Origin of the sequence: Stenotrophomonas sp. Marseille-Q4652, assembly GCF_916618915.1 — a bacterium.
GTDB lineage: Bacteria > Pseudomonadota > Gammaproteobacteria > Xanthomonadales > Xanthomonadaceae > Stenotrophomonas.
On the sequence record NZ_CAKAKE010000001.1, the window covers coordinates 682,931 to 795,050 of the forward strand.

At 66.8% G+C, this 112,120-nt stretch carries 101 protein-coding genes, 1 other RNA gene and 5 pseudogenes (2 of these 107 cut by a window edge); 56 read left to right on the plus strand and 51 right to left on the minus strand.

Annotated features, from left to right (window positions below; all coding sequences use genetic code 11):
* The 4 genes in view from LG380_RS03145 to LG380_RS03160 are tightly spaced (at most 57 nt apart) and all read left to right on the plus strand, a layout consistent with a single transcriptional unit that may run on beyond the window.
* On the plus strand, window positions 1-1,518 hold the 3' portion of the coding sequence (locus tag LG380_RS03145) for a YdiU family protein (RefSeq protein WP_225763571.1). 42 nt of this gene lie to the left of the window's left edge; only the last 1,518 of its 1,560 coding nucleotides appear in the window; the start codon falls outside the window, past its left edge; it ends in the stop codon at window positions 1,516-1,518.
* A gap of 48 nt (window positions 1,519-1,566) precedes the next feature.
* Window positions 1,567-2,124 carry an adenine phosphoribosyltransferase gene (locus LG380_RS03150; RefSeq protein WP_225763572.1) on the plus strand — a complete coding sequence of 186 codons (558 nt, stop codon included), beginning with the start codon at window positions 1,567-1,569 and terminating at the stop codon, window positions 2,122-2,124.
* 57 nt (window positions 2,125-2,181) lie between these two features.
* On the plus strand, window positions 2,182-2,964 hold the full coding sequence (locus tag LG380_RS03155; RefSeq protein ID WP_225763573.1) for a thioesterase family protein: 783 nt from the start codon (window positions 2,182-2,184) through the stop codon (window positions 2,962-2,964).
* Entirely contained in the window at window positions 2,961-3,308 is a 348-nt protein-coding gene (locus tag LG380_RS03160) for a hypothetical protein (protein ID WP_225763574.1), read from the plus strand. The genes LG380_RS03155 and LG380_RS03160 overlap by 4 nt, the downstream gene beginning before the upstream one ends.
* A gap of 6 nt (window positions 3,309-3,314) precedes the next feature.
* Here the strand turns inward: LG380_RS03160 and dbpA are convergent, their stop codons facing one another.
* On the minus strand, window positions 3,315-4,691 hold the full coding sequence (gene dbpA / locus LG380_RS03165; protein WP_225763575.1) for an ATP-dependent RNA helicase DbpA: 1,377 nt from the start codon (window positions 4,689-4,691) through the stop codon (window positions 3,315-3,317).
* Between the two features lie 80 nt (window positions 4,692-4,771).
* On the opposite strand from dbpA, the gene LG380_RS03170 reads away from it, so the two are divergent.
* Together LG380_RS03170 and LG380_RS03175 are read left to right on the plus strand one after the other, a co-directional pair.
* On the plus strand, window positions 4,772-6,667 hold the full coding sequence (locus LG380_RS03170; protein ID WP_225763576.1) for an ATP-binding cassette domain-containing protein: 1,896 nt from the start codon (window positions 4,772-4,774) through the stop codon (window positions 6,665-6,667).
* Between the two features lie 65 nt (window positions 6,668-6,732).
* Window positions 6,733-7,254, plus strand: coding sequence for an SRPBCC domain-containing protein (locus tag LG380_RS03175; protein WP_225763577.1), 522 nt, complete (start codon window positions 6,733-6,735; stop codon window positions 7,252-7,254).
* Here the strand turns inward: LG380_RS03175 and LG380_RS03180 are convergent.
* Together LG380_RS03180 and LG380_RS03185 are read right to left on the minus strand one after the other, a co-directional pair.
* A complete protein-coding gene (locus tag LG380_RS03180) occupies window positions 7,245-7,685 on the minus strand; it encodes a barstar family protein (RefSeq protein WP_225763578.1) in 441 nt (146 codons plus the stop codon). The two genes, LG380_RS03175 and LG380_RS03180, sit on opposite strands and share 10 nt — an antisense overlap.
* A complete protein-coding gene (locus LG380_RS03185) occupies window positions 7,682-8,140 on the minus strand; it encodes a ribonuclease domain-containing protein (RefSeq protein WP_225763579.1) in 459 nt (152 codons plus the stop codon). The genes LG380_RS03180 and LG380_RS03185 overlap by 4 nt, the downstream gene beginning before the upstream one ends.
* 215 nt (window positions 8,141-8,355) lie before the next feature.
* On the opposite strand from LG380_RS03185, the gene LG380_RS03190 reads away from it, so the two are divergent.
* Window positions 8,356-8,967 (plus strand): superoxide dismutase, encoded by a 612-nt coding sequence (locus tag LG380_RS03190; protein WP_225763580.1) that lies wholly within the window; start codon window positions 8,356-8,358, stop codon window positions 8,965-8,967.
* 59 nt (window positions 8,968-9,026) lie between these two features.
* Here LG380_RS03190 and LG380_RS03195 read toward each other — a convergent pair whose 3' ends face one another.
* Window positions 9,027-9,854: an endonuclease/exonuclease/phosphatase family protein gene (locus tag LG380_RS03195; RefSeq protein WP_225763581.1), complete on the minus strand. Its 828-nt coding sequence runs from the start codon at window positions 9,852-9,854 to the stop codon at window positions 9,027-9,029.
* 152 nt (window positions 9,855-10,006) lie between these two features.
* Here LG380_RS03195 and LG380_RS03200 point away from each other — a divergent pair, with 152 nt between their 5' ends.
* Entirely contained in the window at window positions 10,007-11,578 is a 1,572-nt protein-coding gene (locus tag LG380_RS03200; RefSeq protein ID WP_225763582.1) for an oligopeptide:H+ symporter, read from the plus strand.
* 2 nt (window positions 11,579-11,580) lie between these two features.
* A complete protein-coding gene (locus tag LG380_RS03205) occupies window positions 11,581-12,201 on the plus strand; it encodes a rhomboid family intramembrane serine protease (protein WP_225763583.1) in 621 nt (206 codons plus the stop codon).
* Window positions 12,202-12,287: 86 nt separating this feature from the next.
* On the opposite strand, the gene LG380_RS03210 is transcribed toward LG380_RS03205, so the two are convergent.
* Entirely contained in the window at window positions 12,288-12,482 is a 195-nt protein-coding gene (locus LG380_RS03210) for a hypothetical protein (protein ID WP_225763584.1), read from the minus strand.
* Between the two features lie 206 nt (window positions 12,483-12,688).
* Here LG380_RS03210 and LG380_RS03215 point away from each other — a divergent pair, with 206 nt between their 5' ends.
* The 3 genes and pseudogenes from LG380_RS03215 (at window position 12,689) to cfa (ending at window position 15,004) form a co-directional block, all read left to right on the plus strand.
* Window positions 12,689-12,979, plus strand: a complete 291-nt coding sequence (locus LG380_RS03215; protein WP_225763585.1) for a GNAT family N-acetyltransferase — start codon at window positions 12,689-12,691, stop codon at window positions 12,977-12,979.
* Window positions 12,980-13,037: 58 nt separating this feature from the next.
* Window positions 13,038-13,862, plus strand: coding sequence for a DUF3298 and DUF4163 domain-containing protein (locus tag LG380_RS03220; RefSeq protein ID WP_225763586.1), 825 nt, complete (start codon window positions 13,038-13,040; stop codon window positions 13,860-13,862).
* A 24-nt stretch (window positions 13,863-13,886) separates the two neighbouring features.
* A pseudogene (gene cfa, locus LG380_RS03225) lies at window positions 13,887-15,004 on the plus strand (cyclopropane fatty acyl phospholipid synthase).
* A gap of 66 nt (window positions 15,005-15,070) precedes the next feature.
* Here cfa and LG380_RS03230 read toward each other — a convergent pair.
* A complete protein-coding gene (locus tag LG380_RS03230; protein WP_225763587.1) occupies window positions 15,071-17,242 on the minus strand; it encodes a M3 family metallopeptidase in 2,172 nt (723 codons plus the stop codon).
* Between the two features lie 178 nt (window positions 17,243-17,420).
* Between LG380_RS03230 and LG380_RS03235 the strand changes: the two are divergent.
* Window positions 17,421-17,903 (plus strand): annotated as a pseudogene (locus LG380_RS03235) (glutathione peroxidase).
* Window positions 17,904-17,959: 56 nt separating this feature from the next.
* Here the strand turns inward: LG380_RS03235 and LG380_RS03240 are convergent.
* The 3 genes from LG380_RS03240 to LG380_RS03250 all read right to left on the minus strand — a co-directional run bounded on the left by LG380_RS03240 (window position 17,960) and on the right by LG380_RS03250 (window position 21,394).
* Entirely contained in the window at window positions 17,960-18,739 is a 780-nt protein-coding gene (locus LG380_RS03240; protein WP_225763588.1) for a ferredoxin--NADP reductase, read from the minus strand.
* Between the two features lie 83 nt (window positions 18,740-18,822).
* Window positions 18,823-20,691, minus strand: a complete 1,869-nt coding sequence (locus tag LG380_RS03245; protein WP_225763589.1) for an ABC transporter ATP-binding protein — start codon at window positions 20,689-20,691, stop codon at window positions 18,823-18,825.
* A gap of 58 nt (window positions 20,692-20,749) precedes the next feature.
* The gene (locus tag LG380_RS03250) at window positions 20,750-21,394 is read right to left on the minus strand and encodes a trimeric intracellular cation channel family protein (protein WP_225763590.1); all 645 of its coding nucleotides are present in this window, start codon (window positions 21,392-21,394) and stop codon (window positions 20,750-20,752) included.
* A gap of 181 nt (window positions 21,395-21,575) precedes the next feature.
* On the opposite strand from LG380_RS03250, the gene LG380_RS03255 reads away from it, so the two are divergent.
* The 3 genes from LG380_RS03255 to LG380_RS03265 all read left to right on the plus strand — a co-directional run bounded on the left by LG380_RS03255 (window position 21,576) and on the right by LG380_RS03265 (window position 24,171).
* On the plus strand, window positions 21,576-23,096 hold the full coding sequence (locus LG380_RS03255; RefSeq protein ID WP_225766427.1) for a fumarate hydratase: 1,521 nt from the start codon (window positions 21,576-21,578) through the stop codon (window positions 23,094-23,096).
* A gap of 69 nt (window positions 23,097-23,165) precedes the next feature.
* Window positions 23,166-23,471 carry a hypothetical protein gene (locus LG380_RS03260; protein WP_225763591.1) on the plus strand — a complete coding sequence of 102 codons (306 nt, stop codon included), beginning with the start codon at window positions 23,166-23,168 and terminating at the stop codon, window positions 23,469-23,471.
* Between the two features lie 64 nt (window positions 23,472-23,535).
* Window positions 23,536-24,171: a glutathione S-transferase family protein gene (locus LG380_RS03265; RefSeq protein ID WP_225763592.1), complete on the plus strand. Its 636-nt coding sequence runs from the start codon at window positions 23,536-23,538 to the stop codon at window positions 24,169-24,171.
* Window positions 24,172-24,186: 15 nt separating this feature from the next.
* Here the strand turns inward: LG380_RS03265 and LG380_RS03270 are convergent, their stop codons facing one another.
* On the minus strand, window positions 24,187-25,323 hold the full coding sequence (locus LG380_RS03270; RefSeq protein WP_225763593.1) for a phospholipase A: 1,137 nt from the start codon (window positions 25,321-25,323) through the stop codon (window positions 24,187-24,189).
* Window positions 25,324-25,408: 85 nt separating this feature from the next.
* Window positions 25,409-25,894: a DUF456 domain-containing protein gene (locus LG380_RS03275; RefSeq protein ID WP_225763594.1), complete on the minus strand. Its 486-nt coding sequence runs from the start codon at window positions 25,892-25,894 to the stop codon at window positions 25,409-25,411.
* 230 nt (window positions 25,895-26,124) lie between these two features.
* Here LG380_RS03275 and LG380_RS03280 point away from each other — a divergent pair, with 230 nt between their 5' ends.
* Window positions 26,125-26,334, plus strand: coding sequence for a cold-shock protein (locus LG380_RS03280; protein ID WP_225763595.1), 210 nt, complete (start codon window positions 26,125-26,127; stop codon window positions 26,332-26,334).
* 74 nt (window positions 26,335-26,408) lie between these two features.
* On the opposite strand, the gene LG380_RS03285 is transcribed toward LG380_RS03280, so the two are convergent.
* Complete coding sequence (locus tag LG380_RS03285; RefSeq protein WP_225763596.1) at window positions 26,409-26,891, minus strand: glycine zipper 2TM domain-containing protein; 483 nt, start codon at window positions 26,889-26,891, stop codon at window positions 26,409-26,411.
* An 89-nt stretch (window positions 26,892-26,980) separates the two neighbouring features.
* On the minus strand, window positions 26,981-27,412 hold the full coding sequence (locus LG380_RS03290) for a hypothetical protein (RefSeq protein ID WP_225763597.1): 432 nt from the start codon (window positions 27,410-27,412) through the stop codon (window positions 26,981-26,983).
* Between the two features lie 89 nt (window positions 27,413-27,501).
* Here LG380_RS03290 and LG380_RS03295 point away from each other — a divergent pair, with 89 nt between their 5' ends.
* Window positions 27,502-28,332, plus strand: coding sequence for a tRNA threonylcarbamoyladenosine dehydratase (locus tag LG380_RS03295; protein WP_225763598.1), 831 nt, complete (start codon window positions 27,502-27,504; stop codon window positions 28,330-28,332).
* Window positions 28,333-28,344: 12 nt separating this feature from the next.
* Here LG380_RS03295 and LG380_RS03300 read toward each other — a convergent pair whose 3' ends face one another.
* Window positions 28,345-29,112 carry a TatD family hydrolase gene (locus LG380_RS03300; RefSeq protein WP_225763599.1) on the minus strand — a complete coding sequence of 256 codons (768 nt, stop codon included), beginning with the start codon at window positions 29,110-29,112 and terminating at the stop codon, window positions 28,345-28,347.
* The gene (locus tag LG380_RS03305; RefSeq protein ID WP_225766428.1) at window positions 29,112-29,330 is read right to left on the minus strand and encodes a DUF6116 family protein; all 219 of its coding nucleotides are present in this window, start codon (window positions 29,328-29,330) and stop codon (window positions 29,112-29,114) included. Before LG380_RS03305 ends, LG380_RS03300 begins: the two co-directional genes overlap by 1 nt.
* 156 nt (window positions 29,331-29,486) lie before the next feature.
* Here LG380_RS03305 and LG380_RS03310 point away from each other — a divergent pair, with 156 nt between their 5' ends.
* The 10 genes and pseudogenes from LG380_RS03310 to LG380_RS15880 form a co-directional block, all read left to right on the plus strand.
* Window positions 29,487-30,308: a glycine zipper 2TM domain-containing protein gene (locus LG380_RS03310; protein ID WP_318780074.1), complete on the plus strand. Its 822-nt coding sequence runs from the start codon at window positions 29,487-29,489 to the stop codon at window positions 30,306-30,308.
* A gap of 179 nt (window positions 30,309-30,487) precedes the next feature.
* Window positions 30,488-31,147 (plus strand): glutathione S-transferase family protein, encoded by a 660-nt coding sequence (locus LG380_RS03315; protein ID WP_225763600.1) that lies wholly within the window; start codon window positions 30,488-30,490, stop codon window positions 31,145-31,147.
* Window positions 31,148-31,188: 41 nt separating this feature from the next.
* The gene (locus LG380_RS03320) at window positions 31,189-33,456 is read left to right on the plus strand and encodes a thiamine pyrophosphate-dependent enzyme (RefSeq protein ID WP_225763601.1); all 2,268 of its coding nucleotides are present in this window, start codon (window positions 31,189-31,191) and stop codon (window positions 33,454-33,456) included.
* 66 nt (window positions 33,457-33,522) lie between these two features.
* Entirely contained in the window at window positions 33,523-34,074 is a 552-nt protein-coding gene (locus LG380_RS03325; protein WP_225763602.1) for an NAD(P)H-dependent oxidoreductase, read from the plus strand.
* A 212-nt stretch (window positions 34,075-34,286) separates the two neighbouring features.
* On the plus strand, window positions 34,287-35,702 hold the full coding sequence (locus tag LG380_RS03330; RefSeq protein ID WP_225763603.1) for a replicative DNA helicase: 1,416 nt from the start codon (window positions 34,287-34,289) through the stop codon (window positions 35,700-35,702).
* Between the two features lie 166 nt (window positions 35,703-35,868).
* On the plus strand, window positions 35,869-37,281 hold the full coding sequence (locus LG380_RS03335; RefSeq protein WP_225763604.1) for a deoxyribodipyrimidine photo-lyase: 1,413 nt from the start codon (window positions 35,869-35,871) through the stop codon (window positions 37,279-37,281).
* Between the two features lie 124 nt (window positions 37,282-37,405).
* Complete coding sequence (locus LG380_RS03340) at window positions 37,406-38,101, plus strand: OmpA family protein (RefSeq protein WP_225763605.1); 696 nt, start codon at window positions 37,406-37,408, stop codon at window positions 38,099-38,101.
* A gap of 102 nt (window positions 38,102-38,203) precedes the next feature.
* Window positions 38,204-38,662 (plus strand): annotated as a pseudogene (locus LG380_RS03345) (efflux RND transporter periplasmic adaptor subunit); the annotation flags it as partial.
* 103 nt (window positions 38,663-38,765) lie between these two features.
* Window positions 38,766-39,377: pseudogene (locus tag LG380_RS03350) on the plus strand (efflux RND transporter permease subunit); the annotation flags it as partial.
* Window positions 39,365-40,555, plus strand: a pseudogene (locus LG380_RS15880) (TolC family protein); the annotation flags it as partial. The pseudogenes LG380_RS03350 and LG380_RS15880, both read left to right, overlap by 13 nt.
* A 12-nt stretch (window positions 40,556-40,567) precedes the next feature.
* On the opposite strand, the gene LG380_RS03365 reads toward LG380_RS15880, so the two are convergent.
* Window positions 40,568-41,434, minus strand: a complete 867-nt coding sequence (locus LG380_RS03365; protein WP_225763606.1) for a GGDEF domain-containing protein — start codon at window positions 41,432-41,434, stop codon at window positions 40,568-40,570.
* 262 nt (window positions 41,435-41,696) lie between these two features.
* Between LG380_RS03365 and lexA the strand changes: the two genes are divergently transcribed.
* The 5 genes from lexA to LG380_RS03390 all read left to right on the plus strand — a co-directional run bounded on the left by lexA (window position 41,697) and on the right by LG380_RS03390 (window position 47,928).
* Entirely contained in the window at window positions 41,697-42,302 is a 606-nt protein-coding gene (gene lexA, locus LG380_RS03370; RefSeq protein WP_225763607.1) for a transcriptional repressor LexA, read from the plus strand.
* The gene (gene imuA / locus LG380_RS03375) at window positions 42,302-42,922 is read left to right on the plus strand and encodes a translesion DNA synthesis-associated protein ImuA (RefSeq protein WP_225763608.1); all 621 of its coding nucleotides are present in this window, start codon (window positions 42,302-42,304) and stop codon (window positions 42,920-42,922) included. The genes lexA and imuA overlap by 1 nt, the downstream gene beginning before the upstream one ends.
* 7 nt (window positions 42,923-42,929) lie before the next feature.
* Window positions 42,930-44,345, plus strand: a complete 1,416-nt coding sequence (locus LG380_RS03380; RefSeq protein WP_225763609.1) for a DNA polymerase Y family protein — start codon at window positions 42,930-42,932, stop codon at window positions 44,343-44,345.
* Window positions 44,342-47,428, plus strand: a complete 3,087-nt coding sequence (locus tag LG380_RS03385) for an error-prone DNA polymerase (RefSeq protein WP_225763610.1) — start codon at window positions 44,342-44,344, stop codon at window positions 47,426-47,428. Before LG380_RS03380 ends, LG380_RS03385 begins: the two co-directional genes overlap by 4 nt.
* Before the next feature lie 71 nt (window positions 47,429-47,499).
* A complete protein-coding gene (locus tag LG380_RS03390) occupies window positions 47,500-47,928 on the plus strand; it encodes a VOC family protein (protein ID WP_225763611.1) in 429 nt (142 codons plus the stop codon).
* A 106-nt stretch (window positions 47,929-48,034) separates the two neighbouring features.
* On the opposite strand, the gene tmk is transcribed toward LG380_RS03390, so the two are convergent.
* A complete protein-coding gene (gene tmk / locus LG380_RS03395; protein WP_225763612.1) occupies window positions 48,035-48,718 on the minus strand; it encodes a dTMP kinase in 684 nt (227 codons plus the stop codon).
* 184 nt (window positions 48,719-48,902) lie between these two features.
* Between tmk and LG380_RS03400 the strand changes: the two genes are divergently transcribed.
* From LG380_RS03400 to LG380_RS03410, 3 genes are all read left to right on the plus strand, one after another.
* Window positions 48,903-50,030, plus strand: a complete 1,128-nt coding sequence (locus LG380_RS03400) for an efflux RND transporter periplasmic adaptor subunit (protein ID WP_225763613.1) — start codon at window positions 48,903-48,905, stop codon at window positions 50,028-50,030.
* Window positions 50,030-53,092 carry an efflux RND transporter permease subunit gene (locus LG380_RS03405; RefSeq protein ID WP_225763614.1) on the plus strand — a complete coding sequence of 1,021 codons (3,063 nt, stop codon included), beginning with the start codon at window positions 50,030-50,032 and terminating at the stop codon, window positions 53,090-53,092. Before LG380_RS03400 ends, LG380_RS03405 begins: the two co-directional genes overlap by 1 nt.
* A gap of 245 nt (window positions 53,093-53,337) precedes the next feature.
* Window positions 53,338-54,240, plus strand: coding sequence for a hypothetical protein (locus LG380_RS03410; RefSeq protein WP_225763615.1), 903 nt, complete (start codon window positions 53,338-53,340; stop codon window positions 54,238-54,240).
* A gap of 711 nt (window positions 54,241-54,951) precedes the next feature.
* Here LG380_RS03410 and LG380_RS03420 read toward each other — a convergent pair.
* Window positions 54,952-55,230: a hypothetical protein gene (locus tag LG380_RS03420; RefSeq protein ID WP_225766680.1), complete on the minus strand. Its 279-nt coding sequence runs from the start codon at window positions 55,228-55,230 to the stop codon at window positions 54,952-54,954.
* A gap of 227 nt (window positions 55,231-55,457) precedes the next feature.
* Between LG380_RS03420 and LG380_RS03425 the strand changes: the two genes are divergently transcribed.
* The 3 genes from LG380_RS03425 (at window position 55,458) to LG380_RS03435 (ending at window position 57,770) form a co-directional block, all read left to right on the plus strand.
* The gene (locus LG380_RS03425) at window positions 55,458-56,066 is read left to right on the plus strand and encodes a M15 family metallopeptidase (RefSeq protein WP_225763616.1); all 609 of its coding nucleotides are present in this window, start codon (window positions 55,458-55,460) and stop codon (window positions 56,064-56,066) included.
* A 115-nt stretch (window positions 56,067-56,181) separates the two neighbouring features.
* Window positions 56,182-56,535: a transfer-messenger RNA gene (gene ssrA, locus LG380_RS03430) on the plus strand.
* 102 nt (window positions 56,536-56,637) lie between these two features.
* Window positions 56,638-57,770, plus strand: a protein-coding gene (locus LG380_RS03435; RefSeq protein ID WP_225763617.1) for an IS3 family transposase whose coding sequence is annotated in 2 segments (ribosomal slippage) — window positions 56,638-56,893 and window positions 56,893-57,770 — 1,134 coding nt in all. Because the reading frame shifts where the segments join, the coding sequence is not laid out codon by codon here.
* On the opposite strand, the gene LG380_RS03440 is transcribed toward LG380_RS03435, so the two are convergent.
* From LG380_RS03440 to LG380_RS03470, 7 genes are read right to left on the minus strand one after another with little or no spacing between them, the layout of a single operon-like run.
* On the minus strand, window positions 57,771-59,654 hold the full coding sequence (locus LG380_RS03440) for a DUF262 domain-containing protein (protein ID WP_225763618.1): 1,884 nt from the start codon (window positions 59,652-59,654) through the stop codon (window positions 57,771-57,773).
* A gap of 16 nt (window positions 59,655-59,670) precedes the next feature.
* Window positions 59,671-62,724 (minus strand): DEAD/DEAH box helicase family protein, encoded by a 3,054-nt coding sequence (locus LG380_RS03445; RefSeq protein WP_225763619.1) that lies wholly within the window; start codon window positions 62,722-62,724, stop codon window positions 59,671-59,673.
* 22 nt (window positions 62,725-62,746) lie between these two features.
* Window positions 62,747-63,796, minus strand: a complete 1,050-nt coding sequence (locus tag LG380_RS03450) for a phospholipase D family protein (RefSeq protein WP_225763620.1) — start codon at window positions 63,794-63,796, stop codon at window positions 62,747-62,749.
* Complete coding sequence (locus tag LG380_RS03455) at window positions 63,793-65,721, minus strand: site-specific DNA-methyltransferase (RefSeq protein ID WP_225763621.1); 1,929 nt, start codon at window positions 65,719-65,721, stop codon at window positions 63,793-63,795. Before LG380_RS03455 ends, LG380_RS03450 begins: the two co-directional genes overlap by 4 nt.
* A gap of 39 nt (window positions 65,722-65,760) precedes the next feature.
* A complete protein-coding gene (locus tag LG380_RS03460) occupies window positions 65,761-66,429 on the minus strand; it encodes a DUF4391 domain-containing protein (RefSeq protein WP_225763622.1) in 669 nt (222 codons plus the stop codon).
* 26 nt (window positions 66,430-66,455) lie between these two features.
* Window positions 66,456-69,746, minus strand: a complete 3,291-nt coding sequence (locus LG380_RS03465; RefSeq protein ID WP_225763623.1) for an SNF2-related protein — start codon at window positions 69,744-69,746, stop codon at window positions 66,456-66,458.
* Entirely contained in the window at window positions 69,746-69,949 is a 204-nt protein-coding gene (locus LG380_RS03470; protein WP_105761352.1) for a helix-turn-helix domain-containing protein, read from the minus strand. The genes LG380_RS03465 and LG380_RS03470 overlap by 1 nt, the downstream gene beginning before the upstream one ends.
* Window positions 69,950-70,391: 442 nt before the next feature.
* Between LG380_RS03470 and LG380_RS03475 the strand changes: the two genes are divergently transcribed.
* Window positions 70,392-70,679, plus strand: coding sequence for a hypothetical protein (locus LG380_RS03475; RefSeq protein WP_225763624.1), 288 nt, complete (start codon window positions 70,392-70,394; stop codon window positions 70,677-70,679).
* Window positions 70,680-70,797: 118 nt separating this feature from the next.
* On the opposite strand, the gene smpB is transcribed toward LG380_RS03475, so the two are convergent.
* Entirely contained in the window at window positions 70,798-71,301 is a 504-nt protein-coding gene (gene smpB, locus LG380_RS03480; protein ID WP_225763625.1) for an SsrA-binding protein SmpB, read from the minus strand.
* 59 nt (window positions 71,302-71,360) lie between these two features.
* Between smpB and LG380_RS03485 the strand changes: the two genes are divergently transcribed.
* Both LG380_RS03485 and LG380_RS03490 read left to right on the plus strand, forming a co-directional pair.
* The gene (locus tag LG380_RS03485) at window positions 71,361-71,789 is read left to right on the plus strand and encodes a type II toxin-antitoxin system RatA family toxin (protein WP_225763626.1); all 429 of its coding nucleotides are present in this window, start codon (window positions 71,361-71,363) and stop codon (window positions 71,787-71,789) included.
* Window positions 71,790-71,794: 5 nt separating this feature from the next.
* Window positions 71,795-72,052 (plus strand): RnfH family protein, encoded by a 258-nt coding sequence (locus LG380_RS03490; protein WP_225763627.1) that lies wholly within the window; start codon window positions 71,795-71,797, stop codon window positions 72,050-72,052.
* Between the two features lie 12 nt (window positions 72,053-72,064).
* On the opposite strand, the gene bamE is transcribed toward LG380_RS03490, so the two are convergent.
* The gene (bamE, locus tag LG380_RS03495; RefSeq protein ID WP_225763628.1) at window positions 72,065-72,460 is read right to left on the minus strand and encodes an outer membrane protein assembly factor BamE; all 396 of its coding nucleotides are present in this window, start codon (window positions 72,458-72,460) and stop codon (window positions 72,065-72,067) included.
* A 104-nt stretch (window positions 72,461-72,564) separates the two neighbouring features.
* On the opposite strand from bamE, the gene fur reads away from it, so the two are divergent.
* A complete protein-coding gene (gene fur, locus LG380_RS03500) occupies window positions 72,565-72,972 on the plus strand; it encodes a ferric iron uptake transcriptional regulator (RefSeq protein ID WP_225763629.1) in 408 nt (135 codons plus the stop codon).
* A 69-nt stretch (window positions 72,973-73,041) separates the two neighbouring features.
* Here fur and recN read toward each other — a convergent pair whose 3' ends face one another.
* The gene (gene recN / locus LG380_RS03505) at window positions 73,042-74,706 is read right to left on the minus strand and encodes a DNA repair protein RecN (RefSeq protein WP_225766432.1); all 1,665 of its coding nucleotides are present in this window, start codon (window positions 74,704-74,706) and stop codon (window positions 73,042-73,044) included.
* A gap of 113 nt (window positions 74,707-74,819) precedes the next feature.
* On the opposite strand from recN, the gene hrcA reads away from it, so the two are divergent.
* From hrcA to dnaJ, 4 genes are all read left to right on the plus strand, one after another.
* The gene (gene hrcA / locus LG380_RS03510; protein ID WP_225763630.1) at window positions 74,820-75,893 is read left to right on the plus strand and encodes a heat-inducible transcriptional repressor HrcA; all 1,074 of its coding nucleotides are present in this window, start codon (window positions 74,820-74,822) and stop codon (window positions 75,891-75,893) included.
* Between the two features lie 64 nt (window positions 75,894-75,957).
* Window positions 75,958-76,473 carry a nucleotide exchange factor GrpE gene (gene grpE, locus LG380_RS03515; protein WP_225763631.1) on the plus strand — a complete coding sequence of 172 codons (516 nt, stop codon included), beginning with the start codon at window positions 75,958-75,960 and terminating at the stop codon, window positions 76,471-76,473.
* Window positions 76,474-76,618: 145 nt separating this feature from the next.
* The gene (dnaK, locus tag LG380_RS03520; protein WP_225763632.1) at window positions 76,619-78,544 is read left to right on the plus strand and encodes a molecular chaperone DnaK; all 1,926 of its coding nucleotides are present in this window, start codon (window positions 76,619-76,621) and stop codon (window positions 78,542-78,544) included.
* A gap of 151 nt (window positions 78,545-78,695) precedes the next feature.
* Window positions 78,696-79,820, plus strand: a complete 1,125-nt coding sequence (dnaJ, locus tag LG380_RS03525) for a molecular chaperone DnaJ (protein WP_225763633.1) — start codon at window positions 78,696-78,698, stop codon at window positions 79,818-79,820.
* Window positions 79,821-79,873: 53 nt separating this feature from the next.
* Here the strand turns inward: dnaJ and LG380_RS03530 are convergent, their stop codons facing one another.
* Window positions 79,874-80,146: a hypothetical protein gene (locus LG380_RS03530; RefSeq protein ID WP_225763634.1), complete on the minus strand. Its 273-nt coding sequence runs from the start codon at window positions 80,144-80,146 to the stop codon at window positions 79,874-79,876.
* A 109-nt stretch (window positions 80,147-80,255) separates the two neighbouring features.
* Here LG380_RS03530 and pdxY point away from each other — a divergent pair, with 109 nt between their 5' ends.
* Both pdxY and LG380_RS03540 read left to right on the plus strand, forming a co-directional pair.
* A complete protein-coding gene (pdxY, locus tag LG380_RS03535; RefSeq protein WP_225763635.1) occupies window positions 80,256-81,164 on the plus strand; it encodes a pyridoxal kinase in 909 nt (302 codons plus the stop codon).
* Window positions 81,161-82,276: a prephenate dehydrogenase gene (locus tag LG380_RS03540; RefSeq protein ID WP_225763636.1), complete on the plus strand. Its 1,116-nt coding sequence runs from the start codon at window positions 81,161-81,163 to the stop codon at window positions 82,274-82,276. Before pdxY ends, LG380_RS03540 begins: the two co-directional genes overlap by 4 nt.
* A 119-nt stretch (window positions 82,277-82,395) precedes the next feature.
* Here LG380_RS03540 and LG380_RS03545 read toward each other — a convergent pair whose 3' ends face one another.
* The 3 genes from LG380_RS03545 to LG380_RS03555 form a co-directional block, all read right to left on the minus strand.
* Window positions 82,396-82,590 (minus strand): hypothetical protein, encoded by a 195-nt coding sequence (locus LG380_RS03545; RefSeq protein WP_225763637.1) that lies wholly within the window; start codon window positions 82,588-82,590, stop codon window positions 82,396-82,398.
* 75 nt (window positions 82,591-82,665) lie between these two features.
* Entirely contained in the window at window positions 82,666-84,432 is a 1,767-nt protein-coding gene (locus LG380_RS03550) for an ABC transporter transmembrane domain-containing protein (RefSeq protein WP_225763638.1), read from the minus strand.
* Window positions 84,425-85,021, minus strand: coding sequence for a YigZ family protein (locus tag LG380_RS03555; RefSeq protein WP_225763639.1), 597 nt, complete (start codon window positions 85,019-85,021; stop codon window positions 84,425-84,427). Before LG380_RS03555 ends, LG380_RS03550 begins: the two co-directional genes overlap by 8 nt.
* A 157-nt stretch (window positions 85,022-85,178) precedes the next feature.
* On the opposite strand from LG380_RS03555, the gene LG380_RS03560 reads away from it, so the two are divergent.
* Entirely contained in the window at window positions 85,179-88,058 is a 2,880-nt protein-coding gene (locus LG380_RS03560) for an EAL domain-containing protein (RefSeq protein ID WP_225763640.1), read from the plus strand.
* Window positions 88,059-88,158: 100 nt separating this feature from the next.
* On the opposite strand, the gene LG380_RS03565 is transcribed toward LG380_RS03560, so the two are convergent.
* The 8 genes from LG380_RS03565 to purB all read right to left on the minus strand — a co-directional run bounded on the left by LG380_RS03565 (window position 88,159) and on the right by purB (window position 98,996).
* Window positions 88,159-88,752 carry a TIGR00730 family Rossman fold protein gene (locus tag LG380_RS03565; protein WP_225763641.1) on the minus strand — a complete coding sequence of 198 codons (594 nt, stop codon included), beginning with the start codon at window positions 88,750-88,752 and terminating at the stop codon, window positions 88,159-88,161.
* 106 nt (window positions 88,753-88,858) lie between these two features.
* A complete protein-coding gene (gene lpdA, locus LG380_RS03570; protein ID WP_225763642.1) occupies window positions 88,859-90,295 on the minus strand; it encodes a dihydrolipoyl dehydrogenase in 1,437 nt (478 codons plus the stop codon).
* A 133-nt stretch (window positions 90,296-90,428) separates the two neighbouring features.
* A complete protein-coding gene (gene sucB, locus LG380_RS03575; RefSeq protein ID WP_225763643.1) occupies window positions 90,429-91,628 on the minus strand; it encodes a dihydrolipoyllysine-residue succinyltransferase in 1,200 nt (399 codons plus the stop codon).
* A 41-nt stretch (window positions 91,629-91,669) separates the two neighbouring features.
* On the minus strand, window positions 91,670-94,498 hold the full coding sequence (locus tag LG380_RS03580; RefSeq protein ID WP_225763644.1) for a 2-oxoglutarate dehydrogenase E1 component: 2,829 nt from the start codon (window positions 94,496-94,498) through the stop codon (window positions 91,670-91,672).
* Window positions 94,499-94,681: 183 nt separating this feature from the next.
* A complete protein-coding gene (locus LG380_RS03585) occupies window positions 94,682-95,587 on the minus strand; it encodes a GNAT family N-acetyltransferase (protein ID WP_225763645.1) in 906 nt (301 codons plus the stop codon).
* A 3-nt stretch (window positions 95,588-95,590) separates the two neighbouring features.
* On the minus strand, window positions 95,591-97,021 hold the full coding sequence (locus tag LG380_RS03590; protein WP_225763646.1) for a cupin domain-containing protein: 1,431 nt from the start codon (window positions 97,019-97,021) through the stop codon (window positions 95,591-95,593).
* Between the two features lie 210 nt (window positions 97,022-97,231).
* Window positions 97,232-97,525: a hypothetical protein gene (locus LG380_RS03595; RefSeq protein WP_318780075.1), complete on the minus strand. Its 294-nt coding sequence runs from the start codon at window positions 97,523-97,525 to the stop codon at window positions 97,232-97,234.
* Between the two features lie 103 nt (window positions 97,526-97,628).
* Complete coding sequence (purB, locus tag LG380_RS03600; protein ID WP_225763647.1) at window positions 97,629-98,996, minus strand: adenylosuccinate lyase; 1,368 nt, start codon at window positions 98,994-98,996, stop codon at window positions 97,629-97,631.
* Between the two features lie 131 nt (window positions 98,997-99,127).
* Here purB and LG380_RS03605 point away from each other — a divergent pair, with 131 nt between their 5' ends.
* Window positions 99,128-100,522, plus strand: a complete 1,395-nt coding sequence (locus LG380_RS03605; RefSeq protein ID WP_225763648.1) for a class II fumarate hydratase — start codon at window positions 99,128-99,130, stop codon at window positions 100,520-100,522.
* A 69-nt stretch (window positions 100,523-100,591) separates the two neighbouring features.
* On the opposite strand, the gene LG380_RS03610 is transcribed toward LG380_RS03605, so the two are convergent.
* The 8 genes from LG380_RS03610 to LG380_RS03645 are packed head-to-tail and all read right to left on the minus strand — an operon-like array spanning window position 100,592 to window position 105,741.
* On the minus strand, window positions 100,592-101,020 hold the full coding sequence (locus LG380_RS03610; RefSeq protein ID WP_225763649.1) for a hypothetical protein: 429 nt from the start codon (window positions 101,018-101,020) through the stop codon (window positions 100,592-100,594).
* A gap of 51 nt (window positions 101,021-101,071) precedes the next feature.
* On the minus strand, window positions 101,072-101,683 hold the full coding sequence (locus tag LG380_RS03615) for a DUF2884 family protein (protein ID WP_225763650.1): 612 nt from the start codon (window positions 101,681-101,683) through the stop codon (window positions 101,072-101,074).
* Window positions 101,684-101,708: 25 nt separating this feature from the next.
* On the minus strand, window positions 101,709-102,362 hold the full coding sequence (locus LG380_RS03620; protein WP_225763651.1) for a hypothetical protein: 654 nt from the start codon (window positions 102,360-102,362) through the stop codon (window positions 101,709-101,711).
* A 41-nt stretch (window positions 102,363-102,403) separates the two neighbouring features.
* Window positions 102,404-103,225: a DUF4097 family beta strand repeat-containing protein gene (locus LG380_RS03625; RefSeq protein ID WP_225763652.1), complete on the minus strand. Its 822-nt coding sequence runs from the start codon at window positions 103,223-103,225 to the stop codon at window positions 102,404-102,406.
* Between the two features lie 35 nt (window positions 103,226-103,260).
* On the minus strand, window positions 103,261-104,268 hold the full coding sequence (locus tag LG380_RS03630; RefSeq protein WP_225763653.1) for a hypothetical protein: 1,008 nt from the start codon (window positions 104,266-104,268) through the stop codon (window positions 103,261-103,263).
* Window positions 104,265-105,134: an ABC transporter ATP-binding protein gene (locus tag LG380_RS03635; RefSeq protein ID WP_225763654.1), complete on the minus strand. Its 870-nt coding sequence runs from the start codon at window positions 105,132-105,134 to the stop codon at window positions 104,265-104,267. The genes LG380_RS03630 and LG380_RS03635 overlap by 4 nt, the downstream gene beginning before the upstream one ends.
* Window positions 105,131-105,493 carry a GntR family transcriptional regulator gene (locus tag LG380_RS03640; protein ID WP_225763655.1) on the minus strand — a complete coding sequence of 121 codons (363 nt, stop codon included), beginning with the start codon at window positions 105,491-105,493 and terminating at the stop codon, window positions 105,131-105,133. Before LG380_RS03640 ends, LG380_RS03635 begins: the two co-directional genes overlap by 4 nt.
* 2 nt (window positions 105,494-105,495) lie before the next feature.
* Window positions 105,496-105,741, minus strand: a complete 246-nt coding sequence (locus tag LG380_RS03645) for a hypothetical protein (protein ID WP_225763656.1) — start codon at window positions 105,739-105,741, stop codon at window positions 105,496-105,498.
* A 176-nt stretch (window positions 105,742-105,917) separates the two neighbouring features.
* On the opposite strand from LG380_RS03645, the gene LG380_RS03650 reads away from it, so the two are divergent.
* The 5 genes from LG380_RS03650 (at window position 105,918) to LG380_RS03670 (ending at window position 109,743) form a co-directional block, all read left to right on the plus strand.
* Window positions 105,918-106,427, plus strand: a complete 510-nt coding sequence (locus LG380_RS03650; protein WP_225766433.1) for a glutathione peroxidase — start codon at window positions 105,918-105,920, stop codon at window positions 106,425-106,427.
* An 86-nt stretch (window positions 106,428-106,513) separates the two neighbouring features.
* Complete coding sequence (locus LG380_RS03655) at window positions 106,514-107,494, plus strand: FKBP-type peptidyl-prolyl cis-trans isomerase (RefSeq protein WP_225763657.1); 981 nt, start codon at window positions 106,514-106,516, stop codon at window positions 107,492-107,494.
* 22 nt (window positions 107,495-107,516) lie between these two features.
* Window positions 107,517-108,866, plus strand: a complete 1,350-nt coding sequence (locus tag LG380_RS03660) for a UDP-glucose/GDP-mannose dehydrogenase family protein (RefSeq protein ID WP_225763658.1) — start codon at window positions 107,517-107,519, stop codon at window positions 108,864-108,866.
* Window positions 108,859-109,098: a SlyX family protein gene (locus tag LG380_RS03665; protein ID WP_225763659.1), complete on the plus strand. Its 240-nt coding sequence runs from the start codon at window positions 108,859-108,861 to the stop codon at window positions 109,096-109,098. The genes LG380_RS03660 and LG380_RS03665 overlap by 8 nt, the downstream gene beginning before the upstream one ends.
* 9 nt (window positions 109,099-109,107) lie before the next feature.
* The gene (locus LG380_RS03670; protein WP_225763660.1) at window positions 109,108-109,743 is read left to right on the plus strand and encodes a DUF2058 family protein; all 636 of its coding nucleotides are present in this window, start codon (window positions 109,108-109,110) and stop codon (window positions 109,741-109,743) included.
* Window positions 109,744-109,801: 58 nt separating this feature from the next.
* On the opposite strand, the gene LG380_RS03675 is transcribed toward LG380_RS03670, so the two are convergent.
* The 3 genes in view from LG380_RS03675 to metH are tightly spaced (at most 58 nt apart) and all read right to left on the minus strand, a layout consistent with a single transcriptional unit that may run on beyond the window.
* Window positions 109,802-110,989 carry an MFS transporter gene (locus LG380_RS03675; RefSeq protein WP_225763661.1) on the minus strand — a complete coding sequence of 396 codons (1,188 nt, stop codon included), beginning with the start codon at window positions 110,987-110,989 and terminating at the stop codon, window positions 109,802-109,804.
* 41 nt (window positions 110,990-111,030) lie between these two features.
* Entirely contained in the window at window positions 111,031-111,411 is a 381-nt protein-coding gene (locus tag LG380_RS03680) for a DUF6508 domain-containing protein (RefSeq protein ID WP_225763662.1), read from the minus strand.
* A gap of 58 nt (window positions 111,412-111,469) precedes the next feature.
* Window positions 111,470-112,120: the 3' portion of a methionine synthase gene (gene metH, locus LG380_RS03685; RefSeq protein ID WP_225763663.1), read on the minus strand. The gene runs 2,034 nt beyond the window's last position; the window shows 651 of its 2,685 coding nt (coding positions 2,035-2,685); its start codon lies off the right edge, out of view; it ends in the stop codon at window positions 111,470-111,472.

Sequence of the window (112,120 nt, forward strand, 5' to 3'; positions counted from 1 at the left end):
CCGGGCGACCCGGAATCGGGCCCGCGCCGGCGGGAAGTACGCGATGCACTGTGGTCGGCCGTCGAGCCGACGCCGGTGACCGCACCGACCCTGCTGGCACATTCGCCCGAGGTCGCGGCCCTGCTGGGCCTGGATGCGGCTACGGTGGCGTCGGAAGGATTTGCCCGGGTGTTCGGCGGCAATGCCCTGTATCCGGGCATGCAGCCATGGGCCGCCAATTACGGCGGCCACCAGTTCGGCAACTGGGCCGGGCAGCTGGGTGATGGCCGCGCGATCTCGCTGGGCGAGCTGCTGGCTCCCGATGGCCGGCGCTGGGAACTGCAGCTCAAGGGCGCCGGGCCCACGCCGTACTCGCGCGGCGCCGATGGTCGCGCCGTGCTGCGCTCGTCGATCCGCGAGTTCCTGTGCAGCGAGGCCATGCATCACCTGGGCGTGCCGACCACGCGCGCCCTGAGCCTGGTCGGCACTGGCGAGGCGGTGGTGCGCGACATGTTCTATGACGGCCATCCACGACCCGAGCCGGGGGCGGTCGTGTGCCGGGTAGCCCCGTCCTTCATCCGTTTCGGCAGCTTCGAGCTTCCGGCATCGCGCGGTGAGCTGGACCTGCTGCGGCAGCTGGCCGACTTCTGCATCCGCCGTGACTTCCCGGAACTGGCGGGGCAGGGCGAGGCGCTGTACGCCGACTGGTTTGCCGAGGTATGCGAGCGCACCGCGGTGATGGTGGCGCACTGGATGCGGGTCGGCTTCGTGCACGGGGTGATGAACACCGACAACATGTCCATCCTCGGCCTGACCATCGACTACGGCCCCTACGGATGGATCGATGACTACGACCCGGACTGGACGCCCAACACCACCGACGCGCAGGGCCGGCGCTATCGCTTTGGCACCCAGCCGCAGGTCGCGTACTGGAACCTGGTGCGGCTTGCGCAGGCGCTCTCAACGCTGTTTGCCGACGTCGCGCCGCTGCAGGCCGGGCTGGAGCGGTTCCAGGACACTTACGCTCGGCAGGAGCGCGGGCACGCGGCGGCCAAGCTGGGCCTGTCCCATTGCGATGACGCCGGCATGGCCCACTTCCGCCGCCTGCAGCAGCTCATGCATCGCGGCGAAATGGACATGACCCTGACCTTCCGCGGGCTGATGGACTTGAACCCGCTGCAGCCGTCGCTGGCCTGCGTGGAGGCGGCGTTCTACACGCCGGCACGCCGCAACGCGGTGGAGCAGGACCTGCTGCAATGGCTCGGTGAACACGCCCGCCTTCTGCAGGCCGAGCCGCTGCCGGCGGCCGGGCGTCGTGAGCGAATGCGCCTGGCGAACCCGCGCTTTGTGCTGCGCAACTGGCTGGCACAGGAAGCGATCGACCGCGCCGAGCAGGGTGACACCGGCGGGATTGATGAGCTGCTCGAGGTGATGCGCCGCCCCTACGACGAGCAGCCCGGCCGCGGGCATTTCGCCGGCCGGCGCCCGGATTGGGCGCGCGACAGGGCCGGCTGCTCGATGTTGTCCTGCAGTTCCTGAGCCGGCTTGGCTGCCCCTGTCTTCTTCTTGCGGATCCCAACAGCATTCATGACTACACCTTCTGCTCCCGCCCACATCCTTTCCGCGTCGCCTGCCTGGGCGTCCCGCATCCGCGACGTGCCCGACTTCCCCAGGCCCGGCATCCTGTTCAAGGACATCATGCCGCTGCTGGCCAACGCGGCCGACTTCGCCGCTGCGGTCCAGGCCATGGCCCAGCCGTGGCGCGATGCGCGGTTGGACGCGGTGATGGGCGTGGAGCCCCGTGGCTTCATTCTCGGTGCGCCGCTGGCACTGCACCTGGGCGTGGGCTTCGTGCCGGTGCGCAAGCCCGGCAAGCTGCCCGGCGCGACGCTGCGCCAACCGTATTCGCTGGAATACGGCGCCGACTGCGTGGAAGTGCATGCCGATGCGCTGCCGCCCGGCGCGCGGGTGCTGATCGTCGATGACGTGCTGGCCACCGGCGGCACCCTGCTGGCCGCGCTGGCGCTGGCGCAGCAGCTGCAGGTCGCGGTGGTCGGTGCGGCGGTTCTGGTGGAGCTGACCGGTATTCCTGGCCGTGAGCGCTGGCCGGCCAACGTGCCGCTGCATTCGACCCTGCGCTATTGACCACGCCGGGCCTCGGCATGGGAGGATCGCGCAGCCCGTTGCCGAGAACCTGATCCGATGCCGAGCCTGAGCCAGCTGCTTTCCTCGTTTGATCCTGCCACCGGGCTGGAGATGCCTGCCTCCTGGCAGCAGGGCCGTACCGCCTATGGCGGCATCAGCACCGCGCTGGCGGTGGCGGCTGCAGGCGCAGCCAGCGAGGCCCCGTTGCCGCCGCTGCGCTCGGCCCAGGTCAGCTTCATTGGTCCGGCCACCGGCCGGCTGGCGTTCCGTCCGCAGTTGCTGCGCGCCGGCTCGTCGGTGGTGACGATGGGGGTGGATGTGCATGCCGGGACCGGGCTCGCGGTGCGGCTGGCGCTGGTGTTCGCGCAGGCCCGCGACAGCAGCGTCACGCACAGCTGCGTCGAGCGTCCGGTCGTTGCCGCGTGGTCGGCGTGCCCGGAATTCGACATGACGCGCGCTCCGTTCGCGCCGGCCTTCACCGGGCACTTCCAGATCCGCCCGGCCGGGGGCGCGATGCCGCTGTCCGGCGCCGAGCATCCGGAGCTGATGATCTGGGTCCGCCACCGCGACGCCGCCGGGGTCGACCCGCTGCTGGCGCTGGTGGCGATGGGGGACGCGTTGCCGCCGGCAGTGTTCACCGCGCTGCGCACGCCGGCGCCGGCCAGTTCGATCAACTGGAGTTTCGATGTGCTCGATCCCGCGCCGCGCGGTGACTGGTTCCTGCTGCGCTCGACCAGCGAGCATGCGCGCGATGGCTATTCGGCGCAGGCGATGCAGGTGTGGGACGAGAACGGCGGGCTGGTGATGCTGGGTCGCCAGAGCGTGGCGGTGTTTGCATGATGCGCGGGCTGGCCCTGGTCGCGCTGGCTTTCACGCTGCTGGGCTGGAGTGCCTGGGCGGTGATCTGCAACGTCTACGAGTTCGCGCCGCGACTGCCGGTGCTGCCCTTGGCGGTGGCGTGGCTGCTGGGACTGGCCGTGGCGTGGCGCGCCCTGCGCACGGGCGCGCCGTGGGTGCGGTCGGCGCGGCTGCTGGCCGCGCTCAATGCCGGTTGGGTCGCTGCCACCCACCAGGGGCTGGAAGCGGCGGCGACGCCGTTGTTCATCGGCATCGCGCTGGTCGTGGTCGGTTCCAGCACGGCAGCCTCGCGCCGGCGCGCGGGCGAGGCTTCGATCGCGCGCTGAGCGCGCTTACATCTTGCGGACGCGGAAGCGGCGGCCCTTGATCTTGCCCGCTTCCAGCCGCGCGATCGCCTTGCCGGCCTGTTCGCGGCTGATCGCCACGTAGGAGCGGGTCGGGAAGATGTCGATCTTGCCGATCGCCTTGCCCGGCAGCCCGGCCTCGCCGGTCAGCGCGCCGAGGATGTCGCCGGCGCGCAGCTTGTCGGTCTTGCCGCCGTCGATGCGCAGGGTCGACATCGCCGCCTGCGGCAGCACCGCCGGACGTGCGGTGGCCAAGGGGGTCTTCTGCCAGTTCAGCGGCTCGCCCAGCAGCGTTTCGACGGCCTCGGCGCGGTTCTTCTCGCGCCCGGCGACCAGGCTGAAGGCCAGGCCCTGGCGTCCGGCACGGCCGGTACGGCCGACGCGGTGCTTGTAGGTGTCCACGTCGGTCGGCAGCTCGTAGTTGAACACCGCGGCCAGGTCTTCCACGTCCAGCCCGCGCGCGGCCACGTCGCTGGCCACCAGCACGTTGCAGCTGCGGTTGGCGAAGCGGATCAGCACTTCCTCGCGGTCGCGCTGCTCCATGTCGCCGTGCAGGGCCAGCGCGGAGAAACCGAACTGCTGCAGCGAGTTGGTGACCTCGTCCACGTCCTTGCGGGTGTTGCAGAACACCACCGCCGACTCGGGCGTGTACTTGAGCAGCAGCCCGGCCAGTGCCTTCTGGCGGTGGGCCGGTTCGACCTCGCCGAACAGATGGCTGATCGCCGGGGCACTGTGCTGGCCCTCGACGGTGACTTCGGCTGGGTCCTTGAGCAGCGCCCGGGCCAGTTCCCGGATCGCATCGGGGAAGGTCGCCGAGAACAGAAGGGTCTGTCGCTCGGCGTGGGTACGCCCGGCGATCTCGCGGATGGGCTCCTCGAAGCCCATGTCCAGCATGCGGTCGGCCTCGTCCAGCACGAAGCTGCGGACCTGGCCGAGATTCAGCGCGCGCTTGCGCGCCAGCTCCTGCACGCGGCCGGGGGTGCCGACCACGACCACCGGGTCATGCGCTTCCAGCGAGGCCAGCTGCGGGCCCAGCGGGGTGCCACCGGTGAGGATCATCAGCTTCAGGTTGGGGATGCCGGTGGCCAGCTTGCGCAGCTGCTTGCCGACCTGGTCGGCCAGTTCGCGGGTCGGGCACAGCACCAGCGCCTGGGTGCGCAGGTTGGCCGGATCCACGCGGTTGAGCAGGCCCAGGCCGAAAGCGGCGGTCTTGCCGCTGCCGGTGGGGGCCTGTGCGATCAGGTCGCGACCTTCAAGGATGGCCGGCAGGCTCTGGGCCTGGACCGGGGTCATCGTGGTATATCCCAGGGCATCGATGCCGGGGGCGAGGGCTGGGGACAGCGCCAGCGAGCTGAAATCGTTCATGGCGCGATTTTCGCAGGAAACGGGGCTGCCCGTTCACCCGCGGCCGGCGGGGCGGTACCCGCAGCCCGTACAATGGCCGGATGCCCCTGATTACCCTGCAGAACGTCGACTACAGCGTCGGCGGCCCGTTGTTGCTGGAAAAGACCGAACTGACGATCGATCCGGGCGAGCGCATTGCCCTGATCGGCCGCAACGGCGCCGGCAAATCCACCCTGATGAAACTGATCGCCGGCGAGCTCAAGCCCGACGACGGTGAGGTGCGCGTCCAGCAGGGCGTGCGCGTGACCCGGCTCGAGCAGGAAGTGCCGCACGGCGCGGCCGGCAGCGTGTTCGACGTGGTTGCCGATGGCCTGGGCGACCTCGGCCACTGGCTGGCCGAGTTCCATCGCCTCAGCCACGCCGAGGACTACGACGCCCACGCGGTGGGCGAGGTGCAGACCAAGATCGACGCCGCCGATGGCTGGGCGCTGGACCAGCGTGTTTCCGAAACCCTGACCAAGCTCGACCTCGACGGCGACGCCGAGTTCGGCCGGCTGTCCGGTGGCATGAAGCGCCGCGTGCTGCTGGCGCGTGCGCTGGTGTCCTCGCCGGACGTGTTGCTGCTGGACGAGCCGACCAACCACCTGGACATCGAGGCCATTGACTGGCTCGAAGCCTTCCTCAAGGGCTGGAACGGCAGCGTGGTGTTCGTCACCCACGATCGCCGCTTCCTGCGCGCGCTGGCCACCCGCATCGTCGAGATCGACCGTGGCCAGGTCACCAGCTGGCCGGGCGACTGGGCCAACTACGAGCGCCGCCGCGAGGAACGTCTCAACGCGCAGGCGCAGGAAAACGCCCGTTTCGACAAGCTGCTGGCGCAGGAAGAGGTGTGGATCCGCCAGGGCATCAAGGCCCGCCGTACCCGCGACGAAGGCCGCGTGCGTCGGCTCAAGGCGATGCGCAACGAGCGCAGCCAGCGCCGCGAGCTGGGCGGCAACGTGCGCATGGAGGCCGCCACCGCCGAGAATTCCGGCAAGAAGGTGATCGAGGCCAGGGACGTGTCCTTCGCCTTCGGCGAGCGGGTGATGGTGCGTGACTTTTCCACGCTGGTCATGCGTGGCGACCGCATCGGGCTGATCGGTCCCAACGGCAGCGGCAAGACCACGTTGCTCAAGCTGCTGCTGGGTGACCTGAAGCCCGACAAGGGCGAGATCATCACCGGCACCAAGCTGCAGATCGCCTATTTCGACCAGTACCGCGCCACCCTGCGCGAGGACTGGAGCGCGATCGAGAACGTGGCCGAGGGCCAGGATTTCCTCGAGATCAACGGCAAACGCAAGCACGTGCATGCCTACCTGCAGGATTTCATGTTCACCCCCGAGCGCGCCCGCGCGCCGATCACCCGCCTGTCCGGCGGCGAGCGCAACCGCCTGCTGCTGGCCAAGCTGTTCGCCCAGCCGTCCAACCTGCTGGTGATGGACGAACCGACCAACGACCTGGACGTGGAGACGCTGGAGCTGCTCGAAGAGCTGCTGGCCGATTACCCCGGCACGCTGCTGCTGGTCAGCCATGACCGTGACTTCATCGACAACGTCGTGACCTCGACCATGGTGATGGAAGGCAACGGCCGCATCGGCGAGTACATCGGCGGCTACAGCGACTGGGTGCGCCAGCGTCCGACCATGCCGCCCAGCGCCGCCGCAGTGGCCAAGGCCTCGGCGACCGCGGTTCCGGCCGCTGCACCAGCGGCTGCGGCCCCGGCCACCCCGGCGCCAGCCAAGCGCAAGCTCAGCTTCAAGGACGCCCGCGAGCTGGAGCAACTGCCGGGCCGGATCGAAGCGCTGGAGCAGGAGATCGAGGCCATGACCGCGGCCATGAACGATCCGGCATTCTTCAGCCGGCCCAGCACCGAGGTGACCGCCCACACCCAGCAGCTGGCCAAGGTCCAGGCCGAACTGGATGCAGCCTACGCGCGCTGGCAGGAACTGGACAGCTGACGGGCTTGCCCGTGCCGGATGATGCCGTCCATGCTCGGCGGCATCACTGGCAGCAGGAGTCCGCGATGCGTATTTGCCGACTGGGCATGCTTGCCGCGCTGGTCGTGGCAGTGCCCGCGCAGGCCGAGGTCAAGGATTCCTCGGCCTCGGGTTTCAGCATCGAGAACAGCGTCTTGGTGGCCACGCCGCGGGACCGCGTGTGGCAGGCGATGACCGGCCAGGTCGACCGCTGGTGGCCGAAGGACCACAGCTGGTGGGGGCCGGCGTCGACACTGGGCATCGACGCCCGTGCCGGTGGCTGCTTCTGCGAGATCGCCGGCGCACGGCAGGCCCAGCACCTGCAGGTCAGCTTCGTCGACCCCGGCACCACCCTGCGCATGCTCGGCGGGCTGGGGCCGCTGCAGGGCATGGGCTTGCACGGCGTGGCCGAATGGACGCTGCGTGCCGAAGGCGAGGGCACGCGCATCACCTGGACCTATCGCGTCGGCGGCTACACCCCGCAGGACCTGTCCACGTTCGCACCGGTCGTGGACCGGGTGCAGGCGCAGCAGCTCGATGGGCTGCTGCGCTTCCTCGCTCAGCCCTGAGTGGCGTCGGCCACGCCCAGGTCGGGCAGGGCCAGGAATGCCCAGAACGGCACGTCGTCCTCGGCCCAGCTGGCCGAGGCTTCCTGCAGCACGTCCAGCAATGTGTCGAAGTCGGTGCCGGCATGCTCGCGCAGCGGGCCGGCATCCTCGAACAGCAGCGCGTAGCCTCGGCCGGGCAGCCAGGACAGGTCGCGCAGGTTCTCGCTCAACGCATCCCAGTTGCGGCCGGTGCCGGCCGGGAAATCCAGCTGGGTGGCCAGGCGTGCCAACAGCGTGCGCTTGTCCTGGCAGCCGCCCAGGTCGATGCGGACCACGCGCAGCCCGGCATCGCGCGCCATCGCCGCCAGTCCGCCGGCATCACCATCGCCAATGGCGTAGACGCCGGCGCGCTGCGGATCATCCAGGCCCATGTCGAAGCCGCTATCGGTCATTGCACGCTCCCCGGGACCTTGAAGCTGCGGAAGGTGTCGTAATGGTCATCGGTGTAGTACCAGACATCCGGCGGCTGGCCACCGGTGACGATGCGGCGTGCGCCGCGGTGCGACAGCCCCGGCGTTTCCACCGTGTATTCGCGGTAATAGCCGCGCGGGCGCTGCGGCAGGCGCTGCTCGCGGTTGCCGAAAACGCTGCCGTCCTGGCGGTGCGGGAACGGCCCGCCGCGCTTGATCAGGGTGATGGTCTGGCGCGCCTCGGCCGGCAGGAAGGCAGGCAGCGTGTCGCGGGCGGTGGCCGTCGGCGCTGCAGCCGGTGCAGCCTCCACGGCGGCAGTTCCCTGCGAAAGGGCAGGGGCAAACTGCGGTGCGGGTGGGCGCTGCAGCTCGTTGATGCCCCACAGGCCAGCGGCCAGCAGGACGGCGGCAAACAACAGCAACAAGGGTCTGCGCATGGACAACGGTTCCAACGGGTCAAGCCCCTGATTATCACCGCGCAGGCCAGGGCTGCTTGAACGGGAGTGGTGTCCCGGTCCCGGTTGGTGCCTCGGCGATGCCGACGGGACGAACTTTCCTTTACATCGCCCTTGGTAACTTCAGTTGCCGTCCCTACCATTGATGGTTGCAACGCCCGGATTCCGCCGGGCGATCGGACCACCAGGAGATCCTCATGGCCTACACCCTGCCCAAGCTGTCCTACGCCTACGACGCACTTGAGCCGCACATCGACGCGGCCACGATGGAAATCCATCACACCAAGCACCACCAGACCTACATCAACAACGTCAACGCCGCGCTGGAAGGCACCGAGTACGCCGACCTGCCGGTCGACGAACTGGTGTCCAGGCTGAAGTCGCTGCCGGAGAACCTGCAGGGCCCGGTGCGCAACAACGGCGGCGGCCATGCCAACCACAGCCTGTTCTGGACCGTGATGTCGCCCAATGGCGGCGGCGAGCCCACCGGCGGCGTGGCCAAGGCCATCGAGACCGACCTGGGTGGCTTCGAGAAGTTCAAGGACGCCTTCACCAAGGCGGCGCTGACCCGTTTCGGCAGCGGCTGGGCGTGGTTGAGCGTGACCCCGGACAAGAAGGTGGTGGTCGAGTCGACCGCCAACCAGGACAGCCCGCTGATGGAAGGCAACACCCCGATCCTGGGCCTGGACGTGTGGGAACATGCCTACTACCTGAAGTACCAGAACCGTCGCCCGGAATACATCGGCGCCTTCTTCAACGTCGTCGACTGGAACGAGGTCGAGCGCCGGTACCAGGCTGCCATTGCCTGATCGGTTCGATCACAGTGCAGTACGAGGAAGCCGGGCATTGCCCGGCTTCTTTTTGTCCGTCAGGGCGAGGCCGCGACCTTCTGCGCCAGCTGTAGGGTCATCAGTACCCCCAGTGGCAGTGCCGGGCCGGTTGCGCTGGCAGGCAGTTCGATCATCTCCAGCGCAACTGCGGGAAAGCGATCGGGCTGGTAGAGCACGCCCTGGGCCAGTGGCAGGCGCGCGCTGTCCGCCGCAGCGTGGCGACTGGAGCGGAAGCCCGGCAGGCGGCTTTCCAGTTCCCTCGCCCGGGTACTGAAGTCGCCGGCGATCACCGAGGGAAAGCCGCCGTCGGTGGCGCGGATCCATGCCATCAGGTCCTTGGTCTGGTGGGCGCGGCGCTCTCCTGCTTCAGCGCCCGGAGGCAGGCGGGCGACATAGACGTTGACCGTCTCGGCACCTGCCTGCACGCGCAGCATCCCGGCGGCACTGAACTCGTCTGGCGGGTGCAGCAGGGTCACCCCGTCCTCGATCACCGGGATGCGGCTGAGGATGGCGTTGCCGCGCCGCCGCGGATGGCTGGGCGGGTCGGCGGTGACGAAGTCGCAACTGTAGCGCAGGCGCTTGGCCAGCCAGCAGGCGGGATTGAGCCGGTCGGGGGTCTGCAGCAGCTCCTGGGCAGCGATCACGTCGGGCTGGAGCTGGTCCAGCAGTTCGCGGACCTCCTCGCGCCGGTCCAGCCACTGCTGCGGGTCGGCGGGCAGGCGCAGGCTGGCGACCCGCAGGCTGGCCGTGGGGGCGGGTGGAGCAGGGGGCGTAGGCAGGTTCCCGGAATGCACGACCGGAAGCATCGGCAACAGCAGCACCACCCATCCCCAGCGCAACAGCGGGTGTCTTCTGGCCACGGACATGACCGCAGTCTAGGTAGCCCCCTGTCGAGGAGGCGTGGATGGGGCCGAGCGGGTGGAGCCGGCGGCGCAACCGGCCCGACGGCCGGCAGGGAGGGCTGCGGTGCCCGGATGCGGTAGTCTTTCCCCCTTTGTACGACAGGATCGCCATCAAGATGACGAACACCGCCGGGGCCGCGAGCGCACCCAACCAGGCAAGGATGCCCCGCCAGATTCCCTACATCATCGGCAACGAAGCCTGCGAACGCTTCAGCTTCTACGGGATGCGCAACATCCTGGTGCAGTTCCTGATCACCTCGCTGATCCTGCAGGAGGTGACCGACTCCGCCCGCGCCGGCGAAGCCAAGGACATCATGCACAGCTTCATGATCGGCGTGTATTTCTTCCCGCTGCTCGGTGGCTGGCTGGCCGACAAGTTCTTCGGCAAGTACCACACCATCCTCTGGTTCTCGCTGGTCTACTGCGCCGGCCACGCCTGTCTGGCGATCTTCGAGGACAGCCGCCAGGGCTTCTTCCTTGGCCTGGGCCTGATCGCGCTGGGCGCCGGCGGCATCAAGCCGCTGGTGGCCTCGTTCATGGGCGACCAGTTCGACCAGTCGAACAAGCACCTGGCCAGGATCGTCTTCGACGCTTTCTACTGGATCATCAACTTCGGCTCGCTGTTTGCCTCGCTGCTGATCCCGCTGGCGCTGAAGAACCTAGGCCCGGCCTGGGCGTTTGGCATCCCCGGCATCCTGATGTTCATTGCCACCTTCGTGTTCTGGCTGGGGCGCAGGAAGTACGTGCTGGTGCCGCTGCCGCCGAAGGATCCCGACTCGTTCGGCAACGTAGTGCGCACCGCGCTGCTGGCGCAGCGCCCGGGGCAGGGCCGTCCCGGCCTGTGGATGGCGGTCGCCGGCATCGTCGCGGCGGTGGCCTCGATGGCCCTGGTGCCGCAGCTGGGCATCGTGATCTGCCTGTGCATCGCGCTGGTGCTGGTGCTGGCCGGCCTCGGCGGCGGCACCATGATGCAGCTCGACCGCGCCCGCGGCGTGCATCCGGAGGAGGCGGTGGAAGGCGTGCGCTCGGTGCTCAAGGTGCTGGTGATCTTCGCCCTGACCACCCCGTTCTTCTCGCTGTTCGACCAGAAGGCCTCGACCTGGGTGCTGCAGGGCCAGCAGATGTCCATGCCCTCGTGGTTCACCGCCTCGCAGATGCAGGCGCTGAACCCGGCGCTGGTGATGATCCTGATCCCGTTCAACAACCTGGTGCTGTACCCGTGGCTGTGCCGACGGGGCTGGGAGCCGACCGCGCTGCGGCGCATGACCGCCGGCATCGCCTTCTCCGGCCTGGCGTGGATCGTCGTCGGTGGCATCCAGGTGGTGATGGATGGGGGCAATGCCATGTCCATCTTCTGGCAGATCCTGCCGTATGCGTTGCTGACCTTCGGCGAGGTGCTGGTCTCCGCCACCGGCCTTGAGTTTGCCTACAGCCAGGCGCCGCAGGCGATGAAGGGCGTGGTGATGAGTTTCTGGAACCTGACCACCACCATCGGCAACCTGTGGGTGCTGCTGTCCAACGCGGCCGTGCGCAACGGCACGGTCACCGAGAAGATCGCCAGTACCGGTTTGAGCGAGGCGGCGTTCCTGATGTTCTTCTTTGCCGGCTTTGCGTTCGTGGCGGCCCTGGCCTTTGGCCTGTACGCCAAGCGCTATCGCATGGTCGACAACTACCGCGCGGTGGCCTGAGCATGGAATCGCCCGTGACCTGGATCCTGATCGCCATCACCGGCCTGGTGTCGTGGATGGCGTTCAACAACCGCAAGCTGGCCGACCGCCTGATCCTGTGGCCGCCGGCCATCGACCGGCACCGCCAGTACGACCGGCTGGTGACCTACGGCTTCATCCATGCCGACTTCGCGCACCTGCTGTTCAACATGATCACGCTGTACTTCTTCGGTCGGCTGATCGAGCGGATCATGGTGCAGGTCACCGGCAGCCTGCTGACCTATCCGGCGTTCTACCTGGCCGCCCTGGTGGTCTCGATCCTGCCCAGCTACCTGCGCAACCAGAAGAACCCGAACTACCTCAGCCTGGGCGCGTCCGGCGCAGTGTCGGCGGTGCTGTTCGCCTTCATCCTGGTTTCGCCGTGGTCGCTGATCTTCGTGTTCTTCATCCCGGCGCCGGCCATCCTGTACGCCGTGTTCTACGTCGGCTACAGCATCTGGATGGACCGCCGTGGCGGTGACCGCATCAACCACAGCGCGCACCTGGCCGGTGCCGCGTTCGGCGTGCTCTTCATGGTGATGATGGAACCGAGGGTGCTGCAGATCTTCATGCAGGAGCTGATGAACCCGCGCTTCGGGCTCTGAGCCTGCCGGCGGACGGTGTCCGCCCGGGGCCGGCCTTGCGCCGTCCCCTTCCATCAGGTTCCGGCGCAAGGCCGGAACCGCGCAGTTCAGGCCGCGAAGGCGTTGCTGAAGCGGCTGGCCTGGCCAGTGGTGTAGGTGTCGAGCAGGCGCGAGTAGACCTCGCTGTCGATCTGCTTGAACTCGTAGCCGTCGGTGTCGCCGGAGATCGCCAGCTGGAACAGGCCTTCCAGCAGGGAGGCGTCGTGGTCGGTGGCGGGATGGGCGTGGTCGATGTGGGTCATGGCGTCGCTCCGGGAATGCGGGACTCCTGAACGGTCACGCAAACCTCATGCCAACTTTTCCTGCCTGCGTGCGCAGATGTATTGCCCATTGAACCCGGGCCCCGGCGGCACCAAGTGACGCTGCGCGTCGCCTTGCGTCAGCGCCCGGCTTCACGCGGCCAATGCCGGGCGCTCCGCACACTGCGCCCGACTCCAGCGACTACGCCATGACCATTCCAGCCGTTTCCCACATCGAACACGAGCCCCGCCAGTCCCGGTTCATTGCCCGGGTCGAGGGCGAGCAGGCCGTGCTCGAGTACGGAAAGCAGGCAGGGCGCCTGACGATCACCCACACCCGGGTGCCGGCGGCGATCGAAGGTCGGGGCGTGGCCGGGGCGCTGACCCGGGCGGCGTTGGAATACGCCCGGGCGCAGCACCTCAAGGTGGTGCCGGAGTGCGCTTATGCGGCGGCTTTCGTCCAGCGTCACGGCGAATACGCGGATCTGGTGGAACGGTAATCGGACAACTCCGGCGAGGCTGCGGCCGCGCACGGCACAGGGGAACAGGGAGCAGGAAATGGCAAGGCAGGGATTGTGGGTAGGGATGCTGGCGGTACTGGTGCTGGCCGGCTGCAAGCGCGATGCAGAGCCGGTGGCGGCCGGAAGCCCGGACACGGCCCCGGCTCCGGAGGCAGCGACCGGTGCTGATCGGCCGCCGCGGCTCGACGACGTGATCGAGACCAACTCGCGCTACATCATCGGCATCAGTTACCCGCCGGCGGCGGCCAAGTATCCGGGCCTGGCCCGCGAACTGGTGGCCTACGCCGAGGCGGCCAGGGCCGAACTGCTGCAGTCGCTGGAATCGCTGGGCAACGACAGCCCGACCGCGCCCTACGAATTGTCGCTGAGCTTCGAGCTGCCGGTGGACAGCGCGCGGATCGTGGCCGCCACCGCCGATGGCAGCCGCTACACCGGGGGCGCCCATGGCGAGCCGCTGGTGGCCCGGTTCGTGTGGCTGCCGCAGAGCGAGGAGATGCTGCGGGCCGAACGCCTGATCCCCGATGCGGAAGGCTGGCAGGGGGTGGGTGAGTACATCGCCGAGCATCTGCGCCAGGACGTGGCCCAGCGGGCCCGCGCCGAGGGACTGGACGAGACCGGCCAGCGCGAGATGGTGCGCGAGGCCAGCCGCATGATCGAGGAAGGCACCGCCGCCGAGGCCGCCAACTTCTCCCAGTTCCAGCCGCTGCTGGGTGCCGACGGGCGCATCAGCGCGATCCGCTTTGTTTTCCCTCCCTACCAGGTCGGGCCATACTCCGACGGCACGCAGACCGTGGACGTGCCGGCGGCTGTGTTGTTGCCCTACGTGGCACCCGAATACCGGGAGCTCTTTGCGGCGCGCTGACGCGATGAAAACGCAGGAGGGGACGTGGACCTGGGGCTGCAGCGACGCGTGGTTGCCTTGCTGGGGGAGGCCGATGTCACCGTAGGTGGCAGCCGGCCGCAGGATATCGTCGTACACGATCCACATTTTTACGGACGGGTACTGGCCCAGGGCTCTCTGGGCCTGGGCGAAAGCTACATGGATGGCTGTGGGATGCGGTCGAACTGGACGCCTTCCTCCACCAGCTGATGCACGCACGCATCGACCAGCGTGTGCATGGACTTGGGGACGTGGTCGATGCCGTCAAGGCGCGGTTGTTCAACCTGCAGACCGGCAGCGGCAGCTTCGAGGTGGGACGGCGCCACTATGACCTCGGCAACGACCTCTACCAGGCCATGCTCGGCCAGCGCATGGTCTACAGCTGCGGATACTGGCCGCAGGCCAGCGACCTGGACGCGGCGCAGGAAGCCAAGCTCGACCTGATCTGCCGAAAGCTGCAGTTGCGTCCGGGCCAGCGCATCCTCGACATCGGTTGTGGCTGGGGCGAGGCGCTGAAGTTCGCCGCCGAGCGCTATGGCGTGGAAGGCGTGGGCGTCACCATTTCCGCCGAGCAGGCCGGATACGCGCGACAGCTGTGCGCCGGGCTGCCGGTGGAGATCCGGCTGCAGGATTACCGCGAGGTGGACGAGCGCTTCGACGCCATCCTGTCGGTGGGTATGTTCGAGCACGTCGGCGACAAGAACTACCGCGCGTACTTCGAGATGGCGCGCCGCTGCATGGCCGATGACGGCCTGTTCCTGCTGCACACCATCGGGACCAATGTCTCGCGCCACCGCACCGACCCGTGGATCGCGCGCTACATCTTCCCCAACTCGATGCTGCCGTCGGTTGCGCAGATCGCCACCGCCAGCGAGGGCCTGTTCGTGCTGGAGGACTGGCACAACTTCGGCACCGACTACGACCTGACCCTGCAGGCATGGCGCGACAACATCGAGGCGGCCTGGGGCCGGCTGGATGGCGAGCGCTATGACGAGCGCTTCCGCCGCATGTGGCGCTTCTACCTGGCCGGCTCGATGGCGACCTTCCGCAGCCGCCGCGCCCAGCTCTGGCAGCTGGTGCTGTCGCCGCGCGGCGTGCCCGGCGGCTACATCGCCCCGCGCTGAGCCTGGACGGCAAAAAAAAGACCGCCCGGCATGCCGGGCGGTCTTCGTTTCGTGGAGGGCTGGCGCTTAGTTGCCGGCGCCGGTCAGCCCACGCTTCTCCAGCAGCGGTTCGATCTGCGGCTCGTGGCCGGCGAAATCACGGAACAGCTGCATGGCGTCGACGCTGCCGCCGCGCGACAGCAGGGTCTGGCGGAAGCGGTCGCCGTTGGCACGGCTCAACCCGCCGTTGTCGCGGAACCACTTCTGGGTGTTGGCGTCCAGCACCTCGGACCAGATGTAGGCGTAGTAACCGGCCGAGTAGCCGCCCATGATGTGGCTGAAGTAGGTGGTGCGGTAACGCGGCGGCACCGGGGCGTAGTAGATGCCCGAGTCTTCCAGCGCCTTGCGCTCGAACGCCAGTACGTCCTTGGCTTCGGGCACCTGGTCGGCACTGATCTGGTGCCAGCGCTGGTCGAGCAGGGCCGCGCCCAGGTACTCGGTGGTCATGAAGCCCTGGTTGAACTTGGCCGCGGCGATGACCTTGTCCAGCAGCGCCTGCGGCATCGCCGCACCGGTCTGGTAGTGCTTGGCGTAGTTGGCCAGGATGGTCGGCTCGTCGGCCCACATCTCGTTGACCTGCGACGGGAATTCCACGAAGTCACGCGGCACCGAGGTGCCCGAGAACGTCGGGTACTTCACGTTGGAGAACATGCCATGCAGGGCGTGGCCAAACTCGTGGAAGGTGGTGGTCACCTCGTCCCAGGTCAGCAGGGTCGGCTGGCCGGCCGGCGGCTTGGGGATGTTGAGGTGGTTGGCCACCACCGGCAGGTCGCCGGTCAGCTCGGACTGGCTGACGTAGGAGTTCATCCACGCACCACCACGCTTGGAAGCGCGGGCATACGGGTCGAAGATGAAGATCGCCAGCTGGCTGCCGTCCTCGTTGAACACGTCGTAGACGGTCACGTCCGGGTGGTAGACCGGCAGGTCGATGCGCTGCTTGAAGCTCAGGCCGAATTCCTTGCCGGCGGCGAAGAACACGCCGTCTTCCAGCACCGACTTCATCTCGAAGTACGGCTTGAGCTGCGACTCGTCGAAGTTGTACTTGGCCTGGCGCACCTTCTCGCTGTAGAAGGCCCAGTCCCACGGCTCGAGCTTGAAGGTCGGCTTGCCGGCGGCCTTCTGCTCGGCATCGATCATCGCCTGCAGGTCGGCGGCTTCGCGCTTGGCGTTGGCCACGGCGGCCGGGGCCAGCTGGCCCAGCATCCCGTTGACCGCTTCGGGGGTCTTGGCGGTCTGGTTGCCCAGGCCGTAGGACGCGAAGTTCGGGTGGCCCATCAGCGCGGCCTTCTCGGCACGCAGCTTCATGATGCGCGACACCAGCGCGGTGTTGTCGTACTCGCCACCCTTGGAGCCGCGGCTGATCGAGGCTTCGTAGATCTTCCTGCGCAGGTCGCGGTTGGTCAGGTTGGTCAGCGCCGGCTGGCCGGTGGTGTTGAGCAGGGCGATGACGTACTTGCCGTCCAAGTTGCGCGCCTTGGCGGCTTCAGCGGCGGCAGCGATCTGCTCGGCCGACAGGCCGTCCAGGTCCTTGGCGTCGTCGACCACGATGTAGGACGCATTGACCTCGGCCAGCACGTTCTGGCTGAACTTGGTGCCCAGCTCGGCCAGCTCGGCGTTCATCGCCTTCATCTTCGCCTTGTCCGCGTCGGAGAGCTTGGCGCCTGCGCGGACCAGGTTGTCGTAATAACGCTCGACCAGACGCACGCCTTCGGCGTCCAGGCCCAGCTTGTCACGGCTGTTGTAGAGGGTCTCCACGCGCTTGAACAGCTCCCCGTTGAGGTTGATGGCATCGCTGTGGGCGGCGAACTTGGCCGAGTACTCGGCCTGCAGCTTCTTGCGGGCGTCGTTGGTGTCGGCGCCGCTGAGCGAGAAGAACACGGTGGTGGCGCGGTCGAGGATGGCGCCGCTCTTCTCCATCGCGATGATGGTGTTCTCGAAGGTCGGCTTGGCCTTGTTGTTGGCGATCGCCTCGACTTCCTCCATCTGCTGCTTCATGCCGGCGTCGAAGGCCGGGGCGAAGTCGCTGTCCTGGATCTTGTCGAACTGGGGGTAGTGCAGCGGCAGCGGGCTCTCGCTGAAGAACGGGTTGGCCGAGGCCGGTGTGGCGGCAGGGGCGGCCGCGGCGGCAACCGGGTTGGCGAAGGCGGGCGCGGTCGCGCCGAGGGCGACGGCCAGGGCAAGGGCAAGGCGGGTGGTCAAGGCAGACTCCTTGGTGGACAGAACCTCCGAAGGCTACCTGAAGCGGCCGTAGGACCGCGTGTGACGAAAGGCACGCGACAGCGCGCCGCTTCCGCAGGCCGTCGATTCCGGCCGGGCGGCGCGCCGGGAGGGCAGGGAGGGCAGGGTGGCTTATGCTCGGCGGCCATCTGGAGGTGCCATGAGCCGGATCTACGAATTCAGTTACCACAACGGTGCCAGCGTGCAGCATCCGCTGTCAGCCCATCGCGGCCAGGCCATGCTGCTTGTCAACGTGGCCTCGCGTTGTGGCTTCACCCCGTAGTACGCCGGATTGCAGGCGCTGTGGCAGCAGTACCGCGAGCGCGGCCTGGTCGTCATCGGCTTTCCCTGCAACCAGTTCGGCCAGCAGGAGCCGGGTGGGGACGATGCGATCATGGCGTTCTGCGCGCTGGACTACGGGGTGGACTTCCCGCTGTCGCGCAAGATCGAGGTCAATGGCGCCAACGCCGATCCGCTGTGGCAATGGTTGCAGCGCGAGAAGCGCGGCGTGCTCGGCAGCGCGCGGATCAAGTGGAACTTCACCAAGTTCCTGGTCGGTCCCGACGGAACCGTGGTGGCGCGTTATGCGCCCAGTACCGGGCCCGAGGCCCTGCGGGCCGACATCGAGCGCGTTCTGGGCTGAAAACAGGACGGGCCGGCCCGCAAGGGCCGACCCGTCGTATGCGGAATACGGCGCGCTTATTTCTCGACGAAGGCGCGCTCGAACACGTAGTGGCCGGGCTGGCCAATGCGGGAGGACACCTGGAAGCCGCGTGCGTCCAGCACGCTGCGCAGGTCGGCCAGCATCTGCGGGCTGCCGCAGATCATGGCGCGGTCATTCTCCGGGTTGAGTTCGGACAGGCCGAGGGTGCGCTGCATCTCCCCGGTTTCCAGCAGGGTGGTCAGGCGGCCCTGGTTCGGGAACGGTTCGCGGGTGACCGCCGGGTAGTACAGCAGCTTGTCGCGGATCATCTCGCCGAGGAACTCGTGCTGCGGCAGTTCCTTCTCGAAGTACTCGCGGTAGGCAAGGTCCTTCTCGAAGCGCACGCCATGCGTGAGGATCACCTTGTCGAAGCGCTCGTAGGTTTCCGGGTCCTTGATGACCGACAGCCACGGCGCCAGGCCGGTGCCGGTACCCAGCAGATACAGGTGCCTGCCCGGGTGCAGGTCGGAAATCAGCAGGGTACCGGTGGGCTTCTTGCCGACCAGCACCTTGTCGCCGGGCTTGATGTGCTGCAGGCGCGAGGTCAGCGGGCCGTCCTGGACCTTGATGCTGAAGAACTCCAGGTTCTCCTCCCAGTTGGCGCTGGCGATGGAATAGGCGCGCAGCAGCGGGCGGGCCTCCGTCTCCAGGCCGATCATCACGAACTGGCCGTTCTCGAAGCGGAAACCGCTGTCACGGGTGGTGGTGAAGCTGAAGTACGCGTCGGTCCAGTGGCGGACCTCGAGCACCGTTTCGGCGCCAAAAGCAGAAGACATGCCGTGGTTCGTATGGGGGAATGGACCGTCACATTCTAGCTGACCGGCCCTGTTTGAGAGTGAATCGCATTGCGTGTGCCGCCTCAGCGATAGCCCGCCGCCTGCAGTTCAAACAGCTCGGCATAGCGGCCGCCGGCGGCCATCAGTTCCTCGTGGGTACCGCTGGCTTCGATCCGGCCCTGTTCCAGCACCAGGATGCGGTCGGCCATGCGCACCGAGGAGAAACGGTGCGAGATCAGCACTGCGGTCCGGTTGTCCGACAGCTCCTTGAAGCGCTGGAACACCTCGAACTCGCTGCGTGCATCCAGCGCGGCAGTGGGCTCGTCGAGGATCATCACCTGCGCATCGCGCATGTAGGCGCGGGCAATGGCGATCTTCTGCCACTGGCCACCGGAAAGGTCCACGCCGGTCTTGAAGCGGCGCCCGATCAGCTGGTCATAGCCGCCGGGCAGTGATCCGATCACCTCGTCGGCCATCGCCCGGCGCGCAGCCTCGCGGATGCGCGCCTGGTCGTCCATTGCCTCGACCAGGCCGACGCCGATGTTCTCCCCGGCGGTCAGGTGGTAGCGCACGAAGTCCTGGAAGATCACGCCCATGTTGGCGCGCAGGTCGTCCAGGTCGTAGTCGCGCAAGTCGCGGCCATCGAGCAGGATACGGCCCTCGTCCGGGTCGTAGAGCCGGGCCAGCAGCTTGACCAGGGTGGTCTTGCCGGCGCCGTTCTCGCCGACCAGGGCCAGCACCTCGCCGGCATGCAGCTCGAAGCTGAGGTGGCGCACGGCCCAGCGCTCGGCGTCGGGATAGCGGAAGCCCACGTCCTCGAACACGAAGCCCTGGCGGATCGGGCGGGGGACCGGCAGCGGGTTGGCCGGGCTGTGGATCTCCGGCTCGATGGCGAAGAAGGAGAACAGGTCGTCCAGGTACAGCGCCTGGCTGGCGACCTGCGAGAACCCGACCAGCAGACCCTCGAGGAGCTGGCGCAGGCGCTGGAAGCTGCCGGCCAGGAAGGTCAGGTCGCCGATGGAGAAATCACCGCGCACCGTGCGCCAGGCGATGTAGGCGTAGGCGGCGTAGTAGCCCAGCGTGCCGAGCGCGGCCAGCAGGGTGCCCCAGGCTGCGCGCCGGCGGGCCAGCGAGCGGTTGGCCAGGTAGAACTTCGTTGCCAGCGTGCGGTAGCGCTCGATCAGGAACGGATGGAGGTTGAAGATCTTCACCTCCTTGGCGCTCTCGACGCTGGCACCGGTCTGGCGCAGGTATTCGAGCTGGCGGCGCTCGGGCGTCCACTGGAAGTTGAGCGAATAGCCCAGCGCGTTGAAGTGCGACTCGCCGATGAAGGCCGGCACCAGGGCCACGGCCAGCAGCACGATCAGCCACGGGGCGTACACCACCAGACCGACGGCCAGGCTGGCCACGGTGATCGCGTCCTGCACCTGGCCAAACAGCTGGCTCATCAGGTTCATGCGGCCCATGGTCTGGCGCCGCGCGCGGTCCAGCTTGTCCTGGACGTCGGCGTCCTCGAAGTCCTCCAGGTCCAGCTCGGCAGCATGCTCCATCAGCCGGATCGAGCTGGCATTGGTGAACAGCTCCGACAGCAGGCCATCGGCGTAGCTGACCAGCCGGCCGAGCAGGTCGGCGGCCACGGCCAGGCCCAGCTCCAGTGCCAGCAGGCCGAGCAGGGGCGACAGCAGGCCGCTGGAAATCGCCTGTTCCAGCGGCGGGAAGGTGCCCGGCAGGCCGGCCAGCCGCACCGCCTCGTCGATGATCAGCTTGCCGACGTACAGCATCGCCAGCGGCAGCAGCGAGCGGATCAGGCGCAGGCCGAGGCTGAGCAGGGTCAGTCCGGGACTGGTCTTCCAGATCATCCGCAGGAACGGCGGCACGTTGCGCATCGCCCGGAAGCGCTCGCGCAGGCTGGGGCTGGATTGGGCGGGGGCGGGACCTGGGCGGCTGGGCATGGCTGGGTGAGGTGGCGGTCGCCTGAAGGCTAGCGCCGGCCCGGTGAGAGGATGGTGGTCAACGCAGCGGGCCTTCCGGCGGCGGTGGCTCGTTGGACTGCAGCGCCACCGGCAGGTGCCAACCGTACTTCATCGCCATCACCCGCAGGCCGAAGCACAGCAGCGCACCGCCCACCGTGCAGACCACGGCCGGCAGGTGCAGCCACGCGCCCCCGGCCACCACGGCCGCCCCGGCCAGCGCGGCCACGGCGTACAGCTCGGCCTGCAGCACCAGCGGTACCCGTGCCATCAGCACGTCGCGGGCAATGCCGCCGCCGATGCCCGAGAGCATGCCCAGCGCGGCCGCCATCGGCGGGTCGATGCCGTGGGCCAGCGCCTTTTCCGTGCCGGTCACCGCGAACAGCGCCAGGCCCATCGCGTCGAACATCCGCACCGGATACTGCAATCGCTCGATCAGCGGCGCCCAGTAGAAGGTGACGACGCCCGCCACCAGGGTGGTGGCGGGATAGCGCCAGTCGCTGATCGCGGCCACCGGGGTGGCGCCGATCAGCACGTCGCGGGTCATGCCCCCGGCCACCGCGGCGGCGAAGGACAGGACCAGCACGCCGAAGATGTCCAGCTTGCGGCGCACGCCCAGGGTGGCGCCGCTCAGGGCGAAGGCGAAGGTTCCGACCAGGTCGAGGACGAGGATGAAGGTCTGCATGCAGGCATTGTCGCCGCCGCCCGCAACCACGGCCAGCGACTGGTTGATAGTGGCGGTCTATGGCTGCAATCGCTCGATTGGAGGGCGTGATGGGTGCGTGAGGAGTAGAATTGCGCGGTTACCCACCGCTAGCCAGGTTTAGCCCGCTGTGAGCCAGTCCAACCCCACCCGCGACCCCAGCCTGCCGGTTTCGATCAAGCAGGAAGACCTGATCCAGTCCATTGCCGACGCCCTGCAGTACATCTCCTATTACCACCCGGTCGACTACATCAAGAACCTTGCCGCCGCCTACGAGCGCGAGGAATCGCCGGCCGCCAAGGAGGCCATGGCGCAGATCCTGATCAACTCGCGCATGTGCGCCGAGGGCCACCGCCCGATCTGCCAGGACACCGGCATCGTCACCGTGTTCCTCGAGATCGGCATGAACGTGCGCTGGGACGACGCCACCATGGGTGTCGAGGATATGGCCAACGAGGGCATCCGCCGCGCCTACAACCACCCGGACAACAAGCTGCGCGCCTCGGTGCTGGCTGATCCGGCCGGCAAGCGCCAGAACACGAAGGACAACACTCCGGGCGTGGTCAACGTCAAGGTCGTGCCGGGCAAGACTGTGGAAGTGATCGTGGCCGCCAAGGGCGGTGGTTCGGAAGCCAAGAGCAAGTTCGCCATGCTCAACCCGTCGGACTCGATCGTCGACTGGGTGCTCAAGACCGTGCCGACGATGGGCGCCGGCTGGTGCCCGCCGGGCATGCTCGGCATCGGCATCGGCGGCACCGCCGAAAAGGCGATGCTGCTGGCCAAGGAAGCGCTGATGGAGCCGATCGACATCAACGACCTCAAGGCCCGGGGCCCGTCCAACCGTGCCGAGGAGCTGCGCCTGGAGCTGTATGAAAAGGTCAACGCGCTGGGCATCGGTGCCCAGGGCCTGGGCGGCCTGACTACGGTGCTGGACATCAAGGTCAAGGATTACCCGACCCACGCGGCCAACCTGCCGGTGGCGATGATCCCCAACTGCGCCGCCACCCGCCACGCCCACTTCACCCTGGACGGCAGCGGCCCGGTGATGCTGGACCCGCCGTCGCTGGAAGACTGGCCGAAGCTGACCTACGACGCCTCCAAGGGCACCCGAGTCAACCTCGACACCGTGACCCCGGAAGAGGTGGCTTCGTGGAAGCCGGGCCAGACCCTGCTGCTCAACGGCAAGCTGCTCACCGGCCGCGACGCCGCGCACAAGCGCATGGTCGACATGCTCAACCGTGGCGAGGAGCTGCCAGTCAGCCTGAAGGGCCGTTTCATCTACTACGTCGGCCCGGTCGATCCGGTGCGTGACGAGGTCGTCGGCCCGGCCGGCCCGACCACCGCCACCCGCATGGACAAGTTCACCGAGCAGGTGCTCGAGCAGACCGGCCTGCTGGGCATGGTCGGCAAGGCCGAGCGCGGCCCGGCCGCGATCGAGGCAATCAGGAAGCACAGGTCTGCCTACCTGATGGCCGTCGGTGGTTCGGCCTACCTGGTGTCCAAGGCGATCAAGGCGGCCAGGGTCGTCGGCTTCGCTGACCTGGGCATGGAGGCGATCTACGAGTTCGAGGTCCAGGACATGCCGGTGACCGTGGCCGTGGATTCCACTGGCGAGTCGGTACACAAGACCGGCCCGCGCGAGTGGCAGGCCCGCATCGGCAAGATCCCGGTGGTCGTGGAATAAGCCTACGCAGCTGATCCGACGCAACGGCCCGGGCTATGCTCGGGCCGTTGTCGTTCAAGGAGATCGCCCATGCGCCTGCCTGCGATGCTGCTGTCGACCCTGCTGCTGGCCGGTTGCGCCCACGGTGGTCCTGGCATTCCCCGCAATGATCCCGCAGCCTGCGTGGAGTACTGCCAGGCCCGCTACCAGGCGTGCAATGCCAATCCCAAGGGCTTTGGTGATTGCGGCGCCGACAGCCGCCGCAACCAGTGCGACAGCATCAACGATCCGGAACTGCGCGGCGCCTGCCAGACCTCGCAGGCGTTCTGCCAGAACCGCTCGGCGGCAGCGGTGTGCGGGGAAAGGCTCAACAGCTGCATGGCCAGCTGCAACTGAGTCATTGTCCCGGCACCGGCATTCCGGTGGCTAGAATGCGGCCTCATCCTGCTGGGAGAGGCCCATGTCCGTCGTCCTGTATGGATCGCAAAGCACTGCCTCGCTGGTCGTGCACTGGCTGCTGATCGAGCTGGGCATCGAGCACGAACTCCGCCAGCTGGATTTCGACCGGCGCGAGCAGAAGTCGCCGGAGTACCTGGCGCTCAATCCGGTCGGCCGCGTGCCGACGCTGGTGATCGATGGCCAAGTGCTGACCGAGTCGGCGGCCATCGCCATGCACCTGGCCGACCTGCATCCGCAGGCCGGACTGGCGCCAGCGCCGGGCACGCCGGCGCGCGGTGACTACTACCGCTGGATGTGCTTCTGCGTCTATACGCTGATGCCGGCCTACCGCGCATGGTTCTACCCGCACGAGCCGGCCGGCGAGGCGAACATCGCCGTGGTCAAGGAGCGCGCCCGGGCCCAGCTCGAAGCTGCCTGGCAGCAAATGGCCGACCACCTGGCCACCCACGGTCCTTATGTGCTGGGTCACCCGCTGTCGGCGGTGGACTTCGTCCTGACCATGCTGATGCGCTGGAGCCGGAACATGCCGCGGCCGACCGACAGCTGGCCGAGCCTGCTTGCGCATGCGCAACGGATGAAGGCGCGGCCGTCGTTTGCCGAGGTCTACCGGCGCGAGGGCATCAGCGACTGGACGTGAGCCCGGTCGCCGGCCTCAGAACCAATCCAGCAGCGATACGCCCACGCCGACGTAGGTCGCCTTGTGGTTGTAGTCGATCATGCTCTCGCCATAGCCGTCGAACACCTGCACGTGGCCACGCAGCAGCTTGCTGAGCGGGAAGCCGTAATCGAGCTGCAGCGCACCGTGCGAGCGGTCGCCGCCGCGCAGCGAATGACGGGCCATCAGCGCCAGCGCGTGGCCGTCCTTGTTCCAGGTCACGGTGACGTCGCCGCGTCCCATGTAGTCGGCGATGTCCGGGTTGTTGTCGTCCCCACCGCTTTCCGGCACGCGGTACCAGGGACGCAGCATGATCGCCCAGTTGTCGCGGTCCAGCCCGACGTTGAGGATCACGCGGTTCCAGCTGCGCGACAACGGGTCTGAGCGGCCATTGGACTGGTGGTTGAGGTGGATCGCGGTCATGCGCCCGTTCCAGCCGAACAGCGAATAGCCGTTGCGGAAGGCCAGCATCAGCTCTGGCTCGTAGTTGGTCTCGCGGAACGGGCGCGACAGCTCGCTGTTGTAGGCCTGCCAGCGCGAGCTCTGGGTATAGCCAGCCCAGATGTCCCCGTTGGAGCCGAACAGGTTCTCGGCCAGCTTGGTCTTGAAGCTCAGCTGGAACTTGAGTTCGGTGCTGCCGAGGTCTTCGGGCACATCCACCGAGTTGCGCGGATTGGGCGACTGCGGCATCTGGTTGGGCTTGCTGCTCCAGTACGCGGGCAGCAGGTAGACCGGCTTGTAGGCACGCAGCTGGAAGGTCCCCAGCTTTGAGTCCTTGGCCAGTTCCCAGCGGCTGTCCAGCAGCGAGCCCTTGCCGGCGTTGGCGGCTACAGCGCGCAGCTCGTCGTGGGCGAACAGCTCTGGGCGGCGCTGCTCCTCCCGCGTTTCGGACATGGCCTGCTTTTCAGCCTTTATCGCCTGCGAGGCGACCGAGGCCGCCAGGTCAGCGGTCTTCGTATCGTTGGCTACACGTCCTAGCGCGGCGTCATAACAGGCCAGGCGCAGGGCGTCGGAATCCAGCGCGAGGCAGGCTTCGGGAGATGCGGGGGTAGGCAGGGCCTCCTGCGCGGCCACGGCAAGCGGAAGCGAAAGCAGGGAAAACGATATGGCATCGCGCAGAAGGTTGCGGTGCATGGGTAGTCCGTTCGAGGGCAGGGCCGCAGGGCAGCAGGAATCGTTCAATGTCCGGCAACGGAAGTCAAAGCCGCGCCAAGACGGCTCAGAAAAACCACGCGAAGGCAAACACGCCCAGCATCGTCACCACCAGCGCGGCCTTGCATGCCAGTCCCAGCAGGATGCCAAGCCAGGTGCCCAGCCCGACCCGGGTGGCGTGGCCAAGCTGGCGACCGTGCAGGTACTCGCCAACCAGGGCGCCCAGCAGCGGCCCGAGGAACAATCCCCAGGGCATGAAGAACAGGCCGGCCACGGTGCCGACCGCCGTACCCCAGAGGGCCCTGCTGCTGGCACCGACCCGTTTGGCGCCGACGACCGTGGCCAGCAGGTCGACGACGAAGGAGAACAGGGTGAGCAATGCCAGCAGCACCAGCGGCAGCCAGCCCACGTGCTCGAAACCGTCTGCCCAGGCTGCGAGCAGCAGGCCGGCGAACACCAGCGGGATGCCCGGAAGGGCGGGAAGCAGGACCCCGGCGATGCCCGCGAGCACCATCAGGACGGCCAGCAGGTACAAGATGAATGAATGGTCCATGGGGCGCAGTATGGGTGTCTAAGGGGTCTTGACACTGGCACGCGACATGCATTGCATTTTCGTTTGGCGCGGGTTAAGTTGCAGCCGCTGAGCTTGGCAAGGTCACCGTGAATCGTGGCCTGATGGGTAGATCCGAAGATCCGCTACATCGCTGCACCTCGCTTCCTCCTTGCAGTCAGCCGCCGACCAGGGCGTAACCATATAACCAGCGTCACAGGGAGTCAGCAGAGATGGCAGATCGCGAAACCGGTACCGTCAAGTGGTTCAATGATGCCAAGGGCTTCGGATTCATCAGCCGCGAGAACGGCGAAGATGTGTTCGTGCACTTCCGCGCCATCCAGACCCAAGGCTTCAAGAGCCTGAAGGAAGGTCAGAAGGTCAGCTTCACCGTCGTCCAGGGCCAGAAGGGCCTGCAGGCCGACGCAGTGCAGCCGGACTGATCTGCTTCCCCCTTTGCCAGCAAGAACAAGGCCCGCTAAAGCGGGCCTTGTCTGTTTCCGGGGTTCCGTAGCGATCAGCGCAGGACCACGCGGCCGTTCACCACGCGCACGTAGGTGTTCTCGCGGATGCCGTTGAGGTCCTTCTGGTTGACCACGATCACGCGGCCGTCGTCCATGCGCACCTGGATGTCATAGGACTCGCCGGTGACGTTCTGCTGGATCTTGTTGCCGGCCAGTGCGCCCGCGGCGGCACCGGCCACGGCGGCGATGTTCTGGTTGCCCTTGCTGCCACCGGTCTTGTCGGAGATCTCGTGGCCCGCCACGGCGCCGACGATGCCGCCGAGCACGGCGCCGGTCGCTGCCGGGGCGGTACGGCCGGACTGCACGGTATTGATGCGGGTCACGATGCCACAGTCAGCGCAGCGGGCGGAGGTGGAATAGCCGGAATTGCCGTAACCGGTGTTGTAGCCGCCGGTATTGCTGTAACCGGGGGAAGACGCGCAGCCTGCCAGGGCCAGGCTGGCAACTGCGCCGATGGCGATCAACTGGAACCTCATGCTCTTTCTCCTGGGCAGTGGTGCGGACACGCCGCGTGAGGGCTGATCCTGTCTGTTCGTGCGTGAACGGCACGCCAATCATTCCGCGCTCAGCGGAAATCCTGGTGGCAGGCGCGGCAGTCGGACTTCAACTGTTCATTGAGCCGGCCCAGTTCTGCGCAGTCGGCAGGCGGCGTGGCCAGGGCATCGTTGAGCGTGGCGCGGAACTGGCTGGCGTGCTGCTGGAAGCGTGCGTCATCGCGCAGGTCGGGGAACGCCAGGTCCATGTCGTTGCTGAGGGCGCGCAGGGTCTGCAGGCGTGGCAGCACGTCGGCACCGGCACAGCGGTTCTGCTCCTGGCTCTGGCGCAGCAGTTGCGACTGCCGACCCATGACGTGCATCAGGCTTTCCGGGAACGGGTCGCGGCGTTCCTGGATGGCGCGCACGGCCATCACCGTCATCACCGCGCCGGCAATCAGGCCGACGACCAGGACAACGAGGTAACGCAGGGCAGCAGAAGGCGGACGCGGGGTATCGGACATGTCGGGGCTCCGGGGACAGGGCGCAGATGGTACGACGCCGCCCACGCCATGGCCCAGCGCGACGGTGCGGCGCGCACTAAAATGTGCCGATGAAGAAAGAACTGCGTGATCGCTTTGCCGGCATCGACCGGTTGTACGGGGCCGGTACGGTCGAACGCCTGGCCGGTTGCCGCGTCGCCGTGGTCGGCATGGGCGGTGTCGGCTCGTGGGTGGTGGAGGCGCTGGCGCGCTCGGCGGTCGGGCACCTGGCCCTGATCGACGCCGACGACATCTGCGTCTCCAACACCAACCGGCAGTTGCCGGCGCTGGAAGGCCAGTATGGCCGCAACAAGGCCGTGGCCATGGCCGAGCGTTGCCGCGCGATCAACCCGCTGTGCGAGATCAGCGTGGTCGAATCGTTCCTGACCCCGGCCAACCAGGCCGAGCTGCTCGACCAGGGATTTGACCTGGTGATCGACGCCTGTGACAGCTTCCGGGTCAAGGTCGAGGCGATTGCCTGGTGCCGCCGCCGCAAGCTGCCGATCCTCACGGTGGGCGCGGCAGGTGGCCGTACCGATCCGACCCAGGTCCGCATCCGCGATGTCTCGCGTACCGAACACGATGCAATGCTGGCGCTGATCCGCAAGAAGCTGCGCAGCGATTTCAACTTCCCGTCCAATCCGAAGCGCTATTTCGGCGTACCGGCGGTGTACTCGCTGGAGAACGTCAAATATCCGCAGGCCGATGGCAGCGTCTGCGGCATCCGCCCGAATCTCGGCCCGGATGCGGCGCTGAGCCTGGACTGCGGTGCCGGCCTCGGCGCAGCCACGCATATCACCGGCGCGTTTGCCTTTGCTGCCGTCGGCAAGGCGCTGGAGATGCTGCTCAAGCCCGGGATTGCGGAGAAGTCCGGGGAAGCGGCTGCCGCCGCCGCGGACTGAGCGGACAAACCCTTACAGCGGCAGTCCGAACAGCTGCCGCGCGTTGTCGCTGGTGACCCGGGCAATTTCGTCGCGGGACTGCCCGCGCAGTTCGGCCACCGTGTCCAGGATGGTGGTCAGCCGCGCCGGCTCGTTGCGCTGGCCGCGAATGCCGGCATCGGGCTGGTCAGGGGCGTCGGTTTCCAGCAGCAGCTGCTCGAGCGGGATTTCGGTGACCAGCCGTCGCAGGCGGTTCGCCCGCGGGTAGGTCAGCGGCCCGCCCAGTCCGATGTGGAAGCCGAGCTGCCACAGTTGCTTCGCCTGTTCCGGGCTGCCGCCAAAGCTGTGCACCACGCCGCGCAGGTTGCCAACACGCTTGAGCGCAACGATGACTTCCTCCACTGCGCGGCGGGCGTGGATCACCAGCGGCAGGTGGAACTCGGCGGCCAGCCTCAGTTGTGCCTCGAACAGGAACTGCTGCCGCTCGCGGGCCAGCTCCTCGATGAAGAAGTCCAGCCCGCATTCGCCGATCGCGCAGGGGCGTTCGCGCTCGATCCACTCGCGCAGTTCCTCCAGGTGCGCATCCTGGTGCTGGTCCAGGAACACCGGGTGCAGGCCGTAGGCCGGATGCAGGCCGGGATGCTGCTGGCATACCTCGCGCAGCTTCGGCCAGCTGGCCGCGGTGATCGCGGGCACCACCTGGGCGACCACCCCGGCGGCGACCGCGCGCTCCACAACTTCGTCGCGGTCCGGATCGAACTCGCCTGCATCCATGTGGCAGTGGCTGTCGACCAGTTGCATCAACGGCGAGGCGGCAGGACGGCGGGCGCCGGATCGCGGCGGGTCTTCCAGTTGGCGAGCAGCAGCGTACCCAGGCCCAGCAGGATCTCGTCCAGCATCGGGATTGGGTCCGGAATGAACAGCGTCAGTACGAACAACGCGGCGGTCAGCTTGAACAGGGTGGGGTAGCGAAGCCTGCGGGCCCACCCCATCAGTGGCAACAACATCGGGCTTGGCATGGTGGTGTCCTCGGGGATTGCGAACGCTATCACGCAGATTACTGAGATGCCGCGCAGCTTCTGCATACATGGCATTAACGGGGCGTGGATTTATTCAGCTTGGCCGTGCTGGAATGCCGCCTTGATGAATTGCGGCACTGTCCGCTGGAGCAGGCAATGAAGAACAACACGACGACGATTCTGGTTGCCGCTGGTGCGCTGCTGGTGGGGGGCATTGCCACTGCGGCTTTCATGAGCAGCCGCGACAAGCCCGGTGATCTGGCTGGTGGCCCGAACCCGGTGCTGGACAGTTCGATGGTGGTCGACGATGCCGCATTGACCGACGCCCTGGCGGCCGGTGGCAAGCTCGAATATGCCGACGTGATCAAGGTCAACCCGGTGACCCAGAAGGAACCGCAGTACGCCACCGTGATCGGCAGCGAGCCGGTGCGCGAGACCACCACCACCAACGTGCCGCGCGAGGTCTGCGAGGACGTGGTCGTGCAGGAGCGTCTGCCCGAGCGTGACGGCAACGTCGGTGGCACCGTGGCCGGTGCGGTCATCGGTGGCCTGATCGGCAACCAGGTTGGCGGCGGCAACGGCAAGAAGGCGGCGACCGCGGCTGGCGCCGTGGCCGGCGGCGTGATTGGCAACCAGGTCGACAAGCGCCATGTCGGTGGCCGCGTGGTCACCCGCACCGAGCGCCAGTGCCGTACCGAGAACGCGACGTCCGAGTCCTCGCGCGTGACCGGCTACAACGTCACCTACCGCAACGCCGATGGCACCACCGGCACCATGCGCATGGACAGCAAGCCGGGCAACCGCATCGCCATGGGCAAGACCGACAGCGTGATCGGCTATGACGTCACCTACCGCTACGACGGCCAGGAAAAGACCGTGCGCCTGGACGACAAGCCGGCCAGCGACCGCCTGCCGGTGCTTGATGGCCAGCTGGTGACCAGCACCGCTGCCATCGATGCGGACGGCAGCCGGCAGTAACTCCCCGCGTTGCAGTGATTGAAAAAGGCCGGCACATGCCGGCCTTTTTCCTGTGCGGGTGCCGATCGCCAGGCGTGCCGGGGAGCGGCGGCGCGGAGCCGGGCAATGCTGCGACCGCACTTTCAAAAGCCCGGCAACTGCGATGAGATGGCCCGGCCCTGGCTGCCGGAGTCCCGAGGATGTCCTCCACTGTCGCGCCCCTGACCGTGCATGGCATGTCCGCCTCGGGCAACTGCCACAAGGTGCGCCTGCTGCTGGAGCAGCTGGGTACCCGCTATGCCTGGGTCGAGGTGGACGTGCCGGGCGGACAGACCCGCACGCCGCAGTTCCTTGCCCTCAATCCCAATGGCCGGGTGCCGGTGCTGCAGCGCCGGGACGGCCGCGTGCTCACCGAGTCCAACGCGATCCTGTACTGGCTGGCGGAAGGTACGCCGTATCTCCCGACCGATGGCTCGCAGCGCGCGCAGGCACTGGGCTGGATGTTCTTCGAACAGTATTCGCACGAGCCGTGCATCGCGGTGGCCCGCTTCTTCTGCGGCTGGACCGGGCTGGATTCATCGCGTCGCGCCGAGCTGCCACGCTTGCGCGAACGCGGCCACCAGGCGCTGGCGGTGATGGAGCAGCACCTCGCCCGGCACGACTGGTTTACCGGGCCCGCCTACGGCATCGCCGACATCGCGCTGCACGCCTATACCGCCGTCGCCCACCACGGTGGCATTGCGCTGGACGACGACTCCTCGATCCGCGCGTGGCTGCAGCGCGTCGGGCAGACGGCAGGTTTCGTACCCATGCCCCAGCCCGATGCACGCGTACTGGAGCGCATCGGCCGATCCAGTTGACCCCTTAGATCCGGTTCTGAGCCGACAGGAGCCCTGACTGCATGTTTGCCGAAGTGCCCACTCCGATTCCCGCCCGCATGAAGGGCCTGAACCGGGCCGAGATCTGCGATGCCAACTTCATTGAATTCGTCCGTCACTGGCGCGGCCCCTTGGCCGCGCCACCGGCCAGCGGCGCCGTGCAACCCGGCAGCGCGCTGGATGCGGCCAGCCTGCTGGAGCTGTTCGAGTCGCAGCTGATCAGCCGTCACCTGGACCTGATGGCGCGGGTGCTGCGGGTACAGAACAAGGTCTTCTACACGATCGGCAGCAGTGGCCACGAGGGCAACGCGATGGTCGCGCGCCTGACCCGGCACACCGATCCGGCACTGCTGCATTACAGAAGCGGCGGCTTCATGGCCGAACGCTTCCGCAAGCTGCCGGGGATGGACCCGGTAATGGATTCGGCCCTGTCCTTTGCGGCCAGCCGCGAGGACCCGGCCAGCGGCGGGCGGCACAAGGTGTGGGGCAGCAGGCCGTTGTGGGTGCTGCCGCAGACCTCGACCATCGCCTCGCACCTGCCCAAGGCGCTGGGCACCGCGCTCGCGCTGGAGGCCGGGCGCCGGCTGGGGCAGCCGCTGCCGGTCCCCGGGGACAGCATCGTGATCTGTTCCTTCGGCGATGCCTCGGCCAATCACGCCACCGCGCAGACCGCGTTCAACACGGCGGCCTGGAGCAGCTATCAGAAGCTGCCGGCGCCGGTGCTGTTCGTCTGCGAGGACAACGGCATCGGCATCTCGGTCAGGACGCCGCCGGGCTGGATTGCCGACAGCTTCCGCCATCGCCCGGGGCTGGATTACTTCGCTGCCGACGGTCTCGACCTGCCCACGGGCTACGGGCAGGTGCAGCAGGCGGTGGAGCACTGCCGCCGGACCCGGCGGCCGACCTTCCTGCACCTGCGCACCACGCGGCTGATGGGTCACGCCGGTACCGATTTCGAGGTCGAGTGGCGGCCGCTGGAGGAGCTGTGCGCGGCGGAAGCCGCTGACCCGCTGCTGCGCTCGGCTGCGCTGGTAATGGAGGCCGGGTTGCTGGACCGTGAGGGCGTGCTCGAGCTGTACGAGCGCACCCGCCAGCGCTGCTTTGCCGCCGCCGAGGATGCCGATCGCCGTCCGCGCCTGCAGTGGCTGGAAGAAGTGGTCGCACCGCTGGCGCCGTACAATGCCGAGGCGGTGCGGGTTGAAGCCCGGCGGACGGACTTCGAGGAAAAGCGCCAGCAGGTCTGGGGCGAGGCGCTGCCCGAGAACCAGCCGCCGCGGCACCTGGCCATCCAGATCAACCAGGGCCTGCACGAGCTGCTGTGCAAGTACGGCAACACCGTCCTGTTCGGCGAGGACGTGGCGCAGAAGGGTGGGGTGTACACGCTGACCAAGGGGCTGCTGAAGGCCTTCGGTCCGCGCCGGGTGTTCAACACCCTGCTGGACGAGACCATGATCCTTGGCCTGGCCCAGGGCTTTGCCAACATGGGGATGCTGCCCATCCCGGAAATCCAGTACCTGGCCTACCTGCACAACGCCGCCGACCAGCTCCGCGGCGAGGCCTGCTCGCTGCAGTTCTTCTCCAACGACCAGTTCCGCAACCCGATGCTGGTGCGCATCGCCGGGCTCGGCTACCAGAAGGGCTTTGGCGGGCACTTCCACAACGACAACTCCATCGCCGCGCTGCGCGACATTCCCGGCCTGGTGGTCGGCTGCCCGTCGCGTGGCGACGATGCGGTCGGCATGCTGCGCACGCTGGCAGCGCTGGCCCGGGTGGATGGCCGGGTATGCGTGTTCCTGGAGCCGATTGCGCTGTACATGACCAAGGACCTGCATGCGCCAGGCGATGGCGGCTGGCTGTTTCCGTATCCGGCGCCGGGGCAGGCGGTTGAGCTGGGCGAGGGCCGCATCTATGGCGAAGGCCAGGACCTGGTGGTATTCACCTATGGCAATGGCGTGCCCATGAGCCTGCGCGCGGCCCGGCGGATCGGGCAGGCCCACGGCTGGCAGGTGCGCGTGGTCGACCTGCGCTGGCTGGTCCCGCTCAATGCGGACTGGATTGCCGGGCAGGCGGCCGGTGCGCGGCGCATCCTCGTGGTCGACGAGGGCCGGCGCAGTGCCGGGGTGGGCGAGGGCGTGATCACCGCGCTGGTCGAGGCGGGCCTGGGCGGCGTGCCGCTACGGCGGGTGGTCGGTGCCGACACCTACACGCCGCTGGCCGGAGCCGCGCAGCTGGTGCTGCCGGCCGAGGACGACGTGGTCGCCGCGGCGGCGGAACTGGCGCCCGCACGCTGAGCCTTCACCGCTGTCGAATGGCTGCCCGCTTAGGGTGGGTAGGTCTTTCATCCAGGAGCAATGCCAATGGCCGGATACCGGATCGCTGTCTTCGTCGGCAGCCTGCGCAAGGAGTCCATCAACCGCCAGCTCGCCCGGGCGCTGGAGAAGCTGGCCGGCGACCGCGCCAGCTTCGAATACGTGCAGATCGGCGACCTGCCGCTGTACAACCAGGACCATGACGGCAACTACCCGGCCGAGGGCAAGCGCCTGAAGGAGCAGGTCCGCCAGGCCGACGCGGTGCTGTTCGTGACCCCCGAATACAACCGCTCGGTGCCCGGCGTGCTGAAGAACGCCATCGACCTTGGTTCGCGCCCCTATGGCGACAGCGCCTTTGCCGGCAAGCCGGCGGCGGTGGCCGGTGCCTCGATCGGTGCCATCGGCAGTGCGCTGGCCCAGCAGCACCTGCGCAACATCCTGTCCTACCTGGACATCAAGGTGTTGCCGCAGCCGGAGGTCTTCGTCCATTTCAAGGAGGGCCTGGTCGACGCCGAGGGCAATGTCCAGAACGAGGGCACCCGCAAGTTCCTGCAGGACTTCACCGACCGCTTCCTGTCCTGGATTGAAAGCCAGCGCTGAGCGCCCCGTCCGCTGGGACGGCGGCTCTCCTATAATCTCGCGCCCGGTGCTGCAGCGGTGCCGGGCGCGCAGCATGTCCCCGAGCGGGATCCCGGACGGCGTCGGTCTGTACCGGGTTGCCAACCGCTTATCCACAGGTTTGTCCCTAACCCTGGGGGCCGCTGCGTGCCTACCATGGCCGACGTTTTCTTGAACGCAGGAAGTACCCCCGCATGTCCGCCCGAACCGGTTTCCGTTCCGACCGCAGCGACCACTCCGAACGCAACGAGCATCGCGTCGACCAGTTGCGCGTGCCGCCGCATTCGGTGGAAGCCGAGCAGGCGGTGCTGGGCGGTTTGATGCTGGCGCCGCAGGCCTTCGACCAGGTCAACGAGCAGCTCACCGAGAAGGACTTCTACCGCCGCGACCACCAGCTGATCTACCGCGCCATCCGCGAGCTGGCCGAGCGCGACCGTCCGTTCGATGCGGTGACCCTGGGCGAGTGGTTCGAGTCGCAGGGCAAGATGGAGCTCGTCGGCCATGGCGCCTACCTGATTGAACTGGCCAGCACCACGCCTTCGGCGGCCAACATCAGCGCCTACGCCGAAATCGTCCGCGACAAGGCGGTGCTGCGGCAGCTGATCCAGGTCGGCACCGACATCGTCAACGACGGCTTCCAGCCCGAGGGTCGCGACAGCTCGGAACTGCTGGCATCGGCGGAGAAGTCGGTGTTCGCCATCGCCGAGCAGGGCGCGCGCGGCCGCACCGACTTCGTGGCCATGCCCGGCGCGCTGAAGGATGCCTTCGAGGAGCTACGCAACCGCTTCGAAAACGGCGGCAACATCACCGGCCTGCCGACCGGCTACAACGAATTCGATGCGATGACGGCCGGCCTGCAGCCGACCGACCTGATCATCCTGGCCGCGCGTCCGGCCATGGGCAAGACGACGTTCGCGCTGAACATCGCCGAATACGCCGCGATCAAGTCCAAGAAGGGCGTGGCGGTGTTCTCGATGGAAATGTCCGCCTCGCAGCTGGCGATGCGCCTGATCTCCTCCAACGGCCGCATCAATGCCCAGCGCCTGCGTACCGGCCAGCTCGAGGACGAGGACTGGGCGCGCGTGACCGGCGCGATCAAGATGCTCAAGGAAACCAAGATCTTCATCGACGACACGCCCGGCGTGTCGCCGGAAGTACTGCGCTCCAAGTGCCGCCGCCTCAAGCGCGAGCATGACCTGGGCCTGATCGTGATCGACTACCTTCAGCTGATGAGCGTGCCGGGCAACAGCGAGAACCGTGCCACCGAGATCTCGGAGATCAGCCGTTCGCTCAAGGGCCTGGCCAAGGAGCTCAACGTGCCGGTAATCGCGCTGTCCCAGCTCAACCGCTCGCTGGAAACACGTACCGACAAGCGCCCGGTGATGGCCGACCTTCGCGAATCCGGCGCTATCGAGCAGGACGCGGACATGATCGTCTTCATCTACCGCGACGATTACTACAACAAGGAAAATTCGCCGGACAAGGGCCTGGCCGAGATCATCATCGGCAAGCACCGTGGTGGCCCGACCGGCTCGTGCAAGCTGAAGTTCTTCGGCGAGTACACCCGCTTCGACAACCTGGCCCACGACTCGGTCGGCGCGTTCGAATAAGCCGTCACGCGGCAGCGCAAGGCTGCCGCGGCACCGCGCATCGTCCAGTGCGTGCGCATGGACGCACGCCGCACAACGGTTTGATCCATCCGTGGAGTGGGGTTGTTGACCGGCCATGACGGGGACGGGCGCTACCATCGCCGGTCAGACCCAACCCGTGATCGCAATGCCCTCTGTTGCCCTCGTCTGGTTCCGCCGCGACCTGCGCCTTGCCGACAATCCCGCCTGGCAGGCGGCGCTCGAGGGCGGCCACGTGCCGCTGCCGGTGTATGTGCACGCCCCGCACGAGGAAGGCAACTGGCCGCCGGGGGCGGCGTCCAGCGCATGGCTGCACCGCTCGCTGCAGGCACTCGATGCCGACCTGCGGGAGCGTGGCAGTGCGCTGGTGCTGGCCGCCGGCGACAGCCTTGCGGCATTGCAGCGGCTGGTCGAACAGTCCGGCGCCGAGGCGGTGTTCTGGAACCGCCGCTACGAGCCGGCGGCGCAGTCCCGCGATGCGGACATCAAGCGCGCGCTGCGCGAGCAGGGCCTGGACGTACGCAGCTTCAACGGCAGCCTGCTGTCCGAGCCGTGGCAGCTGGCTACCGGGCAGGGCACGCCGTACCGCGTGTTCACTCCGTACTGGCGCACGGCGCAGGCGCGGATGTCGCTGCCGCCGCTGACCGAGCCGCCGCCGCGCGTGGCCGCGCATGGCCAGGAAGGACTGCCGCTGGACGCACTTGGGCTTGCCCCGTCGCCGCAATGGGATGCCAGGTTCTGGGAACACTGGCAGCCCGGTGAGGCCGGTGCGCGCGAGGCGCTGGAGGTCGTTGTCGATGGCGCGCTCGACGACTACCTCAAGCAACGCGACCGCCCGGACCGCGTCGGTACCTCGCTGCTGTCGCCGCACCTGCATTTCGGCGAGATCGCGCCGTGGCGCATCGTGGCCGCATTGCAGGCGGCGCGCACCGCCGCACGGGGCGCGGACATCGATGGCTACATCCGCCAGCTGGGCTGGCGTGATTTCGCCCACCACCTGATGCATCACTTCCCCGAAAGCTGCGAGCACGACCTCAATCCGCGATTTGCCCGCTTCCGCTGGGCAAGGCCCGACGGGGCGGCACTGGACGCCTGGCAGCGCGGACGCACCGGCATCCCGATCATCGATGCCGGCATGCGCGAGCTGTGGCAGACCGGCTACATGCATAACCGCGTGCGGATGATCGCGGCCAGCTACCTGACCAAGCACATGCGCATGCACTGGCTGCGGGGCGCGCGCTGGTTCTGGGACACGCTGGTTGATGCCGACCTGGCCAACAACACGCTGGGCTGGCAGTGGGTGGCCGGCACCGGTGCCGATGCCGCGCCGTACTTCCGCATCTTCAATCCGGTGACACAGGCGCAGAAGTTCGACCCGGCCGCGGCCTACATCAGCCGCTGGCTGCCGGAGCTGGCCGGGCTGCCACTGGCCGCACGCTTTGCGCCGTGGGAATTCCCCGAACTGCATCGGCAGATGGGGGATTACCCACGCAAGCCACTGGTGGAACTGGGCGCAGGGCGCGATGCCGCACTGGCGGCATACCGCGGACGCTGGGGCTGAGCAGCGAGAAACCTGAACAGGGGCGTGCCGGGTCGCCACGTCCTCATCGTCACTTCGCGTGGGGCTGTTTATGCTCTGCCGCCACCAAACCCGGAACCGTCCGGTCCCCTGCGAGGAGAAACCCATGAAGCGATCCGTGACCCGCAATCTTTCCCTGGCGCTGCTGACGGCTGCGGCCCTGTCTGCCTGCGCCACCGGTGGCTCCTACGTGCAGAGCGACCAGTACGGCAACCAGAGCCAGCAGCAGAACCGCACCGGCCGTGGCGCGCTGATCGGTGCGGCCATCGGTACCGCCGCCGGTCTGCTCAGCGGCGACAGCGCCACCGAGCGCCGCCAGCACGCGATGATCGGCGCCGGCATCGGCGCGCTCAGCGGCGCTGCCGTGGGCAACTACCAGGACCGCCAGGAACGCGCACTGCGCGAGCGCACCGCCAACACCGGCATCGACGTGCAGCGCCAGGGCGACAACATCACCCTGAACCTGCCCGATGGCATCACCTTCGACTTCAACAAGTCGACTCTGAAGCCGCAGTTCTACGGCGCCCTCAACGGCGTGGCCTCGACCCTGGCCGAGTACAACCAGACCATGATCGAAGTGGTCGGCCACACCGACAGCATCGGCACCGATGCGGTCAATGACCGCCTGTCCAAGGAGCGCGCCGAGTCGGTAGCCAGCTACCTGGGCGCACAGGGCGTGCAGCGTGCCCGCATCGAGACCCTGGGCGCCGGCAAGCGTTATCCGATCGCCAGCAATGACACCGAATCCGGCCGCGCGCAGAACCGTCGCGTCGAGATCCGGGTGATCCCGCTGACCCAGTAAGCAACTGCGCCGCGCGACCCGTCGCGCAGCAGGAAAAGAAAAGGCCGCCCTCGATGGGTGGCCTTTTTCTTTGCGGGGGAGCGCCGGCTCAGTCGGTGACCGATTGGCCTGTCCGGCGAGGAGGGCTACCCGCACGAGGGCCAGGTTGACTTCCTGGACAACCAGGTCGACCGCAGCACCGGCACGATCCGCGTGCGCGCATTGCTGGACAACGCCGACCGCAGCTTCACCCCGGGCCTGTTCGCCCGCGTGCAGTTGCTGGGCAGCGGCCGCTTCAAGGCCACGTTGATCGACGACAAGGCGGTGCTCACCGACCAGGACCGGAAGTACGTGTACGTGTACGTGGTCGATGGCGAAGGCAAGGCGCAGCGCCGTGATGTCACCCTCGGCCGGACTGCCGAGGGCCTGCGCATCGTCGAGCAGTGGCTGAAGACCGGCGACCGCGTCATTGTCGATGGCGTGCAGAAGGTCTTCATGCCCGGCATGCCGGTGCAGGCCAGCGACGTGGCGATGCAATCGCGTGCCAGTACCGACCCGGCGCGCGCCACCGCCCTGAACTGATCCATCCCGCCGTCGCCCCGCAGGGGGCTTCCACCCCCGCTGCCGTCCCGGGCAGCGGACGGGAGCCTGTTTGCCGGCACCGGCGGAAAACCAGGAATCCACCATGGACTTTTCCCGATTCTTCATCGACCGCCCGATCTTCGCCGCGGTGCTGTCCATCGTGATCTTCGCCGCCGGCCTGATCGCTATCCCGTTGCTGCCGGTAGGCGAGTACCCGGAAGTGGTGCCGCCCTCGGTGGTGGTGCGCACGGTGTACCCGGGCGCCAACCCCAAGGTCATCGCCGAGACCGTTGCCACGCCGCTGGAGGAAGCCATCAACGGCGTGGAGGACATGATGTACGTCAAGTCCGTCGCCGGTTCCGATGGCGTGCTGCAGCTGACCGTGACCTTCCGCCCGGGCACCGACCCGGACGAGGCGGCGGTGCGCGTGCAGAACCGCGTGGCCCAGGCGCAGGCGCGCCTGCCCGAGGACGTGCGCCGGCAGGGCGTGACCACGCAGAAGCAGTCGCCGGTGTTCCTGATGGTGGTGCACCTGACCTCCAAGGACGGCCGCTACGACTCGCTGTACCTGCGCAACTACATGCGCCTGCACATCAAGGACGAACTGGCGCGCATCCCCGGCGTGGGTGATGCCCAGCAGTTCGGCGGTGGCGACTACGCCATGCGCCTGTGGCTGGACCCGGACAAGGTGGCCGCGCGCGGCCGGTCGCCATCTGGTGGGCGCAGTTTGGCGATCCGGTGCTGGAGCAACTGGTGCAGGACGCGTTGGGGGACAACCTGGACCTGCGCATCGCCATGTCGCGGGTTGCGCAGGCGCGCGCGGTGTTCGTCGAACAACGCCTGGACCAGCTGCCGCACGTGGTGGCCGGTGGTGCCTACGACCGGCGCAAGCAGCCGGACCTGCAGGCCGGGGGGCGAACGCATCTTCAGCCAGACCTACCAGCTCGGCTTCGATGCCGGCTGGGAGCTGGACCTGTTCGGTCGCCAGCGCCGCGCCGCAGAGGCCGCACGCGCCGACCTGGGGGCAGAGCGCGAGAACCTGATCGATGCCCAGGTCACCGTGGCGGCCGAGGTCGCACGCAACTACTTCGAACTGCGCGGCAACCAGAAGCGGCTCGAGGTGGCCCGGCAGATGCTGGACAACCTGCGCGACACCCAGCAGCTGACCCAGACGCGCTGGGACCTGGGCGCCGGGACCGAGCTGGACGTGCAGGGCAGTCGCGCCCGGCTCAAGGCAATCGAGGCCGACATCCCGTTGCTCGAGGCGGCCGGGACCCAGTCCCGGCACCGTCTGGCGGTACTGCTGGGGCAGCGCCCCGGCGCGCTGGATGCCCTGCTTGAGCCGCGCGAGGTGGCGCCCTACGCCAAGACGCTGCCACTGCCGACCTGTTTCCGCGGATCAGCCTCATCGGGTTCGTCGGCTTCCTGTCCGGCGATGCCAGCGGCCTGGTCAATGGGGCCAACAAGGCCTGGGCGGTGACGCCGTCGATCAGCTGGGCCGCGTTTGATTTTGGCTCGGTCCGGGCCCGGTTGCGGGCCAGCAAGGCGCAGGCCGAGGGCGTGGCCGCCGAGTACGAGAAGGCCGTATTGCTGGCGCTGGAGGACACCGAGAACGCGTTGACCGCCTATGCCAAGCAGCAGCGGCGGCTGGGCATCGTCATCGAACAGGCGCAGGCCGCAAGGCGGGCCGAGGAGCTGGCACGGATCGGCTATCGCGAAGGAGCGGAGGACTTCCTCGCCCTGCTGGATGCACAGCGCACCCGGCTCGATTCGGAGGACGCACTGGCCCGGGCCGAGGCGGCGGTCAACACCGGCGTGGTCGCGGTCTACAAGGCGATTGGTGGCTGGGGGCAGGGCAACGGCGAGGCGCCGCCGGTGGCAATGGCCGATTGAGCCCGCGCTGGCTCAGGTCAGGTCTTCGGCAATGACGTAGCTGTTGCGGCCGCCGTTCTTGGCCAGGTACAGCGCGGTATCCGCGCGCGAGAACCAGTCCTGCCAGTGCGGCTCGCCGGCGTACATCGCCCCGCCCAGGGAAATGGTGATGCGACCGCCAGGGCCGCGCAGCGACTGGTAGACCGCCTTGCGCAGGCGTTCGGCCAAGGCGGCCAGGGCGTCGCGGTCGGGGACTTCCACCAGTGCCACGAATTCCTCGCCGCCGAAGCGGAAGGCCTGGTCGCCATCGCGCAGCTCGAAGCGCAGGATCGCGGCCAGGTCGGCCAGGGCGATGTCGCCGGCACGGTGGCCATGGAGGTCGTTGACCTCCTTGAAGTGGTCGATGTCCAGCACGATCAGCGCATGGTGGAAGCGCGACTGTCGCGGGTCATTGATCAGCTGGTCGAGGGCGTTTTCCAGCAGGCGGCGGTTGGGCAGGCCGGTCAGCGCATCGCGCAGGGCCAGCTGCTCCATGTGGGTGCGGTCGTTCTGCAGGTACCGCGACAGGTACAGGCCCAGTCCCAGGATCAGGGCGACCACCAGCAGCTCGGAGATGTGCAGCGGGCGCAGCAGCAGGCCGGGGTGGGACAGCAGGCCGGCCGTCAGCAGCAGGTTGACCGGGATGGAAACGGCGCGCTGGACGATGAAGAAGTTGGCCATCAGCACCAGGTAGGACCAGGCCAGGCCGTTCTCGCCCAGTTCCCAGGCCGCCAGCATCGCGCCCAGGGCATTGGCCACCGACAGCAGCAGGCCGGCGCGGATCGGGTTGCGCCGGCGCAGGTAGACCTTGCGCGCGGCCAGGGCGGCCAGCAAGGACGCCAGGCCCGAAAACGTGGCCACGTCCGCCCGTCCCGCAACTGCCCACGACCACGCGGCGAAGGACGCCAGGGCCAGACAGCTCACGGGAGCAATGATGCGGAGCGGAAGTAACCGCTGGGCGGCTTGCTGGGGCATTGGCCGTGCGCTGCCGAAGACATAAAAAAGGAGTGAAGGCGCAAACAATAGCAAGCCATGTGCTGAATGGGGCTTGACGCGCTGCAATATCTGCCATCTTCACGCGCCTACTGTTCGCACGAGGACGAAAGGAGTACAAATGTACTCCATGAGCGAACTCTCCCCCCGGCGCGCCGCCATCCTTGAATTCATCCGTGAGCGGGTGGCCAGCCACGGCCAGCCGCCGACCTTGGCCGAGATCGCCGAACACGGCGGTCTGGCCTCGCGCGGGGCGGCGCGCAAGCACGTGCTGGCACTGGCCGGGGCCGGCCTGGTCGAGGTGGCCGCCGGGCAGGCGCGCGGCATCCGCCCGGCCGGGATGGCGCGCGGGCAGCTGCTGCAGGTGCCGGTACTGGGCCGGGTCGCGGCGGGTGTGCCGATCGGTGCCGATGCCGGGCTGGGCGACACCCTGGCGCTGGATGCACGGCTGTTCCAGCAGCGCCCGGATTACCTGCTGCGGGTGCAGGGCGATTCGATGATCGAGGACGGCATCCTCGACGGCGACCTGGTCGCGGTACGGCGCAGCACCGAGGCCCGCGACGGGCAGATTGTGGTGGCGCGGCTGGACGGCGAACTGACCATCAAGCGCCTGTCGCGTGCCGGCAACGCGCTGCGCCTGCTGCCGCGCAACCCGGCCTATGCGCCGATCGTGGTCGAGCCGGGCCAGGAGTTCGCCATCGAAGGCGTGTTCTGCGGGCTGGTGAGGCACGGCTGATGGGCGCGGTTGTCGCCATCGATGCGTTGCTGCACGAGCGCCGGGTCTGGCGTGGGCGGCCGGCCGAGCTGCCGGGCAGCCGCCAGCCCAGTGGCCATGACGCGCTGGACCAGGCCCTGCCCAGCGGTGGCTGGCCGGAAGGTGCGCTGACCGAGGTGCTGCTTCCGGGCGAGGGCGTGGGCGAACTGCGCCTGCTGTGGCCCTCGCTGGCGCGGCTGACCCGATCCGGCGAGAAGGTGGTGCTGGTCGCGCCGCCCTACATTCCCTATGCCCCGGCCTGGCAGGCGGCCGGGCTGGACCTGCGCCAGCTGCAGGTGGTGCAGGCCCCTCAGTTGCGTGACGCGCTGTGGGCGGCCGAACAATGCCTGCGTTCGGGCAGCTGTGGCGCGGTGCTGTGCTGGCCGCAACTGTCCGACGACCGTGCGCTGCGCCGACTGCAGGTGGCCGCCGAGAGCGGGCAGACCCTGGGCTTTGCCTGCCGGCCGCTGGCAGCGGTACGCAATCCCTCGCCGGCAGCCCTGCGCATCGCCATCGATGCCAAACCCTCGCAGTTGCGGGTGCTCAAGTGCCGCGGTGGCCTGGCGCCGACGCGACCGATCCCGTTCCCCGCGGTGCAATGAGGTCCGCATGCGCTGGGCCTGCATCCTGTTGCCGCATCTGGCGCTGGACGGCGTGTTGCGTGGCTGCGCCGACCCGGCCGCACCGCGGGTCCTGCTGACCGGCCCGGTACAGCGGCGCGTCCTGCATGCGGTCAATCCGGCGGCCGCTGCGCTGGGACTGCAGCGCGGGATGTCGATGGCCACGGCCCAGGCGCTGGCCAGCAACTTCATCGCCACCGTCCATGACCCCGCCGAGGAGGCGCGCTGGCACACGCTGCTGGCGGCCTGGGCCTACCGGTTCAGTTCGCAGGTCAGCCTGCAGATGGCGCGCGCGCTGATTGTCGAGATCAAGGGCAGCCTCGGTCTGTTCGGGCCATGGCCGCGTTTCGAACAGCGCCTGCGCAGCGAACTGGGCGAGCTCGGCTTCCGCCACCGCATCGTGCTGGCGCCCAATCCGGTGGCTGCACGGGCCCTGGCCAATGTGCATGACGGCCTGGCCGTGGACGAGGCGCAACTGCCAGCCTGCCTGGCAGCCTTGCCGCTGCGGCGCTGCGGATTTGATCCAGGCGTGGCCGAGGCGCTGTCGCGGATGGGCCTGCGCTCCCTGCGCCAGGTGCTGGAGCTGCCACGCGAGGGCATTGCCCGGCGCTTCCCGCCCCAGGTGCTGCAGCACATCGACGCATTGCTGGGCGAACGTCCGTATCCACTGCAGCCGTACCGGCCGCCGGATGTGTTCGAGCAGCGCATCGAACTCGGTTACGAGGTCGAGTCCTCGCAGGCACTGCTGTTCCCGCTGCGGCGCCTGGCGCTGGACCTGGGCGCGTACCTGGCCGGTCGCGACGGCAGCGTGCAGCACTTCACCCTGCGTCTGGAGCACGAGGACCTGCCGGCCTCGGAAGTGGTGGTGGGACTGCTGGCGGCCGAGCGGGACCCGGCGCTGCTGTTCGAGATCGCCCGCAGCCGGCTGGAGCAGGTGCAGCTCCCCGCGCCGGTGCGCGCGCTGTGCCTGCATGCCGACCAGCTGCCGGCCTTCGTGCCGGTGCACCGCGAACTGTTCGAGCAGCGCCCGCAGCAGAGCATGCCGTGGGAGCAGTTGCGTGAACGCCTGCGCGCGCGCCTGGGCGAACAGGCGGTGCACGGCCTGCGTGTGCATGCCGACCATCGTCCGGAACAGGCCTGGCGCAATGAGAGTGAGGCGCGCAGGCAGCCGGTGCCGGCACCGGGAGCGACGCGCCCGGGCTGGCTGCTGCCCGAGGCCGTGCCGTGGCCCGGGGCCGAGCCGCTGATCCTGCAGGGGCCGGAACGGATCGAGAGTGGCTGGTGGGATGGGGCCGACCAGCGCCGCGACTACTACCGGGTCAGCACCCGCTTCGGCCAGCAGGCCTGGGCCTGGCGCGAGGTGGGCGGCGAGGGCGGCTTCATGCTGCAGGGCTGGTTCGGATGAGCGGCTACGCCGAACTGCATTGCCTGTCGGCCTTCAGCTTCCAGCGCGGTGCCTCGATTGCCGCCGAGCTGTTCCAGCGGGCGGCGCGGCTGGGCTACCACGCGCTGGCGATCACCGATGAGTGCACGCTGGCCGGGATCGTGCGCGCCTGGCAGGCGGCGAAGGAGGCCGGGTTGCCGCTGATCGTCGGCAGCGAGATGCGCGTCGAGCACGGGCCGAAGCTGGTGCTTCTGGTCGAGGACGTGGCCGGCTACCAGACCCTGTGCCGGCTGATCACCCAGGCGCGGCGACGCGCGGCCAAGGGCGAGTACCGGCTGCTGCGCGAAGACCTGGACACTCCGCTGGAAGGCCTGCTCGCGCTGTGGGTGCCCGATGCGGAGGCAGATGCCGACGAAGCCAATGCCGGCTGGTTGCAGCGCTGCTTCGACCAGCGGCTTTGGATCGCGGTGGAACTGCACCGCGGCGCCGATGACGGGGCGCGACTGGCCCGGCTGCAGGACCTTGGCCAACGCCATGGCCTGCCGCTGGTGGCCGCCGGCGACGTGCACATGCATGCTCGCGGCCGGCGCGCGCTGCAGGATGCGATGACCGCCATCCGCCACCGCACCACGCTGGCCGAGGCCGGCCACCTGCTGTTCCCGAACGGCGAACGCCACCTGCGTCCGCTGGCCGCGCTGCGCGAGCTGTATCCGCCGTCGTTGCTGGCCGAGACCCTGCGCATCGCCACGCGTTGCACCGGCTTCGATCTCAAGGCCGCCATCGACTACCAGTATCCGCGCGAGCTGGTGCCGGCCGGGCATACCGCGCGCAGCTGGCTGGCCGAACTGGTGGAGCAGGGCGCACGCCGGCGCTGGCCCGAAGGCACCAGCGCCGAGGCGCAGGCACTGATCGACAAGGAACTGGCGCTGATCGCCTACAAGAACTACGAGGCCTACTTCCTCACTGTGCATGACCTGGTCGCGCACGCGCGCAGCCGCGGCATCCTCTGCCAGGGGCGCGGTTCGGCGGCCAACTCGGTGGTGTGCTTCGTGCTGGGCATCACCGAGCTGGATCCGCGCCACAGCAATCTGCTGTTCGAGCGATTCATCTCAAAGGACCGCGACGAGCCGCCGGATATCGACGTGGACTTCGAGCACGAGCGGCGCGAGGAAGTGATCCAGTACGTGTTCTCGCGCTACGGCCGGCAGCGTGCGGCGCTGGCGGCGGTGGCCACGCTGTACGGCGGACGAGGCGCGCTGCGCGACATCGCCCGGGTGATGGGCCTGCCGCAGGACGCGATCGCCCGGCTGACCTCGACCGTCGGCCACTGGAGCAACGAGATGCCCCCGGCCGAGTACCTGCGCGAGCACGGCTTCGATCCGGACAGCCCGCTGATGCGGCGGATCCTGGTGCTGGCCGGGCAGCTGGTCGATTTCCCGCACTACCTGTCCCAGCATCCGGGCGGCTTCGTCATTTCCGAGCGGCCACTGCACACCATGGTGCCGGTGGAGAACGCGGCGATGGACCAGCGCACGGTGATCCAGTGGGATAAGGACGACCTGGAGGCGCTGGGGCTGCTCAAGGTCGACGTGCTGGCACTGGGCATGCTCACCGCGCTGCGCCGCACCTTCGACCTGGTCCGGCGCCACCGCGGGCTGGACTACAGCATGGCCACGCTGCCGCCGAATGATCCAAAAACCTTCGCGATGATCGCCCGTGCCGACACCATCGGCGTGTTCCAGATCGAATCGCGCGCGCAGATGGCGATGCTGCCGCGGCTGCAGCCACGCGTGTTCTACGACCTGGTGATCGAGGTGGCCATCGTCCGCCCCGGGCCGATCCAGGGCGACATGGTCCACCCCTACCTGCGCCGGCGCACCGGCGAGGAGCCGGTGAGTTATCCCTCGCCGGAACTCGAGCAGGTGCTGGAACGGACGCTGGGCGTGCCGCTGTTCCAGGAGCAGGTGATGCAGATCGCGATGGTCGCCGCCGGCTACGACGCCGGCCAGGCCGACCAGCTGCGCCGTTCGATGGCCGCGTGGAAACGCCACGGCGGGCTGGAGCACCATCGCGAGCGGCTGATCGGCGGCATGCTCGAGCGTGGTTACGAACTGGAATTTGCCGAGCGCATCTTCGAACAGATCAAGGGCTTCGGTAACTACGGCTTCCCGGAAAGCCACGCCGCCAGCTTCGCGCTGATCGCCTATGCCAGCAGCTGGCTCAAGTGCCATCACCAGGCCGAGTTCGCCTGCGCCCTGGTCAACAGCCAGCCGATGGGTTTCTACAGCGCCGACCAGCTGCTGCAGGACGCGCGCCGGCATGGCGTGTCGGTGCGCCCGCTGGACGTGCGCTACAGCGACTGGGACTGCAGTCTGGAGCCCGGGCCGGATGATCAGCTGGCGATCCGCCTGGGCCTGCGCATGCTGCGCGGGTTCCGCAGCGAGGATGCGCAGCGCATCAGCCAGGCGCGTGCGCGGCGGGCCTTCAGCGACGTGGCCGACATGTGCCACCGGGCCGGGCTCGACGCACGGGCGCAGGCCCTGCTGGCCGATGCCGGGGCACTGCGCGCGCTGGCCGGGCATCGCCATCGCGCGCGCTGGGCGATCGCCGGGGTCGAGGCGCAGCGGCCGCTGTTTGCCGGCAGTCCGGCCACGGCCGAAACGCAGGTGGCGCTGCCGCTGCCCACGCCGGGACAGGACCTGGTGGCCGACTACACCCTGCTGGGCACCACGCTGGAACGGCATCCGCTCTCGCGCCTGCGTCCCCGGCTGCAGGCCCTGCGCTGCCGCAGTTCGCGCGAACTGACGACGCTGCCTTCAGGGCGCCCGGTCAGCGTCGCCGGGCTGGTCACCGGGCGCCAGCGCCCGCAGACCGCCAGCGGCGTAACCTTCGTTACCCTCGAGGACGAGTTCGGCATGGTCAACGTGGTGGTCTGGCAGCAACTGGCCGAGCGCCAACGCCGGCCGTTCCTCGAGGCGCGGCTGATGCGCGTGGATGGGCGGCTGGAGTCGGAAAACGGAGTGGTGCACGTCGTCGCCCGGCAGTTGCACGACCTGACCCCGCTGCTGGGCAGCCTGGATGTCCGCAGCCGTGATTTCCACTGACTGCGCGACATCGACGATTCCCCACCATCAGGCCGGATGGCCTGGCCTTCAACCCAACCGGAGCAATCGAAATGGAAGCACAGCAACTGCACCGCGGACGCCTGATCGACCACCTGCAGCTGGTGGTCCGTGACCTGGATGCCAGCCGTCGTTTCTACGAGGCGGTCTGCCAGGCACTGGAAATCCCCCTGGGCGGCAGCGACGAGGGCTATTTCTGGGTGGACGAACTGTTCGTCTCCTCGGCCGACAGCCAGGCCGCACAGGGCCAGCTGACCGGTCGCCACCATCTGGCCTTCCAGGCCCGCGACGAGGCGATGGTGCAGGCCTTCCACCGGGCGGCGCTGGGCGCCGGCGGCACCGACAATGGCGCGCCGGGCCTGCGCCCCTACCATCCGGGCTACTACGGAGCCTTCGTGATCGATCCGGACGGCAACAACATCGAGGCGGTCTACCACGGCCCGGCCAAACGCAGCGCCGGCTCGGTCGAAATCACCTTCTGAATGACATGCCCGCAGCGCGCGCAGCCGCCGTCGGCCACCGGCGGCCTTGCCCCCGCTGAGGCGTGGCATGGGAGGACAGGGTGGGGCCGGCTGCTGCCGGCCCCGGTCAGGCGAGGCTGGCGGTGGCCAGTCGCTGCAGGCTGCGTAGCTGTTCGTCGTCGAGCGGGGCATTGCTGCCCAGCCGGCGGGTCACTTCGCCGATGACCGCAGCATGGGCCTCGCGCAGGACCGCATCGGCATCCTGGCTGGCATCGATCAGCTGCTTGGTCGGCAACTGCAGCTGCAGGAAGATCTCGCGGCAGCGCTGCAGGTTCTGCTCGGTCTCGAAATGGTTGGGCGCATCGCCACGCGCGCGGATGCGGCCCAGGCCGGTGGCCGGCGGCAGGTCGAGCAGCAGCAGCACGTCCGGGCGCGGCGCGAAATCGTTGGCCGCCAGCAGCTCGTCCAGCGGCAGGCCGGTGGCGCCCTGGTAGGCGACCATCGACGGGAAATAGCGGTCCAGGATGACCACGCCGCCGCGGGCCAGGGTGGGGGCGATCAGTTCTTCCACGTGCTGGCGGCGGTCACGCAGCAGGTAGTCCACTTCCTGCTCGGGCTGCAGCCGGCCGGTGGCGGCCGATTCGCGCAGCTTCATGCCCCACGGGCCGGTGGTGGGTTCCTTGCTCTGGACGACTTCGGCGCCGGCCTGGCGCAGCACGTCGGCCAGACGGTTGGCCAGCGTGGTCTTGCCGGCGCCGTCGATGCCTTCAATGGCAATCAACAGACCGCCGGGAATGAGGGAGTTCGTCATCGCGCTACTTTAACGGATAGGCCGCGGCATCGCCGGCCCGCCGCCTTCAGCAAGTCCGTGGCGACCGCAGGGCTGAACCCGCCGGCGTGATATCGGTTCGGCCATCACGAGTTCCTGACCGCACCGTACGGCAGTCTTCACGGCTGATATATCGTGCCGACCTTCCCACGGAGTCCTCATCCGCATGATTCCTTCCGCACTGCGGCCCCTGCTTGTCGCCGGGCTCATCCTCGCCGTTTCCGCCTGCTCCAGACAGGAGGAAACCGAACCGGCCGCCAGCCTGACGGTGACCCTGGTTTCGCCACAGCAGCGCAACGTGGGTCGCGACGTGGTGGCCTCCGGCGCGGTGTCGGCATGGGAGGAGGTTTCGGTCGGCGTGGAGCTGTCGGGCCTGCGCGTGGCCACCACCGAGGTGGAAGTGGGCAGCGTAGTGGCCAAGGGCGACGTGCTGCTGCGGCTGGACGCACGCACGATGGAATCGCAGCTGCTGCAGTCCGAGGCCTCGGTGGCCGAGGCCCGCACCAACCTCGATGTGGCCGAACGCAAGGCCGCACGCGTCCGCGAGCTGGCCAACGAGAAGATGGTCTCGCTGCAGGACGCCGAGGAAGCCGAAGCCGCGCGCGAGTCGGCGCGGGCGCGCCTCAACACCGCCGTTGCCAGCCGCGATGCGGCGCGCGTGCAGCGCGACTTCACCGTGGTACGCGCCCCGGTTGATGGCGTGGTCTCCGCGCGCAGCGTGCAGCCCGGCCAGGTGGTCGGCGCCGGCACCGAGCTGCTGCGGATCATCCGCGATGGTCGCCTGGAGTGGCGTGCCGAGCTGATGGAGAAGGACCTGATGCTGGTCGAGGTCGGCGCCACCGCGCTGGTGAAGTCCGACCAGGGCGAGGTCAGGGGTACCGTGCGCCGGGTCTCGCCGGCGCTGGACGAGCAGCGCCGCACCGGCACCATCTATGTCGACCTGCCTGATCCGGGCGTGCTGCGCGCCGGCATGTTCGCCCAGGGCCGGATCGTGGTCGGCGCCTCGCAGGCCTTGCTGGTACCGGGCGATGCCGTGGTCCGTCGCGACGGCCGCGCCTACGTGTTCACCATTGACGAGGACAACCGTGCCCGCGAGGTGGGCGTGGAAGTCGGCGGCACCTTCGGCGATGAGGTCGAGATCCGCGACGGGCTGGCCAGGACCGACAAGGTGGTGGCGCGTGGCGCCGGCTTCCTCGGCGACGGCGACATCGTCAAGGTGGTGGCGCCTGGCAGCGAGCCGGCAGCCAAGGGCAGGGGCAAGAGCGAGGGCGACAAGGCCGGGGCGGGGCGCTGATGAACATTTCCGCCTGGTCCATCCGCCGGCCGTTGCCGGCGATCCTGGTCTTCATCCTGCTCACCGCTGCCGGCCTGGTGGCCTTCAACAAGCTGGCGGTGTCGCAGTTCCCCGACCTCACCGTGCCGGTGGTCAACGTCACCGTGACCCTGCCCGGGGCCAGCCCCAGCACGCTGGAAACCCAGGTCACGCGCAAGGTCGAGGATGCGGTGGCCAGCATCGCCGACATCAAGAACCTGTACTCCATCGTCAACGAGGGCGTCTCGACCACGGTCATCGAGTTCGACATCAACCGCGACGGCAACCTGGCCAAGGACGAGGTGCGCGACGCCATCGATCGCGTGCGCATCGACCTGCCGGCCGACGTCGAGCCGCCGATCGTGCAGCTGATCAACATCGCCGGCGCGGACATCATCACCTTTGCCGTCACTGCCGATGGCTGGAGCGACGAGGAGCTGAGCTGGTACATCGACGATGCGATCAGCAAGCGGCTGTTCGGCATTCCCGGCGTGGGCGCGGTGCGCCGCATCGGCGGCGTGGACCGCGAGATCCGCGTGGACCTGCGCCCCGAGGCGGTGCAGGGTTTCGGCGTCAGCCCGGCGTTGCTGTCCCAGCAACTGGCCAGGATCCAGCAGGAACAGCCTGGCGGGCGCACCACGGTCGGCGGCAGCGAGCAGGCCGTGCGCACCCTGGCCACGGTGGAAAAGGCCGCCGACCTGGAAAACTACCCCATCTTCGTGCCCGACGGCCGCAGCGCGCGCCTGTCCACGCTGGCCGACGTCACCGACGGCACCGCCCAGGTGGTGCAGACCACCACCCTGGCCGGCAAGCCGGTGATTGGCTTCGCGGTGCAGCGCACCGTGGGTTCGAGCGAGGTCGACGTCGGCCTGGCCGTGCGCGAGAGCGTGCGCCAGCTGCAACGCGAGCAGCCGCGCCTGCGCATCGTCGAGGTCGGCTCGACCATCGAGGTCGCCGAGAACTCCTACGAATCGTCGATGCACATGCTCTACGAGGGCGCACTGCTGGCCGTGGCCGTGGTGTTCTGGTTCCTGCGCGACTGGCGCGCCACCTTCATCTCGGCCGTGGCCCTGCCGCTGTCCATCATCCCGACGTTTGCGGTGATGTACTGGTTCGGCTTCAGCCTCAACATGATCACGTTGCTGGCGCTGGCCGTGGTGGTCGGCATCCTGGTCGACGATGCGATCGTGGAGGTGGAGAACATCGACCGCCACCTGCGCATGGGCAAGAGCCCGCGCGATGCGGCGATGGAGGCCGCCGACGAGATCGGACTGGCGGTGATCGCGACCTCCTGCACGTTGGCCGCGGTGTTCATCCCGGTGGCGTTCATGCCGGGCATCCCCGGCAAGTTCTTCCGCGAGTTCGGCTGGACCGCCGCCGCGGCGGTGCTGTTCTCGCTGCTGGTGGCGCGCCTGATCACGCCGATGATGGCCGCCTACATGCTCAAGCCGATGCCCGAGCACAAGGGTGATTCGAAGCTGATGCAGTGGTACCTGCGCTGGGTGGACAAGGCGCTGCGCCATCGTGGCCGCACCCTGCTCATGGCGCTGGGCCTGTTCATCGCCTCGCTGGCGCTGCTGCCGATCCTCAAGGTCACCTTCATTCCGCCCACCGACGGCATCCAGAGCACGCTGCTGGTGGAGCTGCCGCCGGGCACTTCGCTGCGCACCACCCAGCAGGTGGCCGAGGAGGCGCGCCAGCGCATCGAGGACATGCCCGAGCTGCAGCACGTGTTCATTACCGCCGGCAGCGACAGCGGCTCGGCCAGTGCGGGCGACCTGTCCAGCGCCGAGGTGCGCAAGGCCACGCTGACCCTGCGCTGGAACGATGACCGCGACCGCACCCAGTACGAACTGGAAGGCGAGATCCGCGACCGGCTCAAGGACATGCCGGGCGTGCGCCTGAGCTTCCAGGGTGGCGAGCCGGGCCGCGCGATGCAGCTGGTGCTCGCCGGCGACGATCCGCTCAAGCTGGCCGAGTCCGCGCGCCAGGTGGAACGCGAGATCCGCCAGCTGCCGGGCCTGGGCACGGTCAGTTCCTCGGCCTCGCTGGTGCGTCCGGAAGTGATCGTGCGCCCGGATGCGGCCCGCGCGGCCGACCTGGGCGTATCCACCGCCGACATCGCCGCGGCCACCCGTGTCGCCACCCGCGGCGATTACGAACAGTTCCTGGCCAAGCTCAACCTGCCCGAACGGCAGGTGCCGATCCGCGTCCAGCTGGCCGAATCGGCCCTGTCCGATCCGGCCCTGCTGGGCCAGTTGCGGGTACCCACCGCCAGCGGTGGCAGCGTGCCGCTGGCGGCGGTGGCCGATATCGAGATCGCCAGCGGTCCGTCGCAGATCGACCGCTACGACCGCCGTCGCAACGTCACCATCACCATCGACCTCAACGGCCGGGCGATGGGCGAGGTCGAGAAGGAGATCCAGAAGCTGCCCTCGCTCAACAACCTGCCGGACGGCGTCGAGCAGCAGGCCGCCGGTGACAGCGAGGTGTTCCAGGAGATGTTCGGCGGCTTTGCGATGGCGATGGTGGCCGGCATCTTCTGCGTCTACGGCGTGCTGTTGCTGCTGTTCAACCACGCCAGCCAGCCGATCACCATCCTGGTGGCGGTGCCGCTGGCCGCCGGCGGTGCGTTCGGCGCGTTGCTGCTGACCGGCATGGACATCTCGCTGTCGGTGTTGATCGGCCTGATCCTGCTGATCGGCATCGCGGTGAAGAACTCGATCCTGCTGGTGGACTACGCGGTGATCGCGCAGGAAGAGCTGGGCATGTCGCGCCACGAGGCGCTGATGGACGCCTGCCACAAGCGCGCGCGGCCGGTGATCATGACCACCCTGGCAATGGGCGCGGGCATGCTGCCGATCGCGCTGGGCTTCACTGCAGATTCCAGTTTCCGCGCGCCGATGGCGGTGGCCGTGATCGGCGGCCTGATCACCTCCACCGTCCTCAGCCTGGTAGTGGTGCCGGCCACCTTCACCCTGGTCGATGATGCCGAGGCCTGGCTGCTGCGCAAGCTGCGGCGGCAGCAGCCTACGGAGGCGTGATCAGCGAGACGGGGGGCCATCGGCCGCCCGTTTCCTTTGCGGTGCGGGATCGTCTGCCCGGTCGGTTGATGCACGGCCCTGCCTGCCGGGCAGCGTGCCGCAGTTCTCAGTCCATGCGAATGCCCGGTGCTAGCCTCCGCCCATTCCCGCCCGCCCTGGCCGGGGACATGTCCGCTGCACGTTGACCGAAGGCGGAGCACGCTGCTGCGCAGACGGCCACGTTGCGGGCAATGGAGGGATCCCTGATGAGCAACATGTCGTGGGTCACGAGCTGGGAGAAGTGGCGCGAGGCGATGGGGCCCCGTGGCAGCCGCCAGCGTGCCCGGGTGATGGACTACCTGAAGTCGCACCCGGCCATCCTGTACTGGGGCGATTCCTGGTTCAGCACGCCGCTGTACCTCAACCTGGCCCGTCAGAGCTGCCTGCGCATCAACGGCATGGGCATGATTGTCGGCAAGCCGGGTGCCGAGGCCGCCGAGCTGTTCGGCAAGGACGACGTCAAGCGCATGGTCGCCCGGCTCAAGGCTTCCCCGTTCGACCTGCTGTGCCTGAGCGCCGGCGGCAACGATTGCCTGGACGACCGCCTGGCGCAGGTGTTCCAGCGATGGCAGGGCAGGGGCGTGGCCCGGATCAGCGCCGCCGAGGCGTACCAGCGGCTGTCCGATTCGGGTGCGTTTGCGCGGGTGCACGCTGCTTTTGCGGGCCTGCTGGACGCACTGGCGCCACTGCGCCAGGAGCGGCCGGCGTTGCGCGTGGTCGGCCACCCCTATGTGCCGATCCACCGCATCGGCGTCGCCGCCGATCTGACCGTGCCCAACATCGGCCTGATCGCCTGGCTCAAGGACGATGTCGGCCCGTGGATGTGGAACCGCATGCAGTGGGTGCTGGCCGACAAGGCCGAGGGCAAGCGCTTTGCCGACCTGATCCTGGTCGAGGGCTTCGGCCGCGGCGTGCTGCAGAAGCTGGCAGGTGAGTATCCCGGTTTCTTTTCGGTAGTCGATTTCGCTGGCGTCACCGGCATCGACCAGGACAGCTTCTGGAACGACGAGATCCATCCCACCGAACAGGGCTTCCTGCAGCTGTCCCGGCCGTTCAACCAGCACCTGCGCGACCAGCTTCCCGCTGCCAAGCGCGCGGCGGTCGGCTAGCAGGCGCGCTCTGTTGATCCTTCCATCCCGGAGTCGCCCGTGACCCACCCGGAAGAAGAACGCCTGTCCACCGAGCAGCAGGTCCGTGCCGCGATCGAAGCCGAGCGCGCCCGTTACATCGACCCACGCCGGGCGCGGGCAGGGATTGCCGGCGACACCCGGGGCACCTGGGGCCTGGCGTTGTCCGGTGGCGGTATCCGCAGTGCCACGTTCTGCCTGGGCCTGGTGCGTGGCCTGGCCCGCAATCGCGTGCTGAAGGAATTCGATTACCTGTCCACGGTCTCCGGCGGCGGCTACCTTGGCGCCAGCCTGGGACGGCTGTACCGCGAGAAGGACACTGCCGGACAGGTGGAGGAGAACGTCGCCCGCGACGATTCCATGTGGCTGTGGTGGCTGCGCAACAACGGCCGCTATCTCACCCCCGGCAGGTATGAAGGACCTGGGTTTTGCTGCCGCCTCGATCGTGCGCGGCATCATCGCCACCCACCTGGAGATCGGCGTGCTGATCCTGCTGGCCGCTGGCGTGGTGCTGCTGCCGCACGTGCTGGTGTCGCTGGATCCGCCGCGGCCGTTCGCATTCTGGCTCGGGCTGGAGCGGGACGTGGCACTGGGGCGGGGCTGGTGGAGCCTGGAATTCGCCGGGCTGGCCTCCTCGTTCTGGTGGTGGCTGCTGGTGGTGCCGTTTTTCCTGGCCGTGCACCAGATGGTTGGTTACTGGTACACGCGCGATCGCCACACCATCGTCAGCTTCGGGGTGGTCACGCTGTCGGCGGCACTCGCGGCCTGGGGGGCGTGGGCGTTGTTCAGTGCCGCCCGCGAGCTGTACGTCACCGGCTTCAACCGCCTGGACGAGGAGGGTGCGGCGCAGAAGATCGTCTTCCTGTCCGGTGCCGGGCTGATGCTGCTGGCACCGGTGACGGCATGGGCCGCCACCCTGCTGGACTGGTGGCGCGGCCCGGCGACAGGCGAGTTGAGGTTGCGGCGGACCAAACGTCTTTCCTTCGCGATGTGGGCGGTCGTGGTCGTGGCCGCCATCGCCTTGCTGGATACCCTGGCCTGGTGGCTGACCGCCCGCTTCTGGGAGAGCAGCGCCGGCCGTTTCCCGCTGGGCCAGGCCGCGGTTATCGGCCTGGTGCTGGCCGCCGCCCGCTTCGCGTTGCCGGCAGTCGCCTGGTCCGCGGACAGCCACCATGGGCTGGGCAGGGCGGGGAACAGTCATGCGCATCGAGGAAATGATCGCCGCGGTACAGGCCCAGCTGGGCGTGGAGGTCGACGGCAAGGCCGGGCCACAGACCTGGGGCGCGATCTACGCGCGGATCGTGGGCAGGAAGATCGACGGGCTCAGGCCGGCCGAGGCGATCTCGCCGGTGGATGCCCGCAGCGAGAAGGTCATCGCCACGCTGTTGCCGGAAGTGCAGCCAATGGCCCGCGCCCTGGTGCAGAAGGCCGCGGCCGTGGGGATCAGCATCAAGGTGATCAGCGGGCTGCGTACCTATGCCGAGCAGGATGCGATCTACGCCAAGGGCCGAGCCGCACCCGGCACGATCGTCACCAACGCCCGCGGCGGTTACTCCAACCACAACTTCGGCATCGCCTTCGACATCGGCGTGTTCGAGTCCGGCCGCTACCTGCCCGATTCGCCCAAGTACAAGGCGGTGGGCGCGCTCGGCGTGGACATGGGGCTGGAGTGGGGCGGCAACTGGAAGAGCATCGTGGACCAGCCGCACTTCCAGCTCCGTCCGGCCTGGGCAGCAGGGCTGCCCGAGCGGCAGATGCTGGCCGCGCTTCGCGACCGTCGCGCACAGGGGCAGGTTTTTTTCACCTGAGCTCGGTTCCGGTGCCGGCGACTTGAAGCCCAGCTGAGCCCTCGCACGATTTCCCTTGTGGGGCGCGGTCGGCACCCCTACACTGTGCCGGTCAGCGTTTTACAAGAGTTTCCCCGGGGGTGCATTGGTTTCGACGGGGGTTGTGAAGTCGCTTGGCGCATGCCGAGGGGGTAGCTTTCCTCGTAAATCCAGCTGCAAAACTCATAGTTGCCAACGACGACAACTACGCTCTGGCCGCTTAAGGCCTAAGCCCCGAAACAGCTTGTGTCCGTGCTCGCTGCGTAGGGTCATCATCACGGAATCGCATGGGGTGGCTGCCCGCCAGCCTCAAGCTAGATAAAGCGGGCTGGTTCCGGGATGCGCTTTGCACGCCGTGCTGTTCCGGGACGAGATTCAACGGCGAGCTAAGCATGTAGTGCCGGGGATGGAGTGCCTTCGGACGGCGGTTCAATTCCGCCCACCTCCACCAATAACGAAACCCCAACCGTTCTCGGTTGGGGTTTTTTCTGACCTGCCCCCACTGAGCCGTACCACGTGAAGCTGTAAAGTCCGTCAACCCGAGAGGACGGACATGCGCAAGAGTCGCTTCACCACCGAACAGATCATCGGATTCATCAAGCAGGCCGAGGCCGGCATGGCAGTCGCGGAACTGGGCCGCCAGCACGGCTTCAGCCCCGCCAGCTTCTACGCCTGGCGGGCCAAGTACGGCGGCATGGAGGCCGAGGACGCCAAGTGCCTGAAGGAGCTGGAAGCCGAGAACAACCGGCTCAAGCGGTTGCTGGCCGACGCCCATTTGGACATCGAGGCGCTGAAGATCGGCTTCGGGGTAAAACGCTAGCCCCGCAACGCAAGCGCGAGGCAGTCCGACGCATGCTCGACCAGACGGTGTTGAGCGAGCGCCGGGCTTGCCGCCTTGCGGGGCTGTCCCGCGATGCCTTCCGCCACCCGCCCGTGCCGACGCCTGCCTCCCAGGCACTGTCGGCACGGATCATCGAACTGGCCCAGATCCGCCGCAGGTTCGGCTATCGCCGCCTGCACGACCTGCTGCGCCCGGAGTTCCCAGACGTGAACCACAAGAAGGTCTATCGGCTCTACAGCGAGGCCAGCCTCGCCGTGCGCCGACGCAAGAAGGCCAAGCGCCCCCCGCTTGAGCGACAGCCTCTGGCGATCGCTACGGCACCCAACCAGGTCTGGAGCATGGACTTCGTCAGCGACGCCCTGGCCAACGCCCGGCGGCTCAAGTGCCTGACCGTGGCCGACGACTTCACCCACGAGTGCGTGGACATCACGGTTGACCATGGCATGGGCGGCGCCTACGTCGTCCGGGTCCTCGACCAGGCCGCCTGCTTCCGGGGCTACCCGCGGGCCGTACGCACGGACAACGGCCCCGAGTTCACCAGCCGGGCCTTCATCGCATGGACGCAACGCCACGGCATCGAGCACCTGTTGATCGAGCCGGGCAGGCCCATGCAGAACGGCTACATCGAGAGCTTCAACGGCAAGTTCAGGGACGAGTGCCTCAACGAACACTGGTTCACCTCGCTCGCCCAAGCCCGCCAGGTCATCGCCGACTGGCGACGCGACTACAACCAGGTGCGACCACACAGCAGCTGCGGTCGAATCCCGCCTGCCCAGTTCGCTGCCAACCACCGAGCACAACAAGCCGACAACGCAGTAACCTTCAACCCCGGGCTTTATCAGTAATCACTGGTATGGCCAGTGGGGGCAGGTCACTGGCGAAATGACTTGCTGCTGATCGCTCTCATCCTCTTCAGCATCGCCAGGATCAGCTCCGTCCGCAACAACCGCCGCCGCTTTACCCATAGCCCGTTCGACCAGTTTGACCAGGGCGGCCTTTCTGCTCTTGTAGAAGCTGTCGAAGTCGTCCGCTCGGAGCGCGGTCGTATCGATGAGGTGCGACCCGACAATGGCATTCATCTGGGCGTCTGCAAGCTGAACCTGCGTATGAGCCTGCAATTTTGACAAATAGATCGATGGCGCATGCCCGCCGATCATCCGGTTTGCCTTGTAGGAAATCGGGGTTTTGTTGACGACCGTGTTGTAGACAGCGCGCTTAATGCCGTTCTTCTCACACCAGTCCTGCGGAAAGATGTGATGAATATCCAGCGCAAGCTCCTCGTCGTCGAGTTCCTGGATCTTTGCCTTCCAGAAGAAGTCTTGCGCGCCCTCACGAAGTACCAGCACATTCAGGCCTTTGTACGCGGCGGACAGGCGCGACGTCATCGTGTCTAGGCGGTCGGGGCTAAATGCCGCATCTGCAATGGTTCGCGGTATTGCGTCGTCACTGTCGATCCACTGCAATAGATCCTCGACGTCGTTCGCGATTCGGGTCTCGATGGCGCTGCCGTAGAGTTCGCCGAGAACGCCACTCCAGTACCAGTGAGAGAGTTTCTGGTAAATGCGCGGCTCAAGCCAGCGTTCGCGCAGGTGCGCGAGTACCGAGGCGAGAGGAGCCAGTTGAGTTCGATAGGGCAGCTCACGCGGGGTTTTCACACATTCCTTGCGCAAAAACTTGGCCGCGAGAAGGAAGCCCGCTTCGACTTCGTCTGCCCATTTGGAATACGCGCTCAAAGGCATCGCAAGTATCGAGACGCGCTTTGCACTCACCGGCTGTACGGACTTTCCGGTTTTCCCCGAAGCCACATCGGCGCGGCGCAACTCCAGCGTGTGCAACATCGATACGGCCTGCAGGAAGTCTGTGGACTCCACCTGTGACAGCAGTGCCTCTTTGCACAAGCGCTGATACCGGCCCGAGACATTTCGGGTGGCGTTTCCGTGCCAGTCATCACGCAGGTTAAAGCCGTCAGCCGCATAGGTCGCCGTGACGAGCTCGAACACGTTGAGGGGGACGCCGCCGGTGTTTACCTTCTCGAAGACCAGGCAAACGGCTTCCTTCGTCGTGGCTTTACCCAACTGGATCACAGGTAGCTGGTAGTTGCGGAAGGCATTCAGTACCTGTCGACGGAATTGCATGTACAGGCCGAATTTTTCGGGAGCGTACTCTTGCAGAGCTTCTTCCCATGCATCCGAGTTCAGGATCTGATCGCACGGAAAGTAGAGCTGCTCGCACTCCTTCTGCGTTGTACTCAAATCAAGATCGATCTGCCTGCCAAAATTGGAGCGTTTGATCTTGTCTTCTTCAATGGCCTCAATGGCATCCTCCAAGCGGTCTCCGCCTTCCAGCGCCACTTCGATGTTCCAGTAGTAGTGGCGTCGAATGGGCTTGCCTTTCTCTGTGCGGGTCTTTACCGCATCCTTCGTGGCCAGGACTTGCGTCAAGGTGGTCAGGCGTTGTTGCCCGTCGAGAATCAGCAGCTCCGCATCCAAGGCACCTGAGGGTAGCGAAACTCCTTCTATAGGTCGAACCTGGAACTTGGCCTCGCCGCCGGTCTCAAGGAGCATGACCGCCCCAACCGGAAATGACCTGGCGATGCTCACCAGCAGACTGCGAATGTGCTGGTCATCCCACACCCATCCACGCTGGAAATCCGGCAACTGAATCTTCGCCTTGACGATGTCGGAAAGAATCTCTGGCAATAGGCGCTTGGTGCTGTCGAAAGTGCTCATCGTCTTGCCTGCGTTTTTATTTCACGATTTCCATCAATCTGCCGAAGCTGTCCACCACGTCGTATTTGACGTTTTCCGGGGCGAAACGGCGGTTCATCTCATCGAAGAACTTGCGGGCGCATTTGATCTTGGTTTTCTCGATCTCGCGCAGATCCATCGAGGACATCGATCCTTTGGTTTCTGCGACGAAGTAGATGTGCTTCACCGCGCCTTCCTTGAACGAGATGGCCCAGTCGGGGTTGTAGTCACCGACCGGGGTTGGGATCAGAAAACCACGCGGCAGCTTGGCGTACACCACTACTTCAGCGCTTGATTCCAACGCCTCTGCAAAATCACGCTCCGGCTTCGAGCCTGAATCAGGCAGCACGAAATCGTAAATGTGGTGCTTGGGCGTTTTGACCGCATTGCTGAAGTCCTGCTTGGTTTGCCCGGTAGTGAAGATGTCCAGATCGAACTTGTCCTCGACCGGGTCATAGGCCAAGTGTTCGATGATTACGGTAGCCTTCTGCTCGTTGATCAGGCGTATCGCCTCGGCAATGAAGCTCTCTGGGTTGGTCTTGAACTGTGCGAATACAGCGGTGTTGAGCCCCTTGAGGATCTCGGTCACCGTACGCCGTGTCAGCTGGGTGCCTTCTGCAAGTTTGCCGATCAGGTCATACTTGACCCCTGAGTGGATTGAAACGCGGTTGGTTTCTGTCTCTGTGACCTTCAGCTCGAACGCATTGCCCGCCTTGATACCGTCATAGGTCACGGCGGCAGCCTGTTCACCGTGCTGGATTGTGTATTGCAGCGGAGTGACGCGCAGACTGGCATCCAACTCTTTGACCGCCTTCTGCACCAGTTCGTCGGAATCGAAGTCGACACTGTATGCCGCCTTTCGGTTGATCCGATTCCAGAGTTCCTTGAACTCCTGCCTTTCGAAGTTTGCGTTGAGCGGGTTCTTCTTGGGCTTGCGGTCGTCGCCAATTTCGGGCAACTGGCTCTCGCTGAAGACACTGTCAATCAGTTTGAACACCTGCTCGGCATGTGGTGCCAGCTCGGGGGGCAGCGCAGCCAGCGTACCGTCATTCTTCGCCTCGTGGTACACGGTGGTGATGCGATCTGCGTCGTCGGTGTAGTCATGCTTGAGCAGGTACTTGTAGATCTGCTTGGCGAGCTGCGGTGTGACCTCGACGTCTCCAGACTCCGTCTTCAGCACCTTGCCGGTGAAGTAGGCCTCATCCGCCAAGCGCGGACGCGCCGACAGCGACTCGCTGATGTCCTTCTGCAGCGCTGCTACGAAGTCCTTGTAGCTCTCGCTGGCCACCACAGTCAGCACGTTCACTTCGTGTACCGTGGCCGGGTGATCCATCCTGTCACCGCTTTGGTTGACGGATAGTCGCAAGCCACGTCCCACTTCCTGGCGGCGGGAAATCGTGTTGTCACTGTGCTTGAGCGCGCAGATCACAAACACGTTCGGGTTGTCCCATCCTTCACGCAGGGCAGAGTGCGAGAAGATGAAGCGCACGGGCTCTACGAACGACAGCAACCGCTCCTTGTCCTTCAGGATCAGGTCGTAGGCGTCTACGTCGTCAGAAAGTCCCGCGTTCTCGCCACGCGCTGCGACCGTTGGGTCGGCCAGCCGTTTGCTCTTCTTGTCTATGGAGAAGTAGCCGCTGTGCGTTTTGTCGGCAGAAATCCCTTTGAGGTATTTGACGTACGGCGTCTCATCCAGCTCCAGCACCTCGTTGAGGTAGAGCTGGTACTCCTCCTCGAAGATGCGGGCGTACTCACCTTTTTCGTCGGGCTGCGAATAGTCGCGGTACTTGACCACTTCGTCGATGAAGTAAAGCGTGAGAACCTTCACACCCTGCCGGAACAGCGCCTGTTCCTTGTCGAAGTGCGCCTTGATTGCCTCGCGGATCTGTATGCGGCGCAGCGCGGCCTCTGTCACATCACCGGTCGCATCCCCGACGGTGAGCTCAATGCCATTGGTGAAGCTCAGGGTGTCGGAGTTGGCGTTGATGTCGGCCACGACAAAGCCGTCCCGATACTGATCGAGTCCGTTCGACAGATCGAACAAGTTGTCGCCTTTTGAGAGCTTCCTGACCACCCGCTTGATGTTCCCGCCCGCCAATTTCTGCTCGAACTCCACGCGCGCCTCTGGCGGCTTCTTGCTCGAGATCTCGATGGACTGCAGGTACAGATAGCCCGCCGTGCCCGCCAGCCCCTTGACCGCGATGCCGCGTACCGCGATCTTCTTCACCAGCTTCTGGTTGTAGGCGTCCAGCGCATCGAGGCGGTGAATCTTGTTGTGCGTAGTCTTGTGGGTTGCCGAGTAGCGCAACACCATCAGCGCCTTGAACTCCTCCAGCGACTTCAGCGTCGCCGCGCCTTCCATCTTCTGCGGCTCATCCAGGATCAGGATGGGGCGGTTGGCGCTGATCACGTCGATGGGTTTGCGCGACTGGAAATCGTCCAGCACGTCATAAATGCGGCGGTTGTCGGCTCCGCGTGCGGCGAAGGCCTGCACGTTGATCACCATCACATTGATGCCCGCGTCAGACGAGAAGCTCTCTAGGTGGTGCAGCTGCTTGGAGTTGTAGATGAAGAAACGCGCCTTCTTCTGGTAGGTCTCCAGGAAGTGGTCTGCAGTGATCTGCAGCGACTTGGCCACACCCTCGCGGATGGCAATGCTCGGCACCACGATGATGAACTTGCTCCAGCCGTACTGCTTGTTCAGCTCAAAAATCGTCTTGATGTAGCAATAGGTCTTGCCGGTGCCGGTTTCCATCTCGATGTCGAGATTGATCTTGGCCACCTTGGTCTTGACCAGCGTATCCGACAGGGGCAGGTTCTGTGCTCGTTGTACGTCGTGGATGTTGGCGAGCAGGGTCGAATGAGACAGCGAAAGGTCGGCGTTCTTGAAACCAGCCTCGGAAAACAGGCTTTCCATTCTGCTCTTTGCCTTGCCGGGGTCGATGCGATAACTCATGGCTTCAGCGGATGCCAAGGGCTGGCCCTTGAAGCATTCGATGACCGCCTGTACCGCTGCTGTCTGGTAGGCCTGTGTTTTGAACTTCAGTTTCATGGTTTTTCCCTAGGACAGCGAATCACAACTTCCAACGCCGAGCCGGTGGCACCTGTTTACACTCGGCGATCAGTACGTCGTATCGACTCGGATCGATTGCTCGACGGACCAGTTCGAAGTCGAATTTCCTGCGTCCCCGCTTGGTAAAGATGAGAACACAAGGGCGACTGCCGTATTCGAGTTCGCGGATCGACAGGCGAGCGGTAGCGTTACCGTTGAGCGTAAAAACTAGCGTGCGCGATTCCTGGGTGTCGACGTTATTCAAGTCGAGGTTGATGCTACTTCCGACCGGATTACCCAGCCCAAAGAATCTCCGCGCGGCGTCCAACGGTATCTGGACCTGACGTCCTTCCTCGCTTGTCTCTCTGGGCATGACTTCGAGGATCAATCTGGAGCCCCTCGGCTCGCCAGCCGCATTGGCCTTCGCATTGGACCTCTTGGCCGAAGCACCGCTTGTACGCTTCGACCAAGTGAAATCTCCGCCCAGGCCCGATGTCGCCCGTCGCTGTCCGTACTTTTCCTTCTCCTTCGCATAGCTCTTGATAAGCGCTGCCGTGACAGGATCGCTGGCCTTGTGGATTTCGTCATGCCATGTTTGCAGATGGGCATCGACATGGGCCAACGTCGTGACGGTTGCGAACTCGATGTTATTCCTCAGACCGTCTTCGGTCAGGTTGTTGCTCCCTGCCAGAATGGTGCTACCAGCCTTGCCGACGAACCAGATGACCTTGGGATGGAAGATGCCTTTGTAGTGGCGCATCAAGCGAACTTCGATTCCTTCGTCCTGCATGGCTTCGAGGGCTGCTACGTCAGTCAGTGCGTGGTCAGTTCCGATGTAGGCCGTAACAGCTCGGCCGTCCCGCGACTTGCGCCAATTTAGGATGCTCTTTCGAATCCGCTTCCATCCCGATTCTGTGGCTGCATAGAAGTACAGCCTCAGCTGAAGGGCCTGTTTGTCGGTTTCGCACATATGCTCGGCAGCAGCAAGAAAGTCGGTTACGGCCCATGCGGCGGCCCGCATGGTTGGTGCCGTCCGCGACAGGGCCGCCGATGTTTTAGGGACTTGGCTCACAGTACCTTGATCTCCGTACTTGGCGACAGCAGCCTGAAGATCTGCTCAATGTTGATCCTCACGGCACTGCTCCTTAGGCCGGAATCGCGACAGACAGCGCGCAGTGGCTTGTAGGCCGCTAGTTCCTTGATGAAAGACTCGTCGACGCCACCATCGTTGTCGAAGCAGCAGGCCAGCGCATCGCCATCGACGAAATAAACGTCCTTGCCCTGAATAATCTCTATCTCGATGGGCAGGGAGAGGTCCAGCCCCCAATCCAGCATCACCTGGAAAAGCAGGTCCTCGGGTGTGCGGTCGGGTTTGATGTTTTCGACGAGCAGGTCAAGATTTGCCTTATCCAGGGCGTCTGGTTGGTAGTAGACGTCGGCCATATTCGACGTATCGACCTTAAGCACACGGAAGCCAATGTCCCTGTCCCAGTCTTCATGGCACTGACTTCCCAGCGTCCGCTTACCGGCGCGGCGAATGCGTTCCTTGCTGATCTCTGCAATTGTTTGGTAACCGCCAGTAAATGCATCCGAGTTCGCCTCACACGGCTCGGGCAGCTGGACCATGATGAATCTACGGTTACCTCCATCTTCGGAATTCAGCTGAATCACGGCGTCGGCGGTTGAGCCCGATCCACAGAAGAAATCCATGACCAAGGCATCCTGATCATCGTACGTGACGGCACGGCACAGCACCCGAATCAAGCTTGAAGGCTTCGGGTTGTCGAACAGGGGTGCCCCGAAAAGGCTTTCCAGCTCAGCGGTTCCATCTTCGTTAGTGCCAACTTGATACGTTTCTGGCGAAAGGAGGTTGTGCATTTTCTTGACCTCTCCGCCTGCCTTTACATGGTTAGGCCTGAACGGCGCCTTCGAAATGGTGATCGTCTCGCCAGCACGAACTATCTCGTCGAGCCGGCTCTGGCTATACCTGAATTCACCTTCCAGCCGGAAGGCGTCGACGTTGCGGTAATCGCTCACGACGACCTTGTCGAGCAGGCGGGTGACAATGTTTCCCTCGCTCATATCCTGAGGTTCGAAGATTGCATCTTTTGACGCGAATCGGACAGCTCCTGCAGGAAATATAAGCGTCCCCAAAGAGTTACCGGCGTTGTTGACTGGATACTTTTTCCCGGCCGTTGTGACATCGACCGAAAAAGGTGGGGCGAGAGATCGGTTCCGCGCTACGCACACCACATACTCGAACATCGAGCCTACGTTAGCGTGTAGGAACGAAGGTTTCTTCTTGCGCTGGCGCAGGAAGGTAGTTACGAAGTTCTGTTCGCCAAAGACCTCCTTGGTCAGGCGCAGCAAATTATCGACCTCCTGTTCGCCTATGCTGATGAAGAGCAGGCCATCATCTGCTAGAAGGGTCCTAGCGAGCTTCAATCGGGGATAGATCATCGATAGCCAGTCCGAATGGAACCGGCCATTGGTGTCAGGGTTGGCGATCAGCCGATTCCCCTTGACATCCTTCTGATTGGATCTCCGGAGAAAGTCCTCTGTGTTTTCGGCAAAGTCGTCCTCGTAAATGAAGTCGTTCCCTGTGTTATATGGGGGATCGATGTAGATCATCTTGACCTTGCCCAGATACGTCTCCTGCAAGAGCTTCAACGCGTCGAGGTTGTCGCCTTCGATGAACAGGTTTTTGGTGGTATCAAAGTCCACGCTCTCATCGCGGCAAGGGCGCAGCGTTTTGGCAATGGGCGCGTTGGCCGTGAGCAAGGCTTCGCGTTTACCCGGCCAGTTCAGGTGGTAGCGCTCCTGCGGCCCTTCCACAATCGACTCGGCCAACTCTTGCCGCAACTGGTCAAAATCCACGGCTAACTTCACGCTGCCGTCCTCGCCCTTGGCTTCGGTGACGCAGCTCGGAAACAGATCACGAATACGGGCGATGTTGTCCTGCGTGAGATTGGGTGAATGCATTTTTAGCTTTTCCATGTTCTTTTCCTCTGGTCGCTGCGCTTCAGATATCAGGGTTCAGCGGCTCAATTGTTCAAGTTCAGATTTCAGTTGCCGCAAGGTCGCGTTGATCTCGACCTTGCGGTTAAATTGCTTTTCCTTAGCCAGTCTCGCCTGGGTCTTCTCGACTTCGCGGCGCTTGTTTGCCACCTGCTCGATACGCGCAATCCAGTCGGGCAAGGCCTCCTGTGGACGTGCTGGCAGCGGCATTAAGCCTTGCAGCAGAACGGAGTACAGGTGGGCCATGTCGAGGGCCACTGGCATAGCCGTACGGGCAGTTGCCGCAGGCATCCAGTCGCTGGTGAAGTAGCTGGACAGCACCCAGCGACTGGCATCGGCTTCGCTCGGGCGCTTGTAAGCCGCCACGACCTGCGTTTTCGCCTGATCGCCGTGGCCTTGGTTCAGTTCAAACAGGATCGGGAACTGCACCGCGCCATCAATGCAGCGGAGCACGTCTTCGTGTAGCTCGGTGGACTTGAGCTGGATGCTGAAGACCTGGATTTCCGGCACGCCGGGCCGCGCAGGCAGGTTGATCGTCTCCGGGGCGAGCTTGTACTGCCAGACGATCTGCTCGACCTGCTCTACGAACAGTTCCTTCAGCCGGGTGTTGGCCCCGCTGTGCTCATAGATTTTGTTCTTGGGCAGAACGCGCCCGAAAGCAGCTTGCTTGGGGTAGGCGATCAGCACTGTTCTTTTTGTGGTCGCTCCTTGACTCATCCAGCCTCCTGAATCACGAGGAAGGTGATCAGTTCGAAGTCGTCCAGCCCGGCGATGGTATTGACCAGCGCGGTGGTCTTGCCGCCGCTGAACAGGCTGTCCAGATCCTTCTCTTCCTTCACCTCGATCATGGAGCGAATGGTCTTGCCAAGCAGGTCCGAATACACCTGCATCTTGCGGCCATCGGCCGTTTCCTGATTGAAGCGCTGGCACACGTCGACAAACGGCTTGTCCTGGCCTTTGCAGCAGGTGCGTACCAGATCAAGCAGGCGCTTGACCTCAGTGTGGTCGTGAATGACCTCGCCCTCGCGGTTGATGTAGACGAGGTAGTACGGGTGCAGGCGGTTGTGCTGGTTGAGGGTGATCCCGGCGTTCCGATTGCGCAGCGTGAAGATCGCGCCCGGCCGTAGGCCCATCTCGAGTCTGGCGGGAACCACTGCGTGCATCCCGTTAGGCACATTGCTCAGTTCGCCGTGGGCTTTGACGTAGTTGAGCAAATCCATCCGGAAGTCGTTGAGGCCCAGGTCGGTGATCGAGACACCGGTCTTCAAATCCTCCAGCTCGATGACTTCCTCCTGCAGGCGACGCAGTTGCTCCTTGCGGTACGACACGTCGTTAGCCTGCGCAGACAGCACGTTGTCGTCACCTGTGGCGGTCACGTCGGCGATCATCATCCGGCTCTCGACGCGCTCTTTGAGGTTGATGTACTCGTCGAGCGAGATGTCGGGCCAGTAGTTGACCAGCTGGATGCTGCTATTGGGCGAGCCAATGCGATCAACCCGGCCAAAGCGCTGGATGATGCGCACCGGGTTCCAGTGGATGTCGTAGTTGATCAGGTAGTCGCAGTCCTGCAGGTTCTGGCCTTCGGAGATGCAATCGGTGCCGATCAGCAGATCCACCTCGTGCGGCTCGTCCGGCAGTACCACCGCCTTCTCTTTAGAACGAGGGGAAAACAGGGTGAGCAGCTCCTGGAAGTCATAGCTGCGCTTCTGAGTTTTGCTCTTGATGGTGGACTGCGGTGCCCCCTTGCCGGTGACCTTGGCCGTGTGGATGGCGAGCGTAGCCAGCAGCTCCGGCGCAAGGTTGGCGTACAGGTAATCAGCGGTGTCAGCAAAGGCTGTGAAGATCAGCACCTTCCCGTTCCCGGGGTTGATTGGGTTTGCAATCTTGCCGAGCAGTAGTGCTTTGAGGTGCTGCAACTTGGCGTCGTCCTGCGGCGTGATCTTGTTCATCGAAGCCAGCAAGGCATCGATGACCTGTAAGTCCACCTTCAGTTCGTGTTCCCAGGACGGCAAATCCATGTCGGCGAGGCTGATCTTGATCTTGCTGCCGATCTCGCCGCCCTCGTCGCCGGGCATTGGCAGCTCATCGTCCTCTGCATCCAGTCCTTCCAGCACTTCCGTGAGGTCGCCCACCGTGACCGCGCCGCCGGATTGATTGAACGCGGCGATCTTTGCGAGGGTGACTTCGTTGTTGGCCCGCAGCGATTGTAGTGTTAGCCGGAACGACTGCACCGAACTTTCAAGCCGTTTGAGCAGGTTGACCGTCATCAGGGCCTGCAGGCTCTTTTCGCGGTCGGCTTGGCGCAGCGTGCCCTTGCGGCCTACCTTGGTGTCGTAGATCTCCTCGTACTTTTTCAGACGGCTGGGCAGGATGTAGCTGATGGGCGCATACACGGCCAGCTTGAGCAGTGAGAGTTGCTCGAAAATTTCGTTGAAGCCCAACACGTCCGACCGCTCAGTCAACGGGCAGTGAAACGACAACGGTTTGCGGCGCTCCGGAAATTGACCGATGTCCTTGGTGTCGTAGAAGGTCTGGATGTGCTTACGCGAGCGTGCGATGGTGACGCTGTCGAGCAGCTCGAAGAAGTCGAAGTCCAGTGAGTCGAGGATCGCACGCGCGGTACGTTCTTCCGGGGGGAGCTTCGACCACGCATTGAAGGCTGCTTGTGCGCCTCGGAAAATCTCCTCAACGCTTCTGTCCGTGCGCAGTTTTTTTGTGAGGTTTTCGGAGTCGCCTTCGTAGGCCAGGGCCAGTTGGTTGCGCAAGTCGTTAAAGCGGTTGTTCACTGGCGTTGCCGACAACATCAGCACCTTGGTCTTGACCCCTTCTTGGATCACCTTGCGCATCAGCTTCTGGTAGCGGGTTTCCTTGTCCTTGTAGGCATCGTTGTTGCGGAAGTTGTGTGACTCATCGATGACGACGAGGTCGTAGTTGCCCCAGTTGATTCGGTTCAGCGGCGTACCGAAGGACTCGCCGCCGGTGCGGGACAGATCCGTGTGGCAGAGGACGTCGTAGTTGAACCGGTCGCGGGCGAAGATGTTGGTCTTAAGGTTGCGGTTGTAGTTCAGCCAGTTATCCGCCAGCTTCTTGGGGCAGAGCACCAGCACTGACCGGTTGCGCAGCTCGTAATACTTGATGACGGCCAGTGCGGTGAAGGTCTTGCCCAAGCCGACGCTGTCGGCAAGGATGCAGCCGCTGTAGGTTTCCAGCTTGTTGATGATCCCGGTGGCAGCATCCTTCTGGTAGTTAAAGAGCTTGTTCCAGATCAGGGTGTCCTGGTAGCCGGTGCGGTCGTTGGGCAGGACGTCTTCGTCGATGTCGTCTAGGAACTCGTTGAAGATGTTGTAGAGCATCAGGAAGTAGATGCTCTCGGGTGAGTTCTCTTGGTAGACCGAGGCGATGTGCTCGCAAATCTGCGCTGTCACGTCCTCGAGCTTTTCGGGGTCATTCCAGATCTGATCGAACAGGCTCAGGTACGTGGCAGCAAAGGGTGCCTCGTCCATCTTGTTGACGAGGTTGGATACCGCATTGCCTTGCTGGTACCCGAGATCGACAGCCGTGAACCCGTGCAGGGGCATGTAAGCCGTGTCGGTACCACCAGCCTGCACGCAGGCGAACTGCTGCATCGGCGCTTTAGTGCGGTTGCTCTTGAATTTGGCCTTGCGCCGTATCCACTCTGCGCACTCCTTGGCCACCGCCCGCTGGGTCAGCTTGTTGCGCAGTTGGATTTCAAACTCGCTGCCGTAGAGGCTGCGCTCCCGGTCGAGCTTGGGAATGTGGAATTCCTTTCGCTCTTTGCGAATCTTGTCGGTGACCTCGTTGCCAACAAAGGTGGGCGAGGTGAAGATGAAGTCCAGCTCGTCGATCTTTTCCAGCTCGGCTTTCAGCGCCTCGTAGGCGTACATCGAAAAGCACGAGGCCGCGACCTTCAGGCGCGCGCCTGGCCGGAGGGTCTTCTTGAGATCGTCGCCAAGCAACCGGCTGATGTTGTCGATCAGTTCCATCAGTTGCTTGCCCCCGAATCCTTGTTGGTCAGATTGGCGGCAATCCACTCATCCAGGTCGCTGCGGCGGAAGCGCCACGTGCCGCCCAGCTTGAAAGCGGGAAGCTTGCCTTCGGCCGCGAGGCGGTAGACGGTGCGCTTGCCAGCCTTCAAGTAGGCGGCCACCTCGTCCAGGGTCAGGATTTCACCTTCCGGATCTGCCATCGTCTCGCCTTTGCCGATGATGAATAGGGATTGCCAAGAGTTGCCAATTTTCCATACGACGGCGAACTAGACCAGAGGCTGGGCGAAGAAAAGAATGGCCAAATCGTTGAATCCACGCCCTCAAGGCCAAGGCGTTACCATCTGGCTCGGATTGCGGACGCGGGTTCGGTTCGTTGTTCCGCCACCAATGCCTTGATTGGATGTTCCTTCCAATCAACAAGATGGGCCACCCTCCGGGTGGCCTTTTTTGTTTGTGCGGATCGCATATGCATTCCGTTCCGGACGCAGCCCTCGTTCGTCGCTGCTGCTCCAGGGGATTGCCCCGACGTCGAGCTGGTCACTGTCGCCGTTGGGGAGACGAGGCGCGTGGAAGCGGACCTTGGCTGCGTCAGCTTGCTATGGTTGAAGGGCCGCCGGCTGGAGCGGCTCGCCAAGGAAACCCATGCGCCCGACAAAGATGTGTATCGCCGCAGTGCTTCTGGCCTTTTCCACCTCTGCCTTCGCCGGGCAGGGCGAGGTGTGCTCCTCGAAGCCCGTAACCAAGGATGGCACCCTTTCCGACAGCACCGTATTCGAGTGCAAGACCGCAGGTCCGGTAACCATTCCACAGCTCTACGCTGCCGGCTGGAGGGTGGTCAGCATCATGCCGCAGGCCTCTTTGGGCGCAGACCCCGGGGCCGGGCTGCCGCGGACCAGTCACTCCTGGACGATGGTGGTGGAGCGCGACTGATTCGAAGCGGCTGGGGACTGGCCCTGGTCTTCCCGGGGCGGTTGCCGACAGCGCTGCAGGACCCAGAAAAAAAGCCGGGAGCAATGGCTCCCGGCTTTTTTGTTTCGATCGCCGCTGCTCAGGCGTCGCGGTTGTGGCGGCGCATCAGGCGCTGCTTGTCGCGTGCCCAGTCGCGGTCCTTAGCGGCGTCACGCTTGTCGTGGGTCTGCTTGCCCTTGGCCAGCGCGATCTCGATCTTGATCTTGTTCTTGCTCCAGTACATCGCCGTGGGAACGATGGTGTAGCCATCGCGCTCGACCGCGCCGATCAGCTTGTCGATCTCGCTACGGTGGAGCAGCAGCTTGCGCTGGCGGCGGTCCTCGGGGACCACGTGGGTCGAGGCCTGGATCAACGGGGTGATCTGCGCGCCGATCAGGTAGATCTCGCCATCCTTTACGTAGGCGTAGGCGTCGGTCATGTTGCCGCGGCCGGCACGGATGGCCTTGACCTCCCATCCCTGCAGCACCAGGCCAGCCTCGAAGCGCTGTTCCAGGTGGTACTCGTGGCGCGCACGCTTGTTCAGCGCGATGGTTTTACTGGCCGTCGCGCTCTTTGCTTTATCCTTGCCGGGTTTCTTGCTCATCGCCGTATTGTCTCCGATTCCGGTCAATCCCGGATGATCCTTTCGCTTCCCGGTACCCAATGCCCACCATCAGCCGCAGCGCGCTGGTCGAACACTCCGCCTCGCGCATGTTCGACCTGGTCAATGACGTAGATGCCTATCCCCGCCGCTTCCGGTGGTGCGACAAGGCCACGATCGTGGAGCAGGGGGCAGACCGCCTCGTTGCCCGCCTTGACCTGGGGCTGGGCTCGTTCCGCACCTGGTTCATGACCGAGAACACCCTGGAGCGGCCGCGCAGCATTGATATGAAGCTGCGCGATGGCCCGTTCAGGAGCCTGCACGGCCGCTGGGAGTTCCATGCGCTGGCCGAGGATGCCTGCAAGGTGAGCCTGACGATGGAGTTCGAACCTACCTCGCGCCTGCTGGCGCCGGCGCTGGCGCTGGGCTTCCAGGGGCTGGCCGACCGCATGGTCAACGATTTCGTGCGCGTGGCTGACCAGGAGGCCTGAGCGCGATGCGGGTCGAAGTCGTGATGGCGTGGCCGGACCACTACCAGGTGCAGTGGCTGGAGCTGGCAGAGGGGGCGACCGTTGAACAGGCGCTGCCCCGGGTCACGCTCGAAGGCGCGGCGCAAGCGCCGGCCTGCGCGGTACACGGCGTGCTGGCAAACGCAAAGACGGTGCTGCGCGATGGCGACCGGCTGGAATTGCTGCGTCCGCTATTGGCCGATCCGAAGGACAACCGCCGCCGGCGGGCGCGCGGCGGCGAGTGAGCCGGGCCGCCATCAGCGGCCGCGGTTCTTCTTCTTGTCGCGGGCCAGGTTGCGGCCGAACTGGCGCACGGCCGAAGCGGCCAGCTGCGCATCCTGGTCCGGGAAGTACTCGCCTTCCCAACGGGCAACCTGGTCGTTCTCGAAGAACACGGTGAAGTTCTTGATCTCGGTCTGGCCCAGCCGGTTGACGCGCTTGCTGGCGGTGTAGTCCCAGCGCTGGGCGTGGAACGGATCCGGTACCGACGGGGTGCCGAGCAGGGCGTTGACCTGCTGCTTGCTCTGCCCGACCTGAAGCTGCTGGACGGACTGCTCCCGGATCAGGTTGCCCTGGTAGATGGGCTGCTTGTAGATGATGCCGCAGCCGGTGGTGGACAGGGCAACAACGGCGATCAACAGGAGATTGCGCATCGGGAATCGCGGGTTGGGAAATCACGTCGATGATACACTCCCGGCCACCCGCCGCCACCGCACCGGAGGCAACTGGCGTAACACCGCCAATCGAGACGATGGCCATGGAATCCCACGATCTGCGCAAAGTCGGCCTGAAGGTCACCCATCCGCGCATGCGCATCCTGGCGTTGCTGGAGCAGCGCAGCCCCCACCACCACATGACCGCCGAGGCCATCTACCGCCAGCTGCTCGAGCATGGCGACGAGATCGGCCTGGCCACGGTGTACCGGGTGCTGACCCAGTTCGAGGCGGCCGGCCTGGTGCTCAAGCACAACTTCGAGGGCGGCCAGGCGGTGTACGAGCTGGACCGCGGCGGCCACCACGACCACATGGTCGACGTGGACACCGGCCACGTCATCGAGTTCGAGAGCGCCGAGATCGAGGAGCTGCAGCGCAAGATCGCCGCTGAACACGGGTACGAGCTGGAAGAGCACTCGCTGGTGCTGTACGTGCGCAAGAAACGCGCCTGACCGACCCGCAAGACCACAGCAGAACGGCGCCTTTCGGCGCCGTTTTGCGTTGCGGCCGGGGCAGGGCGGTCAGACCGCCTGCATCAGCTTGCGGGCCGCGGCCCGGGCTTCCTTGCTGACCTCCACGCCGCCGAGCATGCGGGCCAGTTCTTCCTCGCGCTGGCGGGTGTCCAGCAGTTCCACCGCGCTCTGGGTCATGCCCTCGACCGGGGCCTTGCTGACCCGGTAGTGGGCGTGGCCCTTGGAGGCCACCTGCGGCAGGTGGGTCACGCACAGCACCTGGCGTTTCTCGCCCAGTGCGCGCAGCTTCTGGCCGACGATGTCGGCCACGGCGCCGCCGATGCCCGAATCCACTTCGTCGAACACCATGGTCGGGACTGCGTCCAGGCCCAGCGCGGCAACCTCGATGGCCAGCGAAATGCGCGACAGCTCGCCACCGGAAGCGACCTTGCGCAGGGCGCGCGGCGGCTGGCCAGCATTGGCGGCGACCAGGAATTCCACCCGCTCGCTGCCGTTGGGGTCCGGGCGCAGCGCCGGCTGCGGCTCGATCTCGATCAGGAACTGGCCGCCGCCCATGCCCAGCTCGCCGATCAGGGCGGTGGTGGTGGACGACAGCGAGTCGGCGGCCTTGCGGCGGGTGGCACCGAGGGTGTCGGCGGCCTGCTGCCAGACGGCGGCGGCCTTGTCGATTTCACCGGCCAGCTTCTGCAGGCGTTCGTCGGCACCGCGCAGCTGCTCGACCTCGGCGGCCAGCGCGTCGCGGTGCTGGCCCAGTTCGTCCATCGGCACGCGGTGCTTGCGGGCCAGGTCGTGCAGGCGACCGAGCCGGCGTTCGATGTCCTCGAACTGCTGCGGATCGGCATCCAGGTCGTCGCGGATCCGGTCCAGCAGGACCAGCGCCTCGTGCAGCTGGATGGCGGCGCTGTCGAGCAGGGTGTCAACCTCGCCCAGGCGCGGATCGTGCTCGCTGACCCGGCCCAGTTCGTGGCGAATGCCCTGCAGTGACTGCAGCACCGAGCTGCCGTCATCGCCATTGAGCTGGGCGGTGGCCAGTTCGCAGGCGCTGATCAGCGCGCTGGCGTGGGCCTGGCGGCGGTGGCTCGTGCCCAGGGCGGCAATGGATTCGGGCTCCAGGTCCTCGCGCTCGAGCTCCTGCAGCTGGTGCTCGAGGAAACCGATGCGGTCGGAGACATCGCCCTGGCGGGACAGGGCGTCACGCTCGTCCAGCAGCGCCTGCCAGCGGGTGGCGGCGCGGCGCACTGCCTCGCGCTCGGCGTCATTGCGGGCGTAGGCATCGAGCAGGGCCAGCTGGCTGGGGCGCGACAGCAGCGCCTGCTGCTCGTGCTGGCCATGGATCTCGACCAGCATCGAGGCCAGCTCGGACAGCTGGCCCAAGGTGGCCGGGCGACCATTGATGAAGGCGCGCGAGCCCCCGTCGGCACGGATCACCCGACGCAACTGGCACTGGTCCTCGTCGTCGAGTTCGTTGTCGCGCAGCCACTGCCGCGCCGGGGCCTGTTCATCCAGCGCGAACTCGGCGGCCAGCTCGGCGCGGGCGGCGCCGTGGCGGACCACGCCGCTGTCGGCGCGCAGCCCGGACAGGAAGCCCAGCGCGTCCACCATCAGCGACTTGCCGGCGCCGGTCTCGCCCGAAACCACGGTCATGCCCGGCCCGAACTCCAGTTCGGTGGCGCGGACAACTGCAAAATCCTTGATGGAGAGATGTCTGAGCATGGTCTGCGGGGGATTGAGGCCGCGCAAAGCTAGCATGCGCGGCAGGGTGGTCCAATGGCTTGTCTTTGGCGGGCCACTGGCATTATCTGCAAGCCAATCTCACCGCCTGCGCCATGAGCCGTCCGTCTTCCGCCACGTCCACCTTGACCCCCCGCGCGCGGCAGCTACTGCGCACGCTGATCTCGCGCTACATCAGTGACGGCGAACCGGTGGGTTCGCAGACCCTGGCCCGGCACGCGGGGCTGGATGTCAGCCCGGCCACGATCCGCAACATCCTCGGCGACCTGGAGGAGCAGGGGCTGCTGAGCTCGCCGCACACTTCGGCCGGACGGGTGCCGACCGCCCAGGGCTACCGGGTCTTCGTCGACAGCCTGGTGCAGATGCGGCCGCCCGGCGAGCAGGAGGTCACCCGCCTGCGCAGCGAGCTGGCCAGCGGCAGCGGTACCCAGCACCTGCTGGGCAATGCGTCGGAAATGCTGTCGGCGATGACCCATTTCGTGGGAATGGTCAGTGCGCCACGCCGGGAGCAGTTCGCGTTCCGCCATATCGATTTCGTGCCGCTCGAACCGCAGCGGATCCTGGCGATCCTGGTATTCGCCGACCACGAGGTACAGAACCGCGTCATCGTGCCGCGCAGGGCCTACCGTCCGGACGAGCTGGAGCGGGTGGCCAACTACCTCAATGCCCATTTCGCCGGGCGGCCGCTGGCCGAGATCCGGACCCGCCTGCTGCAGGAGCTGCGCAGCGCCCAGGCCGAGATGGAGCAGCTGCTGGCGCACAGCGTGGAACTGGCCGGCGAGGCGCTGGCCCCGGCCGAGGATGACGTGCTGCTCAGCGGCCAGACCCGGCTGATGGGGGTGCAGGACCTGTCCGACCTGGACCGGCTGCGCGAGCTGTTCGAACTGTTCGCCAGCAAGCGCGAGATCCTGCAGCTGCTCGAGCGCACCATCCAGGCCCCGGGCATGCGGGTGTTCATCGGCGAGGAAACCGGGCTGGTGCCGCTGCAGGATGTCTCGCTGGTCACCGCTCCCTATGTGGCCGGTGGCCAGGTGCTGGGCGTGCTGGGCGTGATCGGACCCAAGCGCATGGCCTACGACCGTGTGATCCCGCTGGTGCAGACCGCGGCCGAGGTGCTGGGCGAGGCGCTGCGGCCGCCAGGTGGCAACGAAGACGATCCGGTGGCTTGAATCCGTCCGGTCCGCCCACATACGGGGTCGGAGTAGGCGGGCATCTTCCGCCAGGGAACCGGAAATGAACCAAGAGCACCCCGAATTCGACGCAGAAAACAACGCCCCCGCGCAGGAATCCGTGGACCCGATGCAGGCGCAGATCGAGGCGCTCCGGAGCGAACTGGAGCTGCTGAAGGCCGAGTCCCTGCGCGAGCGCGCGGACCTGGACAACCAGCGCAAGCGCGTTGCGCGCGATATCGAGAACGCGCGCAAGTTCGCCAACGAGAAGCTTCTCGGTGAGCTGCTGCCGGTGTTCGACAGCCTGGATGCCGGCCTGCAGGCCGCCGGGGCCGAACCCTCGCCGCTGCGCGACGGCCTGGAGCTGACCTACAAGCAGCTGCTCAAGGTCGCCGCCGACAACGGCCTGGTCCTGCTGGACCCGAGCGGCCAGGTGTTCAATCCCGAACACCACCAGGCCATCAGCCAGGTCGAAGCCGAGGGCGTGGCCCCGGGCCACGTCGTCACCGTGTTCCAGAAGGGCTACCTGCTCAACGGCCGCCTGCTGCGCCCCGCCCTGGTGGTGGTCCGCGCCGAGTGATTCGCTCGCCGGCTGCCGGCTTAACGCCGGTGGCCGGTGGCACACAGCGTCACGGGGATGGCTTGAATGTCACACCGCCATCCCCACATCCCCTCCATAACCCGGCGCGTGCCGGACTGCATACGCATCTTTTAGGAGTTCCCTCATGGGTAAGATCATCGGTATCGACCTCGGCACCACCAACTCGTGCGTGGCGATCATGGACGGCGGCAAGGCCCGCGTCATCGAGAATTCGGAAGGCGACCGCACCACGCCTTCCATCGTCGCCTACACCAAGGACGGCGAAGTACTGGTGGGCGCCTCGGCCAAGCGCCAGGCGGTGACCAACCCGAAGAACACCTTCTACGCCGTCAAGCGCCTGATCGGCCGCAAGTTCACCGACGCCGAAGTGCAGAAGGACATCTCCCACGTCCCGTACGGCATCCTGGCCCATGACAATGGCGACGCCTGGGTGCAGAGCAGCGACGGCAGGAAGATGGCGCCGCAGGAAATCTCCGCGCGCGTGCTGGAGAAGATGAAGAAGACCGCCGAGGATTTCCTGGGCGAGAAGGTCACCGAAGCGGTCATCACCGTGCCGGCCTACTTCAACGACAGCCAGCGCCAGGCGACCAAGGATGCCGGCCGTATCGCCGGCCTGGACGTCAAGCGCATCATCAACGAGCCGACCGCCGCGGCCCTGGCCTACGGCCTGGACAAGGGTGACAACAAGGACCGCAAGGTCGTGGTGTATGACCTGGGCGGCGGCACCTTCGACGTGTCGATCATCGAGATCGCCAACGTCGACGGCGAGAAGCAGTTCGAGGTGCTGGCCACCAACGGCGACACCTTCCTGGGTGGCGAGGACTTCGACAACCGCGTCATCGAGTACCTGGTGGAAGAGTTCCAGAAGGACCAGGGCATCGACCTGCGCAAGGATCCGCTGGCCCTGCAGCGCCTGAAGGACGCCGCCGAGCGCGCCAAGATCGAGCTGTCGTCCTCGCAGCAGACCGAAGTCAACCTGCCGTACGTCACTGCTGATGCCACCGGTCCGAAGCACCTGAACATCAAGCTGACCCGCGCCAAGCTCGAAGCCCTGGTCGAGGACCTGATCAAGCGTTCGATCGAGCCGTGCCGCATCGCGCTGAACGATGCCGGCCTGCGTTCGAGCGACATCAGCGAAGTGATCCTGGTCGGTGGCCAGACCCGCATGCCGAAGGTGCAGCAGGCGGTGTCGGAGTTCTTCGGCCGCGAGCCGCGCAAGGACGTCAACCCGGACGAGGCCGTGGCGCTGGGCGCCGCGATCCAGGGCGGCGTGCTGGGCGGCGACGTCAAGGACGTGCTGCTGCTGGACGTGACCCCGCTGTCGCTGGGCATCGAGACCCTGGGCGGCGTGTTCACCAAGATCATCGAGAAGAACACCACCATCCCGACCAAGGCTTCGCAGGTATTCTCCACCGCCGAGGACAACCAGTCGGCCGTAACCGTGCATGTGCTGCAGGGTGAGCGCGAACAGGCCCGCTACAACAAGTCGCTGGCCAAGTTCGACCTGTCCGGCATCGAGCCGGCCCCGCGCGGTCTGCCGCAGGTGGAGGTGTCCTTCGACATCGACGCCAACGGCATCCTGCACGTGTCTGCCAAGGACAAGAAGACCAACAAGGAACAGAAGGTCGAGATCAAGGCCGGTTCGGGCCTGAGCGAGGAAGAGATCGCGCGCATGGTGGCCGACGCCGAGGCCAACCGCGAGGAAGACAAGAAGTTCCAGGAGCTGGTGACCGCCCGCAACCAGGCCGATGCCCTGATCCACGGCACCCGCACCGCCATCACCGAGCATGGCAGCAAGGTCGGCGGCGATGTGATCGGCAAGGTCGAGTCGGCGCTGGCCGAGCTGGAAACCGCGATGAAGGGTGACGACAAGGCCCAGATCGAGGCCAAGTCCAAGGCCCTGGAGGAAGCCGGCCAGTCGCTGTACGCGGCGGCTGCGGCGGCCGAGCAGGGTGGTGGCAGCGCTGGTGGCGACGCTGGCGCCGGTGCCGGCGGCAACGACGACGTCGTCGATGCCGAGTTCACCGAAGTAAAGGACGACAAGAAGTAAGTCCTGATCCGGACGGGCACGGGACCGCTGGCCGGTCCCGTGCCTGCCGCATGTCCTGGCAGCCATTCGGTCTGTCGGGGCGCCCGACGCAGCGGGCCATGCGCTCGCTGCGGCCCGCCGAATCCCGACATTCCGGATATCGATCCACCCAATGAGCAAGCGCGATTACTACGAGGTACTGGGCGTTTCCCGTACCGCCAGCGACGAAGAGCTGAAGAAGGCCTACCGTCGCAGTGCGATGAAGCACCACCCGGACCGCAACCCGGGTGACGCCGCGGCCGAAGCGGCGTTCAAGGAGTGCAAGGAGGCCTACGAGGTCCTGTCCGACGCCAACAAGCGGCGAATGTACGACGCCCACGGCCACGCCGCGTTCGAGCACGGCATGGGCGGCATGGGCGGCGGCGCCGGCGGCCCGGACATGAACGACATCTTCGGCGACATCTTCGGCAACATCTTCGGTGGCGGCGGTCCGCGCCAGGCCCGTCGCGGTGCCGACATCGGCTACGTGATGGAGCTGGACCTGGAAGAGGCCGTTGCCGGCGTCGAACGTCGCATTGAGATCCCGACCCTGGCCGAGTGTGGCGACTGCCACGGCAGCGGCTCGGAGGACGGCAAGGTCGAGACCTGCAACGTCTGCCATGGCCGCGGCCAGGTCCGCATCCAGCGCGGCATCTTCGCCATGCAGCAGGCCTGCCACAACTGCGGCGGCCGCGGGCAGATCATCGCCAGGCCGTGCGGTACCTGCCATGGCAATGGCCGCGTGGAAGAAGCGAAGGTGCTGTCAGTCAAGGTCCCGGCCGGTGTGGATACCGGTGACCGCATCCGCCTGTCGGGCGAGGGCGAGGCCGGTCCGGCCGGCACGCCCCCGGGGGACCTTTACGTGGAAGTGCGGGTGCGCGAGCACGCGATCTTCCAGCGTGACGGCGACGACCTGCACTGCGAGGTGCCGATCCGCATTTCGCAGGCGGCGCTGGGCGACACCGTGCGCGTGGCCACCCTGGGCGGCGAGGCGGAAATCCGCATCCCGGCAGAGACCCAGACCGGCAAGCTGTTCCGCCTGCGTGGCAAGGGCGTGCGTTCGGTGCGCAGCCGCAGCGAGGGCGACCTGTACTGCCGCGTGGTGGTGGAGACCCCGATCAACCTGACTGCCGAACAGCGCAAGCTGCTGGAGCAGTTCGAGGCGACGTTCACCGGCGAAGGCGCGCGCAAGCATTCGCCCAAGTCGGCGACCTTCGTCGATGGCATCAAGGGTTTCTGGGAGCGGATGAAGCCCTGAGGGCCTGGTTCTCCGGAAAGAAGACAAAAGCCGCGGCAGTGCCGCGGCTTTTTTTATCGCTCCAGCCCGGGCTGGGGTAGTCTGTCGGCGATGTCGAAGATCGCCAGTGCGACATGTCCGGACAGAACCATCGCCAGGGTGACCCCGGCCATCGTAAGGAGGCCGGACATGGAGGCCGGCACGAGGCCTTCAATGGAGATTGTCCTGCTGAGCGAGAAGTACAGGGCCGCCAGCAGGATCAGCAGCGCGGTGGCGATCAGGGTCGCCCAGCCCAGCTTGATGAAGATCTTCGCGACCAGTCGGCCGGTACGGTAACGGGTGAGCATCACTTCCTCCGGATGGTGGCTGGCGATTGTGGCAAATCGGGCGACACCGTTCCACGCAACGGCAACCCGGCCGCCGCGGCCCGCAACCTGCCGGCGCTAGAATGCGGCGATGAACAGCCCCACAGACAGTCACCTGGTCCACGGCCGCCGCGTGCGCCCGCAAGGCCCTTCGCCGGTGGATGTAATCACCGTCCAGTCGCAGCTGGTCTACGGCCACGCCGGCAACAGCGCGGCGGTGCCGCCGCTGCGGGCGCTGGGCCTGCGCGTGGCAGAGGTGCCGACCACGCTGCTGAGCAATTCGCCGTTCTATTCGACGATGCGCGGGCGCATGCTTCCGGCCGACTGGCTGGGCGAGCTGCTGCTGGGCCTGAGCGAGCGCGGCGTGCCGCAGCGCGCACAGGCCGTGGTGTCCGGGTACTTCGGCACCGTGGAGAACGGCGAGGTGTTTGCCGACTGGATCGACTCCATCCAGCCGCAGGCGCCACAGCTGGCCTACTGGCTGGACCCGGTCATTGGCGACACCCACACCGGTCCTTACGTCGAGCCCGCGCTGGAGACCGTGTTCCGCGAGCGCCTGCTGCCGCGCGCGCATGTGGTCACGCCCAACGCCTTCGAACTGGGGCGGTTGACCGGTCGCCCGGCGCTGGCCCAGGACGATGCCATCGTTGCCGCCCGCGAACTGCTCGAGCGCGGCCCGCGCTGGGTGATCGCGCACAGTGTCGAGGGTGGCCCAGGCGAGCTGGTGACGCTGGCCGTCAGCCGCGGCGAGGTATGGCGCTGGAGCTCCGAGCACCTGCCGGTGGACGTGGCCGGCACCGGAGACGTGCTGCTGTCGCTGGCCTTGGCCTATGTGCTGCGTGGCGAGCCGATGCAGCTTGCCGTGAGCCGGGCGATTGCCGGCGTGCATGCGGCGCTGGAGGCCACGCTGGCGGCCGACGTCGAGGAACTGGACGTGCTGTCGGCTGCGCCGGCAGCCCAGCTGCCGCCCGGCCGTTTCCGCGGCCAGCGCCTGGCATGACGCCGGCCCGGCCCGTCGTCGGCATCGTCGGCTCGGCCGGCGGCTATGGCCGCTGGCTGGCCCGCTTCTTCCGCGAGCGGATGCAGCTGGAGGTCCTGGGCCACGATCCGGCCGATGCCACGTCCTCCTGCCCCGACGAGGTGCTGGCAAGGGCCGACGTGCTGGTCTTCAGCGTGCCGATCCGCCACACCCCGGCGGTGATCGAACGATGGACGACGCTGGCGGCCGGCCGCGAGGCTGGCCAGCTATGGCTGGACATCACCTCGGTGAAGGAAGCGCCGGTCGCGGCAATGCTCGCATCGCGCGCCGAAGTGGCCGGCCTGCATCCGATGTGCGCACCGCCCAAGGCGCCGACCCTGCGCGGCCGCGCGATGGTGGTCTGCGCCGCGCGCCTGCAGCAGTGGCAGCCGTGGTTCGACGAACTGTGCCGGTCGCTCGAAGCGCAGTGCGTGGCCAGCAATGCCCGCCACCATGACCAGGTGATGGCGCTGGTGCAGGCGATGGTCCATGCCGGTGCACTGGCCCAGGCGGGCGTGCTGCGCGACTACGTCCCCGAGCTGGGCCCGCTGGAATCACTGATGCCGTTCCGCTCCACCGGCTTCGAGCTGGACATGGCGGTGGTGGCGCGCATCCTGGCGCTCAACCCGGCGATCTACGAGGACATCCAGTTCGGCAATCCCTACGTGGCGCCGATGCTGGCGCGCTTTGCCGATGCGCTGAAGGAACTGCATGGGCTGGTGGTGCAGGGCGACGACGCGGCGCGTGCGTGTTTCCGCGAAGGGTTCCTGGCCGCCAACCGCCGGCTGCTCGGCGAGTCGTGGGTGGAAGAGGGCAATTACAGCTTCGAGCGACTGGGCTACCTGCTGGCCGACCTGGCCGAGGCCACCGCGCTGAGCATCCATCTGCCCGATGATCGCCCCGGTGCGCTGCGCGAACTGCTGCAGGTGTTCGAGCAGCACGGGGTCAACCTGGCCTCGATCCATTCCTCGCGCACGCCAGCTGGCGAGGTGCATTTCCGCATCGGGTTCGAGCCGGGCCTGCCGGCGGACGTACTCGGACACCTCGTGGCCGAGGTCAATGGCCGCGGCATCGGCCGGGTGCTGTCGCGCTGAGTGCCATTCCATCCACAGCGTGTGTGGATGGAAGGCGCACAAACATGTGGATAACCGTCGGCAGCCCGCTTGGCGCAAGGCTGTCAAGATGGCTGGTCAAAAATTGACCAGTGCCCGGATCAGGCTGCCCAAAGCGTCAGCTCGCCGCCAGTGGTGATGAACTGCTGGCCCCTGCGTACCAAGTGCCTTCCATCGGCCAGCTCGTATCGTGGCGGGTCGTGGTCCTTGCCGTCCTGGCTGGGCTCGCCCTTGAACTCGATGATGACGTAGGTATCGCCATTGTCGGCGACGGCCGGGAACTGTCGGAACGACATGGTCTGCCTCCTGGGAGACGTGGCCCGCGGGCCGGTAGCCGCGAGCTTGCCGCCGCCTCCGTTAGCGGGCCGTCATCAGTCGATGAATTGGAGCCGGGCCAGTTCGGCGTACAGGCCGCCTTCGGCCAGCAGCTGTTCGTGCGAGCCTTGCGCGACGATCCTGCCCTGGTCCATGACCACGATGCGGTCAGCCTTGAGCACGGTGGCCAGGCGATGGGCGATGACCAGCGTGGTGCGGCCGGCCATCAGCCGTTCCAGTGCCTGCTGCACCGAGCGCTCGCTCTGCGCGTCGAGCGCGCTGGTGGCTTCGTCCAGCAGCAGGATCGGCGCATCCTTGAGCAGCGCCCGGGCAATGGCGATGCGCTGCTGCTGGCCGCCGGACAGGCGCGCGCCGCGTTCGCCCAGGTCGCTGGCACAGCCATCGGGAAGCTGGCGCAGGAAGTCATCGGCCTCGGCGGCGCGGGCAGCGGCTTCAACCTCGGCGTCGCTGGCGTCCAGTCGGCCATAACGGATGTTGTCCATCGCGCTGGCAGCGAACAGCGCCGGCTGCTGCGGTACCAGCGCGATCTGCCCGCGCAGTGCGGCCGGGTCGAGCTGGCGCAGGTCGATGCCATCGATGTGGATCGCGCCGTGCTGCGGGTCGTGGAAACGCAGCAGCAGCGACAGCACCGTGCTCTTGCCCGCGCCCGAGGGGCCGACCAGGGCCACGGTTTCCCCAGGGCGCACGGTGAGTTCGAAGTCCTGCAGGGCCGGACTGTCCGGGCGCTGCGGGTAGTGGAATCCGACCTGCTCGAAGTGGATCCCGCCGCGCAACGGTACTGGCAGCGCGACCGGCCTTGCCGGGGCCACCACCGCGGGGGATTCGTGCAGCAGTTCGGAGATCCGGCCCATGCCGCCGGCAGCGCGCTGCAGTTCATTCCAGACCTCGGCCAGCGCGCCGATCGAACCGCCGCCGATCAGTGCGTACAGCACGAACTGGCCGAGGGTGCCGGCGGTCAGCCGCCCGGCGATCACGTCGTGGGCACCGGACCACAGCACGGCGACGATGGCGCCGAACACCAGCACGATGGCCGCGGCGGTGACCAGCGCCTGGGTACGGATGCGACGACGCGCGGTCGCTACCGAAACGGCCAGGGCCTGTTCGAAGCGGCCGCGCTCGTACGGTTCGCGTGCGTAGGCCTGCACCGTTCGTACCGCGCCCAGGGTCTCGGCCGCCAGGCTGTTGGCCTCGGCGATACGGTCCTGGCTGGCGCGGGAGATCTTCTGCAGGCGGCGTGCGCCCAGGATGATCGGCAGCACCGCCAGCGGGATGCCGAGCAGCGCGTAGGCGGCCAGGCGCGGGCTGGTGATGAACAGCATCGCCAGGCTGCCGACCACGGTCACGCCGCTGCGCAGGGCCACCGACATGGTCGAGCCGATCACGCTGCGCAGCAGTTCGCTGTCGGCGGTCAGTCGCGACACCAGCTCGCCGCTGCGGTTGCGGTCATGGAAGCCGGCGTCCAGCCCGACCAGGTGCGCGTACAGCCGACCGCGCAGGTCGGCCACGACCTTCTCGCCCAGCAGGGCCACGAAGAAGAACCGCGCCGCCGTGGCCAGCGCCAGCACTACCGCCACCAGCATCAGCAGGGCGAAGGCGCGGTTGATCTGGCCGCCGCCGGAAAAACCGTGGTCGATCATCTGCCGCACGGCCATCGGCAGGCTCAGCGTGGCGGCCGAGGACACCGCCAGCGCCGCCAGCCAGGCGGCGAACAGACCACGGTGGCGGCGCACGAACGGCCACAGCGTGCCGAGGCTGCCCAGCTTGCGCAGGGATTTTTCCGAAGCCGCGGTCGGCTCAGTCATGGGTCTGGGTTTCCGTGAGGCGGGCGCGGTCGCGGGTGGCATCGCGCAGGCGCTGGCCCAGCGCGGCGACCTGCGCGGCGGGCAGGCGCAGCAGCAGTTCGATGCCGTCGGCGTGGAAGGTCTCGTTGAGCTTCTCGGCTGAATGCGCCGGCAGCAGGGCGTGGACCACGCCAGTATCGGCGAAGTCGCACCGCAGGTTGATCTCGGCCAGTTCCACCAGCGGCTGGCGCGGAGCGGTGCGCAGGCATTCGGCCGCGCTGCCGCCATAGGCGCGGACCAGGCCGCCGGCGCCAAGCTTGATCCCGCCAAACCAGCGGGTCACCACCACCACCACGCGGTCGAAGCCCTGGCCATCAATCGCGGCCAGGATCGGGCGACCGGCGGTGCCGGCGGGCTCGCCATCGTCGCTGGAGCGGTATTCGCTGCCGAAGCGGTAGGCCCAGCAGTTGTGGGTGGCATCGGCGGCCGAGACGCGCTGGACGAAGGCCAGCGCCTGGGAGGCATCGTCCAGGGGCGCGGCCTGGGCCAGGAAGCGGCTGTGTTTGACCTCCAGCAGGTGACTGGCGGGCGCGGCGAGGGTGTCAGGCATCAGCGTTATTCTAGTAGCTGGCGCCGGCAGTGTCCGTGGTCTACCCGGGTCGCGCCGGGTCGTTACCTCCTGCATGCTGCGCCGGCTGCATCCGGACGTTATGCTGGCCCGCGGGGGAGGTGACCGGTGTCCGGCACCATTGCAGGAAACCGGAATGATGTCGTTGAGCAAACCAGGGTCGATCGCGTTGCGTGCCTTTTCGGCTGAGAAGCTGACGGCTGCACTCGTCGATTCATTACCCTCCGGGGCCGCCGTTGCCCTGGCCTGGGAGGACGAGGTGCTGGGGCAGGGCAGCAGTGCCCACCCGCCGGGAGCCGGTGCCCTGCAGGAGCAGGCGCAACAGGTCCTGCTCCATACCACCACCAATACCGTGCCCGGTGACGAACGCATGCGCCACGTCTGGACGTCCAGCCGGGGCAATACCCGGTGGGCGCTGGTCGCCGAGCCCACCGCGGCACTGGAGCCGGGCGAGCGCCAGGGCTGGCTCGCCCTGGCCACGGCAATGGTCAACAGCGCCGTCGAGGTCGCCACCCAGCGGGTAAGGATCGAGCAGCTGGAGCGCTCCAAGCTGCTGCAGGAAGCCCTGTACGAGATCGCAGACCTGGCCGGCGCCGACCTGGAAATGGGGGAGATGCTGCGCGAGGTGCACCGCGTGCTCGGCCTGCTGATGTATGCGGAGAACTGCTTCATCGTCGAGTACGACGACGAGCAGAACACTCTGCGCTTCCTGTACTTCGCCGACGCACTGGACACCTTCCTGCCCGACCCCGAACGCCGTTACCACGAGCGGGAGATGCCCAACAGCCTGACCTTCGCGATGCTGCGTAGCGGTGCCGCGCTGAGTGGCCCGTCCAGGGACCTGCTGCTGAAGATTGGCGCCGACGTGCAGGCGAACGGGCCGGACAGCTTCCACTGGCTGGGCGTGCCGATGCGTCGCGACAACCGGATCTCCGGTGCGATCGTGGTGCAGAGCTACGAGGCCGGCGTGCACTACAGCGAGGAGGACCGGGCGCTGCTGGACTTCGTGGCCAAGCACATCCAGACCGCGATGGACCGCCGCCAGGCCCAGGTGCAGCTGGAGCTGCGCGTGCAGGAACGCACCCAGGAACTGCGCCGCGCCAACCTCAGCCTCCAGGAGGAGATCGCCGAGCGCAAGCGCGCCGAGAAGCTGCAGCTGGCGCTGTTCGGCATTTCCGAGCTGGCGATGAGCTGCCAGACCCTGGACCAGTTCTACGCCGAGGTTCATGGCGTGGTCGGCCAGCTGCTCGATGCCCGCAATTTCTACATTGCGCTGGTCAATGACGCCGGCGACGGGCTGGACTTCGTCTATTCAGTGGACGAGTTCAGCGCACGCGGGTCGCGCCCGTTCAGTGGCGGCCTGACCGAATACACCCTGCGCAGCCGCCGCGCCGTGCTGGTCTCGCGCGAGGACATCGACGAACTGCAGCTCGCCGGCGAGGTGCACGAGTTCGGCGTGCGTTCCCACTGCTGGCTGGGCGTGCCACTGTTCAGCGATGACGACGTGGTCGGCGTGATCGTGGTCCAGAGTTACTCCAGCGAGGTGCGCTTCACCCGCCACGACCAGCGCCTGCTGGCCTTCGTTGCCCACAACATCGGCAACGGCCTGGCCCGCCAGCGTGACCAGGCACGCCTGCGCCATGCGCACGCCGAGCTGGAAGTGCGCGTGGAAGAGCGCACCCGCGAACTGGAAGAGGTCAACCAGAAGTTGCTGGCGCAGATCGGCGAACGCCTGCGCGCCGAGCAGCGCCTGACCCATCAGGCAATGCATGACGTGCTGACCGGCCTGCCGAACCGCCTGCACCTGCTCGACCAGCTCGAGGACGCTATCCAGCGGGCAAAGTACGGTGATGGCCAGTCCTTCGCGGTGCTGTTCCTGGACCTGGACCGGTTCAAGCTGGTCAACGACAGCATCGGCCATGCCGCCGGCGACCGCATGCTGGTGGAAGTGGCCAAGCGCATCGTCGCGATGATGGATCCGGACGACGTGGTGGCGCGCCTGGGTGGCGACGAATTCGCGATCCTGTTCAACGGTGTCGGCGATCCCGATGTGGCCGCGACGCGTGGACAGGAGCTGCTGGCCGCCCTTGAACAGCCGATGCTGGTTGATGGGCGCGAGCTGTTCCCGTCCGGCAGCCTGGGCATCGCGATGTGGCACACGCGCTACCGCAACGGCCAGGAACTGCTGCGCGACGCGGATGCGGCCATGTACCGCGCCAAGGCCAAGGGCCAGGACCGCTGCGTGCTGTTCGACGAGGCCATGCGCGAGGCGGCCATGCGCAGCCTGGACATGGAGGCCGACCTACGCCGCGCGATCAACAATCACGATTTCCTGCCGTACTACCAGCCGATCGTGCGCCTCGAGGATGGCGTGGTGATCGGCCACGAAGCGCTGCTGCGCTGGCAGCACGAAACCCGTGGCGTGCTCGCACCCGGTGCGTTCCTGGAGCTGGGCGAGGAAAGCGGGCTGATCGAACAGGTGGACTGGCTGCTGTACGCGCAGGTGATCGAGCGCCTGGCGCGGGGTGGCAAGGGCTATGTGTCGGTCAACGTGTCGCCGCGGCATTTCCGCTCGCCGGACTTCATCCCGCGTCTGTTCGGCCTGATCGAATCGGCCGGTGCCGATCCGCACCGGCTGCGGGTGGAGATCACCGAGATGGCGCTGGCCGACGACGATCCGCGCACCCTGCGCGTGCTGCAGTCGCTGCGCGAGCGCGGGATCCTGGTGCAGCTGGACGACTTCGGCACCGGCTTCTCGGCGCTGTCCTACCTGCACCGCTTCCCGATCTCGACGCTGAAGATCGACAAGAGCTTTATTGCCGGCCTGCACGGCGACGATGGCCAGAGCACGCTCACGCTGGTGCGGGGCGTGCTGTCGCTGACCAATACGCTGGGCATCGAGACCGTGGGCGAGGGCATCGAGACCGAGCAACAACTGCAGACCCTGCGCGAGCTGGGCTGCGATTACGGGCAGGGCTACCTGCTCGGTCGTCCCGCACCGCACCAGGCCAGTCCCTGAAGAAGGTCACCCAATACCGTTGGCACCGGGTGACCGATGGATACCGCACCGCAAGCGCCGGCGCGGGTGCGTGGCAACGCGTGGTCACCCCGCCAAGGACCTACCGCATCACGTTCTTGCGCTTTTCATCAATCCACTTGCTGGCCTGCGCCGGCTCATAAGCCCGCATCCACTCCAGCATCTGGTCGATATCCGCGCCGTACCACAGGTCGGCGCGCTGGGCCGGGTGCAGGAAACGCTCGGCCACCATGCGGTCGATCATGCCGATCAGCGGCTCGTAGAAGCCTTCGATCTCGAAGAAGGCACACGGCTTGTTGCCGATGCCCAGCTGGCGCCAGGTCAGCATCTCGAAGATCTCTTCCATGGTACCGAAGCCGCCGGGCAGGGCGACGAAGGCATCGGAGAGATCGAACATCCGCATCTTGCGCTCGTGCATCGAGCCAACGATTTCCAGCTCGGTCAGGCCGCGGTGGGCGACTTCCCAGTCGGCCAGCTGCTGGGGGATGACGCCGGTGACTTCACCGCCGGCGGCCAGCACGGCATTGGCAACCGTGCCCATCAGGCCGACGTTGCCGCCGCCATAGACCAGGCGCAGGCCCTCGCGGGCAATGCGGTCGCCCAGGGCTATCGCGCGTTCGGTGTAGGCCGGCTTGTTGCCGGGATTGGAGCCGCAGTAGACGCAGATTGATTTCATGCAGGATTCCTCGAAAACAAATTACCGGTATCCGGCCCGCCGGTGGCGGGCGGAAAGCAGGAAGGCCCCGCCGGGGCGGGGCCTTCCTGGGTAGGCCAACCTTGGATCAGTTGGCCTTGTGAATCGCGCGCTTGTCCACGGCCATGGCCGCGTCGTGCACCGCTTCGGACAGCGACGGGTGGGCGTGGCAGATGCGCGCCAGGTCGTCGGCCGAGCCGTTGAACTCCATGGTCAGCACGCCTTCGTGCACCAGCTCGGACACGTTCGGCCCGATCAGGTGCATGCCGAGCACGCGGTCGGTCTCGGCATGGGCGATGACCTTGACGAAGCCGGTGGCCTCGGCCATTGCGACGGCGCGACCGACCGCAGCGAACGGGAAGGTGCCCGCCTTGTACGGCACGCCCTCGGCCTTGAGCTGCTGCTCGGTCTTGCCGACCCAGGCGATTTCCGGACCGGTGTAGATGACGTACGGAATGGTGTCGAAGTTGACGTGGCCCGGCAGGCCGGCGATCAGCTCGGCCACGGCGATGCCTTCCTCGAAGCCCTTGTGGGCCAGCATCGGACCGCGCACGCAGTCACCGATCGCCCAGACGCCGTCCACGCCGGTGTGGCAGTGGTCGTCGACCACGATCTGGCCGCGCTCGTTGAGCTGCACGCCGGTGCCTCCGGCCAGCAGGCCCTTGGAAGCGGCGCGACGGCCGACGGCCACCAGCAGCTTGTCCACGACCAGGTTCTGCTCGCCCTTGTCGTCGGCGAAGGTGATGGAGACTTCCTTCTTCTTGCCCTTGCCGGTGACCTCGGCCTTGGAGACCTTGGCGCCCAGCTTGATGTCCAGGCCCTGCTTCTTGAACTCGCGGGCGGCCAGCTTGGCCACTTCGGCGTCGGCGGCCGGCAGGAACTCCGGCATCGCCTCGAGGATGGTGACCTCGGCGCCGAGGCGCTTCCACACGCTGCCCAGCTCCAGGCCAATCACGCCGGCGCCGATGACGGCCAGGCGCTTCGGAACCTCGGTGAAGTCCAGCGCGCCGACGTTGTCGACGATGGTTTCGCCGTCGAACTTCGCGAACGGCAGTTCGATCGAATCCGAACCGGCGGCGATGATGACGTTGGTGCCCTTGAGCTCGACCTCGGAACCGTCGTGCTGCTTGACCTTGACCACGTTGCCGGCCTGCAGCTGGCCGAAGCCGTAGTAGGTGGCGACCTTGTTGGCCTTGAACAGCATGGCGATGCCGCCGGTGAACTGCTTGACGATGCCGTCCTTGCGCTCGACCATCTTGGCCACATCGATCGCCGCATCCTTGAAGCTGATGCCGTGCTGGTCGAACTTGTGCAGCATGTTCTCGTACTGGTGCGAGGAGTCCAGCAGCGCCTTGGACGGGATGCAGCCCACGCGCAGGCAGGTGCCGCCCAGGGCCGGCTTGCCGTCCTTGCCCAGCGCGGCGTCGATGCAGGCCGTCTTCAGGCCCAGCTGCGCGGCGCGGATCGCGGCGTGGTAGCCGGCCGGGCCGGCACCGATGACGACGACGTCGAATTGTTCAGCCATTTGATGGTTCCTTGTTGCTTTCCCGAGCTTCGGTGCGAAGCCGGTGGCGCGAGGGCGCCGGGGAGAAGGCGTGGCGCGGAGGCGCGGCCGTAAAGCCAGACCCCTCTCCGCTGCCGGAGAGGGGTCCTGGGGATTACAGGCCGAACAGCATCCGGCCCGGGTTTTCCAGCTGGTTCTTGATGTCGACCAGGAACTGCACCGAGTCCTTGCCATCGATGATGCGGTGGTCGTAGGACAGGGCCAGGTACATCATCGGCGCGATCACGACCTGACCGTTCTCGGCGATCGGACGCTCCTTGATGGCGTGCATGCCCAGGATAGCGCTCTGCGGCGGGTTGACGATCGGGGTCGACATCATCGAGCCGAAGGTGCCGCCGTTGGTCACGGTGAAGGTGCCGCCCTGCAGTTCTTCCAGGCTCAGCTTGCCGTCACGGGCCTTCTTGGCGTAGTCGGCGATGCCCTTTTCGATGTCGGCGAAGGACATGCGCTCGACGTTGCGCAGCACCGGCGTGACCAGGCCCTTCTCGGTCGACACGGCGATCGAGATGTCGGAGTAGCCGTGGTAGATGATGTCGTCGCCGTCGATGGAGGCGTTGACAAGCGGGAAGCGCTGCAGCGCGTTGGCGGCAGCCTTGACGAAGAAGCTCATGAAGCCGAGCTTGATGCCGTGGGCCTTCTGGAACTCTTCCTGCAGTTCCTTGCGCGCAGCCGAGACCTTGGACAGGTTGACCTCGTTGAAGGTGGTCAGCATCGCCGTGGAATTCTTCGAATCCATCAGGCGCTTGGCGATGGTCTTGCGGATGCGGGTCATCGGCACGCGTTCTTCCGGACGTGCGCCACCGGCCTTGCCGGCACCGCCGTTGCGGGCGAAGTTGACGATGTCTTCCTTGGTCACCGCGCCGCGGCGGCCGGTACCTTCCACGTCAGCCGGGTTCACGCCTTCGGTGATGGCGGTGAAGCGGGCGCCCGGCGGCAGGCCGTCGGCGGCCGACTTGGCCGGAGCCGGGGCAGCAGCCTTTGCCGGAGCCGGAGCGGCTTCCTTCTTTTCCTCGGTCTTCTTCTCTTCGGCGGCCGGCGCGGCGGCTTCGGCCACGGCACCTTCCTCGATGATCGCCACGACCTGGCTGGAGGTGACGGTGTCGCCTTCCTTGAACTTGATTTCCTTCAGCACGCCGTCGACCGGTGCCGGCACTTCCAGCACGACCTTGTCGGTTTCCAGGTCGAGCAGGTTCTCATCGCGCTTGACGGCGTCGCCGACCTTCTTGTGCCAGCTGGCGATGGTGCCGTCGGCGACGGATTCGGGCAGTACCGGGGCTTTGACTTCGGTGGCCATGCGGGGAGCTTCCTGGTTCGTTATCTGTTTTGAAGGGGGAATTATTCAGCGACCTGGTCGTTGAACGTGTTGACCAGCGCGTCGGCGACCAGCTTCTTCTGCTCGGCGACGTGGTCGGCCATGTGTCCAACGGCCGGCGACGGCGAGCGCGCGCGCCCGGCGTAGTGCAGGGCCTGGCCATCGGCCAGGCAGGCCTGCAGGTGGTGGCGGATCTGGTACCACGCACCCTGGTTCATCGGTTCTTCCTGGCACCACACCACATCGGTCGCCTTGCCGTACTTCTTGAGCTCGGCGGCCAGCAGCGGACGCGGGAACGGGTACAGCTGCTCGACACGGATGATGGCCACGTCGTCCTGGCCACGCTTGGTCTGGTCTTCCAGCAGGTCGTAGTAGACCTTGCCCGAGCACAGCACCACGCGCTTGACCTTCTTGGCCTCGGCATTGGCATCGCCGATCAGGTGCTGGAACTCGCCGTTGGCCAGCTCGTCCAGGGTCGACACGGCCAGCTTGTGGCGCAGCAGCGACTTCGGGCTCATGACCACCAGCGGCTTGCGGGTGGCCAGGTGCATCTGGCGACGCAGCATGTGGAAGGCCTGGGCCGGGGTGGACGGCACGCAGACCAGCATGTTCTCCAGCGCGCACAGCTGCAGGAAGCGCTCCAGGCGCGCCGAGCTGTGTTCCGGGCCCTGGCCTTCGTAGCCGTGCGGCAGCAGCAGGGTCAGGCCGGAAATGCGGCCCCACTTGGCTTCACCGGAGGCGATGAACTGGTCGATCACCACCTGGGCGCCGTTGGCGAAGTCGCCGAACTGGCCTTCCCAGATGCACAGGGTGTTGGGATCGGTGGTGGAGAAGCCGTACTCGAATGCCATCACCGCTTCCTCGCTGAGCAGCGAGTCGATGATCGAGGCCTTCTCCGGCGAATCCACCAGCTGCCGCAGTGGCAGGTAGTAGTTGTCGGTCTTCTGGTCGTGCAGGATCGCGTGGCGGTGGGTGAAGGTGCCGCGACCCACGTCCTGGCCGACCAGACGCAGGCCGTGGCCCTCGTCCAGCAGGGTGGCGTAGGCCAGGTTCTCGGCAAAGCCCCAGTCACCGGCCAGCTCGCCGGCGGCCATCTTGCGACGGTCGTCGTAGACCTTGGCCACGCGCGAGTGCAGTTCCACGCCCTCGGGCACGGTGTTGATCAGGTTGGCCAGCTCCTTGAGCTTGCCCATGTCCACCTTGGTGGAGACCGGATCGGACAGCTTGCCGGCCAGCAGCCTGGGCCAGTCGACGAACAGCGGGCTGGTCGGCGGGGTCTTCTCGACCTTGGCCAGCTCGGTGGTCACTTCGCCGGCGTCGAGCTTGTCGCGGTAGGTGTCGACCATCGCCTTGCCGGCGCCGGCATCGATCACGCCTTCCTTCTCCAGCTGCTCGGCATAGAGCTCGCGGGTGGTCTTGTGCTTGCGGATCACCTGGTACATCAGCGGCTGGGTGATCGCCGGCTCGTCGGCCTCGTTGTGGCCCCAGCGGCGGTAGCACATCAGGTCGATGACCACGTCCTTGGCGAACTGCTGGCGGAACTCGAAGGCGAGCTTGGCAGCGAACACCACGGCTTCCGGGTCGTCACCGTTCACGTGCAGCACCGGCGCGGCGATCATCTTGGCTACGTCGGTGGCGTAACGGGTCGAGCGGGTGTCCTGCGGGTTGGAGGTGGTGAAGCCAACCTGGTTGTTCACCACGATGTGCACGGTGCCGCCGACGGTGAAACCGCGGGCCTGCGACATCTGGAACAACTCCATCACCACGCCCTGGCCGGCAAAGGCCGAGTCACCGTGGATCAGGATCGGCATCACCTGGCGACGGGCGCTGTCCTTGCGGCGCTCCTGGCGCGAGCGCACGGAGCCGGCGACGACCGGGTCGGCGATTTCCAGGTGCGACGGGTTGAAGGCCAGGGCCAGGTGGACCGGGCCACCGTCGGTGGCCACGTCGGCCGAGAAGCCCATGTGGTACTTCACGTCGCCGGCAACGGCGCGGTCGTCGTGCTCGAACTTGCCTTCGAACTCATCGAACAGCTTGCGCGGGCTCTTGCCCAGGGTGTTGACGAGCACGTTGAGGCGGCCGCGGTGGGCCATGCCGATCACCACGTCCTTGACGCCATCCTTGCCGGCGTCACGGATGATGGTGTCCATCATCGGGATCAGCGAGTCGCCGCCTTCCAGCGAGAAGCGCTTCTGGCCGACGTACTTGGTATGCAGGTAGCGCTCCAGGCCCTCGGCGGCGGTCAGGCGCTCCAGGGTGCGGCGCTTGGTCTCGACGTCGAGGTTGTAGTTGCCGCCGGCGTTCTCGAGGCGCTGGTAGATCCACTGGCGCTGCTCGACCTCGGCGATGTGCATGAACTCTGCACCGATCGAGCCGGTATAGGTCGCCTTCAGGCGGGCCAGCAGGTCGCGCAGCTTCATGCGCTGCTGGCCGGCGATGCCGCCGGTGCTGAACTCGTCGTTGAGGTCGGCGTCGGTGAGGTGGTGGAACGGCAGGCCGAGGTCCGGTGGGTTGACCGGCGGGGTCAGGCCCAGCGGGTCGAGTTTGGCGCCGAGGTGGCCGCGCGACCGGTAAGCGGTGATCAGGCGGCCGACATTGCGTTCGCGCTCGTCGCCACCACCGGTGGCACCGGCGGTCAGGGCGTTCCTGGCTGCGTCGGAAATGTGGGCGATGACCGCGGAATGCGGGATGTCACCAGCTTCGCGGCCCTTGAAGCCGTCGAAGTAGGACTTCCACTTGGGGTCCACACTGTCCGGAGAAACGAGGTACTGCTCGTACAGGTCCTCGACGTAGGAGGCGTTGCCGCCGGCGAGCTGCGATGACTGCGCAAACTGCTTCAGTAGATTGTCCACGATGGAAGTTGGGTTCGCTGTGGGGGTACGGCTGGTAAACCGGCAGGGAAGGGGTGCGGGCCCTGCGCGGGCGTTGGTTAACAGGCGAAATTGTACCCCCAACCGGCGATGAAGGGGCGCGAAAAGGCCGTTTTGCGGGCCTTTGGTGGAACTGCAGACAGGTTGGCCGGGCGCGGCCGCCGGCTAGAAACCGAGGGCGCGAAGTTCGGTGCAATTGCGCGAACGCTCCCAGACCCGCTGCAAACCGTCGTCCAACGGCCGTGAACGTGCCGGGCTTTCCAGTCCGGCCTCGCCCTCGAAGCGGTGGCCGCTCAGACGAAAGTAGTAGTCCCCGGCATCGTTGAGCTGACACGCCGAGGCGATGGCGCGGTCCACCGGGTCGCGGACCTCGCGGATGCGGAACACACTCGGCAGCCGCTGGGTCAGTGCCAGTACCGGGCTGCCCTCCTGCTGGACGTGGGCTGCGTCATGGACCAGCACGAAGGCCTGCTTGTCGTGGCGGGCGGTGGCGAAGCGGCGCAGGGCTTCCTGGGCCTCGGGGGCATCCAGCACGCCAGGGTCCAGCCGCCGGCTGTGGATGAACAACCGGCGCCGGGCGCGATGGATGATCGCCGTGGTGATGGCTACGGCTTCCTCGATCCGGTCGATGGTGGCCGCCCCGCCGAGCAGGCGGCGCATGCCGACATGGGCGATGCCGGCTTCCTCGAATACCTCGCTCTCGGGCAGGAAGCCCTGGCGGGCGTAAAAAGCGCGCGCGGGCAGCTGGGCGTGCAGGTGTACCGCGTGCAGGCCGCGGGAGCGGGCCTGGTCGATCAGCGCCAGCAGCAGGGCCTCGCCCACGCCGCGGTTGCGCCAGTCGGCCAGTACCGCCATGCGCCCGATGCGGCCATCCGGCACGAGTCGCCCGGTCCCGATCGGCTGGCCGGCACCGTCGGTGGCCAGCACGTGGACGCTGAGCGGGTCCAGCGCATCGGTTTCCAGTTCGGCCGGGACGTTCTGCTCCTGGACGAACACGCGGTGACGGACCGCGTGCAGGTCATGCCGGCACGCGGCGTAGTCGGCGACGCTGACCCGGAAACCGGCACCCATGGCTCAGGCCTGTCGGGCGGTGTCGTCACCGCCGGTTCCGGCTTCCTCGTCGTCCTCGTCCTCGTCGAAGCCAACCACCACCTCGATGCCATCGTCGTGGACGTTGACCTCGCGCACGTCGGCATCGGCAGTGGTGTCGTCCTGGGTCAGAACCTCATCGACGGCGGCAATGACCTCGTCCCCGGCGTCATCTTCTTCGTCGAAGTCGGATTCTTCTTCGGCGAAGTCCGGGTCCATGAGCTGGTAATGGCCGCTGCCCACCAGGTCGTACAGGGCATCACGGCCCTTGGCGCCGAGCTTGCTCCATGCGCGGGCGTCGACCAGCTCGGCGCCGGCCAGGGCCTGGGCGTCCTTCACCGAAAGCGGGTATTCCAGGCCGCTGCAGTAAAGGGTTGCGCCCTTGGTTGCGCGGCGCCAGGCGGTGCGGGCCCACGGGTGGCGTTCGAGCAGCATGCCGGCCTGAAGCGCGGCTTCCAGGTGCTGGCGCGGCACCGGCTCGCCGCGGGCGACGATGTCGCCGGCTGCGCGGTAGGTGGTGATGAAGCGGCCGAACCAGTCGCCGAGGCGATCCGGATCGTTCATGCGCAGGGCGTTGAGCGCGGCGATGACGCGCTTCATCGAGGTGGCGTCGATCTCGTTCGGGTCTTCCGGCACCTTCAGGTCCGGATCCTGGTAGCGGATCGACTCTTCGGCGTCGGCCACCAGCGTGTCCAGCCAGTCGCTGATCAGCTCGGCCGAGGACGGGGCGCGCATGCCGAAGGAGAAGGTCAGGCACGGATCCACGGCCACGCCGTCATGCGGCACGTTCGGCGGCAGGTACAGCATGTCGCCCGGGGCCAGCACCCAGTCGTGGCTGGCCTTGAACTTCCTCAGCAGCTTGAGCTCGACGCCCTCGCGGAAATCCAGCGGCGGACGCTTGCCCCTGGTCGACTCGCTGGCATCGATCTTCCAGCGGCGGTGGCCATGGGCCTGCAGCAGGAATACGTCGTACTGGTCCACGTGCGGGCCGACGCCGCCACCGGTGGCGGCAAAGCTGATCATCACGTCGTCCATGCGCCAGCGCGGCAGGAAGTCGAAGGCCGGCAGCAGCGCGCGCACGTCCGGGTCCCACTTGTCCACGTCCTGCACCAGCAGGGTCCAGTCGTGGTCCGGCATGCCCGGGAAATCCTCTTCCTGGAACGGGCCGGTACGCACGCTCCAGTGGTCGGCGGCGCGATCGTAGGAGATCAGCCGCGCCAGTGCGCCTTCCTCGCAGGCCAGGCCGGCCAGGTCTTCGGGCATCAACGGGGTTTCGAAGTCCGGGAAGGCGTTGCGGATCAGCAGAGGTCGCTTCTGCCAGTAATCGCGCAGGAAGGTCGCGGCGGGCATGCCCAGCGGCAGCCCCGGACGCGCCTGGACTTCGATGGGATAGGTCTTTTGCTTGCGTGCGGCCATGGGGGAATCCTGGAAGCGGAACGATGATCGGCGCAGGGGCGCCTTGACCGGCCTATTGTCCGCCTGTTGCGGCCGCGCGCCCAGCCTTCATCCAGCCCTGGTGGCAATCCCGTCGTAACCGCGGCCCATGAACTGCAGCAGGCACCAGCCATGGCCGAACGGGTCGGCCAGGGCGACGATGCGGCCCCAACTGGCCTCGCGAATGCCGCCTTAGGCGCGCATGCTGGCTGCGAGGGCGCGGCCCAGTGCGGGTTCCAGCGCGTCGACCACCACGTCGACGTGCAGCGGCGTCCAGTGGCGCTGGTAGCTGCGCGCGTCTTCCGCCGCGCCGGTGCTGCCCGCGGGCTTGGCCAGCAGCCAGATCGGAACGGCGCCCAGTAGTTCGGTGCCATCGGTGCCGATGCGGCGGCCCGGGTGCAGGCCGAAGGCGGCGCAGTAGCAGGCCTCGGCGGCAGCCAGGTCGGGGACGTCCAGGTTGAGCAGGATCAGGATCTCCAACGTCATGCTCTGGAGTGGCAGGCTGCGGTCACGTAGCCGGGCATAACGAAGACGGCGGGGCTCTCGCCCCGCCGTCCTGGTAATCCATCGATGTGTGCCGACAGGCCGGTCAGATGGCCTTGGCCAGGCGCTCGGCCAGGCCGGCGTAGCCGCCCGGGGTCAGCTCGCGCAGGCGCTGCTTGGCGTCCTCCGGAAGTTCCAGCGATTCGACGAAGGCGCGCATCGACTCGGCGGTGATGCCCTGGCCGCGGGTCAGGGCCTTGAGCTGCTCGTAGGGGTTGGGGAGGCCGTGGCGGCGCATCACCGTCTGCACGGCTTCGGCCAGCACTTCCCACGCCGCATCGAGGTCGGCATCCAGTCGCTGCGGGTTCACTTCCAGCTTGCCCAGGCCCTTGGCCAGCGATTCCAGCGCCACCTGGGTGTGGCCGAAGGCGGTGCCGAGCGCGCGCAGCACGGTGGAGTCGGTCAGGTCGCGCTGCCAGCGGCTGATCGGAAGCTTGGCCGAGAAGTGCTCGAACAGCGCGTTGGCGATGCCGAAGTTGCCTTCGGCGTTTTCGAAGTCGATCGGGTTGACCTTGTGCGGCATGGTCGAGGAGCCGACTTCGCCTTCCTTGAGCTTCTGCTTGAAGTAGCCCAGCGAGATGTAGCCCCACACGTCGCGGGCCAGGTCGATGAGGATGATATTGGCGCGGCGTGCGGCATCACCGATCTCGGCGACATTGTCGTGTGGCTCGATCTGGGTGGTGTAGGGGTTGAACACCAGTCCCAGCGAGGTGACGAAACGCTCGGCGAAGGCCGGCCAGTCCACGTCCGGGTAGGACACGACATGCGCGTTGTAGTTGCCGACGGCGCCGTTGATCTTGCCGGTCAGCTCTACCGCGGCGATCTGCCTGATCTGGCGCTCCAGGCGGGCCACCACGTTGGCGATCTCCTTGCCGAGGGTGGTCGGCGAGGCGGTCTGGCCGTGGGTGCGCGAGAGCATCGGCTGCGCGGCCTGGGCGTGGGCGAGGCTGCGCAGGGTGGCGGCGATGCCGGTCAGCGACGGCAGCAGCACCTCGCGGCGGGCGCGCTCGAGCATCAGGCCGTAGGACAGGTTGTTGATGTCCTCGGAGGTGCAGGCGAAGTGCACGAACTCCAGTGCCGGGGCCAGCTCGGCGTCATCGCGCAGTTGTTCCTTGATGAAGTACTCCACCGCCTTGACGTCGTGGTTGGTGGTGCGCTCGATTTCCTTGACCCGCGCGGCCTGGGCCGGGCTGAAGCCATCGGCCAACGCACGCAGGCGCGCCTTGGCGGCGTCGGAGAAGTCGGCCAGTTCGACCACGCCCGGCTCGGCGGCCAGGGCCAGCAGCCATTCCACCTCCACCGTGATCCGGGCCTTGATCAGGCCGTACTCGGAGAAGATCGGGCGCAGCGCGTCGACCTTGCCGGCATAGCGGCCATCGAGCGGGGACAGGGCAAGCAGGGCGGATTCCGACATGGCGGTGACGAGGCGGTAACGGCGGGGCCGCATATTCTAAGGGTTGCCGGCCGCGGCCGCTGGAAGCGGCGCGCCGTTGCCCCCTTGCTGGACCCGCCGTGCCGGCGCGGTCCGATCCACGGAGAGCGCGAATGAGCCAGAAATACCGCATCGAGCACGACAGCATGGGCGAGCTGCAGGTGCCTGCCGATGCGCTGTGGGGCGCACAGACCCAGCGGGCCGTGCAGAACTTCCCGGTGTCCGGGCAACGCATGCCGCGTGCCTTCATCCGTGCCCTGGGCCTGATCAAGGGCAGCGCCGCCGAGGTCAATGGCGCGCTGGGCCTGCTGCCCAAGGGCGTGGCCCGCGCCATCATGCTGGCCGCGGCGGAAGTGGCGCAGGGCAACCACGACGCGCACTTCCCGGTGGACGTGTACCAGACCGGCTCGGGCACCTCGTCCAACATGAACGCCAACGAGGTGATTGCCACGCTTGCCAACCGCAACGGCAAGGCCGGCAGGACCCGCGTGCATCCCAACGACCACGTCAACCTGGGGCAGAGCTCCAACGACGTGGTGCCGACTGCGATCCGGGTGTCGGCGGTGCTGGAAACCCGCGAACAGCTGCTGCCCGCCCTGGTGCACCTGCGCCGGACCATCGACAAGCGCGGCCGCAGCCTGCGCAGCGTGGTCAAGACCGGGCGCACCCACCTGATGGACGCGATGCCGCTGACCTTCGGGCAGGAGTTCGGCGCGTGGTCGGCACAGCTGGCTTCGGCCCAGGCGCGGATCGAGGACAGCCTCAAGCGACTGCGCCGGCTGCCGCTGGGCGGCACCGCGATCGGCACCGGCATCAATGCCGACCCGCGCTTCGGTGCGCGCGTGGCCAGGGCGCTGTCCACCGACACCGGCGCGCGCTTTGAAAGCGCCGAGAACAAGTTCGAGGGGCTGGCCGCGCAGGACGACGCGGTCGAGCTGTCCGGCCAGCTCAACGCGCTGGCGGTCGCCCTGATCAAGATCGCCAACGACCTGCGGTGGATGAACTCCGGGCCGCTGGCCGGGCTGGGGGAGATCGAACTGCCGGCGCTGCAGCCGGGCAGCTCGATCATGCCGGGCAAGGTCAACCCGGTGATCCCCGAAGCGACAGTGATGGCCGCCGCGCAGGTCATCGGCCACCACACCGCGATCACGGTGGCCGGACAGACCGGCAACTTCCAGTTGAACGTGACGCTGCCACTGATCGCGGCCAACCTGCTGGATTCGATCCAGCTGCTGGCCAGCGTCTCGCGGCTGCTGGCCGATTCGGCCATTGCCGGGCTGGCGGTCCGGCAGGACAAGGTCCGCGACGCCCTGGACCGCAATCCGATCCTGGTCACCGCGCTCAATCCGATCATCGGCTACGAGAAGGCCGCGGCGATCGCCAAGCGAGCCTACAAGGAAGGCCGCCCGGTACTGGAGGTGGCGCGCGAGGACAGTGGGCTTTCCGAGGCCGAACTGCGCCGGCTGCTGGATCCGGCCGGGCTGACCCAGGGCGGCATCCACGGCTGACACGGGACGGCGCGGATACGAAAAACGCCCGGCCAGGCCGGGCGTTTTTGTGGACGGTAGAGCCGCGGCTCAGCGCTCGGCGCGATAGTTGTCCAGCGCCTCGGTGTAGTCCTTGAACTCTGGAATCTGCTGCACCAGGTCATCCGGGAAGGGCTCCACGCCCGGAGGCACCGTGATCGGCAGCGAGTGCCTGGTCGGGTCCGCGTCCGGCGCTGCCAGGGTGTTCTGGCGCAGGATCTGCAGTTTGACGAAACTCTCCTGCAGCATCCGCTGCTGCGGCTGCTTGATCGGGATCCCGATCTCGTCGATCTTCATCGAACCGTCGGGCAGGACCATGATGTTCGGATACGGCGCGCGGCGGATGATGAGCGAGTTCTCGCCGACGGCGACCTTGGGCTTGCTGCGTTCGGCGCGATGGGTGCGATAGGCCTCGCGGTCTCCGCAGGCGGCCACCAGCAGGCTTGCCAGGGCCAGGACTACCAACAACAGCTTCTTCATGGGAAGGGCAATGCGGGGAGGGGGCCTTATTGTAGGCCCCTCCGCCGGGGATCACTGCGCGCCGGCCTCGGTGGCCAGATCATCGTGGTTGACCCTGGCATCGGCACGGCACTCTTCCACGTCGTCCTCGTCCATCCTTGCATACGGGGCGAACGCGGGCAGCGAGGCGGCAAGCTGCTGCTGGGTCTGGCGCATGGCCGGCAGCTGGTCACACAGGCGTTGGGCCTGCTCCTCGATCTTCTTCGCCTCGGCCTTGATGTTCTGCTCGATCTGGTCGGTGTTGCCGGAGAACACGCCCTTGAGCGCCTCGCCCGCCGCCTTCAGGCCGAGATCGGCGCCCTGCACGCCGATGTCGATGCCGGTCTGGGCCATCTCGATGACCTGGCCGCGGTAGGCCAGCAGCAACTCACGCTGGGCCCGGTCCACGTCCACGGTCCTGCCCTCGATGATCAGGTCGCCGGCGGGCGTGATCTCGGCGTGCGCGCCCTTGCCGCTGGAGATCTTGATGTTGCTTTCGGCCATCTTCTCGCGGGCCTTGTCGGTGGCATTGCGCACCGTCCTGGCGACGCCGGAGACGTCCGGGTCGGTGCCGGCGGAGCGATCGGCGCAGGCTGCCAGCGGCAGGCCCAGGGCGGCGGACAGCAGGAACAGGTGCGGTTTCATCGTGTGGTCCTCGAGGGCAGGGAGGTCAGCGCAGGGCCAGGTCGCGGCGCAGCTCGCGCTCGCAATCGTCGAGGTCGTCCTGGGCCAGGCGGGCGTAGGGCTGGAACTGCGGCAGGCTGCCGGCCAGCGCCTGTTCGGAGGCCATCACCGCTGGCAGGCGGCTGCAGATCGTGGCGACCAGCGGCTGCAGTTCCTGCTTGACCACCTTCTCGATGCGGCGCTCCAGGCTGCCCGTCATGGCGCCGGCAATCAGGCTGAACAGCGAGGTGTCGGTGACATCCAGGGCCATCATCGCCGCCTTCTCGCCCACGTCGATACCGGCCCTGGCCACGTCCAGCACCTGGCGACGGTAGGCCAGCAGCAGGCGCCGCTGTTCGGCCGTGGTTGGCACGGTCTTGCCGTCGACGACGAAGGCACCGGCCGGGGTGATATGGGCCGCAGGCAGGTCGGCATCACGGCGGCTGTCCGAACGCTTGCCGAAGCTGATGCCGTTGCCGACCGACAGGTCCTCGCTCTCCAGCTCGGCGCGGGCCTTGGCCAGCTCGGCGCGGACCTCGGCCCGGCTGTTGGCCATCTCGCGCTTGATCTCGCCACGGATGCTCTCCGGCTCGCTGCCGGCCTGGGCGGCCAGCGGCAGGGCCAGCAGTGCCGCCAGTACAAAGGAATTGAACCTGGTCATGGGAAACGTCCTTTTTCTCGTGATGGAGGGAATGCCGGGCCTCAGCGGCCGGCGCCCGAGACCTTGCCGGCGACGCCGGAATGCCGCACCGAGCCACTGCCGCGGCTGGTCACCTGCAGGTCGCCGCCGACGTCACGCACGTCCAGGTCGCCCGAGCCGAGCGCGCCCAGGGTGACGTTGCCGCGTACGTCGACCAGGTCGATGTCGCCGGAGCGCAGGCTGGTGATCTTCACGTCGCCGCCCACGTCTTCCAGTTCCAGGTCGCCCGAGCCAACGGTGCCGACCTCGGCGTTGCCGCGCACACCGGTGACGCTGACATCGCCAGAACCCAGCGACAGCAGGTTGAGCGAGCCGATGCCGGTCAGCTCCAGGTCGCCCGAACCCACCGCGGCGGTGACCACACCCTTGATGTCACGGGCCTCCACGTCGCCGGAGCCGACGTCGGCGCTCAGCGACTGCGCGCCGCTGATGGTCGCGTCACCGGAACCGACCTTGAGCTGCACCAGCATGTCGTCCGGCACGGTGCCGCTGATCTCCAGGTTGGTGTAGACGCCGCCCAGCGAGATGGTCACGCCCTTGTTGTCGTTGCGCAGGCTGACCACCAGTGTGTCGCCCTGCTTCTGCTGGGTGAGGACCAGGTTTCCGAGCAGGTTCTCGTGCGAGGCACAGGCGCGGCCGCCGAGCGCGCCGCCACCGGGCGCGGCGCGCAGGCGCAGGTCGTGCGAGTTGACTTCGAACTTCACCCGCTTGACCCCGGCCAGGTCCAGGTCGAGCTTGCGCTCGGCGCTGTGCTTGCAGTGCGGTGCGGCCAGCGCAGTCACCGGTGCCAGCAGCAGGGCGAGCAGAACGGTCTTGGCGTGCATGGTGTTTCCTTTGCGAAAGGTTGGGTCGACGTCGATCAGGCTTCGTCGCGATGGCGGCGCATGTAGACCGCGGCGACCAGCAGGGCCACGCCGACCACCACGCCGATCCACAGCTCCGGCATCGCCAGCGCGTTCAGCTGGCTCACCGGCGAAATGTCCTGCAGGGCGCTGCGCACCGAGGCGGAGCGGCCGCGGAAGGGCAGGTCGGCGCCGGGGAAGGTGCCCAGCAGCAGGCGACCGACGATGTGGGTCCAGAACCAGCTGGCCGGCAGGCCGAACAGGCGCATCAGGTCGAACCAGTGAACGATCACCCCGGCGAAAACCGGCACCGTCACCGCCCACAGGAACGGCTTGCTGCGTGCCCAGGCCGAGCAGAACAGCAGCCAGCCGGCGGTCGGCAGCGCCCACAGCGCATAGACCGGGATCCACGACAGCAGGCCGGCGGCGATCAGCAGCGGACTGGCCGGGCCCCACACCAAGGTGACCGGATTGCCGCCTTGCGCCAGCACCACCACGCTGATCATCAGCAGGAAGCCGAACATGGTCAGGATCGCGGCAATGACGGCCAGCAGCGGGGCAATGACCAGGGCGCTGACAGCCTTGGACAGCACGGTCTGGGTATCGGACAGCGGCAGCGACTTCCAGAACAGCACGCTGCGGTCGCGGCGTTCGTCGTACAGGGCGCCCAGGCAGTAGAAGAAGGCCACGAACGCCAGCACCAGGAACGGCCAGGTGCCGCTGAGGAACAGGGTCATGTCCAGGGCGCGGGCCAGTTCGGCAGCGCGCTCGGGGGTCATTTCCCTGACCAGCAGGCCCAGGTCCATGCCGTTGACGGAGAAGCCGTCGATCTCGAACTCCTGGTTGGCCGCGGCCTTGCGTATGGCCATGAGGCCGGCACCGATCGCAAATGCGGTGAGCAGCAGCGAGATCGCGCCGGCAACCAGCGGTGCCCACAGGAAGCCACCGCGGTTCTCCCAGAACTCACGCTTGAGCAGCCACTTGAACGAGCTGGCCTTGCTGATGGGGTGGTGGACGGCATTCATGCGTAGGTCCCTTTCATGATGGCGACGAACAGGTCGGCAAGGCCGGGGCTGCGGATTTCACCGAGTGCTTCGAGCTGGTCCCGCGGCACGCCGTCAAACAGCATCACGGTCTTGCCGAAGGGCAGGGAGCGCTCGTCGATCGGGCCCAGCGCGCGGGCCTGCTCGACGCTGCCGGCCGAGGCCAGCAGTTCGGTGTAGCGCTCGCCCACGCTTTCCATGTCGGTGTCGAGCACGATCCGCCCGTCGCGGATGAACAGCACGTCGGTGAGGATGTGTTCGATTTCCTCGACCTGGTGGGTGGTGACGATGATGGTCTTCTCGTCGTCGAAGTAATCCTCCAGCAGGCGCTGGTAGAACTCCTTGCGGTAGAGGATGTCCAGGCCGAGCGTGGGCTCGTCCAGCACCAGCACCTTGGCGTCGATGGCCATCACCAGTGCCAGGTGCAGCTGCACGATCATGCCCTTGGACAGTTCGCGCACGCGCTGCTTGGGCTGCAGCTTGGTGCTGGCCAGAAAGCGCTCGCAGCGGGCGCGGTCAAAGCGCGGATGTACGCCGGCGACGAAGTCGATGGCTTCCTTGACCCGCAGCCAGCGCGGCAGCACCGCGACGTCGGCGATGAAGCAGATGTCGTTCATCAGCTCGTCGCGCTGGGTGCGCGGATCGCGGCCGAGCACCTGCAGCTCGCCCTCGCACGAGGCCAGGCCCAGCAGCGCCTTGAGCGCGGTGGTCTTGCCGGCGCCGTTGGGGCCGATCAGGCCGACGATGCGCCCGGGCTGGATGGTGAAGCTGGTGTTGTCCAGCGCGACGGTGCGCTTGTAGGCCTTGCGCAGGCCTCGGACGGTAACGACGGGTGCTACGGCATTCATGGCTTGTCCCCCGATGACAGCAAATCTTCCAATGTCAGGCCCAGTCGCTGGATGCGCTCCAGAACCGCTGGCCATTCGTCCTTGAGGAAGCGCTCGCGCTCGTTGCCCCGCAGCTTCCTGGCTGCTTCCTCGGTCATGAACATGCCCAGCCCGCGCCGCTTTTCCACCAGGTCGTCGTCGGCCAGTTCCTGGTAGGCGCGCGAGACGGTGATGGGGTTGAGCTGGTACTCGGCTGCAACCTGGCGGACGGAGGGCAGGGCATCGCCCGGTTTGATGATTCCGTCCAGCATCATCGCGATCACGCGATCCTTCAGCTGGCGGTAGATCGGAGCACCATCGCTCCACTGGATATCGCTCATGGTCAGCTCCGTGAATTCAGCGCCTGGGCGAATGAGAAGTAAGGCATGGTCAGGCTGGCACGCACCCGCCGCTGGGCGGCGCGGGACCGGCTGCTGGCCGGCTCGGTGGCGACCTCCTGGTCGACATTGATCGGTCCATAATCACCACTGGGCACGGGGCTGCGCTGGGCACCGGGACTGCCGGCGAACAGCAGGGCGCCGGCGGCAAACAGGGCCAGATGGGAGTGTCGGCGGAGCATCTTGCTCATGACGGTCCCCTGTGTAGGGTGGGTGGTGTTGTATCTAACTATAACACCGCCGCGCCGAAGGTCAACACCCTGGCCAATGATTTCCTGAAAATTCCTCGACCCATGCCACGGAGCGCCGGATGAAAATCTTCAAATCATTGATTGCACTTTGTTTTGTGGTGGCGCTCTCGCCTTCGATGGCCGCTGCCCAGGAGGGTCTGCTGGATCTCGAATACCGGGCGCTGGCGAAGAAGGAGAAGGTGAACCTGAACCGCGAGTACGGCGGGAAGGTCGTTCTGGTGGTCAATACCGCCAGCAAATGCGGGTACACCCCGCAGTACGAAGGGCTGGAAACCCTGCAGCAGAAGTACTCCGCGCGCGGATTCAGCGTGCTGGGATTCCCGTCCAACGACTTTCGCGGGCAGGAGCCGGGCAGCGAGGAACAGATCCAGGAGTTCTGCACGCTGACCTACGGGGTGAAATTCCCGATGTTCGAGAAGGTGCAGGTCACCGGCGAGGACGCCACGCCACTGTACCAGCGGCTGACCCGCGCCACCGGCGTGGCCCCGGGCTGGAACTTCCACAAGTACCTGGTCTCGCGCGAGGGCAAGGTCGTCGGCCAGTTCCCGAGCAAGGTCAAGCCCGACGATCCGCAGCTTGTGCAGGCCATCGAGCGTGAACTGGCGCGGCCGGCACCGCGCTCCTGACCGCCTCGACAACTCTGGTGCGCGTGCGACAATGGCGGCCCTTGCGCCGACGGCGGCGCCTGTTCACTTCTCAGGAAAAGCAGCGAATGAAGATGGGAATGCGCGGCGCCGCGGCGTCGCTTCTGGTTCTGGCGATGGCGGTTCCGTATGCCGCGATGTCGCAACAATCGGCCGCACCGGCGGCCGCCAAGGAGAAAACTGTTTTGACCTCGGATCGTGAAAAAATCGGCTACGCCATCGGCATCGATGTGGCCAGTTCGTTCGAGCCCATCGCTTCTGAAGTCGATGTGGCCGCACTGCGCCGCGGCGTGGAAAACGCCTTCGCCGGTGGCCAGCCGCTGCTGTCGCAGGAAGAGGCCCAGCGTACCGACCAGGCGCTGCGCACCCTGATGATGGTCCGTTCCGGCCAGCAGGTGCCGGGCATGGCCCCGGGCAGCCAGCCGCCGGCGGTTGATCGCGAGAAGGTCGGCCTGATGCTCGGCAGCTACGCCGTCGGCCCGTCGCTGGCTCCGCTGCGCGAGGACCTGGACCTGGCTTCGCTGTTCCAGGCCATCGAGACCGTGTTCGCCAAGGGCACCCCGCTGATGACACGCGAGCAGGCCCAGGCCGCGCTGCAGTCCTTCAGCCAGGCCAAGGAAGCCGAGATGCAGGCCAAGGCCGCTGCCCAGGCCGGCACCAACCGCACCGAAGGCAATGCCTTCCTGGCCAAGAACAAGACCCAGCCGGGCGTGGTGACCACCGCCTCGGGCCTGCAGTACCAGGTGCTGCGCGCCGGCAACGGCGAGCGTCCGCTGCCGACCAGCAAGGTGCGCGTGAACTACGAAGGCAAGCTGCTGGACGGCACCGTGTTCGACAGCTCGTACAAGCGTGGCGAGCCGATCGAGTTCGGCCTGAACCAGGTGATCAAGGGCTGGACCGAGGGCGTGTCGCTGATGCCGGTCGGTTCCAAGTACCGCTTCTGGATTCCGGGCGAGCTGGCTTACGGCGAGCAGGGCACCCCGGGTGGCCCGATCGGCCCGAACGCGACCCTGACCTTCGACGTCGAGCTGCTGGGCATCGTTCCGTAATCCCCAGCCAGGCAAGGCCAGCATGCGCATCGCGATCTTCGGAACTGGTTATGTCGGCCTGGTGACCGGCACCTGTCTGGCCGAGGTCGGCCACCACGTGGTCTGCGTCGATACCGACCAGGCCCGCATCGATGGTCTCAACCAGGGTCGGGTCCCAATCTACGAGCCGGGACTCGAACCGATGGTGAGGGCCAACCATGCCGCGTCGCGGCTGGCCTTCACCAGCGATGCCGCCAGCGCGATCGCCCACGGCCTGGTGGTCTTCATCGCCGTGGGCACGCCGTCCGGCGAGGACGGCAGTGCCGACCTGCGCTACGTGCTGGAAGTTGCACGCACCATCGGCCGCAACCTGACGCGGCCGGCGGTGGTCGTGAACAAGTCGACGGTGCCGGTCGGCACCGCCGACCGGGTCCGCGAGGTCATCGCAGGTGAACTGCGCGCGCGCGGCCTCGAGCTGGACTTCCACGTGGTCTCCAACCCGGAGTTCCTCAAGGAAGGCGATGCCATTGCCGACTGCATGCGGCCGGCACGCATCGTGCTCGGCGGCAGCGAGCCGCGGGCGCTGGCAGTGATGCGGCGCCTGTATGCGCCGTTCAACCGCAACCGCGACCGCGTGGTGGAGATGGACGTGCGCTCGGCCGAGCTGACCAAGTACGCCGCCAACGCCATGCTCGCGACCAAGATCAGTTTCATGAACGAGATCGCGCGCATCGCCGAGAAGGTCGGTGCCGATGTCGAGCAGGTCCGCCAGGGCATTGGTTCGGACCCGCGCATCGGCTGGGACTTCATCTATCCCGGTGCCGGTTACGGTGGGTCGTGCTTCCCCAAGGACGTGCGTGCGCTGAGCCACACCGCGCAGCAGCATGGCGTGGAGCCGCACCTGCTCGAAGCGGTGGATGCGGTGAACGAGGCGCAGAAGGGCCATCTGTTCGAGTTGATCCAGTCCCACTACGACCGGGGCGAGGACGAAGGCGTCAACGGCCGCACCTTCGCGGTGTGGGGCCTGTCGTTCAAGCCCAATACCGATGACATGCGCGAGGCGCCGAGCCTGCGCCTGGTTCCGCAACTGCTGGAGGCCGGTGCCAGGGTGCGCGCGTTTGATCCGGAAGCCAGCGGCGAAGCCCGCCGGCTCCTGGGCGAGCGCGACGGTCTGGTGCTGTGCGAGTCGGCCAGCGAGGCGCTGGAAGGCGCCGACGCGCTGGTGGTGCTGACCGAGTGGAAGCAGTTCCGCAGCCCGGATGTCGAGCACCTGCGCCACGTGCTGCGCGATGCGGTCGTCTTCGACGGGCGCAACCTCTATGACCCCGGCGAGCTGGAATCGGCCGGGATCGCTTACTACGGCATTGGCCGCGGACGTTCCCTCCATGCATGACACACCCCCCACACCCCGCGACCAGGCGCTGGAAGAGCGTCTGGTCGAACTTGAGATGCGTGTTTCCTTCCAGGAACAGGCGCTGGCCGAGCTGAGTGAAGCCCTGGCCGATGCGCGGATGGAAGGTTCGCGTAACGCCGACCTGCTGCGCGTGCTGCTGGAGGATCTGGGCAAGGTCCGCAGCGCGCTGTATTCCGACTCGGGCGACGAACCGCCGCCCCCGCATTACTGACGAATCCCTATGAGCGATACCCTCCGCGACCAGCTGCTTGGGCTGGGCTTCAAGGCTGCGCCCAAGCCGGACCGCAAGCCCGACCAGCGCCGTGACCACAAGCCGGGGCAGAAGCCTGCCGGCCGTTCCCAGGGCAAGCCGGGCGACGCCCGTCGCGACGGCAAGGCCCCGCAGCGTGGCGGCCAGGGCCGTCCGCAGGGCGGCAAGCCGCGCACCCAGGAAGAGATCGACCTGGCCAAGGCCTATGCCATCCGCGCCCAGCGCGAGAAGGAAGAGCGCATCGAGGCCGAGCGCCAGAAGCAGGAAGAGGCCCGGCTGCGCCGCGAGGCCAAGGCCAGGCTGGAGGAGATGCTCAAGGACAAGGCGCTCAACGACGAGGCGGCCGAGATCGCGCGCCACTTCCAGTACGGCGGCAAGATCAAGCGCATCTACGTCAATGCCGACCAGCTCAAGGCGCTCAATGCCGGCGAGCTGGGCGTGGTCCAGCTCAATGGCCGCTACCTGCTGGTGACGGCCCAGGTGCTGGCCGAGGCCGAGGCGATCTTTGCCCCGGCCGTGGCGCTGAAGGTCGATCCCGATGCGCCGGCCGGCGACGATCCCTACGCCGATCCCAGGTACCAGGTACCGGACGACCTGGTCTGGTAAGCGGCGCATCGCGCCATCGATGTGATATGCAAAGGGCCGGTTTTTCCGGCCCTTTGCTTTATTGACTGTCGTGGATCAGGCCGGCAGGCGGCTTGCGTGGCGGGATCCAGCGCCAGGCGATCAGCGTGCCCACCAAGGCGAAGCCACCGGCCACGAGGAAGGCGACCTGGCCGTTGCCCAGCGGCCACAGCTGGCCGGCGATCAGCGCACCGAGCACGCCGCCCAGGCCAGACGAGAAGCCGTAGAACAGCCCCTGGCCATGGCCATTGAGGCGGCCGGGGAAGTAGCCGGCCAGCAGTTGCATCGCCGAGGCGAAGAACGCGGCAAAGCCCAGGCAGTGGGTACTCTGCGCGATGAGCATCACCGCCAGGTTCTCCGGCCACAGCGCGGTGGCCCACCAGCGCAACGCGGCGCTGCCCATCGACAGGATCAGCAGCCAGCTCGCATCCCAGCGGCGGAAGAAGCGCGAGATGGTGAAGAACACCGCGACCTCGAACACCACGCCCACCGTCCACATCAGGCCCAGCGTGGACGTCGCGTAGCCGTGCTGGTCCATGTAGACCGAGAAGAACGTGTAGTACGGGCCGAATGACAGCTGCTCGAGGAAGGCGGCGATGAAGAACGCCAGCACCGCCGGGCGCCGCACGATCTGCCAGAAGCCCTCGGCATCGGCGCTGCGTACCGGGATGTTGCGTGCATAGTGGTTGGCAAAGCCCGAGGCGACCAGCAGCGCGAACAGCGGCAGCATCAGCCACGGCAGGCGGCCGGCGCCGTGGTGTTCGATCAGCCAGCCGAACAGCGAGACCACGGCAATGAAGCCGAACGAGCCCCAGACCCGGATCAGTCCGTAGCGATGGCTGTCACCACCCAGGTGGGTGAGGGTGATCGACTCGAACTGCGGCATCACCGCGTTGTAGAAGAAGCAGAACGCCACCATCGCCGGATACAGCCACCCATGCTCCAGCGGCAGCAGGAACGCCGCGAAGGTCAGCAGGGTCAGGATGCAGCCTGCGCGCAGCCAGCGTATCGGGTTGGACGAGCGCGCCGCGGCCGAGGTCCAGATGCTGGGGGCGACCACGCGCGTGGCATACCACAGGCTCATCATCACGCTGATGGCGGTCACGCTCATCCCGCGCGAAGCCAGGAACAGGCTCCAGTATGGGGTGAAGGCGCCCAGCGCGGCGTAGTAGACCAGGTAGAAGCTGGACAGCCGTGCGACAGGCACGGTGGGAGTTGCGGGGGACATCGACAGCTCGGTGGCGCCGCAGCGCCGTTGGAGGGAAGGGATCAGCCCTGGCGTGCCAGTTCGTCCAGCCGTTGCAGCCAGCGCTGCAGGTGGCCATCGCCGATCAGCGAAGCCCGGTGGCCATCGCAGAAGCGCTCGCCGCGCTCCATCCAGGTCAGCAGCTGGCACAGCTGGTCCAGATCGGCGCCGGCCATGGTAGCCGGATCGTCGATCAGCCGCCCGCACTGCACCGGGTCGTAATCGGGCCGGGACCACGGCGCTTGCGCTGCCTCGCGGAAGAAGGCGTCCACCTCGGGCACATAGCTGGGCCAGGAGTTCCTCCAGCGCACAGGCTCGGCCACGCCCAGGGCCGCGTGGCCGAGTGCGAGCAGGTGCGCGATGGCGCGGTCGTCTGGCAGTTGCCCAGGGCTGCGGCGGGTCATCCGGTCAGGGTCCAGTTGGAGGCGCGCCGTAGGTGCTCGCTGCCGCGCGTGGTCAATGTCATTCCGGGTCGTAGTCCAGGTTGGAGGCGAGCCAGCGCTCGACCTGCGCCTTGTCGACGCCCTTGCGGCGGGCGTAGTCGGCGACCTGGTCCTTGCCGACGCGGCCGACCACGAAGTACTGGCTGCGCGGATGGCTGAAGTAGTAGCCCGACACCGCCGCGGTCGGCAGCATGGCGAAGCTCTCGGTCAGCGACATGCCGGTCCGGGCGGGGGCATCCAGCAGACGGAACAGGGTGGCCTTCTCGCTGTGGTCCGGGCAGGCCGGATAGCCGGGGGCAGGACGGATGCCGCGGTACTGCTCGGCGATCAGGGCCTCGTTGTCCAGCGCCTCGTCGGCCGCGTAACCCCAGAACTCCATGCGCACGTGCTGGTGCAGGCGCTCGGCCAGGGCCTCGGCCAGGCGGTCGGCCAGGGACTTGAGCAGGATCGCGTTGTAGTCGTCGTGCGCGGCCTCGAAGCGGGCGACGTGCTCGTCGATGCCGATGCCGGCGGTGACCGCGAAGGCACCGATCCAGTCCTGCACCCCGCTGTCGTGCGGTGCGACGAAGTCGGCCAGGCAGAAGTCCGGGCGGTCGGCCGGCTTGTCCACCTGCTGGCGCAGGAAGTGCAGGGTGGCCGGGCCGTCGGCGTGCTGCAGCACCACGTCGTC

Bases quoted from the DNA above. Each gene is read 5' to 3' on its own strand.
- LG380_RS03150 (WP_225763572.1), top strand. From the start codon at position 1,567: ATGACTACACCTTCTGCTCCCGCCCACATCCTTTCCGCGTCGCCTGCC.
- LG380_RS03155 (WP_225763573.1), top strand. From the start codon at position 2,182: ATGCCGAGCCTGAGCCAGCTGCTTTCCTCGTTTGATCCTGCCACCGGG.
- LG380_RS03160 (WP_225763574.1), top strand. From the start codon at position 2,961: ATGATGCGCGGGCTGGCCCTGGTCGCGCTGGCTTTCACGCTGCTGGGC.
- dbpA (WP_225763575.1), bottom strand. From the start codon at position 4,691: ATGAACGATTTCAGCTCGCTGGCGCTGTCCCCAGCCCTCGCCCCCGGC.
- LG380_RS03170 (WP_225763576.1), top strand. From the start codon at position 4,772: ATGCCCCTGATTACCCTGCAGAACGTCGACTACAGCGTCGGCGGCCCG.
- LG380_RS03175 (WP_225763577.1), top strand. From the start codon at position 6,733: ATGCGTATTTGCCGACTGGGCATGCTTGCCGCGCTGGTCGTGGCAGTG.
- LG380_RS03180 (WP_225763578.1), bottom strand. From the start codon at position 7,685: ATGACCGATAGCGGCTTCGACATGGGCCTGGATGATCCGCAGCGCGCC.
- LG380_RS03185 (WP_225763579.1), bottom strand. From the start codon at position 8,140: ATGCGCAGACCCTTGTTGCTGTTGTTTGCCGCCGTCCTGCTGGCCGCT.
- LG380_RS03190 (WP_225763580.1), top strand. From the start codon at position 8,356: ATGGCCTACACCCTGCCCAAGCTGTCCTACGCCTACGACGCACTTGAG.
- LG380_RS03195 (WP_225763581.1), bottom strand. From the start codon at position 9,854: ATGTCCGTGGCCAGAAGACACCCGCTGTTGCGCTGGGGATGGGTGGTG.
- LG380_RS03200 (WP_225763582.1), top strand. From the start codon at position 10,007: ATGACGAACACCGCCGGGGCCGCGAGCGCACCCAACCAGGCAAGGATG.
- LG380_RS03205 (WP_225763583.1), top strand. From the start codon at position 11,581: ATGGAATCGCCCGTGACCTGGATCCTGATCGCCATCACCGGCCTGGTG.
- LG380_RS03210 (WP_225763584.1), bottom strand. From the start codon at position 12,482: ATGACCCACATCGACCACGCCCATCCCGCCACCGACCACGACGCCTCC.
- LG380_RS03215 (WP_225763585.1), top strand. From the start codon at position 12,689: ATGACCATTCCAGCCGTTTCCCACATCGAACACGAGCCCCGCCAGTCC.
- LG380_RS03220 (WP_225763586.1), top strand. From the start codon at position 13,038: ATGGCAAGGCAGGGATTGTGGGTAGGGATGCTGGCGGTACTGGTGCTG.
- LG380_RS03240 (WP_225763588.1), bottom strand. From the start codon at position 18,739: ATGTCTTCTGCTTTTGGCGCCGAAACGGTGCTCGAGGTCCGCCACTGG.
- LG380_RS03245 (WP_225763589.1), bottom strand. From the start codon at position 20,691: ATGCCCAGCCGCCCAGGTCCCGCCCCCGCCCAATCCAGCCCCAGCCTG.
- LG380_RS03250 (WP_225763590.1), bottom strand. From the start codon at position 21,394: ATGCAGACCTTCATCCTCGTCCTCGACCTGGTCGGAACCTTCGCCTTC.
- LG380_RS03260 (WP_225763591.1), top strand. From the start codon at position 23,166: ATGCGCCTGCCTGCGATGCTGCTGTCGACCCTGCTGCTGGCCGGTTGC.
- LG380_RS03265 (WP_225763592.1), top strand. From the start codon at position 23,536: ATGTCCGTCGTCCTGTATGGATCGCAAAGCACTGCCTCGCTGGTCGTG.
- LG380_RS03270 (WP_225763593.1), bottom strand. From the start codon at position 25,323: ATGCACCGCAACCTTCTGCGCGATGCCATATCGTTTTCCCTGCTTTCG.
- LG380_RS03275 (WP_225763594.1), bottom strand. From the start codon at position 25,894: ATGGACCATTCATTCATCTTGTACCTGCTGGCCGTCCTGATGGTGCTC.
- LG380_RS03280 (WP_225763595.1), top strand. From the start codon at position 26,125: ATGGCAGATCGCGAAACCGGTACCGTCAAGTGGTTCAATGATGCCAAG.
- LG380_RS03285 (WP_225763596.1), bottom strand. From the start codon at position 26,891: ATGAGGTTCCAGTTGATCGCCATCGGCGCAGTTGCCAGCCTGGCCCTG.
- LG380_RS03290 (WP_225763597.1), bottom strand. From the start codon at position 27,412: ATGTCCGATACCCCGCGTCCGCCTTCTGCTGCCCTGCGTTACCTCGTT.
- LG380_RS03295 (WP_225763598.1), top strand. From the start codon at position 27,502: ATGAAGAAAGAACTGCGTGATCGCTTTGCCGGCATCGACCGGTTGTAC.
- LG380_RS03300 (WP_225763599.1), bottom strand. From the start codon at position 29,112: ATGCAACTGGTCGACAGCCACTGCCACATGGATGCAGGCGAGTTCGAT.
- LG380_RS03305 (WP_225766428.1), bottom strand. From the start codon at position 29,330: ATGCCAAGCCCGATGTTGTTGCCACTGATGGGGTGGGCCCGCAGGCTT.
- LG380_RS03310 (WP_318780074.1), top strand. From the start codon at position 29,487: ATGAAGAACAACACGACGACGATTCTGGTTGCCGCTGGTGCGCTGCTG.
- LG380_RS03315 (WP_225763600.1), top strand. From the start codon at position 30,488: ATGTCCTCCACTGTCGCGCCCCTGACCGTGCATGGCATGTCCGCCTCG.
- LG380_RS03320 (WP_225763601.1), top strand. From the start codon at position 31,189: ATGTTTGCCGAAGTGCCCACTCCGATTCCCGCCCGCATGAAGGGCCTG.
- LG380_RS03325 (WP_225763602.1), top strand. From the start codon at position 33,523: ATGGCCGGATACCGGATCGCTGTCTTCGTCGGCAGCCTGCGCAAGGAG.
- LG380_RS03330 (WP_225763603.1), top strand. From the start codon at position 34,287: ATGTCCGCCCGAACCGGTTTCCGTTCCGACCGCAGCGACCACTCCGAA.
- LG380_RS03335 (WP_225763604.1), top strand. From the start codon at position 35,869: ATGCCCTCTGTTGCCCTCGTCTGGTTCCGCCGCGACCTGCGCCTTGCC.
- LG380_RS03340 (WP_225763605.1), top strand. From the start codon at position 37,406: ATGAAGCGATCCGTGACCCGCAATCTTTCCCTGGCGCTGCTGACGGCT.
- lexA (WP_225763607.1), top strand. From the start codon at position 41,697: ATGAGCGAACTCTCCCCCCGGCGCGCCGCCATCCTTGAATTCATCCGT.
- imuA (WP_225763608.1), top strand. From the start codon at position 42,302: ATGGGCGCGGTTGTCGCCATCGATGCGTTGCTGCACGAGCGCCGGGTC.
- LG380_RS03380 (WP_225763609.1), top strand. From the start codon at position 42,930: ATGCGCTGGGCCTGCATCCTGTTGCCGCATCTGGCGCTGGACGGCGTG.
- LG380_RS03385 (WP_225763610.1), top strand. From the start codon at position 44,342: ATGAGCGGCTACGCCGAACTGCATTGCCTGTCGGCCTTCAGCTTCCAG.
- LG380_RS03390 (WP_225763611.1), top strand. From the start codon at position 47,500: ATGGAAGCACAGCAACTGCACCGCGGACGCCTGATCGACCACCTGCAG.
- tmk (WP_225763612.1), bottom strand. From the start codon at position 48,718: ATGACGAACTCCCTCATTCCCGGCGGTCTGTTGATTGCCATTGAAGGC.
- LG380_RS03400 (WP_225763613.1), top strand. From the start codon at position 48,903: ATGATTCCTTCCGCACTGCGGCCCCTGCTTGTCGCCGGGCTCATCCTC.
- LG380_RS03405 (WP_225763614.1), top strand. From the start codon at position 50,030: ATGAACATTTCCGCCTGGTCCATCCGCCGGCCGTTGCCGGCGATCCTG.
- LG380_RS03410 (WP_225763615.1), top strand. From the start codon at position 53,338: ATGAGCAACATGTCGTGGGTCACGAGCTGGGAGAAGTGGCGCGAGGCG.
- LG380_RS03425 (WP_225763616.1), top strand. From the start codon at position 55,458: ATGCGCATCGAGGAAATGATCGCCGCGGTACAGGCCCAGCTGGGCGTG.
- LG380_RS03440 (WP_225763618.1), bottom strand. From the start codon at position 59,654: ATGAGCACTTTCGACAGCACCAAGCGCCTATTGCCAGAGATTCTTTCC.
- LG380_RS03445 (WP_225763619.1), bottom strand. From the start codon at position 62,724: ATGAAACTGAAGTTCAAAACACAGGCCTACCAGACAGCAGCGGTACAG.
- LG380_RS03455 (WP_225763621.1), bottom strand. From the start codon at position 65,721: ATGGAAAAGCTAAAAATGCATTCACCCAATCTCACGCAGGACAACATC.
- LG380_RS03465 (WP_225763623.1), bottom strand. From the start codon at position 69,746: ATGGAACTGATCGACAACATCAGCCGGTTGCTTGGCGACGATCTCAAG.
- LG380_RS03470 (WP_105761352.1), bottom strand. From the start codon at position 69,949: ATGGCAGATCCGGAAGGTGAAATCCTGACCCTGGACGAGGTGGCCGCC.
- LG380_RS03475 (WP_225763624.1), top strand. From the start codon at position 70,392: ATGCGCCCGACAAAGATGTGTATCGCCGCAGTGCTTCTGGCCTTTTCC.
- smpB (WP_225763625.1), bottom strand. From the start codon at position 71,301: ATGAGCAAGAAACCCGGCAAGGATAAAGCAAAGAGCGCGACGGCCAGT.
- LG380_RS03485 (WP_225763626.1), top strand. From the start codon at position 71,361: ATGCCCACCATCAGCCGCAGCGCGCTGGTCGAACACTCCGCCTCGCGC.
- LG380_RS03490 (WP_225763627.1), top strand. From the start codon at position 71,795: ATGCGGGTCGAAGTCGTGATGGCGTGGCCGGACCACTACCAGGTGCAG.
- bamE (WP_225763628.1), bottom strand. From the start codon at position 72,460: ATGCGCAATCTCCTGTTGATCGCCGTTGTTGCCCTGTCCACCACCGGC.
- fur (WP_225763629.1), top strand. From the start codon at position 72,565: ATGGAATCCCACGATCTGCGCAAAGTCGGCCTGAAGGTCACCCATCCG.
- recN (WP_225766432.1), bottom strand. From the start codon at position 74,706: ATGCTCAGACATCTCTCCATCAAGGATTTTGCAGTTGTCCGCGCCACC.
- hrcA (WP_225763630.1), top strand. From the start codon at position 74,820: ATGAGCCGTCCGTCTTCCGCCACGTCCACCTTGACCCCCCGCGCGCGG.
- grpE (WP_225763631.1), top strand. From the start codon at position 75,958: ATGAACCAAGAGCACCCCGAATTCGACGCAGAAAACAACGCCCCCGCG.
- dnaK (WP_225763632.1), top strand. From the start codon at position 76,619: ATGGGTAAGATCATCGGTATCGACCTCGGCACCACCAACTCGTGCGTG.
- dnaJ (WP_225763633.1), top strand. From the start codon at position 78,696: ATGAGCAAGCGCGATTACTACGAGGTACTGGGCGTTTCCCGTACCGCC.
- LG380_RS03530 (WP_225763634.1), bottom strand. From the start codon at position 80,146: ATGCTCACCCGTTACCGTACCGGCCGACTGGTCGCGAAGATCTTCATC.
- pdxY (WP_225763635.1), top strand. From the start codon at position 80,256: ATGAACAGCCCCACAGACAGTCACCTGGTCCACGGCCGCCGCGTGCGC.
- LG380_RS03540 (WP_225763636.1), top strand. From the start codon at position 81,161: ATGACGCCGGCCCGGCCCGTCGTCGGCATCGTCGGCTCGGCCGGCGGC.
- LG380_RS03545 (WP_225763637.1), bottom strand. From the start codon at position 82,590: ATGTCGTTCCGACAGTTCCCGGCCGTCGCCGACAATGGCGATACCTAC.
- LG380_RS03550 (WP_225763638.1), bottom strand. From the start codon at position 84,432: ATGACTGAGCCGACCGCGGCTTCGGAAAAATCCCTGCGCAAGCTGGGC.
- LG380_RS03555 (WP_225763639.1), bottom strand. From the start codon at position 85,021: ATGCCTGACACCCTCGCCGCGCCCGCCAGTCACCTGCTGGAGGTCAAA.
- LG380_RS03560 (WP_225763640.1), top strand. From the start codon at position 85,179: ATGTCGTTGAGCAAACCAGGGTCGATCGCGTTGCGTGCCTTTTCGGCT.
- LG380_RS03565 (WP_225763641.1), bottom strand. From the start codon at position 88,752: ATGAAATCAATCTGCGTCTACTGCGGCTCCAATCCCGGCAACAAGCCG.
- lpdA (WP_225763642.1), bottom strand. From the start codon at position 90,295: ATGGCTGAACAATTCGACGTCGTCGTCATCGGTGCCGGCCCGGCCGGC.
- sucB (WP_225763643.1), bottom strand. From the start codon at position 91,628: ATGGCCACCGAAGTCAAAGCCCCGGTACTGCCCGAATCCGTCGCCGAC.
- LG380_RS03585 (WP_225763645.1), bottom strand. From the start codon at position 95,587: ATGGGTGCCGGTTTCCGGGTCAGCGTCGCCGACTACGCCGCGTGCCGG.
- LG380_RS03590 (WP_225763646.1), bottom strand. From the start codon at position 97,021: ATGGCCGCACGCAAGCAAAAGACCTATCCCATCGAAGTCCAGGCGCGT.
- LG380_RS03595 (WP_318780075.1), bottom strand. From the start codon at position 97,525: ATGACGTTGGAGATCCTGATCCTGCTCAACCTGGACGTCCCCGACCTG.
- purB (WP_225763647.1), bottom strand. From the start codon at position 98,996: ATGTCGGAATCCGCCCTGCTTGCCCTGTCCCCGCTCGATGGCCGCTAT.
- LG380_RS03605 (WP_225763648.1), top strand. From the start codon at position 99,128: ATGAGCCAGAAATACCGCATCGAGCACGACAGCATGGGCGAGCTGCAG.
- LG380_RS03610 (WP_225763649.1), bottom strand. From the start codon at position 101,020: ATGAAGAAGCTGTTGTTGGTAGTCCTGGCCCTGGCAAGCCTGCTGGTG.
- LG380_RS03615 (WP_225763650.1), bottom strand. From the start codon at position 101,683: ATGAAACCGCACCTGTTCCTGCTGTCCGCCGCCCTGGGCCTGCCGCTG.
- LG380_RS03620 (WP_225763651.1), bottom strand. From the start codon at position 102,362: ATGACCAGGTTCAATTCCTTTGTACTGGCGGCACTGCTGGCCCTGCCG.
- LG380_RS03625 (WP_225763652.1), bottom strand. From the start codon at position 103,225: ATGCACGCCAAGACCGTTCTGCTCGCCCTGCTGCTGGCACCGGTGACT.
- LG380_RS03630 (WP_225763653.1), bottom strand. From the start codon at position 104,268: ATGAATGCCGTCCACCACCCCATCAGCAAGGCCAGCTCGTTCAAGTGG.
- LG380_RS03635 (WP_225763654.1), bottom strand. From the start codon at position 105,134: ATGAATGCCGTAGCACCCGTCGTTACCGTCCGAGGCCTGCGCAAGGCC.
- LG380_RS03640 (WP_225763655.1), bottom strand. From the start codon at position 105,493: ATGAGCGATATCCAGTGGAGCGATGGTGCTCCGATCTACCGCCAGCTG.
- LG380_RS03645 (WP_225763656.1), bottom strand. From the start codon at position 105,741: ATGAGCAAGATGCTCCGCCGACACTCCCATCTGGCCCTGTTTGCCGCC.
- LG380_RS03650 (WP_225766433.1), top strand. From the start codon at position 105,918: ATGGCCGCTGCCCAGGAGGGTCTGCTGGATCTCGAATACCGGGCGCTG.
- LG380_RS03655 (WP_225763657.1), top strand. From the start codon at position 106,514: ATGAAGATGGGAATGCGCGGCGCCGCGGCGTCGCTTCTGGTTCTGGCG.
- LG380_RS03660 (WP_225763658.1), top strand. From the start codon at position 107,517: ATGCGCATCGCGATCTTCGGAACTGGTTATGTCGGCCTGGTGACCGGC.
- LG380_RS03665 (WP_225763659.1), top strand. From the start codon at position 108,859: ATGCATGACACACCCCCCACACCCCGCGACCAGGCGCTGGAAGAGCGT.
- LG380_RS03670 (WP_225763660.1), top strand. From the start codon at position 109,108: ATGAGCGATACCCTCCGCGACCAGCTGCTTGGGCTGGGCTTCAAGGCT.
- LG380_RS03675 (WP_225763661.1), bottom strand. From the start codon at position 110,989: ATGTCCCCCGCAACTCCCACCGTGCCTGTCGCACGGCTGTCCAGCTTC.
- LG380_RS03680 (WP_225763662.1), bottom strand. From the start codon at position 111,411: ATGACCCGCCGCAGCCCTGGGCAACTGCCAGACGACCGCGCCATCGCG.